This window comes from Bacillus sp. TL12 (genome assembly GCF_022625245.1).
Lineage (GTDB): Bacteria > Bacillota > Bacilli > Bacillales > Bacillaceae_G > Bacillus_A.
In genome coordinates this window covers 1-115,343 of sequence record NZ_JAJJBY010000006.1, presented here as the reverse complement: position 1 = coordinate 115,343, position 115,343 = coordinate 1, and the positions used below count along the sequence as shown (strand labels likewise).

The following is a 115,343-nucleotide window of genomic DNA, read 5'->3' as shown; positions in this document are numbered from 1 at the left end:
ACAAGAAATGATAATTGACTTCTCATTTCAAAAGAAAAAAATATTTCAAGATGTTAGAGGAAAACGTTTCCCTAATGAATATACATTTCATAAGCCAATTGCACATACTTGCAATTTAAATGAGATATTATTTAGTTACAATTCAGAATTTAATTATAGTGCTATGGCTTATGAAAATATCAAAAAAGAAGCTTCCGAAAAAGTAGATTTGCAAATCAAGCGTTTCCAGAGAGTGAAAGAAGAAAAGTTAGAAGCAGAACTTCAACAAAGAGCCTTAGAGAAAATAACATATGCACAGAGATTATATGGAGAAGACTTTAAAACATTAGTTTCCTCATTTATGAAGAGAAATAAAGAAAAAGTAAAAGAAGATGTTCGTAAATTGTCTGAAGAAGAATTTTTTTCTACATACGATGAGTATCTCCAGAAAATCCAGAGTAATAATACCGAAGTTGAACATTGGAAAAACACAGACAATATTAATAAAAAAATTTTATACCTTCAGCATAGTGCAGAATTAACATATGAAATTGCTTTCTTAGAGAAACAAGGAGAACGTTCCCTTGAGAACTATCTAACTGAACATTTTTCCAGGGCATTGGATATGGTCAATTACGTCCTTAATAAATATGATAAAATACTCACAACTTTAGAATCTCGGAAACCTGAATTTATGTTAATAAAGTTACGTAAGATTAAATATTTTCTTGATCCGAATAAGAGTAACCCCACAAAATTTGATTATGCATACAGATATTTTCAATGCGAATCAAAAGAACAGATTGATGAATTTATGATAAAAATCCAAGAAGAACTGACCCCCAAATTTTTTAGATAATTAAAATTGACAACTATACAATAATTTTCCTAAAAGGAAACTGATTCTTTTTAGAAGTCCGGAATGGCTCAATTATTATTAAAAAAGCTTTGTTTAGCAAATGATGTATTAGTTATATAAAAAACATAACTAAAAATAAGAGGAAAAACAGGGTATTATTAGTAGTGCTATATTCCTCATTCAAATTCGCTTTATAGACACAATAAAAAGGAACGTTATTTGGTAACGCTCCTTTTTATTATTTCATTAGTTCCCCGTAGGGACATATTGTACAATCCTTATCACTTCTTATACATAGTAGCTATGAAACATACATTGAGTTCGTTTGTTTTGTAAAATCCAATGGAGTACTGCGTAAAAAAGTGTGCAGTACTACAACGAAATACTGCATACAATCCTTGTCTTATATGACTGAAAAATAACATATTTATGTTTGAGTTTGTTTATTGAAAGCGGCGAATAGTAACACTCTTTTTTGATAATAGTAACGTTATTTTTAAAATCTCTCATATCTTCTATTTTAAGTTAGAGGATGCACTCCATATCCCTTATCATTCCTTATCCTCATAAAGATAGCCGGTATATATTCAAAAAAAAGCAATCTTTCATTTTAACCTAATGTTTTTAAGCCATTAGCTCAAAGATTATTTATATAGGGAGTCAAATTTTTACAAGTTTCTCACTCTCTTAACTTTACAATATTAAGAAACTATAGCTATAATTTACATAATATATATAGCAAGGGTGGTAACATTGATTGAAACACAATTAATCCATTTCTACAAAAATCGATTAAGCAATTTTAGCTTGGTATTTAAGCGACTTACTATTAATATTGTCATTACGTTTTTAGCTGTCACGATAAGTACTCGTTTTTTTCTCTCTTGCATAGTTAAGGAAAGTTTTGGATTTGCACTTATATTCTACATATTAAGCGTTACAGTAGGAGCCGCACTAACATACATACTTTTTATACGTCCATATAATATTTTAACCATAAATGAATATAATATTAAATTCCGTAGCACACAATGGGAAGCATTCCGTATGTTATTACTAAAAAATTTCCTATTTTCAAGTAACCTTTTAAATGAAGAGTATAGAAATAATAAAGAGAATACTGAACAACATATTAAAAAGCTAGAATCTTTAATTGACTTACTTCAAAATAGACTGGATAACAATAAAAAGGAGAATCTCTTAGCTGCCTTAGGTTCAAATATTAATACGGCCGTTATTTTCTTTATTCCCGTTTGGACAGCATTTAACAGCCAAATATTTATGCACAACACCCTAACAATAGAGCAAGGACTAAAACGCCTTCTCCTAATCTTAGTAATCTTACTTCCATCTATATGGTTTTTCTTCATGATTAGAAATGCAATTAAAGATTTTAATTTCTTTTCAACAGATAGATACATAACTGATTTAATTGATCTACTAAATCAACTAAAAGTCATCCTTATCTTGGATAACCCAAATTATCTAAAAAAATATTGCTCTGAGGAATTAAATGATTTAATTGAAAATCAAATTAAGGATTACGAATCTACTTTACACACAAAAACAAAATTTTCATTTAAAAATATCCCTTGGAAAAAACGATATTATTTTCCATACATACAAAGAAAACTGGATAGCTATTAACTATCTATTGTATTTTGCAAACTAAAAGGAGCGTCAATCACTAAAGGCGCTCCTTTTTATCATCCTTCTATCTTAAAAATTTAGGATTTCTTAGTAATCTTTATATAAAAAGTTTTCTTCTTATATAGAGAAAATGTCAGGTTTTGTTAGGTTCTTTATGCCTATACACAAATCGCACTATTTTTGAGCATAAAAAAGCACCTACCCGATCGGATAAATGCTTTATATGACTATAATATAGCTCCATTATTTCTCAAATTCGACATAATTTGCGGATTATCATTTTCCACACTATAAAAGAACACTTCATCCACATGATTTTCAATATCCCATTCTTTTATACTCCACTCATTTGTAGTAATTAGTATTACTTTTCTTGATTCAGTACCCTTGATCTCACTCAAAAATTTGTTATACCTTTTAGCATCAGCTAATACTGTTTGAACAGGATGAAATAATGTGAAAGTATCTTCATTACCTCTGGGATTGGATTGTGTATGATTCACATAACTATTTATATTAACAGCCATTCTCCCTAATTTATAATTAGTTGTTGACTTAACTGTATGCGGTAAAAGCTTTTTATTAAAAGCCTTATTAATATGACCTGATATATCGGACATAGAACTTGTTCTTATAATTCCCTTGTTAAACCCCCTATTCAAACAAGAAAGAACCACCCTTAACTTAGCATCATTATCATATCCTCTTACCAATAGTATTTTTTTAGTTTTATCACGTAAAAACCTCGTTACACTTTCAATAGCCTGTTGTTCATCAATCATAATAATTCCCCCTCTTTTAATTATATATTATAGCAAAAGTTGACGGATAAATAAGGAACTTTAACTTTTCTCTGTGCTAAAAGAATGACGCCCTCTTCATTCTTCATTTAAGACGCTTTTAAGGGAGATAAGCACCTCTACTGCATTGAAATACTGCATACAATCCCGTGTCTTATATGCCTGAAAAGCAACATATTTATGTTTTGGATTTGTTTTAACTTTTTTAAAGCTCTCATTATAAAAAAGGGATAGCATGTTAATTTGAAGAATAGTAATCTCGATAGGAGGTAATGACAAAATGAAAATCCAAAATAGTGAAAAGCTATCTAAGGACTATGAATTTAATCGTAGTAATAGCCCTTATATTAATTATTCTTATTTAGAATTTCTATTTGGGGTCGATTCATTCCGAAGCGAGAATAATAAACTGGATAGAGAAGAAATTAAAAATATCACAAAAGAATTAGAGTGCTTGCTTCATCTCCAAGAAACTGATCGGCTTGATGGACTTCTTGAAAATGAACAAAAGCCTAATTCTCTAAATAAGTTAGAGAATCAATTACGTCATTTAACTAACAAAATACATAATTTGAATATCAAAAATTTCCCCAAAAAAGAAAGAAAGGAAGCTCATAGATTTACCGCTGCTTTTGATTCTATAGATCTATATCGTATGAAAAGAGAAATTTTATTTGATCTAATCCAAACTATAATTACTATATACTCGATTACAGAAGAAGAAGAATTTAATGCAAAAGACATTCGAGAAATTTCGCGTCACATATCAGCCAATATGCTTTGGTTACTGCATGAGGGATACCCTTTGCTTTTTAACGGAGAAATGACAGAAGAAGAAATTAGTGATTTATTAAGTAGAAAAGCAATGTGTCGAATTTACGAAGATGGAATGATCGCAAATGATTTTTACACAGGTTGTTGGTATCGTGGATTCTCTAATGAAGCTAACAAAAGTAAGGAGTTAAAGAAATAGTTATATTTTTTCTTAGCAGTGATTAAAAGACATTTGAGGGAGTATTAATGAATGATACTCCCTTTATTTTATTATTAAAGATGTAAAATGTAATTTCCTCCTTATACTATAAATACAATGCATTTAATAGTTTAGCCTTTAAAAATTCTAAACATAATTTGAAATTATCTTGTAATTAATAAAAATACTTAAGTATTTTTTATAAGACTTCTAATATACAAGAATATCACTCATTCATTTGTCTTAGCTGTTCACTAAAATAAAATTGGCGAGCTTTATCTTTACGTATCTCCCAATCAAAATGAATGTCAATTAACTCCTTAATAGAAAATAGATAGTCTTGAGTTCCAATTCTATTTCGAAAAGCCCATAACTCCTTTTCTACAACTTTTTCAAAACCATTGTTAAACTGCTTAGTCCTAATAAAATCTTGAACAATCCTCTCAAAAAGAATATCGTTATTCAATACGTCAATGCAAAAATTCTTTAAAATATCTTCTAATAAATCCCGTGTTCGGGTTTCAAAATTTTCTTCTTCCATCCATCCTTCCTCCTACTTAGTATGATTAACTAAAAGAATTCTTTATTAAATAGAAAAAACCTTGTAAAAGATTAAAAGACGTGACAATACACGCCTTAGACTTTATAAGTCGAATTCTCTTTCCAAGAATATCATAGCCTCTTTATGTTTATATCCTTGATCAACCAGGTCTATCGTTCTATGTACAATATTGAGGGATTCTTCAATGCTTTTCCCTTTTTCTATATTTAATCTAATAAATTTACGTACTAATACTTCTATTTCCAATGAGATATTTTTTTGTTACTTTTTAATGACATCCCTATATCATCCCTTTTTAATATGCTTTACAAAATTTAATTTGATAACGTGTAGACATTTTTTCATTTATCTTTTCTTATATTTTTCATATGTAAAAAACTCTGTGAACATGTCCATTCCTGTCTCTCTTCTTCTAATAATAGAATTAACTACCATTTTATTTTTATATCAATAATTATTGAATTTCTTCCTTTTTATAAAATTTAAGTAGCCTTTTGTTTTCATTAATACATAGTCAAATGTAGCTGCCTTTGCGATTATCTTTACGCTTGAAGGTTGTTTATCAGTATTCCAGTGTGATTCCCTCCAAGCTGTCCAGAAACCGTTTATATAGTCGATATACACGCAACTTGTTTTACTTAAGGTTAATGTGTAAAGTGTTCCGCTAAGTGCCACCATATACCCTGCTGCCCTTGCCTTTTCATCTCTCTTCCTCTTTTCATCTTGATTTGATGCAGAAGCAGTTGGCATGTTTATCTTCTCCTTTATTTCTATTTGTACAAAAAGTTCCCCCAATTCCCCCAATAAGCTACACCCCTTGGGGCTCTAAGGATAGGAATGTTCTCCTCTTTAATCCCACTTGTTCCCGTTTCCCCAGTTTAATCCCCCTTTTTTCGCTAAGTGGGGAACTGGGGTAAAGCGGGATTTTACTATTCCCCATCGTAATCCCTTGTGACTCTAAGGTTCATGACCATTCGGGGGAACTGGGATAATATTTCTAAGAAAGTATATTTTTTTCTTTTCTTAAATAAGGACTAACAACTATTTTTTCTTTTTTACCCTCTTTATTTTTTTGAAGGTAGTTTCGTTCTTCTAACTCAGTTAAAATAATTTTTAACTTATCTGATTTAACTCGTTTCTTTGTTGCCTGTTGAATATCCCGATAAGAAATTTGCTCACAATCTTTCTTTAAAATATGTTTGAGTACAAACTTAGCATCATCATCCGCATTCCCTTCACTTAGCAAACCAAATGTAGCCATCATATGATCTATAAAGTATTTAGAGATATGTAATGTACTATGGACAGTCTCTTTACTAATTTCAGTCGGAATACTTCTACAATGTGCATGATGTGCTATATGAATAAGTGCAATGATTCTCGCTACTTGTCCGACTAACTTACCTGCCCAGGATTGAAAGTGTCCATAAGATAACTCATTACCTTCTCTCATGAGTGTTTCCATATGAATACGGTACTTATTAAATAACACTTGCGCCTCATCACTTAATAGCAGAACAACATTTTCACACTGCAAGGTTAATAAACTCTTAATCTGTTTGCTATACAACAGTTGCACATCTTCCCTAATCTCTGTCGTTTCTATTTTTCGATATCCTATAAAACTTTTAGGAACAGCATATAAAAAACGGGCCATTAAACCACGATTATAAAAATAATCCGGTAAACGCTTAATAACATCTAACTGTGCAAACAACCCTACTGTTAAATGTGGATCATCTACCTTTTCCGTTCTTCCTCTACGATCTACTGTTATCTGATCTTGACTAAATCCTTTCAGATACACATCTATATTAGTATTGCTGGAATATCTGCCCTTAATTAGATCAAAGAAGCCGCCTTCTGCTGATAATACTGCCATACGACCAGCATTATTTAACATAAGTGTTATAAGCTGCTCTGGTGTGACATCGTCTGTAAAGTAGCGTATGGAATGAACAAACTCCGATTTTTCCATTTCTTCAATCTTGGCATTTAATTCTCCTTGTATAGCTGCTACGTCCTCTTCTGATTGGTTTTGTTTAGCTTTAACCAAGTCTTTCTTTAAATCCTCTATAAGCCGCTCTAATACATCCTTTTCATGTCTACTTTGTTCTATTGCAATTCGTCTTTTTGTATTCTCTTCATTTTCATGTTCCAGCAACGGAAACGTGAATGCCTTAAATACACTTGATTTCCGATTACTTGGTGGCATGAATGTGATCAAATATGTATTTAACGATTCATACCAACCTTTACTTGGTTCGATATTAAACTTTTTAGCCAAAGCAACTGATAAGACAGATAGAGCCATCATACAAGCCATATCAACAGGCGTTTGTGTCTGTTCTGCCACATCTTCTATATAGTCGCTTAACCATTTCGGAAACACTTCAACAGGAAAAAGAGGTACTTCATATTCATCAAAAGGAATAATCTCTCCCCAATCTCTTGTCGAGCCATTAACTTGCTGTGATTCTGCTGGTATAATCTCATTCGTTGTTACCTCCGGGAGATTAGTTCCTAAAATACTATTTATCTTTTCAGCACCAAGGCTCTTTCTCGCTACTTCAATTGCTTTTAAGTTCATTTACGATTCACTTCCCTCTAAACCCTTAAATAAGCGGTTTACTTCGTCTAAAGCTGTTATCTTCACATATTCGCTATCATCCACTAAGCAATCTAACCAATACTCTATTTGAGGTAAAAGGTGATACATTTCTCCTAATTGTTCTAACTCTTCCATCGTTTTTATAGCCTTCATTTGCATTTGAATCGCCTTAGCGAAATCATTTAGATTGTTGATCTGTTCGATAACCTTTTTATTTAGCGCCACAGCAGCAAATGTATTTTCCTTTTTCTGCTTTCTCTTTTGGTGCAACTTCTGCTTCTCTTCTGCCGTTGGATTCTGTAACCCAAAATCCTTTACAAGAGTAGAAATTGCTTCTTTGATATCAACACTATTCGCTAAACGAACAACGTCTATTACATCATCTACACGTCCATCATTGCATCCTGTGAAGCATTTGAATGTATTGGTATTCGGATAGATCGCCATTGATGGACTGCCATCATGATGAAATGGACACCTTACACTGATACTTCGACGATTAGGGTTAGGTACTTTTACATGAGTGTATTGCTCTAAAGCTTCAACAATCGAGATATTTCCTTTGATTTGCTCGATACTGCTCATTAAGAATCCCTCTTTTTTCACTTATTACAGCTAGATTTAATTACCTCACAAGAAACACATATGCTAACATCTTCAAAAAAGAGTGGTTACACTCTATTTTTGAGCTAACCACCTTTTTTAACGCAATATTCCGTATTTTTAACTTATATCTTCCTATATTCTTTATAAATAACTTATGATAAAATCAGGTTAGTTTATATTTTTTATATTCCGTATGAAAGTTGGCCCTTTCATATGGATTTTTTATCCCTACCATTCTCTACCTTCTTCAAACGTTATATCTTTATTAATTAAAGGTAAGTTACGCATAATATTAGCACGCTTTAATATTTCAGCGGCCCTTTTCTCTAACTTACTTACAGCTTCTTCTTTCTCTTCATTTGTCTCCGGACAATAATATCCACTTCTTCCAATATGATTACTTGAACCTATTAGATAGCCATGTTTTTCTATCAATCTTCTTACAATGGCTCTGATTTCCTCATCATTTCCACCAATCACTGAAATAATATCCTTAACAGTAATTGCGTTTTCCTTCCCTTGTCTGATAAGTGATAAAACTTTATTCTCTCGCTCTGTTAATATAGTTTTCCTATTATCCATACTCAAACCGCCTTTCTTTCCTTGTATTTCCGCTACTTCTAAACTCGATAATGTTGGTTGTTCATTTACTATCGTTAATTGATCTGTCATTTTGATTCTTCCTTTCATAAATTTGTAGCTTTTTTGCCTTCTAAGCATTGCAATTCTTTCTTTGTCATCCATCGATCAATCGCTTCTTTTCTAAATAGCTTTCTTCTACCTATACGAACACATGGTAATGAACCATAAATACTTTCTTTGTAAACTAAATCCAAAGATATACCTAAGTATGTAGCTGCTTCTTTTGCTGTAAGTGTAGCTTTTTCCATTAGTTATCACCTTCTTCGTATGAATAATTAATCATTTTGAAAAAATAATTCCTGAACTGTACCACCTAACTTTTCCGATATTTCTAAAATCAAATCACGTCTTGGCTCTACTTGTCCTTTCTCAATTTTGCACAGGTACTGAGGCGTTATGCCTAATTCCCGAGCAAATTCTCCTTGCTTAAAACCCATTTCAACTCTTTTAGCCCTTAGTTTATACCGCATTGTTTCACCTCTTTTTCATATGTTTCATTTTTGAAGAATCTTTACTTCAAATTCATATTATTACTCATTTTAGAATAAGTCAATTCATTTTTAAAATTGGTGTTGCGTTTTTGAGGAATCAATTTTAGTATATACATATACAAGGAGGGTTTATATGGGCATAAATGAAATTATAAAAATTGGTGATCGTCTTAGAACCTTAAGGCTTCAAAAAGAATTAACACAAAAAGAGTTGGCTGAGTTAATTGGAATTCCTCGGACTACATATGCAAATTATGAAGCCAACAAAAGAGAACCCAGTTTAGATGTTCTAAATAACATAGCTTATAAATTAAATATCACTTTAAACGATATACTTATTAATAATTTTGTAAATAAAAGTGACGATGAGGAGCGTTTAAACATATTAGCTTATAAAATAGGGGAATTAGCAGTAAGGTATAGCTTTGAAGAAATTAAAGAAGCGACCAGAATGGCTGAAGAGCGTATTGATAAGGGGCTTATACGTATCTCTGAAGAAGAACCCTCGAAAGATGAAGAAATGGATATTTTGGTAGGTTCTTTTTCTGCAAATGAGCGACCAGATGAATTAGCAAAAATACTTGCAATAAAAGCTACTTATAACTTACCTGATAGTTGTTATATAAAATATTTTGAGGGACTAACTACCGATGAAATAATATCTAAACTATCTACATCTCTAAACAGTGCTGTTTTTGAGGATGAAGAAGAAGCTTGGGAAATTCTCTACAACGCTTTAGGCTTTTTAAACTGCTTACATATCATCGAAAACAGTGATATATATATAGATGAATATATAAAAGTTACTCATTCTATTGATAATATAAATGACATCTTATACAAAAATTTTTCAAAGATACATGTAGAAGACAAGTGATCCCTTAGGAGGAGATGAATAATTAATGAAAGGCTCACTCGAAAAGCATGGTACAAATTGGCGTATGCGTGTAACTGTTGGCTATAACGAAAAGGGTAATCCTATTAGACGTTCAAGAATGGCTGCTGCAAAGAATAAACGTGAAGCAGAAAAAGAACTCGCTTTGTTTATTGCTGAAATAGAAGCGGGTGAATATATAAAACCGCAAAAAATGTTATTTAGGGACTTTGTTGAGGAATGGAAAAAGAAATACGCTATTGATAGCCTATCCCCTCAGACATATGAAACTTATTGTAGCCATTTAAAGTTACGTATCTTACCGTCCCTTGAAAACATGAAGTTAGAAGATATAAAACCTATGCACTTAATCACTCTTGCAGATCAACTTAAAAGTGATACCCGTAAGGATGGTAAAGAAGGTACTTTATCCCCTGCTACTATTAATTATGTAATACGTGTCATTAAAAACATTTTTAAACGTGCTCATGATTGGCAGCTAATAAGAAGAAACCCTGCCGAGAAACTTACCAAGCTAAAAGACGAGTATCAAACAAAAGAGCCTTATGATTTAGAGGAAACGAGGCAAATTATGAGCCTTTTAGAACAAGAGGAAACAATGTATCAAATTCTATACCAGTTAGCTATTATGACAGGGTTTAGACGTGGCGAATTGTTAGGATTGGAATGGAAAGATATTAACCTTGAAGATGGAACTGTAACAGTAAGACAGGCTGTATCATATGCAAATAGCCAATACTATATAAAAGAGCCAAAAACGAGAACATCAAAACGTACCATCTCTATACCTGTTTCTCTAATTGAGAAGCTAAAAAGATATAAAAATGATTGTAATGAAAAACGTTTATCCTGCGGTGATCTGTGGGAGGCTGGAGAATATTTCTTTGTATTTTCTTCTTGGCATGGGAAACCTTTATACCCAAGTCATATTACAAAGAAGTGGAACAAGTTCACAAAGAAACACGAGCTACGGCATGTTAACTTCCATGGATTGCGCCATACATCTGCTACTCTTTTATTAGAAGCAGGAGAAAATATGAAGGTCATTTCCAGTCGTTTAGGGCATTCCAGGATTAATACAACAATTGATATTTATACTCACTCGCTACGATCAGCAGATAAAAATGCCTCAAGTAAATTAGATTTATTAATTACATCCATAGAGAACACAAAAGCAAAATAGAGTGTAGCAATAGTTACACTCTACTTTTGACAGCCAATTTGTTTACGGATAAAAAATCATTTACTCCCTATCTTGTAAATGTTGTTTTTTTTTTGTATTTCGCTCAGTAAGTTATAACCCCCATCTTAATAAACGCCTTTTCTTTTTTACTCTTCAAATGTATATGTACCCTCCAAATGCTCAGGGGATTCTTTCCAAAAACTAATTACCGCGTCAGCATAAGTGTTGAAGTCAATTTTCTCTATATCGAATACTACTTCAGAATTAGTCGTTAATTCTCTATCCATAACTCGCTGATTATTATATTTATCTACTTTGAAAATTTCGGGATGTTTTTTGAATACACGCTTAGCTGAACGTCCTTCACCATGTTTGAATGTATTTGCAATATCACTCAATATATAAATAGTCTCCCAATGTGTATTCTTTTCTAAATCATAGTCCAATACCTTGTATGCTTCTTTAATTTCATTGATGTAAATCACCTTTACCTTTAGATTTAGTTACCATACACAAATTTCTTCGTACTCTAACATTTTACTAAACAACATGTATGCTAATGAAGATTTTTATATACTTCAACATACAGTATAACAGAATCATATTTTTTAAAATTGATTCTCTCCGAACACTACTTTAATGTACATTTCACCTCAAACCATTGATATGACTGTGTTCTTTCTCCTCTATTATGGGGCAGAAATGGGGCAGAACGTCGCAATTTCGTATCAGACTTAAACATTTTTAATCCTGTATACATTTGATAAAACGCTGATACATCAAGGCTTATCGTCTATTAACTGTTATAATCATGAAAGATTATTAACTTTGACAGGGTGGAGGTCGTGAGTTCGAGCCTCTCCGGGGTCATAGTTGTAAAAAACCGTATCAAATAAACATTTGATACGGTTTTTATTTTTTCATCCGCCTCTTATCCCCCTCTATTTTCAAGTCTATATATTTGTTTATCTCTTCACCAGATCGCACCGAAGTTTTCACCAATTTCATATTCATCTAGTACAGCAAGTATGAAATCTCCTGTAGTTCAATATCGCTCATTCCACGTCAATTACATCGATAAATGTAAACCTCTTCTTATAATGAAATGCATCCGTACACATAACTTCTTTTTTTAAAGGATCAATATCGACAACGGTCATATAACTAGTAAGTACGTAACCATCCTCATAGTATGTAATTAGTATTTCTTCTTCTGTTAATAACGAAGTGAGTAGACGATTCTCAATTCGCTCCTTGGCGTCTTGCGTTACGATCGGTCGTGACACTTTTGCATTCTCTTTAATGATTTCTCGTATACCAATAAATTGTTCTGGCATACTTGCAAACGGCTGCCATTTTACCATCCCTCTTCCATTTGGCATATTTGCGTTATTCATGATTTGTGTCCCCCTAGTAGTGTGTTTCTATATCTCGCAGTTGCATTTTCTGTGTAGGAAACGCCTCGTAAAATGCTATTTTTTCCGAAACGTGTTCTGATTTCATCCATGACCTGCGTGAGTCGCATTTCTTTTTCTCGTTGTATTACGTTATCAAATAACGAGATCTGTTCTTCACCTTCTGCTACTAGATTCGTTAGTGATATGCTAACCGTTCGAATTGGCTCACCAGTGTATAGTGTGTGTAAATAATATGTACAAACTTGATACACATCCATCGTTAAATTGGTCGGCCGGCTGAACGTGTACGTTTTTCTAAAGCCACCACCGTACCCTTTACTGCTGCCTATTGAAAGGTGGATTGTTCTAGCGAGTTTCTTTTGCATGCGTAATCGATAGCACACTTCTTCTGTATGCTCGAGCAAAATGATCGGAATCTCATCTATCATATAATCACGCAATAATATCTGACTCTTAGCGATAGATGTTTCCGCCTGGATATGTTTTTCCGATATACGACTGAAATCTATACCGTTACTATGTAAGTGTAATTCTTCTCCAAGTACCCCGAAGTTTTGTTTTAAATATTTCAGTGGATAGTTCGCTAAATCACCGATTGTATAAATTCCTTTTCGGTTTAACTTCGCTTCTGTTTTGTACGATATACCCCAAAATTTACTGAGCGGCCGTATACTCCATAACTTCTCGGGTATATCGTCGTACGTCCATTGTGTAATCCCAGTTTGGTTCCGCTTCGCCTCACTATCCATTGCAACCTTACTCATTAATAAATTGGGACCAATGCCGATTGTGCATATAATACGCGTACGGTCGTAGACTTCTCGCTTAAAATTTAGTGCGAATTCGTACGGACTATTCGCAAACAAATGAATACTAGCCGTCATGTCCATGAAAAATTCGTCTATTGAATACTGGTGAAAATCTTTTGGTGCCACGTATTGTAGCGCTAATTCCGTTATGTAATTCGAACATTTCATATATGTATGCATGATTGGGTTAACGATAAGTATATCTGGTCGTTTAGGTATTTCGTATAATCGAGCCATTTTCTTAACGCCCAATGCTTTTAACGGAGGTGTGGCTGCTAGCACTATCTCCCCACTTCGATTTACATCACCCACTACGGCAAGTTTTGTATATCTTGGATCTAGTCCTCTTTTGATACAACTGACTGATGCGTAAAAGCTTTGTAAGTCGACGCATAATATGATTCGATTAGGCAAAAGAGAATATTCGTACAAGATAATCACCCCTAAAATACAGAACGTTTGTTCTTATTATACACGAACTTACGTTCTTTTAGAAGGGTTTTTCAAGAAAATATTGGTTAAAAAGAATTCCCAATACTACATGAAATGATGAAACTATTCGTATAATCTAAAACTGAGTTGCTCAAAGTAAGGCATCACGAGTTACAAAAAGCCTACTTCCAATCTGCTACTCAAATGAATCAGAAGCAGCTTTTTTCACGTTCAAGATTAATAGAGAAAAGGTTTTATCATTTTCTTTCCTAAATATTCTCCGCTACATTACTTCATATTTCTGTACAAAAAAATAAAGCAAGGATTTCTCCTTGCTCCTGTTGATTTCTTAAAAAAAATCAACCACCACCATTTCCATCTGCCATGCTTTTTACTAGAGTAATAGTTTGCTTTTTATCTACTGAAGTATGTACTCCAAGTGTTAAAGTAAAAATTGTTACAATTCCCATTAAGCTAAGTATTACCTTCTTCATTTTAACGCCTCCTTCCTATGAACTTCTTTTTTAGCTTCAAAACTTAAATAAAAATACTTACTTGCTTGTTCGAAATTCCCCTCCTTGTGATACTGAACAGCTACTACTTCAGTATATTCTTGAACATACTCCCATAAATTTTCTCTTTTGAAATAGTCCATTCCTGCTAAAATTACGTTTTCCAACTCTTGAGCAGTAACTTTTTGAACCATAGATTTTAGAATTATAAAGCGATATTGATATTCAACATTTTTTAATTGTGTGCATATTTCTAATCCTTTTTCGATAAGTTCTAATGCAATTTCGATGTGACCTAGTTTAAAATGTTCTTTTGCTTCAATAATAAGCGCTTTGTGATTATTCGGCATTTTATTATTCACTTCAGATAAATAACGAATAGCTAACGGAGAAAGATCTTGACTTGCATACATTAAACCTAGATTTTGACGAACCATCAGAATAAAGTGTTCTTCACCTATTTTCTGAAACTTATCCATCGCAGAGGTGAAATACTCTTCAGCTAACTCATACTCTCTCAAATGCGTACAAGCTAATCCTAAAAGATTATTGCAAAAAGCTATATTTGTTTCACAACCAGCATGTTTTAAAAACATATCTTTCGCTTTATTTAAATACCTCATAGCTAGTATAGCTTGATAAGTATCGTAATAAGAATACCCTAGTTTATAATAAAACTCAGCATGTTCAAGTTCATCAGAAATATACTTCAAGAGACCTTCTGCTTTCTCATAATGCTCTTTTGCTAACGTATATTCACCAATTGCATCAGAATGAATCGCTTTAAAAAAATGATAATAGTAAGCTAGTGACTGATTTGTCGGTACACCTAAAGAATCAATTTCATCAAAACTATCTTTAGATACCCCCAAGTTATCCATCAAAAAATCATATCGAAACTTCAGAAGTAAATAACGTTGGAATAGCTCTCGGTTTTCTTTCATCTCGTTAACTTTTGTATCTACTTCCTTTTCTAATTCGGTAGCCTTTTCTAAATGTCTAGAGCGAATCTCTAAATACCATTGATTTAATAATAGTGTAATTTGTTCGTTCCCCTTTGTTTGAACGTTCATAAATAACCCTCCCTCTTCTTTTTTCTATAAAAACTCCCTATAATAAACAATAACAAAATTCTAATAAACAAAAAGTATATATATTTATTTCTCAAGAATATTCTGCTTTTAGAGAAAATAAAATAATTGTATTTACATAAAACAAAAGAGCTTCTCCAAGTCTATACTTAAAGAAGCTCTTTCTACTAAAAAACTATCAACATAGCAATATGTACATAAACTACAATCAGTTTTAAGGTAATACATATACCTTTACTGTTCTAACTCCCCAGTTCCAAACATCCTGCTTGGAAGGAATGAATACATCTATTTTATTTCCTTTAATAGCTCCACCAGTATCCCTAGCTCCAGCTGGACCATACCCTTCTACATATACATTTGATCCAAGTGGAATAACTTTAGGATCCACAGCAATCACTTTTAAATGTGGATTGGCTGTTAAATCATCGCCCATGCTCGTATAAACATGTTGACCAGGTTTCACACCATTTTCTGCTGGATCGTTTGAGTATGCTGTTGATCTAACCGTTAGCTCACGTGTATTTACCCATTGTCCACCATCTTTGAAATAATTCATTTTTGCATCAATCTTATTCCAACCTGTTTTCATTGTTCCGCCAGTTGCTGCATCTAAGTAGTACCAAAAGCCCCATTTGTTTAACCAGCCTGTCTTCATTGCTCCGCCGGCCGCTTCATCTAAGTAGTACCAGCTACCCCCTGTTTGTAACCAGCCTGTCTTCATTGCTCCGCCGGCTGCTCCATCTAAGTAGTACCAAAAGCCCCATTTGTTTAACCAGCCTGTCTTCATTGCTCCGCCGGCTGCTTCATCTAAGTAGTACCAGCTACCTCCTGTTTGTAACCAGCCCGTCTTCATTGCTCCGCCGGCTGCTCCATCTAAGTAATACCAACTACCCCCGTACTTCAACCAGCCCGTCTTCATTGCTCCACCGGCTGCTCCATCTAAGTAATACCAACTACCTCCGTACTTCAACCAGCCCGTCTTCATCGCTCCGCCAGCTGCTCCATCTAGGTAGTACCATTGATTATTTACCGTAATCCATCCTGTTTTTTTACTACCATTTTGATAATAAAACCATTTCCCATTTTGTGATTTCCATCCATTTTGCTGAGGAGCCGCTTGTGTTATAGTATTTGATGTTTCTGCTAAACTACTATTCGGTTGGAAACCGAGTCCTAGAGCCGCAGCTAAAGTGAGTGCTATAATTTGTTTTCTCATAAATTCCTTCCTTTTCCTAAATTTTATCATTGACTAAACATATGTACTATGTATAAGTATAATTGTTTCTAAGATAAGAATAAGAGTAGTAACATAATTGTAATAAAAATTAAATAGAATGAAATCCAATTTCAAACTTAGTGCATACTGGAATTAATCTATTTTTGTATGTAATTTGAAACAACAAAAGGACAACTGCACAATATCAGTCACCTATAAGAAATGTAGAAAAGGATAGATTAACTTTTACAAGTCAATCTACCCTTTTCTATAAACCTTAAAACTCTAGTTCAATGTCAATGCCTATTCCGCTCTACACCATCTCTAGAATTTCTGAATCACCAAAACAATCATCACAACAATCCCTATAAACATCACTGCTAAACACCCAATTAATTTATAAAAACCTCTCTTTGTGAGTGTATTATCTTTCGTAATATCTTTACGAACGAAGAAATACATGAATAGAACTAAAATAATGCTGATACCAAACGTATAAAGAAGTTGCATTTTTTCTCCTTCCTATATAAGACCTATTTATTATTTTCCACTTAATATCTTTTAGATAAAACAACAAACGAAATAAAAACTGTACTAATTGTTAATGCAGCTAAAATATTAAGTAGTTCTCCAGCGGTCAATATAATGATTTCTAAATGTAGTCCAAATGAAAAAACAATGAAATATATCAATAATGCAAAGAAAGAATAAAACATTCCTTTTTGACGAATCAACTTCATTCGCTCATCTTTTTCTTTAAATTGCGGATGTAAATAGCTTAAGCAAAAGCACATAATCATCATCGATACTAATGTATAAGTCGGAGTGGGCGGCGCAGAATGTGTCATAACCCCTGCTAATACCATGAATCCACTCATAATTAAAAAGAGCATACCAATAATCATAAAGTACTTCTGTGAATAATTCATTACTATTCCCCCTTTTCTATCATTCCTCTTCTTTCCCCTCATAAAGAAATACATTCTCAATTGTTGTCTGAAATGTTTTCGCAATTTCAAATGCTAAAGGAAGCGATGGATCATATTTTCCTTTTTCAATTGAAATAATGGTTTGCCTAGATACTCCAAGCTTTTCAGCTAACTTCTCTTGAGAGAATCCAAATTTCTTTCGGTATTCTACCATTTTATTTTCCAAGGAAATTTCTCCCCCCTTACTTACATACAGCATAAAGGTAAAGGGACCTTTACGTCAAGTTCCCTTTACATAAGGTGCAGTTTATATGAGTAAATTTTTTGCACTATACTCCACAGTTAGATTCCGTATCTACTGGAACGCCCGCCCTCCTCCTCCTTATAATGACTATTTTTATAACCAAAGTGGTAAAGTATAACGAATGAATACAAACAAAATATTATGTTTCTTCCTTATTCCTGTCCCCTTCTCTTTGTTTTTGCTTGGCACGGGACAGAAAAAGGCTCTAAACGTATGAACAAATTCTCTCTTCCATCTAAAAAAACGGTTTTATTTCTTTTCCATTTACACCGAAAAATTTCGTTATATTAATCCTTCTCTAATTAGGAAAAATTAGTATAGCTATATGCATTTTGTATTTTTACATATACAAATTCTCTTCCTATTTGCATGACATGAGCTACCGTTTTTAAGCAATTTTCTGCTATATTTGCAAAAACTAACGATTTATAAGCCATTTTCAAATCATAATCATCACTTATAAGCAAATTTTTCTTTTTTTCTTTCAATATTTAACACTATTGAAATAAAGTTTACGATAAATTCATAATTTTTTATTTTTTATACTATATTCTGTTATATTGTTGTATAATATTCTTGAAAGCGCTTATTATTTTAATATACATAATCCAAAGGGATTTTCGGCGGAAAATTCTAACAATTACTTTTAGACTTTCATCGGGATAATCTTTCCCAATGATGGATGTATCAAATGAAATCACCTATTTTTTTCCTAAAGTTACTTTATAACATGAAAGATTAACTTAGGTGATAAGTAATTGTGAATGTTTTTTTACAAAACGGATAAGTAATAATGTTTGGTATTATGTAAATTATTGTAATAACATAAGAGTAAAGATAACATTTACATTCATTACTGATTCATCAATTATGAAAAGAGTGAAATGCATCCTTTTCACATGAAAAAAGGAATATATGCATTGGGAGGTTTAAACAAATGACGAGGAAGAATACAGCGACAAACCCTTGGGCCAAATTCCATGGTCCGAACCTTGGCTATGTTATTGAACAGTATGATCGTTACGTGACTAATGAAGGTTCTGTTGATCCGGAATTACAAGAGCTTTTTGAAACTTTTGGAGCTCCTTCATTCCAAGCTGATGTCGTAACAGGGGACAACAAAGAAACAAATTTTTCTCCTCAAGGTACAGGAAACATTGAAAAAATTCTTAAAGTGGTGCAAGTTGTAGAAAGTATCCGTTCGTTCGGACACCTATCGGCTCATATTAATCCGATGGAAGATCCTACTGATGGACAATCCCTTATTCATGAAGCAATGCGGGACTTGAACGATGAAGATTTGAAAGCGATTCCAGCAAAAACAGTATGGCCAGATGCCCCAAATGATATTCACACAGCTCTTGATGTAATTAATAGATTAAAAGATGTTTATACTAAATCTTTAGCCTATGAATTTTCTCATATACAAGATCGTGAAGAACGTGCGTGGTTGCATCAAATGGTGGAATCAAATTCCTTGCGTCAACCACTACCAAATAAAAAACGAACTGCTCTTTTAAAACGTTTAACAGCGGTTGAAGGTTTCGAGCAATTTTTGCATAAAACATTTGTAGGTCAAAAACGTTTCTCTATTGAAGGCGTTGATATGCTTGTACCTGTACTTGATGAAATTATTTCTGAAGGTGCTAAGGGCGGCGTAAATGACGTTATGATCGGTATGGCTCACCGCGGCCGTCTTAGCGTACTCGCTCATGTATTAGAAAAACCATATAGTCACATGTTTGCTGAATTTAAACATGCAACAATAGAAGGTGTAACTCGTAATGCTGGCTGGACTGGCGATGTGAAATACCATTTAGGTAGAGAACAAGTCGTTGGCTCTGAAGAAGCTAGCACACGCGTTACATTAGCAAATAACCCGAGTCACCTTGAGTTTGTTAATCCAGTTGTTGAAGGTTATGCACGTGCAGCTCAAGAAAATCGTAAAAAAGCTGGTTATCCTGAACAAGATGTTTCGAAATCATTCGTAATTTTAGTTCACGGTGACGCTGCATTCCCTGGTCAAGGTATCGTATCTGAGACTTTAAACTTAAGCAGACTAAATGCATACCAAACAGGTGGAACGATTCACATTATTGCAAATAACTCAGTTGGCTTTACAACAGATAGCTATGATTCTCGTTCTACAAAATATTCAAGTGACCTTGCAAAAGGTTTCGATATTCCAATCGTCCATGTAAATGCTGACGATCCTGAAGCTTGTCTTGCAGCTGCTGATTTGGCAATTCAATATCGTATGCTGTTCAAAAAAGACTTCTTAATCGATTTAATCGGTTACCGTCGTTACGGACATAACGAAATGGATGACCCAGCAGTTACGCAACCACAAGTTTATAAGAAAATTAAAAACCATCCAACTGTAAGAGCGTTATATGCGAGCCAATTAGAAGCTGCTGGCGTTCTAAATACAGATGAGGTTGAAACAATTACACAGTTTATACAAGAAGAGTTAAAAGCTGAATATGCACAAGTACCACCAGCAGATACAAGTGACGCAGCAATTCACGTTAAAGTTCCAGATGTTGTCGCGAAAGGAATTCAGCCGATTGATACTGGTCTTCCACTTGAAACACTTCGCGCAATTAACGAAGGACTTTTAACTTGGCCAGAAGGCTTTAACGTATATCCGAAAGTAAAGAAGATTCTTGAGCGCCGAAAAGATGCTCTTGAAGAGAACGGTAAAATTGAATGGGCACTTGCTGAGTCTTTAGCATTCGCTTCTATTTTACAAGAAGGTACGCCGATTCGTTTAACTGGTCAAGATTCACAACGTGGTACGTTCGCACACCGTCATATCGTATTACATGATACAGAAACAAACGAAACATATTCACCGTTGCACCGATTACCGAATATCAATGCATCTTTCTCAGTTCATAACAGTCCGTTATCTGAAGCTGCTGTTGTTGGTTATGAATATGGCTATAACGTGTTCGCTCCAGAAACTTTAGTTATGTGGGAAGCGCAGTACGGTGACTTCTCAAATACTGCACAAGCATTATTTGACCAGTATATTTCAGCAGGAAGAGCAAAATGGGGACAAAAATCCGGTCTCGTTCTTCTATTGCCTCATGGTTATGAAGGTCAAGGACCAGAGCACTCTAGTGCACGTCCAGAACGTTTCTTACAACTAGCTGCAGAAAATAACTGGACTGTTGCAAACTTAACAAGTGCGGCACAATATTTCCATATCTTGCGTCGTCAAGCATCAGTCCTTGGTACAGAAGCTGTTCGACCATTAGTAATTATGACACCAAAAAGCTTATTGCGTCATCCACTTACAACTTCATCAGGTAGTGAGTTAAGTGAAGGACGCTTCCAACCTGCGCTAGAACAAGCAAACCTTGGTACGAAACCAACGAAAGTAAAACGTCTTGTTTTAACAACTGGTAAAATGGCAATTGATTTAGCTGCAGAGATTGAATCTGGGAAACATGAGTACAATTTAGATGAAGTTCATATAGTTCGTATTGAGCAGTTGTACCCATTCCCTGCTGAAAAAGTTCAATCTATTATAAAACGCTTTAAAAACTTAGAAGAAATCATTTGGGTACAAGAAGAACCAAGAAATATGGGCGCATGGCATTACATGGCTCCAATTCTGTTCGAACTTGCTGGAGATAAAGTGAAAACAGGTTATATTGGACGCCCAGATCGTTCTAGCCCATCTGGTGGCGATCCATTCGCACACAAAGCTGAGCAAGAACTTATCGTTGCACACGCATTAGATACAAAGTATAACTTCCGTCAAGACAAACAAGAAATCGAAGTTTATAGTAACTAAAAATAATCGTGATTTACTCTAGCTCATTTGGGCAGATTTCCTTACCTACTCAGTCGTAAAGAATTTCTGCCCAATCAAGCTGGAAAAGATGGAGATTACCGAAGAAAAAAGAAGACAAAACACACCGTTAGGCAAATAAGGGGAGGACATTTAAAATGATCGAAATTAAAGTACCTGAGCTTGCAGAATCTATTTCAGAAGGAACTATCTCACAATGGCTTATCAACGTAGGCGACAAAGTTGAGAAAGGTGGCAGCGTTGTTGAGCTTGAGACTGATAAAGTCAATGTAGAAATCATTGCAGAAGATTCAGGTATTGTATCACAACTATTAGGAGAGCCTGGGGATACAGTTGAAGTTGGCGACATCATTGCAATTTTAGATGCAAATGGCGCGGCAGTAAGTACACCTGCTCCAGCGGCACCAGAACAACCTAAACAAGAAGTTACTGAAGCACCTAAAGCTGAGGCTCCAAGTGCTGCACCAACTACTTTACAAGGTCTGCCAAATACTGATCGTCCTATCGCATCACCTGCTGCTAGAAAAATGGCACGTGAATTAGGAATCGACTTAAATGACGTACGCAGCACAGATCCACTTGGCCGCGTGAGACCACACGATGTACAAGCACATGCTGCTGCACCAAAAGCAGAGCCTAAACAAGAAAAAACAAGTCCAAAACCAGCAGCAACAACTGAGTTCGAAAAACCAGTTGAGCGCGTAAAAATGTCCCGCCGCCGTCAAACAATTGCAAAACGTCTTGTAGAAGTTCAACAAACATCTGCAATGTTAACAACATTTAACGAAGTTGATATGACTGCAATCATGGAATTACGTAAAGAACGTAAAGACGCATTTGAGAAAAAACACGATGTTCGTCTTGGCTTTATGTCATTCTTCACAAAAGCAGTTGTTGCAGCATTAAAACAATTCCCATTATTAAATGCTGAAATCCAAGGTGACGAGCTTATCATTAAAAAATTCTATGACATCGGAATCGCTGTAGCAGCTCCAGATGGACTAGTTGTTCCAGTTGTACGCGATGCAAACCAATTGAACTTCGCTGAAATTGAAAGTGAAATTCGTGAACTAGGTAAAAAAGCACGCGATAACAAACTTACATTAAAAGAACTACAAGGTGGTACATTTACAATTACAAACGGTGGTGTGTTCGGTTCCCTTATGTCAACACCAATCCTAAACAGCCCACAAGTAGGTATTCTTGGAATGCATAAAATTCAAGTAAGACCAGTTGCAATCGATGCAGAACGTATGGAAAACCGTCCGATGATGTACATTGCTCTATCTTACGACCACCGTATTGTCGATGGTAAAGAAGCAGTTAGCTTCCTTGTAGCTGTTAAAGAAATGCTTGAAGATCCAAAATCATTATTATTAGAAGGTTGATTAACTTTCTAACTATACAAGGCTGTAGAAATAGTCGATACATTCGACCTTTCTACAGCTTTTTTTATAAAGTGAAACTTTAATCAGTGTGGTGTTTTCTTCATCCACCGCTGATTATTCCCCTTCACCAATCGGGCTTTTACGAGCAACTCGTCTCCCATCTAACTTCCTTGCTTTTTACTCAATTTTAAGGTAGGAGTCTTATTGCCCTAAAATAGCGGGATAAAAAATAAAACTATATCCTCCCTTCTCTCCTGCTTCCGTTATAATCAATCAGCTTCTACACTCCCTCCATTCATGAATGAAAAACACTTTCTGTACTTAAATAGGTCTTGCAATTAGTAACACCCGCAAGGCAGAATTCATAGGTTGATGTGGAGAGTGTACAGAAAAATACACTTTCTTCCACTCTTTTTTACTTTTAAATAGCCCTATATATGACTAGGAGGCGATAACATGTATCATTTCCAAAATGAAATTCAATCGTTAGGCTTGAATGATTTTCAAACAGGCGAGATCACTGTTTGGAACCCTCAAACTCAGTCCTATTACATTCCGCGCCCACAAAACTGTGGCGGACAAAACTGTGGTGGACATCACTGTGGCGGGCAAAACTGCGGTGGACATCACTGCGGTGGGCATCACTGCGGTGGACATCACTGCGGTGGGCATCACTGCGGTGGACATCACTGTGGCGGGCATCACTGCGGTGGACATCACTGCTGGAACGGACATAACTGCTGGAATGGACACCACTGCGGCGGACATCACTGCGGTGGACATCACTGCGGTGGACAAAATTGCGGTGGACAAAATTGCGGTGGTGGTGGCCGATAAAATCACTAAGCAGCATAGTTACTTAAAGGAAAAAGATTGTCTCTGCAACATCCACTGTAGAGGCAACCTTTTCTAACTTATCATAAGGGACAAATCAAAGTACATACACTGATAATGTGCGCTTAAAACGAACTGACTGATAAGGAGGAATAAAATGAGTAATCTGCGGGCTTCTACAAAGCTAAAGATGAACAAAGATACATTTTTCATTCCCAACCCAGACGGGGGTGTTTATTTTAGGAACAACTCCAGTTCATTCCGGATGCAAGGGAGTGATATTTACCAATGGATTGAAAAATTGATGCCCATGTTTAACGGAGAACACACGTTAGAAGAATTAACAAATGGACTCTCCCTTCCTTATCAAAATAGGGTATTTGAAATTGGAGAGATTTTGCACCAAAATGGTTTTGTTCGGGATGTAAGCGAAGATGCTCCCCATCAATTAGAGAAGACATTACTTGAGAGATATGCATCACAAATCGAATTTTTAGAGAACTTCTCGCAATCTAGTAGCCTGCAATTTCAAATGTATCGACAAGCTAAAGTCTTAGCGATTGGATCTGGATCTTTCTTTACTTCATTAGTTTCGTCCTTGCTTGAATCTGGCTTACCAGAGTTCCATTGCCTCATTACGGATCCCGAAGCAACAGATGATGCGCGACTTGTTGAGCTTGTACAAAAGGCCTATACTGCCGATCAGAATGTACTTGTTCAAAAGATAGATACAACGGTAGATTGGCCCTTACGCGAGATTGTCCAATCATTTGATTGGATTCTATATGTATCTGAAAGTGGTAATATTGAAAAGTTAAAAATGCTTCATGAGATTTGTAGAGAAGAAAAGAAAAACTTTCTTCCAGCTCTTTATTTACAACAAGTAGGATTAGCGGGCCCTGTAGTTACTTCAGATTCTAACGTATGCTGGGAATCAGCTTGGCGACGTATCCATGAACCAGCTCTGCAAAAAGATGGGCCGTTAGAGCCTTTCTCGCCAATCGCCGGAGCTATGTTAGCAAACATCCTTGTTTTTGAGTTGTTCAAAAACGTTACAGGAGTTACGAAACGAGAACAAACGAACCAATTCTTTTTACTAGATTCCGAAACACTAGAAGGCGAATGGTATTCTTTCATTCAACATCCACTTATCACGACTGAAGGCTTGCATAGAGACATCATACCGAACCTTGATGAAGTACTCGGTCAACACTCTAATCAAAATCGTTCGAATGAGCTATTTCACTTTTTCGACCAGTTAACTTCAAATAAATCTGGAATCTTTCACATATGGGAAGAACAAGATTTAACACAATTACCTTTATCCCAATGCCGTATTCAAGTTGCCAATCCATTATCAAACGGACCAGCTGAGCTCCTACCTGATATCATTTGCGGGGGTTTAACTCATGACGAAGCACGACGAGAAGCAGGATTAACCGGAATCGAAACATATGTATCACAAATGGTTGAGCAAGACAACTGCATGGGAATTGGAGCTGGAGAAACAATGCTAGAAGGGGTGTATCGCGGATTACAAAATTACTTAACAACTACCTTGCACAAACGACAATTTACCCAAGCAGAAAACATTTTTCCTCTGCAGTTAACCGAAATCAATGACACACACTGCCAGTTTTATTTCAATGCACTCTCAACAATGTACGAAACACCTCAAATTGGAATTGGTGAAGAAGTGTTAGGATTCCCTGTTGTTTGGACCCGCATGCACAATCAGTGGTATGGTGGTACCGATTTAAATGTAACATTAGCGCTAAGAAACTCATTACAGCAGGCACTACTGCACGCGCAAAATCAACAGCTCTCTCCTAACTCCTATGTATTATCGGATTCATCTATTTTCGTGCAAGATACAGACACATTTAGAGTTGAAATACAAAACGAGGAGGTGATTCCTCAATTAGAAACCTTACAATCAGCCCTACTACATTTAAAAGAAAATAATCTTTATCCCGTCGTCTTTGATTTAGCCATCGAACCCTTTTTACAAGAAGGTTTGGGCAGTGTCGTTGGCGTGCTCATAAAAGAGGAGGAAAACTGATGGATACGAACATATTACTTGTAGGAAACGGCCTACTCGCAGATTATGCAGAGCAACAATTATCCACTTACTATTCTGTTATTCGCCAAAACACTCTTGAAGAAACGCTCCCTGAAAATATTCACCTTGCTCTCGTATTACACGATGGTTACTCTCCTTCTATTCACCATAAAGCGGAAGAAATATTTCGATCCGCTAACATCCCTTGGGTTAGGAGCTTTATTTCATTTGGTGAGGGTATCATCGGTCCTTACATTAAGCCCGATCAACCTGGATGCTCCCATTGCGCTGATGCTAGGCGGCTCGTAGCTGGTTATGATCGAAAAGAAATGTGGGAACTGCAGCGAAAACTTTTAACGGAACGCGATGATAGTGTAGAGCGGGATATATATGCAACACAAAACGGAATTTTACAAATGAGTCACCTCATTTATGCAGAAACGGAGAAAATATTGACAAAGCATCATCCAACTTTACAAGAAGAGCTACTTTTATTTAACATGCAAACATTTCAATGCTCACGTCATTCATTTCTCCCCGATCCTCTATGCCCCGTGTGTAGCTCATTACCTGATGATACTGAATCAGCTGCTCATTTATCACTACAACCTTGCTTCAAAACGAGCAATGACAGCTATCGTTGTCGTTCCGTAGATGATTTAAATACTTTTTTAACGAAAGATTATTTAGACTATCGAACCGGACTTTTAAACGGAAAAATGCAAAATTCCCGTTTACCATTCGCTGATGTCATTGTAAATATGCCCTTACTTATGGGAAACGAAGGAGTTGCCGGCCGAACACATTCCTATATAATTAGCGAGTCGACAGCGATTTTAGAAGGATTGGAACGATATTGCGGAATTGCTCCTCGCGGGAAACGGACAAAAATTCATGGGAGTTATCACGAGTTAGAAGACAAAGCAATCAATCCTGTTACACTTGGTCTACATACAAGTGAACATTATAAACAGCCTAATTTCCCGTTTAAGCCATTTCATCCTGATGATCCGCAAAATTGGGTATGGGGCTATTCTTTATTACAAAATCGCCCAGTGTTAATACCAGAATCCGTTGCATATTACAGCTTAGGGCACAAAGACGGATTTGTCTATGAAACTTCTAACGGCTGCGCCATTGGAGGAAGCTTAGAAGAAGCGATTTTTCATGGGATTTTAGAAATAGTAGAACGCGATGCCTTTTTACTAACTTGGTATGCACAATTGCCACTCTCTCGCCTTGATTTAGCTTCTGCACATGATACAGAATTACAATTAATGATTGAACGAATGCGCACAGTTACAGGCTATGATTTACATGTTTTTGATGCAACGATGGAACATGGAATTCCGAGTATCTGGGCAATTGCTAAAAATACAAAACAGACTGGAATGAACCTCATTTGTGCTGGCGGAGCTCATATGGAACCAGTGCGAGCTGTAAAAAATGCCATACATGAGCTAGCTGGTATGCTCCTTATAATGGATGAAAAATTTGAAGAAAACCGGCAAAAATATGAACAATTTTTACATGATCCATATCTTGTAACACAAATGGAAGATCATAGTATGTTATATGGTTTACCAGAAGCAGAAGAACGGCTTCAATTTCTATTAAATAATGACCAGCCTCTACAAACATTTGACCAAATGAATCACCTTCCATCTAGTGATGCCGACTTAACTGTAGACCTCAAGCACCTTCTAGATCGATTTGCTCGCTTAGGACTTGAAGTAGTCGTTGTTGATCAAACAGCTCCCGCTATTCGTAAAAACGGCTTACATTGTGTAAAAGTCTTCATTCCTGGTATGCTCCCAATGACATTTGGTCACCATCTTACTCGCACATCAGGACTACAAAGAGTATTACATGTACCGATGGAACTTGGTTATACAGCTAATCCGCTAGCGTTTGAAGAACTAAATCCGCATCCCCATCCATTTCCGTAATTCGCGTTGTAAGGAGGAAATTTCATGGAATTAGAGGCATTTCTACACAATTTACATTTTTCTATCGATGAAATTATGCCCGCAAATGAGAATGTTAACTGGGAAGATGCACCGCTTCCTTATAAACTATATCGTGGTTTACCTATCGTCCCTCTTTCTCTTGATGTGCCATTAACATTACGAAATCAAAATATGCCTACCGAACCCGATCTGGAAAAAATAGGACATTTTCTTTGGTATACATTCGGCTTGACTCAAATTTGCCAATCCCCTCTCCATTTCGATCAAGAGAAAACAAGGAATATATATCGAAGGTTTGTTCCTTCAGGAGGAGCTTTGTACCCAAATGAATTGTATATATATTTAAGGATAGAAACAATCCCCTATGGCATCTACCATTACGACGTAGCACATCATCGTTTGGTCTTGCTTCGGGAAGGAAATTTTGACTCTTATTTGACGCAGGCACTCGGGAATCGCTGTGATCTATCCGCTTGTTTCGGCATCACTTTCGTATCAACTATGTTTTGGAAAAATTTCTTTAAATATAATAATTTTTCTTATCGACTCCAAGGTCTAGACGCCGGCGTACTCATCGGTCAATTACTAGAAGTCACGAAACAATTCGGCTATACGTCTGGTGTATATTTTCAATTTCTTGATCGGGCTATGAATCACTTACTCGGATTATCTGAGCAAGAAGAAAGTGTATACGCGGTGATTCCGTTATCTAGTAAACCTACAGCAGAATGGTTTTACCAGGGGGATACATTCGAAAAAAACATCTCATCTCATGAACTATCTCAAGAGCTCCCTCTTCTGCAGCATGATTACTTTATTCGCTCACAAAATGTTATAGAGTATCCAATGATAACAAAAATGAACAGAGCTTCCATGCTAGAATCAACAGAACAATTTCAAACTGTAGGAGAAGACGCAACTGCTTCACATCACAAACAAACTTTAACGCTCCCTAAGGTGCAGCGATTATCGTACGATTTTGCATCCGTTTGTCAAAAACGCTATTCACCAGATCTAGACTTTGTCTTACAAAAAATAAATAAAACGCAGCTCACTACCTTACTTCAAGAAGCAAGCCTTTCCTTTCCTTATCAAAATGATTTAGACGGAACACATATCAATCCGAAAGCACGCGTCTCACTCTGCGGATGCTTTTATAACGTAGAAGGTTTGCCAAATGGGGCATATTCCTATGACAGTAGTGCTCATACATTAGAAGAAATTAGCCCCGGGGATTTGCGCCAACCTTTACAATCTGGTATGACAATGGATAATGTAAACCTCTTTCAAGTGCCACTCTGTTTACACGTAATAGGAAATAAAGAGTATTTAAAAAACGATTTAGGTTATAGAGGATACCGGATTCAACAAATGGAAGCTGGCATACTCGTACAAAGGCTCGTCTTAGCAGCCTCAGCTATGGATATGGGTGGACATCCACTCTTAGGTTTTGATGCAAACTCATGTGACAAACTGTATGAAATGGATAGGACGCAAAAAACGTCCCTCATTCAAATTCCGATTGGTTTCTATCGACCTCGCACTTGGCTTAAAGGATATTTGCATAGCTAAAAGATCCGCCCTCTGCTTCTAGCAAAGGGCGGATCTTTTCTATTAAATCAATTTAAATATACTCTTAATCTGCCTTGCAAATAGCCAATTCTTTGCTCCGCAGTTATCATTTAAACTATCTAGCATAATAGAATTTCCATTAGAGAATTTCAGCTCTAATGTTGTATTTTTATCATTTGTTTTTAGGCCTATGTCTGTAATGTTCTCATACTTTAACTTTTCAACTTGAATATATTCTTCTTGCGCCTGACCAATGACAACATGATCTTGGAAAAAGAAGAACACTTCAGCTTTCTTTCCAAAACAAAATACATGTTTCGGGTAAATTAAAGTAGCGTTATCAATCGCAACGCATAATTCCTTTACTTCTTGGACAATCTCTCCAAAGTCCTCTTCATGTCTTGCATTTGACTCTTCAATCCACTCTTCTACTGTTCTCATATTTATTGCCATTTCTTATCCTCCAGCATCATTCATTACTTGCTCATATGTATTTACATCATAATAAGATTTGTATTCCGATATTTGCGGCATCTATTTTTCAAGAGTAAATATTATATCATAAAGTGAAACTTTAATCAGTGGGGGTTTTCTTCATCCCCCACTGATTATTAGTTGAACCAATCGGGCTTTTACGGGCAGTTTATCTCCCACCTAACTTCTGTGCTCCCGCCGAATTTTGAGGTGGGAGTATTACTGCCCGTTAATGCGGGATAAATTTTTCAGTATAAAAAATAGCACCCCTATAAGAAGTGCTATTCTGCTCGCCTCGCTGCTTGTTGAATCGGATCCCAAACACTGTTGTATGGTGGAGCATAGCTTAAATCGACATCCTCTAAATCATGGATACTCATTTTATGGAATAAGGCCATCGCAATGACATCAATTCGTTTATCCACGCTTTCTTCTCCGATTACTTGTCCACCAAGTAATTGTTTTGTATCAGCTCGATACAACAATTTCACATAAAGTGGTGTGGCACTTGGATAATAACCAGCCATACTTGTTGAATCTACCTTTACTGTTTTATAAGGGAGCTTTAATCCACTCGCTTCTTTTTCATTTAAACCTGTTCTCGCTAATGTGAGTCCCATAAATTTAATAATCCCTGTACCGAGAGTTCCTTTAAAAGCTCTTCGTTTATCAATCATATTTAGTCCAGCAAGGCGCCCTTGCTTATTCGCAGTTGTACCGAGCGGGATATGGTCTTGCATTTCCTTTACAACATGATAATGCATTGCACAATCTCCTGCCGCATAAACATCCTCGACATTTGTTTGCATATAAGCATTTACTTCTATGGCACCTTTGTTGTTCGTACGGATTCCAGTTCCATTCAAAAATTCCGTATTTGGTTGCACGCCAACTGAGACTAAGACAAGATCCGTTTTATACGTCCCTTTATCTGTTTCAATCCATTCGACTTTCTCATTTCCCTTAAATGCTTTTACATTTTCATTTGTTAAAATTTCAATATGATGTTTCGCCGCTTCTTCATGTATATGTGCGGCCATATCCGCATCATAAATCGTGCCGATATGATTATTTCTTTCAATCATTCGTACACGCTTCCCAAGCTCCACAAATGTTTCAGCCATTTCAAGGCCAATTGCCCCGCCGCCAATAATTGTTACTTGCTCAACATTTTGTTCCTGCAGTGTCTTCAATATTTTATGGGCATCTGGAATTGTTTTTAGAAGATGAATCCCTTTCAAATCCCTACCTTCCCAATCTGGCATAACAGGCCTAACTCCCGTTGCAATTAACAAGCGGTCATATGTATATTGAAATGACTCCTTTGTCTTTGTATGTATACCATGTACAGTTTTATTTTCAATATCAATTTTCGTTACTTCATGATTTGTTTTCGCATCAATTCCATACTTATCACGAAATGTCTTCACATCTCTGGCAATTAATTTTTCAGTAGAAGGGATCACGCCACTAATCACATATGGAAGTCCGCACTGTGCATATGAATATATTTCACCTTTTTCTAGTGTAACAACCTTTGCTTCTTTATCATTTCTCACAATTTGCATTGCTGCGCTCATACCAGCTGCATCCCCGCCAATAATTACATAGTTCACCAAACCACTCCTTTGTACAGTGTCTATCGTTTACATTTTCCAAATTCACCATAAATACTCTATAAATATCATATACAAAGTATAATATCTTCTTCCTTTTGTTTACAAATGAATTCCCTTCCGTCCAAACATAACAACGCACACCATTTCATATATATCCATTTTTGTTTTCTAACATGCTAATCTCGACTTCGAAAACAAAAAGAATCTTATGCTCATTTGTTTCTTCTGGTTTCATATAGCATGGGATTGAACTACCCCCACCTTCACTTCGTTTAGAGGAGGGGGTCTTCTCGGTTAAAATGATAAAAAAGGATCTGACCATTTCTATGCATGGCCGGATGCTCTCTCCAACTCAAAAGGATGGTTTTATACCTTAAACATCCTTTGAACATTATAGGTAAAACGTCGTGTCTTATAAATCTGATTATTAATATGCTATAACAGTCACAATGGAAAGTAGGTGAACAGACTCAATGTGTAGTAATTTTATTTCTACTCCTGCTGAATCCAAAATCGCTCAACCACTTGAACAAGAATTCAGTATTCATGCAACAATCTACGATGCAGAGGCTTGGGCAGTTGATAGCGATACCTTTTTTCAAGAAATTTGGAAATCCACCCTATTTGCATCTACCTCTCAGCCTGATGAGGCGGTCTATCCACTTGGTATTCTTAAGATTATCAACCTCTCTTACGATGCAGTAAAAGTTGTCGCATCAGAAAAATTAAACAGTAGACTCGAGATTACAGTTCCACCGAATTCAGAAGCCATACTTTCTTCCAGTGCTTTATCCGATGTCCAAGCTAGTACAACTGGAAAATCGAGTAGGGTCAACTTTCTCTTTCATATCTTTTTTTCACGCGAACCAGCTAAAGCTGCCCTTATACCACTGCAAAAATAATAAAAAAGGTACATCACCATCATTGATGATGTACCTTTTATTTTTACAACATAAAAAGTGAATTCTTCTACCTATTCCTTTGACTTTATAAGCTCAACATTATACGTCTCGACATCATTCAACTCTCCTGTATAATACGGATTTTCCCGATACCAGGACTGCCTTAAAAAGTAGGCCTGCATATCTTTCGTTTGAAAAATATGCCCATGCCGAGCGTATATTTCATTTCTCGCAATCCGTAATTGTTCTTTTGTTAAGAAGTTTAACTCTGCACTTGTTAACTTCCGAATATGACTATCAGGAAAGAAAAATCCGTTATACACATACTTCGGTGTTACTGGCGGTGAATAAGAAGGTTTTGGTTGTTCTTCAGATTTTTTTTGAAACGATAATGTATAGTATTGGTTTGTTGATATAGGTTCCACCTTTGTTCTCTCTTTTCCGCTTGCGCCCTCTTTTTCTAAATAAATCGAGACGCTCCCATCCGTAGCTACTGGTCCCCACTTAAATTCTTCCCCTATGAGCGTCGCAATTGGTTTCTGATTGGCATATAATGTCGCTCCCGCTGCATTTGTTTGAATCGTGATGTAATGGCCTTTTAACGAAAGATCAACCGTTACATTATTTTGATTTTGCTTCATAAGTACGACCTTTTCTTCACGCTTTAGCTTCACATAATCAGTTTTAAACTCTGATTGAAACGTTTGAACCCCTGGAAAAAATGGCCCATATTGCTTTTCAAACATTTTATCAGTCGTCTTATCTAACTCTTTTCCATTTACTTTTAACAACGCATCTTTTTCATTTGTAAGAAGCGATGCGTAATACGTTTTTGCTTTCAATTTATATCGATCAAATAGAAATAAGTATTTTCCATCCTTCGTTAATACAAAGTCTACTTTTTCTACATCACTTTGCTTCTTCCTTTGTTGTTGGATAGAAGCTTTTAAATCATTTACATAGGCAGGGGATTCTTTTATATAAGTAAACAATGGTGCTACACTCTCTTTATCGACTACAAATTGCGGATCATCTGTTGTCACAATATCAATGAATTTCTCTGCATCTCTTTCTTGTAAGATCGTAATCATTCTATCAATTTGCGCTTCTGCAGAATAATACTTTGCCCCATACATGTACGCCCCGCCTAAGCTGAGAATAAGAAGAATGATAACCCCAATCCATATTTTTTTCCCTGTGCTCATCTTCCTTCGTACATGGGATGCCTCTTCGTTTCCTCTCCGTTCATATTCGGCTCTTCTCATTCCACAGCCTTGACAAAATTGCACGCCATCCATTAATTGCGAACCGCATTTTGTACATACGCCCATCCGTTCAGCCACCTTTTTAGTAGAAGCCTGAGAAACTTCCAGTTAAGGTATTAATGATTGTTTGGATATAAGACCAAAGGATCATCCAGCTTGCAATTGAAATCAAAATATTTGCAACAATAAGCGTATATACCGGATCTAATCCACCTCGGTCTAACTTTACTATCGAAACGATCATACATACGCTCATCCACGATACAGCAACCCCTAAAAAGAAGGCTGCTAAAAAAATTGTTAAAAAGCTAAATAAAAGTGCGATAACAAGCACAGCGACGACTGGTGTCGATACTGTCCCCCAAACACCTAATGTTTCCAAAAAGGAAAAAGATGATTTCATCAGCTTTCCACTTACAAAAACAATAAATCCAACAAAGAGAACTAAAATCAATAAAAACAGAAAGATTTTAACAGATTCTCCAAAAAATGAAGGGGCAGGTACTTCAGGTGCGAATCTCGTTGCCACCGATGTAGCCTGACTCATCATTCGATAAAACATACAAGCAAATAAAAAACAAATAAGAACAAGACTTGTGATCCCATTCCTTACCTCAATATGTCCACTCTTCATAATTGCTGAAGGGGCTTTCAATGCATTCTTAAAAAACTGAAAATAGCCACTCGCAAATTGCTTTGCTTGCTCTACCTTTTCATTTGATCCTGCTGCCTGCGTAGGTGCTGACCTAATCAACTGCTGTTCTGCCTGCTGTTCACGATGTCCCGCGGCTTGTTCTGTCAGTGCATGCCCGCAATTCCCACAAAATTTCGCTTCGCTTGTATGCTCGGTGTTACATTTTGGACACGTCATCTTATCATCTCCCCCTTAGCATGTTTCTTCTAAGCTGCTACAAATTCAATATATGTACGAGGAGAGGAAACATGACTACAAGAATCTCGTCCTTCTTTCTAGTAACATTTTGACAAAAACCTTTCTATCTATATACAATATGAAAAAGCTTATACACCATAAAAATAATAGATTGGACAAAAACGATGGAACTTGTACACTCACTTTTTCAAATCTTTATTACTAGTTTCGTGCAACTATTCTCTTTAATCGGTATCATCATTTTGGTTGGTTTTCTATTAGGTTATTTAGAATCTCTTACACGAACATATTGGACGAGAGCTTTTGGCAAGAAAGGCTTCCTTTTATCCGCATGGATCGGTGTCCCTATCCATGAACTTGGACATGCGATTATGTGCGTCGTATTCAGACATCAAATCGTAGCAATGCAGCTCTTTCCAACCGATACAAGTAACGGTTATTTAGGTTATGTAAGGCACCAATATAATCAACGAAATATCTATCAAAGAGTAGGAAATTTCTTCATCGGAATTGCTCCTATTTTTTCAGGAATGGCCGCATTAATCCTTTTGATGTATTATTTCGTACCACAATCTTATTCGGTCTTTATACGTGCTCTTGAAACAAATACGCAAGTTACTTCTATCAACATCGATATGTTGCAAAATATTTTTGTATCGTTACTTCTCCTATTAAAAAGTCTTTTTACGATTAGTAACCTTTCTACACCTTCCTTTTGGCTGTTTCTTTTCATCGCGATTTGTATCTCTGCACATATCGCCTTGAGTAAACCGGATATAGAAGGTTCATTAGATGGTGTGATTACTATATTTATCGTCTTATTCCTATTCAATACGATAGCAGCGTTGTTTCATTATGACAGTAATCAGTTGATAGGAAATGTGGTGAAATATAATATGTATGTACTTGCTTTTTCAAGCATAGCGATACTCTTTTCTTGTATCTCTACACTCATAAGCTATATTTTCTACAAAATTAAAACAGCTAGTTCGAGATGAACTAGCTGTTTTGCTTAATTTCCCCCTTTATAATTACACTGCTCCACAGGAATACGAGCATGTCCCTCTTCATCCGTACACCAAGACTGCGACTGAAACGCGAGGAAAATTCCAACCCATTGCTGCTTTTTCTCAAAGTGGATGAATATGCCGCCATCTTGCCACACGCCATCATCATTCTTCCACTCCTCCACATTTCCTTGATTCATATGAATATCATGGATGCCGTTACCAGGTTTAAAATGAAAATATCGGTCAGGTGTATTATGTTCTGGACCCCACCGTTCTCCAAATGCATAAATAATTGCCTTTTCCTCTATTGCTCGTTTTATATAATGTTCAATTTTTTCATTTAAATCATTATTAGCTCCCGACTTTTCTGGTGGCAAAGGAATCATCTGCTTGGAACCAAATAGATTTCCTCTTACATAATCTAGTGCAATCTCTGGCTTATTGTCTTTAATTTCAGTAAAACCAAAAGGTAATGTCGGTAAAATCGTAATCGCTTCTGATTTTATATTTTCACTTGCAAAATATAATACCTCGGATGGATAACTTTGTGATTTTACATTAATTGCAATGCGATAGTCTACTCCTGATTCATCTTGCAAATGAACTTGATAATGAGGTGTTTTCCCTTTTCCAATCATAGATTGCAATGCTATACCTTTTAGGACTCCGTAGTTTTTTAAGGGCATGGGATCATCTCCTCTTCATAAAATAGAAACGCTTGTTCTTTTATACATTATCCACTTACAAACAAAAATCCTCCTTAAACAGAGGATTTTATCATTTTAACCGAGAAGACCCCCTCCTCTAAATGAAGTGAAGGTGGAGGATGAATCGGTTTTTTCTTTTTAAAGAAAACGTCTCTTTTTGTAGAACGTATGTTTGTTTTAGTGTATAATGATCTTATCACATAAAAGGAGGTGAGAACAGGTGAAGAAAGCGTATTTTTCGAAACGGATCTACAAGATAGATTTACCCCATGGGGTGGTAGATGCAGTCACACAAACAATTGAAACATTTAATCGGGCGAAACGATTTGCATTTCAAACGATGGTTCGAGAAAAACGTTGGAACCGTAAGATGCATACAGACAGTCTTCATCTCGTTCTCAAGCGGAAATATCAATTGAATGATTATTATGCAAACAGTGCGGCGCAAGAAGCAAAGGCGTTGTTTACAGGTTTAATGGCGTTACAAAAACGATATGAGAAACAAACGCAAGAGAAGCTTAAGAAGCTCAAGAAAAAGTTGAAACAAGAACGGACAAAACTAACAAATCTTCGCAAAATCAAACAAAGTTGTGTGAAAGGAACGCTGACGTTTCCGAAAAACACCCGCTTCGCGAAGCATAACAACCTCATCTCCTTATCTCGTAAAAAAGACACCTTAATTTGGCTAAATGAATATCTGTTTGAACACCAATACTTAGATGTTCAAATCAAAAGAATTCAGGCGAAAATTGGTCATCTCACCCACAGACAATACCGTTTAACGCAAAAACTTTCATCCGATCAAACGAATATTCCAAGCGCAGTATTTGGAAGCAAAAAACTGTTTCGCTCGCAATTTACGATCCGCGAGTTTGTACGTAACCATGACAAATGGAAAACATTATTTTCTCGTGCTCGAAATAAACAACTGATACTATCTGGTCGTAAAGATGCCAAACATGGCAATTTTGTATTTCAGTATGTGCCCGAGACAAAAGAATTATGGATGACGACAAGTTTTGGGAAAACACTTATATTTCCAGTTGTTGCGTTCCCATATGGGCAAGAAGCCATTGAAGAAGTAATCGCAACCCAATTACAGTGTAAGAATAAGAGAAAACATGGTAAACCGATTGCGTGGTCTGTGGAAGACTATGGTTCCTATTATATTGTGAAATGTTTAGTCGATGCACCGGAAAATCCACACACGAATTACAGCACATCAGATGGTGTCATCGGTGTAGATTGTAATCTTGAGCATTTTGCTTGGGCAAATGTAACGAAGGATGGAAATTATAAAGGAAGTGGTTCCCTTGGTTTTTCTATCATAGATAAATCTACAGGACAAATCACAAAAATCATCGAAGTGGAAGCAATTCGCTTGGTGGACTTAGCGGAGCGGTATAACAAGCCGGTTGTCATCGAGAAGTTAGATACAGCCCAATCGAAAACAGGGGATCGTTACGGAAATAAGCGAGCGAATCGAATGAAGAGTATGTTTGCTTATAAGAAGATGACAAGTGCAATTCTGAATCGTGCAAATAAAAGGGGCGTGGCTGTCTTTCAAGTGAATCCCGCTTACACTTCGATTTCCGGAAAGATGAAATACATGCGGAAATTTGGTATCTCTATTCATCAATCCTCAGCTTTTACGATTGGTCGCTGGGGATTAGGGTATAAAGAAAAAGTACCTCGGGTGCTTCAGCCTTATATTCCAAAGAAAGAAGCATATCACTGGAGTCATTGGCATCAATTAAACAATCAATTGGATATTCGCACGCATCATTTCTATCAGTTATACGATGTGAATCAGCCGCAAGAGGCATTACAAATCGAGCGATTAAACTTATTTGAAAATGAAAAGAAAAAACTAGCAAAACGATTTGCATGATAAAAAAGAACACGTTGTCCCAGATTTTTACGCTTATTACCAGAGCAGATAACAAGTCTAGGAACTGGATGCATGACAAAGTGTTCTAGCCTCGATATAAGAAAAAGTAGGGGTACCTATTTTGTTTGCCTTTCGTCGGAAGATAGAATAGGTCGTCTTATATTCCATATAGACACTACCGAACTCTATATCGTTGTATCCTCTTTGTTGAACGAGAGGAACTGTTTTTATGAGGACAGAGACAGGATAATCCCCCACCTCAAGCTCTTGTAGAGGTAGGTGGGGGTAGTTCAATGCAATACATACCATCCGGCAACTTCCACCACTACAATCAACACCGCTCCGAAAATCATAAGCGTTGTCTTCTTTAGTAGTTCATTCTCACGAAACGGGATATTACATAAGTAAGCCCCAAGTGTAATTCGTGATGGACAAGCAATTGTCGCTACAGATGATGCTGTATTTTGCAGAGTCGTCACATATTGCCACGGAAGCCCTACATTCTGCGCGGTTTGCATTTGTAGTTTAATAAACATCGCATTTGATCCTGCGTTACTTCCCGTTAAAAAACCACCAATTGCACCGATGAACGGGGCAACAAAGACAAATAACGTTCCAAATGTATTCCCTGCTACTTCCGCTAATAATGTGTGCATACCAGCAGCGCCCATTAATTCTGAAATGGCAATGAACATTGTCGTTGTAATCGCAAACGGTATCCATTGTTTAATCGTTTGCGATAAAGATTGTTTTATAATAATAGAAGGAATACGGAAAAAAATGATGGTAAATAAACATGTAACCCCAAGCCAAAATCCAGGTGAATATAGTAATGCTAGTTTGTAAGAATACGCCGGTAAATCAAGAACAGCATAAGACCCGAGCATATTATGTAGCGATGGAATGAGACGAGAAAGCAAAATACAAACTGTTAAAAATAAATAAGGGCTTATAATTTTCACGATAGAAACTTCTCGCTGCGTCGTTGCAGCATGCTCCGATAAAACCTCCTTCCCTTGCTTCGCTTTCATTTTAATGATAAGAAAACCAAATGTAATTGTTACAATGGAACTTAAAATCCCTGCTAACTCAACACTTACGTATGCGTTAGAAAGATAGATTGATATAGAAAATAAAAGAAAAAAGCCCATTCCTTCTTTCCACTTTTGCTTAATTGCTTGCCAACCTCCAACTACATACAAAGAAAGGAAAATAAAGTATGCAAAAAAAGGAATACTGAGTAATGCTGTACTAGTTCCTAAGTTTACTAATGGCATGTTGATAAGCTGCGATCCAATAATCGTTCCCGTTGCCATCGCTCCCCAGGAACTCGCCAATAAACCGATAAAAGAGAGTAACACCGCTTGAAACGGTTTATAACCGAGCGAGAGAAAAATAGGAGCTGCCACCATAAAACCAATTCCAAATCCGCTCACTGATTCGATAAGTGGACAAATCCCAAAACACATTAAGAGCATTTGTAATAATCGATCATGAGTAACTTGTTCAATAAACCGCGCTACTTGGTCGATATACCCCATTTTGTTCATGAGGTGAAATAAAAAAATACCAAAAAACAGAACATAGCCAACAATAAAACAAATTAACCAGCCCTTAATAGTTGCATGCATGACCTCTCCGATTTGCAATCGAAACATGGGCGTTAGTAAAACGATTCCACCGCATACTGCATAGGAAATTAGCGATGCTTTCAGCGATGTTTGCTTAAAAATAAATAAACAAATAAAAATCATCATGATTGGAATAAGGGCTAACAGTACAGCCATACCATCATCTCATTTCTTATAAGATACAATTGTAACTATTATATAACAGATGTCGAAATATTCAATTCATTTCACAACAGTTTTTTACCATTCTTTATCAAGTGAAGGATTGAAAAAATGTTACACTACAAACAAATACCGTTTTAAAAGGAGTGCTAACAATGAATAAAGAACAATTTTGGCAACTCATTTCAGAAATGATGGAAAAAGACGAAACGAGCGATTGGCTAATTGAACAATTAGCTTCGCGATCTACAAGTGAAATTGCAGACTATGAAATCCACTTTCAGACTGCTTTCAAAGAATCTTATACATCCTCTCTATGGGCAGCTGCGTATATTATTCTAGGTGGATGCTCTGATGATTCCTTTGATTACTTCAGAGGCTGGCTCATTGCATGCGGACAAGAAGTGTTTGAATCAGCCATGCAAAATCCCGATAATCTAGCAAACTTAATTCCTTCTTTTTATGAAGAGGAAGAAATTATTCCAGAGTTTGAAGAAATGTTAAGCGTAGCCCTTGAAGCTTTTTCTTTAAAAGAAACGGGAGATATAGAATGGGACGACGATATTTGGGATAAATTTGACTCTTTATTAGATGAAAAGGGACACGATTCATCTATGCCTGACATTGAATTCGATTGGGATGAAGATGATGAAGAAGGATTAGCAAAACGTTTTCCAAAACTTTGGAAACGATTTGGTGAAAATCCATTAGGTTAATAATTAAAGAGGCTCCTTTACAGGGAGTCTCTTTTTGTCGTCATTTGTCGTTTGGTCGATATTCTTTGTCGAATCGCCGATATATTTTAATTTACGCCGATATAATTGAAGAAACTGTCGATTTATTTGAAGAATCGCTGATAAAGTGAAACTTTAATCAGTGGGGGTTTTCTTCATCCCCCACTGATTATTAGTTGAACCAATCGGGCTTTTACGGGCAGTAAGACCCCCACCAATTCTTATTTCACCGCAGCAATCAACTCACAAATCTCTTCTTTCTTTTCTGCTTCTAACAACTCAATTACTTTACTCCCTACAACAACCCCATCACACACAGTAATCATCTCTTCTATATGCTCAGTCGTTGAAATCCCAAATCCAGCAACTACTGGGAGATGCACATGTGCTTTTACCTTTTCCAAATAGCTATGAATCTCTTGTTTAAAGTCTTGTCTTGCGCCTGTGACACCTGCAACTGTTACCGCATAGACAAACCCTTGTGACTCACTCGTAATTTTTTCAATCCGTTCAACCGGACTCGTTACCGTAACAAGTGGAATCAAGGCAATATTCGCATCACGAAGGAGCGGTGCAATAATATTTTGCTCTTCATATGGCAAATCAGGAACGATAATTCCATCTACGCCAGCTTCCAAACAGCTTCCTATAAACCGTTCTTTTCCAAATGCTAAAATTGGGTTTAAATAGGTCATAAGCACAAATGGGATCCTTACTTCTTGTCTAACTTCCGCCAACGCTTGAAAGATCCCTCCGAGCGTTGTTCCACTATCTAATGCTCGTTTTCCTGCCCTTTGAATTGTCGGCCCATCTGCAACTGGGTCAGAAAAGGGAATGCCAATTTCAACAATGCTCGCTCCTGCTTCATCTAGAAAACGAATTTGTTCCTTTAATTTTTCTAGACCTCCATCCCCTCCCATTACATACGGGATAAATGCTTTTTTTTCATTTTGAAACGCTGCTGTAATTCTTTCTACTCCCATCGTTTACACCTCTTCCATATAACGTTTTATACTTTCAACATCTTTATCACCGCGGCCTGATAAACAAATGACAAGCCCTTCATCTTGCTTCATTGTAGGGGCAAGTTTTAATGCATATGCCACTGCATGTGAACTTTCTAACGCTGGGATAATTCCTTCTTTTTTCGTTAATAACTGGAATGCAGCCAGCGCTTCATCATCTGTAATCGAGTGATAAGAAACACGGCCAATATCTTTTAGCAGACTATGCTCTGGCCCAACGCCTGGATAATCTAGACCTGCTGAAATAGAATGTGCTTCCTGAATTTGTCCTTCTTCATTTTGAAGGAGATACATCATCGAACCATGAAGGACGCCAACACTTCCCTTTGTTAAGGTTGCGGCATGTTTCTCTGTATGAACCCCTTTTCCCGCTGCTTCGACTCCGTAAAGAGCAACTTCTTCATCGTGCACAAACGGATAAAACATTCCCATTGCGTTACTTCCACCGCCAATACAAGCAACAACAGCTTCTGGTAACTTCCCTTCTAATGCTTCATATTGCTTCTTCGTTTCTTTCCCAATTACACTTTGAAAATCACGTACGATTTGCGGGAATGGATGCGGTCCAAGAACAGATCCCATTACATAGTGCGTATCGTGCACATGTGCAACCCAGTAGCGAAGCGCTTCGTTTACTGCATCTTTTAACGTCCCACTACCTGCTGCAACACTTTCCACTTTCGCTCCTAATAATTCCATTCTGAAGACGTTTAACTTTTGACGTTTCACATCTTCTTCTCCCATGAAAATGACACACTCTAAACCGAGTAAGGCACATACTGTCGCGGTTGCTACTCCGTGCTGTCCAGCTCCTGTTTCAGCTACAACCTTTTTCTTACCCATTCGCACTGCAAGAAGCGCCAGCCCAATTGTATTGTTAATTTTGTGAGCTCCTGTGTGATTTAAATCTTCACGCTTCAAATAAATTTTTGCACCACCGCAATACTTTGTCAGATTTTCCGCAAAATAAAGCGGTGTTTCTCTTCCGACATACGTTTGTAAATAATGCTCTAATTCTTGTTGAAATGCTTCATCTTGCATCGCTTCTTTATATGCTTCTTCTAATTCTAAAACGGACTGCATCAGTGTTTCAGGAACATAGCGTCCTCCGTATATACCGTAGTGACCTTTTTCATCTGGATATGCATATTGCATGCTTAACACTCCTTCGCTTTTCTAATAAATTGTTTTATTTTCTCGCTATCTTTCTTTCCATCCGTTTCTACTCCGCTGCTGACATCCACCATATATGGCTGAACCATTTCAATCGCTTCTGTAATATTTTCAATGTGTAATCCACCAGCTAAAATACACTTTTTACGAATCTCATTTGGCATATGCTCTAGTAACTGCCACGAAAATGTTTTACCATTTCCACCATGAAACTTTTCTTTCGGACTATCCAATAAAAGAAGATCAGCTTCATAATCTGTTGCTCTTTCTATATCTTCACTCGAACTCACACCAACCGCCTTTATAGACGGAATATTCAATCTTATAATATGATGATTCCCTTCATCCCCATGTAGTTGCACATGTGTTAAACCACAATCATTTACGATTTTCTGGATGACTTCTACCAATTCATTTACAAACACGCCCACTTTCATGACGTCAGCTGGAAGCTCATTAATAATCTGTTTTGCCTTTTCGGGTGTAATTTCCCTTTTGCTTTTCGCAAATACAAATCCAATGGCATCTGCGCCATATTCACAGGCAAGTTTTGCTGTTTCTACATCGGTAATGCCGCAAATCTTTACCTTCATGTTGTCACCTTCAGTGATTGAAAAAAGTCTCCGACAGAAGGTGCTGTCATCAGCGCTTCCCCAACAAGAATACCTTTTGCACCAGCTTGTTTTACACGCATGATATCTTCTTTCGTATGAATTCCACTTTCACTAATCCAAAGTCTATTTTCCTTATTTAATCGTTCCCCTAGCTTTTCAGTTGTGCTGAGATCCACTTCAAATGTTTTTAAATTCCTATTGTTTATCCCAATCACATGAGGGTTTAGTTCTAGTGCCACCTCTAATTCGGCCTCGTTGTGGACTTCTACAATTGCCTCTAGTCCTACTTTTTGCACGTATGCATATAACTCTCGTAGTTTTTCTTCTGGTAGCGCAGCGACAATAAGTAAAATGAGATCCGCTCCCGCTTCATACGCCCGATCAATTTGAATCGTATCGATGATAAAATCTTTACATAGAAGCGGAATATTACTATGCACTCTCGCTGTTTCTAAATCGTGAATCGATCCTTTGAAAAATTGTTCATCCGTTAAAACTGAAACAGCTCCTGCACCACACTCTTCATACATTTTTACTTGTTTCGGGACATCTACCTGTAAATTAATGTTACCTTTAGATGGCGACGCTCTTTTCACTTCTGCAATAACTGTAAATTGTTTCAGTGCTTCCACAAGTGAGTAAACCTGTCTTTTTTCTTTCACTGGTGTATATGTTTTGTATAACTCTTCTACTTCTTTTTTCTTCTGCTTAACGATCTTGTCTAAAATGGTTCCCATTTAGTTCACCCTCTCTAATCTTTGATTACTAGCTGCAATTAATAAATTTAGTTTCGCCAGGGCTTTTCCTGAATCAATGCTATGAGCTGCTAACCCGATGCCTTCTTCAATCGTCTCTACTTTTCCATTCGCAAAAAGTGCAAGACCTGCATTGAGTAGAACCGTATCACGGTATACACTCTTTTTCCCCTCTAGTATTTGCAGTGTAATATGCGCATTTTCTTTTGCATTCCCGCCTCGGATTTCTTCATTACTCACCCGAGAAAATCCATACGTTTCTGGAGTAATGCTCTCTTCTATAATTTTGTTGTCTTTTAAAATCACCACATGATTTTCTCCTTGCAGAGATGCTTCATCTAAAAACCCACTTCCATTTACAACAAGCGCTTGTTTTCTGCCAAGCTTTTGTAATACTTCCGCTACTGGCATTAGCATATCTCGTTTGTATATGCCAACAAACTGCGTTTCTAAATCAATTGGATTTGTAAGAGGACCGATTAGATTAAAGATAGTCGGTACATTTAGCTCTTTTCTTATTTTCATAATGCGCTTAAGTGCTGGGTGCATCGCTGGTGCAAATAGAAATGCTATGCCTACTTTTTCTAATAAATAGTCAATTTCTCTTGGGGTACATGCAATATTTACACCAAGTTCTTCTAATAGATCTGCACTTCCTGTTTTACTAGACACAGCGCGATTTCCGTGTTTCGCCACCTTCACACCAGCCCCGGCAAGTACGAAGGCAGATGTTGTACTAATGTTGAATGTTTGCGCTCCATCTCCGCCGGTTCCGCAATTATCCATCGCTCCTTTTATATGACTTGCAAATGGTAATGCCTTTTCCCGAAGAGCACGAACGAGGCCATATATTTCATCCGCTGTTTCACCCTTTGCCTTTAACAATGCTAAAAATGCTGCAATTTCACTTTCTAATATATCTTCACTTAAGAGTGCAAGACCTGCTTCATACATTTCCTGTTCTGTTAAATTCTGTCCGTCTACTAATTTCCGAAGATAACTGTTCATACTCGCTCCCCCTCTTTCACATTGGCTAAAAATGCACGTATTAATTTTCCGCCCTCTTCCGTCGCAATGGACTCTGGATGAAACTGTAATCCAAATAGTGGATAGTAGTTATGACGAACTGCCATGATTTCCCCATCATCCATCGCTGTTGCTAATACATCAAAACACTTTGGAATCGTCTGCTTCGCCGCTACGAGTGAATGATAGCGCATCGCAGTTAACGGTTGCGTGACATAGGAAAATATCGATGTGCCATTATGTTTTACACGTGATGTTTTCCCATGTTTTATATTCTCTGCTCTTACAATTTCACCGCCAAACGCTGAAATGATCGCTTGATGTCCAAGACAAATTCCAAGAATCGGAATTTGTTTATAAAAATGCTGAATCACCTGGATGCAAATTCCTGCATCTTCTGGTTTTCCGGGTCCCGGTGAAAGAATAATTGCTTTTGGTTTCATTTCTTCCAGTTCTTGAATCGTCACTTTATCATTTCGCAGTACAACAATCTCTTCTTCATATGCCCCTAACAATTGATACAAGTTATAAGTGAACGAATCATAGTTATCGATGAGTACAATCATTTCATTACCTCCAGTAGCGCTCTCGCTTTATTTAACGTCTCCTCATACTCGGCAATTGGATCTGAATCATAGACGATACCAGCTCCTGCCTGCACATATGCTTTCTGGTCCTTTACAACCATTGTGCGAATCGCAAGCGCCATATCAAGGTTTCCAGAAAAAGCTATATATCCAACTGCTCCGGCATATACATTTCTTTTTTCCGTTTCTAATCTATTTATAATTTCCATCGCCCTAATTTTCGGTGCTCCAGATACAGTACCAGCCGGCAAACAATACGCTAATGCATCAAAACAATCCATTTGCTTTCGCAATATTCCGGAAACTTCTGATACAATATGCATCACATGTGAATACTTTTCGACTTTCATATACTTATCTAACTTAACTGAACTGACTTCACTCACCCGGCCGATATCATTTCGCCCTAAATCTACAAGCATCATATGTTCGGCACGCTCTTTCTCATTGGCTAAAAGCTCCTTCGCAATTTCTTCATCTTCCTGCTTTGTTTTTCCGCGTGGTCTTGTTCCTGCAATCGGATTCGTCATCACCTTATCGTCTCGTACAGAAAGTAAGCTTTCTGGTGAAGAACCGAGTACAACATAATCTTGGAAATCAATATAAAACATGTATGGCGATGGATTCGCAATGCGAAGTTTACGGTATAAAGCAAATGAATCACCTATAAATTCACTTTGCAATCGCTGAGATAATACAACTTGAAAAATATCACCATTTCGAATGTACTCTTTTGCTTTCTCTACCATTTCGCAAAACTTTTCTTCTGTTATAGAAGAAGTAAAGGATAGAGAAGGCTGTACTTCTGATATTTGTTCTTTCGCTGCCTTTAAGATATCTCGTTTATATACTTGCAGTCTCTCATGCACTTCTTCAAAGGAGTCTGTATCATCTTCTCTGTATACATATACAAATGATAATTTTTGGCGTAAATGATCGTATACCATAAATTCTCGGTACAGTAATACATGAACTTCTGGAATATCGACCGGGTCAAACAGTTCTTCTCCAATATCTTCATATTGCCGAATGACATCATAACCAATATATCCAACTGCTCCTCCGCAAAACGGAAATGGACTTTCGACATTCGTTGGAGCAATGACTTGTTTCAATGCTTGTAATACATTTTCTTCTACCTGCTCTGTTCTACCATTTATCGTAATCTCTACTGCTGCGCCACTACTTTTGACTTCTCCGTATGGATCGCATCCTAAATACGAATAACGTCCTTTATCTTGATGAAGCTGCGAGCTTTCGAGTAAGAATTTCTTTTTACCTTTCATCTGGCGATATAAAGCAATCGGCGTCACACTATCTCCTTCTTCTTCATCAATGACCAAAAATGTTTTCCCTTGTTGCATGTTAAATTGTTCTTTCGTTATCATGACTGCCACCTCACTATTTAAAATAAAAAAAGTCCTCTACATATCGAAATATGTAGAGGACGATAAATTTACCGTGGTACCACCTCGTTTGGATGCAAGAAGCATCCCGCTTTATTCAGGTACAAATATATACCTTATCCTTGTAACGGCGGAACCCGGGTTGCCTACTTATTCAAGGCTGTTCAGCATACCTCTCGTAAGCCCATTCCGCATATGGCACCGCACCGGGCTCCCACCTATCCCCGGCTCTCTGGAACGTCTCCAATATACGTACTCTTCTTACTTAAACGATTTAATTTATTTAGTTGATTTATTTTTATACACAAAAAGGGAGTACTCATCCTATAGAAAGGACGGGTACTCCCGTGGTGCCACCTTAATTCGTTACAAATGTAACGCACTTTGCCGTATCAAAAGTTAATACGTGTCTCTTGTATCGATGAGATCATGTCGCCAAAGCCTACTTCTTTCGGTTCGGTTTGGAAGCTCCGAAGGCCATTCCATATTAATCCCATACTGATTCGCACCAACCATCAGCTCTCTGACATGTTCAGAATATGTACTCTTCTTCATCAACGCTTGCATTTTTTTAAGTTGCACTCATTATAGTCCTTACTTTTTTCATAAGTCAATACTTTTTAAAAAATTTTATTTTTTTCTTCATTCAATATTATATTGACAAAACAACCTATTTTTATGTAAATATAATAAATACTCTATTAAAATGTAGGTTTTTTGTCAGAAAATTATATATTCTAAAAATAAAACGATGTCAAAAAACGCTTACATTTCAGAAAATTCGTATTTGTATATGGATTTTCTGAAATAATCATGATAGATTATAAATATGCAAAGTTCATCAAAAGACATTACAAAAGGAAGGGGAACTACATGAGTACGCAGATGTTAATTTTAACTTCGATCTCTATTTACATGCTCGGGATGTTAGTCATTGGCTATTTCGCCTATAAACAAACATCCAACTTAACCGATTATATGCTTGGCGGGCGTACACTAGGCCCCGCAGTAACAGCATTAAGTGCTGGAGCAGCCGATATGAGCGGCTGGCTGTTAATGGGATTACCCGGTGCAATGTTTAGCGTTGGATTAAGTAGTAGCTGGATTGCGATTGGCCTAACACTTGGCGCATACGCAAACTGGATCTATGTCGCTCCTCGCTTACGTACCTACTCAGAAATTGCAAACAACTCTATTACTATTCCAGAATTTTTAGAGCATCGTTTCCATGATGCTTCTCATATGCTACGTCTCGTTTCTGGACTTGTTATTATGATCTTTTTCACATTTTATGTAGCTTCAGGATTCGTTTCAGGTGCTGTACTATTCGAAAATTCATTTGGACTAAATTATCATGTTGGATTACTTATTGTTGGAGGCGTTGTTGTAGCTTACACATTATTCGGCGGCTTTTTAGCTGTAAGTTGGACAGACTTCGTTCAAGGTATCATCATGGTAGTTGCTCTTATCCTTGTTCCGGTCGTAACAATTATGAATGTAAACGGCCTTGGTCCAGCATTTGATACAATTAAATCTATTGACCCAGCACTATTAGATATTTTTAAAGGTACATCCGTATTAGGTATTATTTCATTATTTGCATGGGGTCTTGGTTATGCTGGACAACCTCATATTATCGTACGCTTTATGGCTATCTCATCTGTAAAAGAAATTAAAAGCGCACGTCGAATTGGTATGGGCTGGATGATTTTCTCTGTAGTAGGAGCTATGTTTACTGGTCTTATCGGTATCGCTTACTATTCAAAAGCGGGATTAAAGCTCTCTGACCCAGAAACAATTTTCGTTGAACTAGGTAACATTTTATTCCACCCATTAATTACTGGATTTTTATTAGCAGCTATTTTAGCGGCTATTATGAGTACAATCTCTTCTCAGCTTCTTGTTACTTCAAGTGCAGTAACAGAGGACATATATAGAACATTCTTTAAACGTTCTGCATCTGATCGTGAGCTTGTATTTGTTGGTCGTATGGCCGTTCTTGTTATCGCACTTATTGGCTGCGGATTAGCATTTAAACAAAATGACACAATCCTAGCACTTGTTGGCTACGCTTGGGCTGGCTTCGGTTCTTCATTCGGCCCTGTCATTTTACTAAGCTTATACTGGAAACGTATGACAAAATGGGGCGCGCTAGCTGGAATGGTTGCTGGGGCTGTAACTGTTATTACGTGGACACAATTTAAGTTTTTAAAAGATTTCCTATATGAAATGATTCCAGGATTTGCGATAAGCTTACTAGCCATTATTATCGTAAGTTTACTAACAAAACCTTCAAAAGAAGTTGAAAAGCAGTTCGAGGAGTTTGAGAAAACTGCATAATATTTTTAAAATAAGGAACCTTCGCTTTCATCATAAAAGCGGGGGTTCCTTTCTTTTTATGTACCTTTCTACAATTTTCTCTTTGAAATTAACAATTTCTTTATGTTTCGTTAAATTTATCATAACACTACTTCGCTATAGTATTAGTATGAACACTTATACAGAAAGGAGACTTTAAAATGATGGCATCACTACAGCACCAAAACTCAAAAAAACTATCACTTATTACAAATGCTTCTTGTCCAAACATACAATCAAATTCACCTCACATTTCACTCGCTCCTTCTGTTGTATCTGTAATTGGTGTGCATATACAAAAAGACAAATTAAAAATAAAAGTAGGGCAAAGCGCTGAATTATCAGCCTCTGTTCTCCCAATTCAAGCAACAAATCAAGAACTCATTTGGACAAATATGAACCCTAACGTCATAACAATTCGTACAGATCAAAATAAAGCAATCATAACTGGAAAGAACGCCGGACGGGCTGTCGTCATCGTCACTACTGCCGAAGGGAAATTCAGGGATTTATGTATTGTTCATGTTCAGCCTTTTATAACAAATCCGAAGTAAAAACCTTTGTTTTTTTATAAAGATAAAAAGAAGAGTGGCTCTTTAAGACCACTCTTCTCATTCCTGTATTAAGTTATTTGCTATTTCAACTTGCGGATGAATGCTTTTTATAAGAGAGACGAATTGCTTCGTATCACGCGGAGAAATAAGCTCTGTTTCAAATTGCGTACCGTGAAGTATTTCAAGTCTATCAAAAGACGGTGCAGGAGCTGCTAGTGGATTTTTTATTTTTGAAATTTTTCTTATATCTTTGATTGAGTTACCATTAGCCCTCCAAGACTCGCTACGAGCGAATGGCTAGTTCTTACTCGACGGGAATCCCACCCGTTATATGACACGACCCAAGCTCGGCCGCACAAGCACCCGTTCGTTTAAGTACAGTCCTTCACAATCTTGATTTTTTATTGAATAGGTCAACACAGCTTATGTGGCAAAAGAGAAGGATAGATAAAGCAAAAATATTTGCCTTATCTATCCTTTTTGTACTACAAATGACCTCATTACTACTACAATTTTCAACTAGCAGGTGTTGTTGTAAGATTCCCACTATTATCAACCGTTAATAGCCAACGGGTATTATTTGGTGCTGTTAGTATTATCCCGTGACCAGCACCCCTCATCTCGATATGGCCATGTCCGACAGTTAAAGCCGCAGTAGGCACTACCTGTCCACCTAAATACCCAGCTAAATCCAAAGTGCCTGCTCGGAGACTTCCACTACCGATTACGTCACTTTCTGGAACTACCTCTAAATGCTGACCAACATAAACATAGCGATTGAATACATTATTAGTCCCTAAGAAAAGGGTATTCGAGATTGTCTCAAAACCTCTATTCACTCGTAATGCACCACCCACAGTTAAATCACCACTGGTTGTTAAGGTATCAATTACTATTTCCGCATTTAAATTTCCATTGACCGTTAAATCACCTTGTATGGTTGCATTTCCAGCTACTGTTACAGTATCTGTCAACGCATTGCCTAACTGTGTATTCCCATTCACCGTTAAATTCCCTTGTACTGTTTCACTTCCTGCTACATTAACTGTGTCTGACAATGAATTACCTAATTGAGTATTTCCATTGACTATTAAATTCCCTTGTACCATTTCACTTCCTGCTACATTAACTATGTCTAACGATGAATTACCTAATTGAGTATTTCCATTGACTGTTAAATTCCCTTGTACCGTTTCACTTCCTGCTACATTAACTGTGTCTGACGATGAATTACCTAATTGAGTATTTCCATTAACTGTTAAATTCTGTGTTACCGTAACATTACTAAACGTTGGCAATTATTCATTCCCCTTTCCTAATAATATTTCATATTTATATTATGAAAAAATGATATAAATAACTTGTACGCTTGTCCAAACTTGTCCAACATAATTAATAAAATGGATGCTGTATTCATATCAGTTTTTCAATTTATACAGAAAAAAGCTGCCAGGATTCCTCCTAACAGCCTACTAATAATCTATAAAAACACTACAACTCTTGCGTAAATGCTGCACTCTGCACTCGTTCTTTCTGCACACTTTTTTGCTGTTGCAGCAAGAAAATAAACACACCGCATAATACGAGAACGCTACCGATAACTTGCATACCATTCAATTTCTCACCTAATAAGAAAAACGCAAGTATTGATGCTCCAACAGGTTCTCCTAAAATACTCATTGAAATCGTTGTGGCATTCACATAATTTAATAGCCAGTTATTAATCATATGTGAAGCAGTTGGTACAATCGCAAGCAGCAGGAAAATCCACCAGTCCCATGTAGAATATCCTGTAAACGGTACACTCATGATTACGTTATAAATAGCGATAAATATTCCCGCAAATGCAAACACGGTAAAGCTATAAATCCAGTGCGAAACTTTTTTTACTGTTGTTTGCCCAATGAATAAATAACCAACAACCGCAATGACACTTAAAAAGGATAAAATATCTCCAAATATCGCTTCTCTGCTTAACCCTAAATCGCCCCATCCAATGCACATTACACCAAGGATAGCAATCCCCATTGTGGCAATCGCTGAATAAGTGGTTCTTTCTTTAAACAGAAAAAAACCTCCAACTAATGATACAATTGGCTGCAGCGCTAAAATAATGGTTGAACTTGCAACAGTTGTAAACTTTAAAGATGCAAACCATAAAAGGAAATGCAGTGCTAAAAAGAACCCTGATCCTATCAAAAACAGCCAATCTCGCCCTTCAATTCTGCGAAACTCTTCACGCTTTTTCCAAACAATCGGAAGCATAAAGATTACAATAATCCATAACCGATACATGCTTAAAATTGAAAATGGCGCCGAGGACATCTTAACGAAAACAGCTGCAAATGAAATAGCTATAATGGAAACTGCTAATGGTAGTGCAATTGATTTTTCTTGTTTCAAAGTTGTTTTACCCCTCTCCCTGTAAAAATCCCCACTTCATTATATATAAACCTAATTTAATCTTTCAACATATAAATCGTTGCTATGAAAAAAGGGAACCTGCACTTTCTTTCTCGCTTTGTTCTCACTTAGCGTGGGGGGGCTATTCTACCCATCAGTGGATCCTCTCTCACTTAAAAAGAAAGGTTTTATATCGATTTTTCAATTTATTTTTATATAAATCAACCTTCTATCACCAATCGGGCTTTTGCTGGATAACTCCTTTTTTAGATTTCATATATAAATTACGGCTATGAAGAAAAAGGAGATCTCCTCTCATTTTCTTCCTTTGTTTTAACATGGCATGGGGCTAAAAAAGGCCCTGACCGCTTCTATGCATGGGCGGATCCTCTCTCCCAACTAAAACGAAAGCTTTTATATTGATTTTTCTTTCATCATATAAATACTAATTTTTTAGATTCTTCTTATCATTATGGTAAAATATAAAACGAGAAGCACAGCATATTTTTATTTAGGGGGATCACACATGAATCAAGCAATCGGGAGAATCGAAGAACTTTCATTTTACAGTACATCACTTCAAGAAGAGATTACACTTCTCGTCTATTTACCAGTTAATTATACGCCGCTGCATAAGCACACAGTTGTCATTGCACAGGATGGAAGAGATTATTTTCAGCTTGGTAAAGCGCACCGTGTAATTGAACGTCTTCGTGAAAATGAAGAAATTGACCGAACTATTATTGTCGGTATTCCATATAAAAATGTACACGATCGTAAAGAAAAATACTTTCCAAACGATGTGAAAAACAGCGCCTATATTCGTTTCCTTGCCCACGAACTCGTTCCATATATCGATGAAAATTATCCAACATACCAAATGGGCAAAGGTCGTGTATTAATCGGAGATTCTCTAGGCGGTACAGTGTCCTTTATGACAGCACTTATGTATCCGCATACATTTGGCAAAGTCGTTATGCAGTCCCCATTTGTCGATGAAACAGTGCTGAACCTTGCAAAAGATTTTACAGAACCGCAAGCATTGGAAATTTATCATGTAATTGGGACAGAAGAAACTGCTGTAAAAAGAACAGATGGACAAGTTTCTGATTTTGTAGAACCAAACCGTGAGCTGCATGCATTGCTGACAGAAAGAAACTTCATCACACATTACGAAGAATTTGAAGGAAATCATACTTGGAAATATTGGCAAACAGATTTGCCAAAAGCATTTTCTTATATTCTATCAATGAAATAATAAGAAGCAGTATTCAGAATTCTTTGATATAATAAAAAAAGAGATTTGTTTTCTCAAAATCTAACTAGACTTACAAAGGGAGGAATATAAAGATGAAACTAGGCATTGTAATTTTTCCATCAAAAATGATTCAAGATAAAGCAAACGGACTGCGTAAGCGTTATGATCCGCATTATGCATTAGTTCCGCCACATATCACATTAAAAGCACCCTTTGAGGCACCAGATGAGCAATTAGCAGAAATTGTACAAGAACTGCATACAATCGCAAACAAAACAAATCCGTTTACCCTTCACGTTGGAAAGGTAAGCTCATTCGCACCTGTTAATAATGTTCTTTATTTCAAAGTAGAAAAAACACCTGAACTTACATTATTAAATGAAGAAATGCATAAAGGATTCTTTACACAAGAGCGTGAATACGCATTCGTACCACATTTAACAATTGGACAAAATCTATCAGATGCAGAGCATGCTGATGTATTAGGTCGCTTACGTATGAAAGACTTTTATTACGAGCAACCAATCGACCGTTTCCACCTTCTATATCAATTAGAAAATGAAACATGGACAGTATACGAAACATTCCACCTTGGAAAGGGGAACAACTAATTTGCAAGCACAAATCGTACAAACAGACGAACAGCTAAGAGATGCATTCTCTGTACGTAAACAAGTTTTTGTTGAAGAACAACATGTGTCCGCTGAAGAAGAATACGATCAATTTGAAGAAATCTCTAAACACGTTGTTATATATGATGAGGATACTCCAGTCGGCGCAGGTCGCTTTCGCATCGTTGATGGCATTGGGAAAATGGAGCGTATATGCATTCTCGCTTCCCATCGCAAAAAAGGGATTGGAAAAATTATTATGGACTCACTCGAGGCTTATGCCAAGGAAGAGTCGCTACCAAAATTGAAACTTCATGCGCAAACACATGCGGAATCCTTCTATAAAAAACTCGGATATGAAACTGTTTCTGATGTATTTATGGAGGCGGATATACCGCATGTTGTGATGATAAAAGAGTTATGATTTTCTAAACAGGAGGTAACCCCCTCCTGTTTTTTACATTGCTATTTTCTTTTTCTTCCGCTAAAGTTAAAAGTTGATGCTATAGTTTTGAAGGTGAATGTATGACTCAAGAAAAATTTTCGCAAAAAACATTAACGCACGCTAGCGTTCCGCAGGCAACCTATCATATTCCGAAAACCTCTGTCAATTTAATTGTAGAGAAGGATAATGATGCAGCTTATTTCCGCGCCCTAGAGCAGCAAGGCGTTTATTTAAATGAAAAACAATTAGAAGCAGTGCGAACAACAGAAGGTCCCGTTCTTACACTAGCCGGAGCTGGCAGCGGGAAAACATCGGTTTTAACCACTCGCGTTGGCTATTTAATTAATGTAAAAAATGTTCATCCACGCAACATTTTACTGCTTACGTTTACACAAAAAGCTGCTGAAGAAATTCGAAGCCGCGTAGCAAGCTTACCTGGGATGAACCACGTGGCAAGCCAGTATGTTGTCGCAGGCACATTCCATTCCGTCTTTTTAAAATTGCTTCGTAGCCAAGGGTATAACCAGCAAATTTTAGCAAATGAAAAACATAAACAAATTATGATAAAGAAAATCTTGAAAGAATTGCGCTTAAAAGATGATTACGATGCAGAAACAATGCTCGCCATGATTTCACTCGAAAAAAACAAATTAAATCGTCCAAAAGATGTACAAACAAAAACACCCGTTGAACAAGAATTTCGTGAAGTATATGAACGTTATGAAGATGTAAAACAAAGATATGGATATATAGACTTTGATGATATCTTACTAGAAACATTCTACATGCTTGAAAATAACGCACCTTTATTAACGCAATTGCAAAATAGATTTCATTACATTGAAGTCGATGAATTTCAAGATACATCGTATGCACAATATGAGATTGTAAAACTGTTAGCTTCGCCGCGAAATAATTTATTTATCGCGGGAGATGACGATCAAGCAATCTATGGCTGGCGCGGCGCAAGCCATCAAATTATCTTATCCTTTCCAAAAGAATTTGAAGATACAACCATTATTTCTTTAAATACAAATTATCGTTCGAATCCATTTATCGTTGGACTTGGAAATGAAGTCATTAAACTCAATCAAGAACGTTTTAAAAAAGAATTATATTCCGTTCATGAAGAAGGAGTGCAGCCATTTTATGCACGGCCTGCAACAACTCTTGATGAAGCAAATCAAATTCTGCAACTCATTCAAGATAAAGTAGCGAGCGGCGAACGATCATACAAAGACTTTTGTTTGCTGTATCGTACACATTCTGTCAGCCGTTCTTTACTCGATCAGCTTACAATCCACAAAGTTCCGTTTATCAAACACGGCGCAAGTCAATCGTTCTATGAACATTCTTTAATTAAACCCGTACTCGATCAGCTGCGACTCGCAAATGAACCGTTTCGAATCGAATCGCTCTCAAATATATTACCAACGATGTATATTGGCCGTGATGAATGCATTTCATTTATTGAACGTGAACAGTGGAAATATGGTGAAGGAAGATTCCCTTCCCTCCTTCATTTTCTATTGCTAAATCCGAGTTTAAAGCCATTCCAAGTCAAAAAAATAAACGACCGAATTGATTTCATTAAATTTATTAAAGAATTGGAACCAAAGAAAGCACTCAAAGAAATCATTAAAGGTAAAGGCAAATACTTAGAGTACTTACAAAGTAATGACCGTTCTTCCTTTACCATGCATAAAGACATACAAGAAGAAATGCTCGAAGAACTGATGGAATCAGCAAATCGCTTTACTGATATCCCTGCTTATTTAGAATTTGTAAGCACAGCGATTCAAAGCCAAAAAGAAATGGAAGCATTGAAAACAATGCAAGAGAAAGATGCTGTTTGCATTATGTCTATCCATAATGCAAAAGGACTGGAATTTCCATGTGTCTTTTTACTCGGAGCAAGCGATGGCATACTCCCTCACTCTTCTTCTTTAAAAGATGCAAACGACCGTGTGACCGATACTTCTGAAGCATTAGAAGAAGAAAGAAGGCTCATGTATGTCGCGATCACACGCGCAAAAGAAGAACTTTATATTTCCTCTCCGCAATTTTTTAGAGGGAAGAAATTAGATATATCAAGGTTTTTATATATTGCAAGAAAAGATTTACCGAAGAAGTCAGCGCCTTAACATCATATGGCGCTGCTTTTTTGTATCTTTCTCAAACAATACCGGGACCCAGCTAAAAGAAATAAGCTTTGTCTCTCGTAATATCAACTCTTCTCGACTCATATTCTATATAGCATAGACTTAAACAGTAAGGAGTGAATCATATGGGCTGCAACTGTAACAATACACATGATTCAGATTATGATGCAGGTTGTGTATGTAACGTTGTTTCATTTATACATGAATTACAAGAATGTGCATCAACTACTCCTTCCTTATATTATGACATTCCCTTCCTCGATCCCCATTATGAGACAAAAATCGCAAACACACGTCCTTTTGTTTTGTTCACAAAATCCGGAAATCCTTTCGAAGCATATGTACCTAGTATAAATACAAACTGTAAATCAGCCATTTTCCGCGTCGAAAATATAGACGACTCTTGCTACGCTGTACTTCAACCATTAATTGTTGTCGCAAATCGGGGAGAAGACGCTAATACAAATCCTATTTGTACGTATCTAACTAAACCAGATGCTGCATTACATGCAACCTCTACTTACATCACTGTTGATTTAACTTGCTTCTGTGGTATTCAATGTTTACGTGATATATATATTCCAAACTGCTGATTGAGGTTTATTTCTTGCTGATCCTTCGTCCCTCCTATTAATACACCTTCCCAATATCAACGACTACGATTTAAGTACAGATTTCTTCTCTACGAATATCTTATGAAAACAACATTACAAATGATTAATAGCCCCTAACGTTTAAAAAGGTTTAACACACTCTTTTCAACTTCATATACTCCCCTTTGCTCATTCTCTTCCAACTACATCACATCATATGTGAAGAATAAAAAATTTTGCTAGTACATTTATCATTAAATAGTTGTATACAAAACAAAAACACTCACGATAGCATGAGTGTTTACTCAACCTTGATTTTATTGACCTGGAAAAATTGTTTTCTTTCCGCTACAATTACAATTTTTCTTTTTCACATATCCTTGCTGTTCTAGCAGCTGATGCTGCTCTAGTTGCTTTTGTGCTTGTTGATTCTTCATATGTTGCTGCATTTGATGCCAATATTGAATGTTATGATATGGATCCGGTTGCTGATAGTTTGTCATCGCAAACATCTCCTCTATTTTTTTCGCTCGATTTACTATATGAACAATCCCTCTGTTTCGTTCCCTTATTTCTTATTCTTCTATCAATCGACTAACAATCGTCTCAATAATTGCTGCGACACCCGCAACCGCTAATAATAATATAATCGGCTCCATTACTTTTGGAATCCACTTATGACATAACAATAAAAATGCACTCGCCCATATCCCTGTACACCAATAACAACTTAACAATTCCCCTATCCATTTTCTTAATCCTTTTCCCTTTATTTTCATATAGGTGGAAATATTCCCGTCAGGTTCTGTAATTTGTACCTCTTCAATAAAAGGAGCTCGTAAAAATGATGTAATTTTATCGTAAACAATGAGCCGTGTTAATCGAAAAACAGCACATGAAAAAATAATGAAAGTAAGCCAGCTTGTAAATAACATCTTCCTCTCCTGCCTTTTCGATACTTCTACCCATAATATAAAAAACTCATAAAGAAGAGTAACCGATTTCCCCTTGCTTCAATATCCTATTAGTGTAAATCAAAACTCAATGATAAGGAGTGTAAAATATGAGCTGCAATGATGACAAAAAGCATTGTCATGATGTCAATTGTGTATGTGACGTCGTAAATTTTATCAACGAACTACAAGATGTACAACTTGATAGTTGCCCAACTGGTTGCGAAAATCCAATTCTAGGAGCAAACTGTGGTGGTACTTCTCCAATAGCTAACACTCGCCCTGTTTCAATATTTGGAAAAAAAGGAGATATTTTCTTACCGGCAGGTTGCTTTAATGTTCTTAACACAGATTCAATAACAGCTGATGCTTTTGAACTACCTATTCCTATTCCTTCTCCATTTTTACGCGTCGAAAGCGTAGATGGCGATTGCTGTGCAGTCTTTAGAGTATTAATACCAGATATAACAAACCTTAGTGCTGGTGCATTAAATGATCTTATCAGAGAATTATCACTATTCTTACCAACTCCCGGTGTCTCATCAACACAGGCTGATTTCCAATCAATCGCAAGAACTTTAATTTGTAAATATCAAAACGGTATTAGTTTCAGAGATACTGGCGGAGGTTCAGGAGTTGTTCCTAGACTAACAACAGAATTCTTTGGTTTAGCATCTACTAACTTCTGTATTACAGTTGACTTACGATGCTTCTGTGCAATTCAATGTTTCCGTGACACTTTCGTTAGCAGAGTGTAATTTTACTGTAAAACTAAAAAACTATGAGGTGACAGAGTATCTGTCACCTTTCTACATTCGTTCTCATAAACCCATCATCTTAATGTGAACAATATCTTCGAATTTAACTTTAATTTCCTTTGTTTTCTCCATCATTTTGATCCCTACATACCCTTCTTCATAAGAAAGTATGTATCCCGTTAAATTTTCTTTTACTGTTTTAATTTGACATTTTACTTTCGGAATATACTTAGGTTTTTGTATTAAAAAATAGAGTTTTTCTTCATTATTCATATCTTTGAAGGACTTTCTTTTTCGTACTCCTTTAGGTGAGCCTATTTCCTTACCTTTTCCCTCATTCAACGCTGCCCTTTCAAATTCTTTATTCTCTTTTGCAGCTATTACCTCTGTTTCTGGTGAATTATCCTCTCCTTGCAGTTCTTGAGTAATTTCCGCTTCTTCCTTTATGTTTAGTGCCTCTTTCTTTACTTCTTCAATAACTTCAGCTTCCGCTTTCACATCCGCTTCTTCCTTTATCTTTCGTGCCTCTTTCTTTACTTTTTCAATAACTTCAGCTTCTGCTTTCACATCCACTTCTTCCTTTATCTTTCGTGCCTCTTTCTTTACTTTTTCAATGACTTCAGCTTCTGTTTTCACATCCACATCTTCCTTTATCTTTCGTACCTCTTTCTTTACTTTTCCAATGACTTCAGCTTCTGCTTTCACATCCACTTCTTCCTTTATCTTTATTATTTCTTCCTTAATATCTATTTCCTCTTCCCGTGCAGATTCTACTTGTTTTTCCGGCTTTATAACAAATGTCTTTTGCATGTTCAATTTAGCCTCATCAAATGTAGGTTGTGAAATATATATGATCGACCGCTTATCTTTTTTTTTGCTCGGTTTCCGCTTCAAATCCTTTCCCTCCTGTTCTTACAAACTCCTACTGTTAGATGTATATTCACCGGATGCGGAAATTTGCTTGCTTTTTTGTATACAGGTATATTTCTCACTCCTCTTATTCGTTGAGATGTAGGTCTCACTATTCACAACAAATAGCGGGAGAAAATATGGATTATTTATCAATTTCCTTTATGTACTCGTTTTCTTCTAAAAATACAGCGTTAATACTTCTGTTTTACAAAAATATCATCAAAATTTAAAATTTAATACCCACTACCCTACTGAAAACATTCAAATACTCTAATGTACAAAAAAATTCCTGTTACTTTATTATTGCTTTCATAATCAAAAATCTAGTTACAATTATCAATAAAATTAAATGGGCCATTTTCATCTATTTGTTAATGTCTACTTGAATTGGACGCCTCAATTACCAAAAAATAGTAGTCTGTCCATATCAAGTTTACTCCTGCTTGCATTAAATATAACGTAAGCTATAAAACAAAAGAAGGTGAATATATGTTTAATCATTGTGGATCAAATCATCATGATTTCCGGTCTCCAGACGCTGTTCCATGCCCCACTCCTGGACCTATCTCTGTTCCGTTTCCTAGTCGCGCTGGTGAAGATGGTGCTTTTGCAGTTCAGGATGGTGGTACGTTTCAAACTATTGCGTTAGTAGACGTGGCAGGACTAATACTACTAGGAGGAACTAACAGAGCTCCAATCGCTTTTGATAGATTCTTACCTCCTCTTCCAACCACAATTCCTGTAACAGCAGCAACTCCTGTTCCTCCAGGTTTCGCAGGATCCATCACACTCCCGGCAAATCCTTTTACTGGTGTAGGAGTAACTACATCTGGCCTATTTGATATCACTGCTGGACTTTCATTGATTGGCGCTGTTGCGGATATACTTGGCGGCGGCCTTATTGCCCAAATAGTGAGATTCCCAGGCGGAATTGGCACCAACACGCCACAGCCTATTGCTACAATCCCTTTAGCAACGACAGCAACTATTCCAGGTGTCGTTGCCCTTCCATTACTAAGAGGAACAATCCGTGTTCCTGATGTACCATTAAACGCTGGTGACGTAGTTCAAATTCAACTTATCCAATCTACCGGTCTTGTTGCTGCTTCGGTGATAGCTGTCACTTACGCTTTCTTAGAGATTGAATAACATTCACTCTCTAAAAAAATAGCAATGTATAGAGAATTTCTCTGTACATTGCTTTCTCTTTTACTCCCGAATATAATATTTAAAATTCACATAAATATCCTCACCCATAATGTCTCTCTATATCAATTCTCTATACTATCATTCCCCATTCAGTTCTTTTTCAGGAAAAACTATGCCAAGTAATTCTAGGATTCTATGTGAAAAAGTATGTTCATTTTGAACTCTTTCTAAAGCCCTTGCCGCTATCATTTTTCTTTCTTCTTCATTATTCAAATAATATTCTATCTTTTGTATACATTCCTGAGGTGTACAATATGTTTCAATATCATAACCAGGCTGATAAAACTTACTTAAATCTGGACGAATATCGGTTAGTTGAAAAGTCCCGCAAGCAGATATTTCAAAAGTTCTAGGATTAAGAGATAACGCTTCTATTTTTTCGCTATTTTTATTAATAGTTGGGTCATCGTGTGAACGATGTAAATTGAGCACAATTTTTGCTCCATTGTAGTAGCTTGCTGTTTCTTCAGGAGATAACCAATGATTAGCATTAATTCTATGCTGAAACAAATGATAATTCTTTAAACCTTTCCAGCCGACACCAGAGATCAACGTATTTTTACTTGCCAAATAATCAGCAATTTCATCAAAAAATGTTACACGATTCGAAAAAGCAACCCCGATAAACAAAATATCTGTTTTATATTTTTCGTCAACATTTCTTGGATGAAAAACCTTAGGATCTGCAGCAAGGGGTAAATGATGAACCTTTTGACAACCAATCGATTTATAAAAAGAAATACAATTAATTTCTTGTGTAAAAACAAAATCATAATAAGATGCAATTTTTTTACTCTGATCTATAACATATGGATCATCTGTCATCCATACAGCTGTTTTTACACCTATTCTCTTTAGCATTTCAACCTGATAGTAGGGTAACTTGAACCCGCTAAAAACAAGTACAAAATCTGGTTTTACTTTTTGAGAAATTCTCACTAAATCTTGCTTTGGTGATACTACATGCATTTCTCGAACTGTTTTTTTTAGACTATCAATAATCCCCTTTTCTAACGGCCAATATGGTACATCGTATTCAGAGGATACGAATATGACTTTTATGTTCTTAAAGCTATCCTGCATACACAGAAGGTTTTGGAATCCTCGATAAAGATTTGAATATTCATGGTTTTCTTTCATCTATTTCACTCCATCCCTTTCTTAATTTATACTAATTGACAGAACAAAAGGCTCTAACGTAATCCTGGGAGAGAAATATTACACGAATTTAATCATTTAACTACAATTTCTAGTCTTGAAACCTTTTTATTACCCTCTTCTCTTATTCATCATCTTTAGACCTATTATCTTATGTTAATTTATTCAATGAGGTATTATGATGGAACTAAAAGATAATTATTTAACACACAAAATAGATATTCGTTCAGCTTTTCATTCAACATAAATCAATATGCTCATAAGACAGCCTCTTCTTAAGACTAGTCAAGTAGTTTTATAAAAAATTGTGAGAAGTACTGATTTTTAAAGTGTTTAAGTGATTTCATAATCATACAATAGGTTGTGTTTAATAAGATGAAAAGCCACTTTCAATAACTTATTCACACATGGAATGGATGCAATTTTATGATATTTGTTATAAGGTTTCATTTTTAATTTATCATAGTACTTCACGAAATGATTGTTCCCAAAGCGTCGTTGGCTAATCATATTTTGTATCGTAAAATAAAGGATTTTGCGTAAATGACTATTGTCACGCTTATTGATTTTATCTTTATAAAACAATGTACCAGATTAAAAATGTCTTATATCAATGCCTGCATAGGCATTGAGTTGCTTTTGATTATCAAATCAGCTGATATCACCTATCGCTCCAATCAAAAGAACCACCGTATTTTCACCTATGCCAGGAAAACTTATTAATATTTGATATCTGCTTCGTTCTTTTGAGAACGTGACCATCCGTTCAATTAATTCCCCTCGTTTTATCAAAACAGCTAAGTTCCTTTTAGCATAATCTTTTAACTATTCACACTGAATATCATTTTGATTCACAGCTGGATAGAAGTCCTGTGCAGCTTCTATTAACTGAATTGTTTTTTCTCCACTGTTTTAGGCACTATTTTTTGTCCATATTGACTGTGAACAACGGTTTTAGAAAGCTGTTTGACACAATCCACATGAGGGATAACTGTAAAACACTTAAAACAGCTCGGATTTTTGTGTGAAAAGCGATTCAATTCTGAAAAATTCAGCTGTAGTAACATATGTATCCGGTCTCGAATTACCTTTAGTTCTTCATCTAAATCATGATAGTATCGTATCGTGAAAGTACACAAATTTGATCGAAGTAATGGTCTTGTGTTGTTTTTACTCTATGTTTGGTCTTGAAACGAGTTTGAGCTAACCGATGGGCATCACTTTTATCAGTTTTATACATGCGTAAAGACGTCGTTTGAAGCTTTGACTCGAATGGATTTAATAGATAGTATAAAAAACCATAATTATTCATAAATCTCTCTAATTTCCTGGAATATACACCTGTCACTTCAAATACAATGAAGGGAGTTTGACCATCATCTCACAATAAAGTAACAATTTGTTCGTATAACTTTTTGAACTACGTTTGGTTATGCAAAATTTCACCCTCAAAATATAAAATTGTGCTGAATTATAAATAACCATATAACTTTTCCTCATACTGACATCAAAAGCAATCATGCTTTGCATAAGCATACCTCCTCATATTTTATAGAAGTCTTCACATTACCTTACCAATTTCCTTTTTCTTATACACAGTTTTAAAGACCCAACATACTTCACTAATTCTTATAAGAACAGTGAAGTATGGCAGTTTTTTATACGAAATCGAAATCCTAAGGCTGCCACGACCTGTTCTTCACTTCTACTATAAAAAATAGTAGCACAGACCATGTCCATGGCCTGTGCTACTATTCTTAGTATGTTTTTCACCCCTTTTGTCACATACAGATAAACATGTTTTGTTTTGACTCACAAAAGCAACGTGTTTATTGGGCAATTTTATCTTTCTCCGATTTTAGTTCTTCAAATTCTTTAATTCGGGATAAAGTAAACAATTTTATATTATTACTAGATGCATCGTTTTGTACCATTAAACCGTCCATTTAATAGATTCTTTTTTGGTTACATCCTAGTTTCTGTAGTTTCTGAATTGCTTTTTAACTATCAATTTTTAGGTAAGTAGATTCATATGAAAAGTTAGAATTATATTTGATGTTGATCTTTTGGTTTTATAATTCCATATTTAAATTCATTATTCCTTCTATATTTATATAAATATATTTTATAGGAGAAAAATTACAGCATTTACTATAATACCCACTTTTCCCACAATTTTTCTAGCTAAAAGAAGCTAGCCATTTAGCGGTTCAAGAACATATTGCCATGAACGAATAGCGTTTGGTTTCTAATATATAACTTTTTTTCTCACTCTGATTTTTTGTAAGCATAAATAAGCCCCTTTGAAAAATGCAAGTGGGGCCTATTTGACGCCTACTAACATATTTTTCAGTACCTTCTCATAATTCCGAGGTCATCTCTTCATAAAATCTTGGTTCTTCTTTAATAATATAAAAAGTAATTCATTGAATTAATTGTATTTCTTTATCTTCCATCTCTACAAAATTGAAAACATAACATCGAACCTTCAATTTGACAAATATGATTACCTTCAGTTGAATTCAAATAGTCGATAATATGTGTAACACTAGGCACTAAGGGATTTCCGTAGTCATGCCAACAAATAATCCCCCCTTTTTTTATTGCTTCTCGAGCTAAAAAGGTATCATATAAAACACCTTTAGAAGAGTGATCGCCATCAATAAAAATTAAATCAGCAGTTGGTAAATCTGCAGGATCTATATCTCTTGAACCATTAGGTTTTATAATGATCTCAACTCGCGGCTCGTTCCTTACAAGTTCTCCAGCAATTAAGGGAACTTCGTGTTGTTGTATTGTTAGGGGTGTTTTAAAATCAGGTGGAACATCTATTCCTATATATTTTTTAATCCAAGTGCAGTTTTTCAGTAAACACTTAGCAGTAAAACCTTTGTGTATCCCAATTTCAATAACTGTCTTAGGTTGGAAGTTTTGCGAGAAGGCAAGTAGCGGTTCGAAATCGTTTCTTAATAAGGAATTTAATAAATTATCCGGCACAATTGGTTCCCCGAATATTTGAAAAAATAACTCTCGCTTTATAAAACTCATCTTCTACCCCACCCCCTTTTAATTAAATCACAAAAAAGAATGAGCTGATTACTTATCTCTCATTATAACAAACTACTTAAATGTACAGTACAAATCACCATAAACGAATTTTTCTATTAGTTTTAGTAGAGCAGAATAATCTTCTACCTTTATCAAATTACTATCCCTGTTAATAAAATAAACACTTGGATATATAGATTTTAAGAGGTTAAATACGTCCTCCGGATTATCGCCTGTATTCCTCGAAATGCATATTGGATTAAATTCAATAATTATATCGGGTTTCCACAATTGAATAGTATTCAAGGCGCCAAATAATGCTTTTAATTCAGATCCTTCAGTATCTATCTTGATAAAATCTATTTTTGTAACATTTTCAGCTTTAATCCAATCATCTAATTTTACACACATAATATCTTGGTTAGGTGTTGCAATTGATTCCCTGTTATTGTAAACAAATGACCATCCACCTCCGTCACTTATATCACAAAATCTCATATTTGCATTCTCATTATAAATCCCTAAATTAAAAGGTAATATATTATCAATTTTGTTAACCTTAATATTTCTTACTAAATATGAATAGTTTTTTTGTGAGGGTTCAAAAGAATAAACTTTTCCATTATTAGCCAAATAACTTAGAGCAAGGGAGATTAAACCGATATTTGCTCCAATATCTAGACAAATACTTTTCGGATCAATAATTGTTTTTAGTAGGTTCATAATGTAATATTCATATTCTCCTTTGCTTGCTTTTACATACTGAAATATACTTCGATCCAACTCACTACCATAAACAATAAAGTTTTTGTTATCAAAAGGTAAATTCAAAATTGCTCTATCCATATAATCTCTCCTAACTATTTATTAATATTAACTACATTTTTTATTTTCTTGATAATATTCATCGGTTAAATTACAGATAATTCAGATGATTATTCCAGATAGTTTTTAACATGAAATATAAATAAAGTCCAGGGTCACCAACTAATAATTCTTTATCACATATATATGGTGTAGAGAAGGGTTCCTTTATATAGGCAGTATTACAGTGACATTGAAATTTCTTACAAAAATAACATAGTATGGAGTGATACCTATTATGAAAAACTGGCATACAACCAGGAATTACCCTTTTTAATAATATAGATTGTACATCGCACCTCTTACATTTTTTAGGTAACACAGTTATTAAAACATGCACTTACAAAACTGATGTGCCCACTTCAATAATAGAATTCATTATAATGCATCAAAATTGTTAAAAATTATTTTATACCCTTAATTATCTGAAAAATTTAAATAGTATCGTATTTAAATTTCTAAATAGGGGCTATTAGAGTCAGGATATGGGCCATAGATTAACGGGTGATATGCGGATTCTGGAGTAAGCTCTTCGAATTTGGAGATATCAACTAAATCTTTACGTAGAAAAAAAGCATTAACTCCATTTTTATCTGTTCCAAGCAACGAATATCCTAATTTTCCCCCAAGTTCATATAGGGACGTTAAACTAGCACCAAAGTATGAGGTGCCATCCCAATGAAATTTCGGATTATACATAATCACCATTTTTTGTGGAGGTGGGAAATGAGCATTATACTCAATCACAACGAGCCGGGGTTTATACTCGGATAAAGCTCTCCAAACCCAATAATCATTACCATCTATATCAATCGATAGTAAATCAAATTCCAACGGAACATTCATATCATTAAAGATTCGAGTGATGTTGGCTTTTGTAATAAATTTATGTGCAGTTCGCACATTTGGACAGTTTGAAAAATTAATACACAAATTTTCATATGCAATCTCGTTACCTTCAATCCAAACTCCCGACCATTGCTTAGATAAAACAAGATAAGCACTGTTACATTGCGAACCGTCATAAACCCCGAATTCAACAAAAAATTTGTTTGTCGTACCAATTCGTTGAAAAACTTCTTCAATAATGCCATCTTCGCCGTTTTGAGAATAAAATTTTTTTTCATAAGAATTTATTATATTCATTATCTCCCTCCTTTATACATCCATAAAGCTTTTATTACTGGAACCCTAGTAGTTTTTAATCCTAGATACACTTACGAAATTTATCCTTTCTAAATTTCCCTATCTAAATAATAGAGGCTTTAGTTAGGCATTTATTACTTTACACCTAACTTGAAAGAAAGGAGAGGGGTTACAATTCCAATAAATATCTCGAGTGATTATATTAACGCATAAACATTATATTCTTAATATTCAAGAATATTATAAAAAAGTGCAGTTAGAATTACATATAATTAATTTAAATATTGTATATAGTACATTGAATTTTCTATTACACAGATTTATATTTTTGATAATTATATAGGATTAAATTCTTAATATACCATACCTTTTTGTATTATAAGGTCAGCCAGAAAACATTTCTTGTTGACCTTTTTTCATATCGGTCTACGATAACCAAAGCTTGAATAGAACGTCTGCATCCTCTATAGGACTTGATTTTGTTAATTAAATAGTTCTTCCCCTACTTATAGAAACATAATTGAGATAGGCTGAGAATTGGATCTCGCATAACAAGCGCAGCTATAAAACTACATGGAGGAATAGAGGTTTACCGGTTCGTTGTATTTTAAGGAGAAGATATATAAGCGATGCATCCAATCATAGATCTGGATGTAACAAAAGGCTCCATCGTCAGGTAAGTGAAGGTGTGTCTCCTTGCAATGTAAGTTTAAAAATTAGAACTTCAAAACGTCGTTTAACAAATTATAATAAAGGTACTGCTGAATTTTATGCTATTGATAAATTCGACGGTCATCTAAATCCTATTTTATCAGGTGTTGAGTATACTTGATCAGACTCCTTTCAAAGACAGGACAAAACCGCATACTCATTATGCATGACTTATACCTGATGAAAAATATGTTGCTGTTGTTGAATTAGGGAGCGATAAAGTCTAGACATGTAAAGTAACGAACTGAATCCTACAAGAGGTTCTCTCACAATCTGTTCATCTTGGAATAGACCTTACCATCTTATTTTTATCCCAACGGTTGATATGCCTATGTTTATAACAGAGTTTAGCTCTAAAGTGATTGGTTCTATCCTATGAAAAAGATAATGGCAGCTTTTTATAGTTTGAATATATTTATTTGTACACTGCATTGCCGAACTAATTTCTTCAAAATTGTTCTATTTTATGAAATACGTCTTTTCGAAAATAATTTACACAGTTTCCTCCGTGCGCTAAACTGAAAAGCCATCTCCCATCATAAGGAACAGAATAATGCGACCAATCATTAAGGTCTCTATTGTAATTAGATTAATAGTATCTCTTTTTGCAATCCCCTGATTAATAATAAGATGTATAATCATCGGCTTTATTAAATTCATTTCCATCTCCATGCCATATAATAACCGTACTTCATATCGCAAAAAGCGCATACTGTTACATTACTTTCCTCTTTCAAAAACCAAATAGATATATTTTTTATAACTGATTTAGTAATATCCCTTTGCTATTTGATTTAATTAATACGTTTCATTTTGCCCGAACTAATCTTTGCTTGTTCACATACTCTAATAGTAGTATTAAATTAAGAGCAAGGTTTTAGAACCAAAACAGGGTAGCTATGAGTTTTAGTATAATGGTATTCAAGCGTACAAACTTCAATTAAATTTATGGACAAGGATAATTTCAACTTAAAATTTCATAAAAATTCTGAAATAATATATATTGACTTGGAAAATTAACTATCCGTCAATATATAATTGTACCAAATAAATGAAAAAAAGAATCGGCAGCCTATAATGCATATTACGGAACTGTTGGGTTCCATCCATTAGTCGCCTTTGATGTTATTACCGTTGATTTTTTAAAAGCTAAATTGTGTCCCCTAAATATTTATACTTCGAATGTTGTAGTGAAATTTACACAGCAATTAATGGAACATTACAACAGAAATCCCCCTTGAATAACACCCTTTATTCTAGGAGATAGTAGATTTGTCGATCCTAATTCATTCTTTTTTTGTGACGGATTGGCTACGAACCCTTTGTTTTCCAAAAGTGAAAAAGAATATGCACATTAAAACTATCCTTATAAGAATTGTGAAGGTGACCAGTAAATTAATACAATCAAGCAGATCCTTTTCCTTCAAAATATCATCAAGTTTTGTGTATCTGGAATTCTTTTGGAAGGTACTTGGTTTCATTCAAAATTAAAAGTAGCATAACCAAATAAAACTAGAAATTTTCGGGATTAAATCAAGAAACTTAGTTGAAGTCTTCCTAAAATAGAAATTTTTTGATTGATTATCTAATTTTTAAATAAAACCATGCCACCTTATACTATAAAAAAAGTAGTAACTTATTTTCCTGGCTAATATCCGTTATTTTTCAGCAAAATAATTCAGATTTTAAAATATCTTTTGTAAAGCCGAAGTATTCCATATAAATTAGATATCTCACCAATAAACATAGATAGTAGCATATCCTAGGAAAATTTCGGCGGAAAATATTAAAGGGAGATGAATCATATTGAGCCCATTTTTACCGGCAAATGTTGTTTATAAGGGTATTCCATTTTATTTTGCTACACATCAAGATGATAAAGTGATTGGTAACGCTCTAAGATTAGGTTTAGTTATTGAGGAGCAAATATTAAACTATCTAAACACATTAATTAAGCCAGGAAGTCACATTCTTGATGCAGGGGCAAATATTGGTTCTATGTCTATTATTCTGGCAAAAATAAATCCTCTAGTTACGATATATTGTTTTGAACCTGACCCACTAAATTATTCATTATTAAATATTAATATTGTTCTAAATGATGTTCAAAATATCCATACTTTTAATTATGCTTTAAGTAAGGAACAAAAATTTACAACTTTTTATAAAAATAATATTAATTATGGTGACCATCGAACTTCAAAACCACTAGAAAATGACGCAGACATTAGTAACTTTGGACACTTACCGATGATTGTACCTTCAGTAAATATTGTTAACTTTTTGAAAGAATGTTTAGGTGAACAATCTCCAAATTATTTTGATATAGTAAAGATCGATACACAAGGAGCTGACATTGAGATTCTTGATTCATGTTTACCACTTATTAAAGATCATTCAACAATTGTAATGGAATATTGTCCTTACCTTCTACATCGTAATGGATCCTCTAAAAAGCAAATAGAAAAATTACTAAATAATTTCTCTAATATAGGAGTTATCTATCCTAGTCAACCAAATATCATTACTAGTATAGATCTAGAGAAAATAATATCTGATTTTGATATTCTATCTCCAACGATCAATTATTACGATATAACTCTTAGTAGGAAAAAATAAGACTAATAAAATTTCCACTTATTCTTCAGTTTCAAGAAAAAACGGGAAAACTTCTAAAGTCTTTAAAATGACCGATTATTCTAAAATGATCATTGAAAAATCTTATCATGAGTTTAATAACTTAATAAAATTATCTATATAAGTTGAACTTAAATCTTGCATATGGAATTTCCCATATCATCTGTTGAATAAAAAATTACTTTTATTAAGTGGTAATCTGATGATTTCCACTAACAAAAAATTACTGGAAGTTGAAAATGGATTATAACATGAAAAACGTCACATGCATGAACGTTATCAAACCATTCGCTTGCATTGGTGGGAAATATTTAAACATAAATCTCAATCATTTTATGCAGTTCAGAGAAAAATGTCAGTAACTACATCCGTACCTATAAAAATATGTGATAAAGGATTTGACCATGGAGTTCTCTTCAGGAAAGCAGCCTCTGTTAACGGTGGAGCAATAAGCTCAACAACTAAAACAAGTCATTGTCAACCATGTCGCTCAGGAGATAGGATTTACGGTGAAATTTAATTGAACTTTAGAAAATATTGTAACCTATATTAATCTTGGATACGGCTATTCATACTCCCTTCAATTGGGTATCTAAAATATTGCATCGATTAGAACTGGGTTACATGAAACTGACCCACACTCTGACGGCAGCTTACGAAAAAAAGTAAGAAGAGTGTGGAGAATCTACTTTTCCTGAATAAAAAATTCCAAGAACTGCGAAATTGATTATATTTTATTTAAAAATAAAAGTAAGATCCGTGATTATCATGCATTACAGTATACTTGGTTTGCCAAAGGAAAGCAAAGAATCGTTAACAACGCCAGTCAAACATCGTGGTTTGAAACTAATAACAGCTGTTGATTATGTTAAGAGTGAAATTGTTTGGCAGGCAGGAAGACGAACATTATAACGCCATAACGTTTCTTACCTTTTTCAAAAAGATAGTAGCTGCCTTTCCCTTGGGTAACGTCATCATGATACCCTGATAACACACGAATTCATCATGTAAAATTATTGGAACCTTTCCATACAGAATTGATGAACAGATAAGATTGGTTAACCTGCTATCCTACAGGCCTCATTTAAATATTGTGGAGGGACTGTGAAAATGGTCAAAGTCCGATTTGATAAACAATGTCTTCTACCATAAAGTTGAGGAAATTCACCAAAATGTTCATTTTTTATAGAAAACATTCAAAATGAACCTATGAAAAACTTTGACCGACTATGTGTTAGGATGGAAGCAAATAGCGTTCAAAAAAATCTTTAGTTCACCCTATATAGTTGTTCCATCAGCTTAATGGCAATTATAGTGTTGCAACCAAAACGTCTGCAATAAAACCTTCAGAAATTACTTGCTTATTTGACGAGCTGGGTCATTATAGCTATATTGCTCTGCAATTTTATAAAGTTCTTCGTCCGCAACCAAAAATTGAAGCAATTCCAATAACGGGCTAAATTTTTTCATTTAGTCACTCTCCAAAATTTTTGTTAGGGGTAACAATTATTTTATATGCGAGTAACTTTTTTGTCATAAAAACTTGCCATAATTCCATTATCTTAATAATTAACACTCGTGCTATCTATAAACATCTCATAATTAATCTTTTATGAATTTACTAAATCTAAATATTTTTTGGCACATTTTATCCAAGAATAATTTTTGGTTTTCTCTTTAACTGCGTCACCTAAAGATATCCTAAAATTCGGATTTGCTAACACACGTTGTAAATGATTTTGAAGAGTTAATATATCATTAAATGGAAATAAAAGTCCACATCCATTTGATAACAATTCTTGGGCATAATAGTAAGGGGTGGAGATACATGTTTTTCCTAGATATGCTGCGTAAGTTAGAGTTGCACTAGAGTTTTGCTCAAGAAAATAATATGGGGTAATATAAATATCAGCTGCGACTAAATAATCCATTATTTCACGATCAGACAAATAATAGGGAATAAACTTTACATGATTATTTATTTTTAATTGGTTAACTAAATTTAAAAGTTTATTGCGGTAATTTTCTCCCTGACTAATTAATTCTTTAGGATGAGTAGTACCAAGTATTATATAAAGAAACTCAGGATGTCTTTGAATAACTTTTGGAATAGCATGCAATACTAATTCGATTCCTTTATTTGGGCTTAAGAGTCCGAATGTTAAAGCGGTTGTTTTATTAGATATCATGAATTTTTCTTTTAATTCTTCTTTTGTTTGAATCGGATATTCGGGAACCCCATTGGGAATTACTACTGCCTTTTCAGCAGGTATATTATGAGTTGTTACCAGTAAATGTCTTCCATAATCAGAAAGAGCGATTACTTTGTCACAATGATTAGCAATACTGGAGAGGTTATAAATACTATCTGTTAAAATGGTATGAAATGTAATAAAAACAGTTTTTTTTATTTGTTGTATAAAGAGGTTAATATAGTTACTCTCTATTGTTCCATAAATACTAAATTCATGTTGAATAATTACTGCATTAATAGTATCTGAGTTTAGATAATTGAGCGTTTTTTCGTAATCACTCCAATTATCCGATTTAATTTGATGAACAACTTCATCGCCGTAATCTGTCATATAGTTATCACTTACTGCAATGACAGGTACATGAATTTCTCCTAATTCTATTAACCCCTGTCTCAAATATGAAGCAAATTCTCCGATACCACATTGATTAGGAGGGTACGTACTAACTATTGCAATAGCCATAGAACTTTCATTCCTTTCTCCTATATAAAAAATCCCCTTAGTTAAAGCAAGTTTTATCATGAAACTTGAAAACTAATTTAAAGATAAGTTATATAAAATAAACTCGCAAATTTACAGTCATTTTGTTGACTTCTGTGTTTGTCAATAAAATTGAGGATGTCATTTTAAATCCCCCCTGGTTCAGGAGGTTAAAGGACCAATCTCTAATTATTAGTAGATTTTTATCTTCATAGCATCTTAAAATATTAATAAACTTTGATGAATTGTAGTGATAAAAGAATAGAACCCTATAGTTTTAGTCTATCCCATATACTTTCTAAGATCATTCTCAACCATCATCTGAACAGGTTTTTCAAAACTTATATGAGGCACCCGTTTTAACTTTGTTTTTTCTTTTAAAGGATTACTTACCAAGATATCTACCTCTGCTGGCCTAATAAGTTGAGAATCTTGAACTACATAATCCTCCCAATTTAAACCCACATTTCTAAAGGCGATTTCTACAAATTCTTTAGCAGTATGAGTCTCTCCCGTAGTAATCACATAATCATCAGGATCATCTTACTACAGCATCAATCACATGACTTTTACATAATCTCCGGCAAAATCCCAGTCGCATTATGAATCTGAATTTCCCAAAAATAATTTATCTTGCATTTCAAGTTTAATTTTTGTAACACCATCAGTTACTTTACGGGTGACAAACTCAATTCCACATCTTAGTGATTCATGATTAAATAAAATACCTGAGCAGGTAAATATTCCATAGCTTTCACAATAATTCACCGTGATTCAGTAGCCATGCACTTTTGCTACCCCATAAGGGCTTAGAATAAAAGCGGTATTTTCCTTTGTCCACCTGCTAAAATAATGGCTTTCATAGATTATACAACACTTTTTTAATGATCTTATATGAAAATAAATAATAAGCTTTATTGGTTCAGATTTACCATTATATGTAGTACCTAAAATAGAGGAACAATGATAAATACCCCAACTTCCAGGATGGTTAATCCTGCTAACTCTTTTTTTGTTCCCTCTATTTCTCTCTATATTCTATTTCTTCCCAGAGAAAAAAATTCCGATAAATCAGATTATTATGCGACAACCCCAGTTTTTCCAGACGGGACTTATATAATTTTCTAATTTCTTGAGGAGAGTATTTTGTTCTCATAATTTCTTTGACATGATCACCTATTTATTTAGCAAATTAATAATCTTTTGTTTGAAAATTAAGTAATTATACCTCATTTGGAATTGAGATGCATTATTAAGTTTAATTACTAAACCAACTGATACATCGTTTTCACTAAAAACCTATTTAACTGCTTTTATTACGGTAGCGTTTTTTTCTTATTGCATTACTGTGGAATTTAAACATGTTTAAAAATAAGAAGCAATCATCTGGCAAATGAAAATAGCTTCGTTTTATGCTTGGAGATAATTCCATTGAAATAGAGTGTAGAATCTTAATCACAGGTTTTGTAGTTTTTTAGACACGGCTTGTATAAGCATATCTCCCCATTTTTTTTGTAGAAGTCTTCGCATTACCTTACCGATTCCCTTTTTCTTATACACGATTTTAAGGATCCCACATACTAAAACTGCTTCTCATAAGGACAGTGCAGTATGTTAGCTTTTTATACGAAATCGAAATTCTGAGGCTGCCACGACCTATTCTTCACTTCTACTATTCTTAGTATGTTTTATTCAGATCTATAAATTGAATTCATCACCCATAATTGTATTTCATACCTTAATAAAGTGAGATGCATCTATGCTATATAACTACCTTTTATTTGCAATATTACGACAATAAACAATTAAATATGTCTATTTCGGTATATATTACTCTCCAGAAAACGGCATAACACTAGAATGGTAAAGCACTTCCACTGTCACTTTTGGTTATTTCACATACTATAAACAAGAAAAAAACACCTTGGAGTTGATGACATGAAAAAAGCATTAATTACCGGTATTACAGGGCAAGATGGCTCTTATCTCGCTGAGTTATTAATAAGTAAAGGTTATCAAGTGTATGGTTTAAAAAGAAGAACGTCAACATCCAACTACAGCAATATTTCAAAAATTTTAGATAAAATTGAACTTATCCCTGGAGATTTATCAGATTTGGCTTCCTTAATTCATGCAGTAAAAATTGCAGAACCAGATGAAGTGTATAACTTAGCCGCTCAATCATTTGTAGGAGACTCTTGGACACAATCTATTTATACGAGCAATGTAACAGCACTCGGTGTCATAAACATGCTAGAAGCAGTACGCTTAATAAAACCAGATGCCCGCTTTTATCAAGCTTCAAGCAGTGAAATGTTTGGAAAAGTGACCGAAACTCCTCAAACGGAGCAAACCCCTTTTTATCCAAGAAGTCCATACGGTGTTGCAAAAGTATATGGTCATTGGATTACCGTAAATTATCGTGAAAGCTATAATATGTTTACTTGTTCAGGAATTTTATTTAATCACGAATCACCAAGACGTGGATTAGAATTTGTAACACGTAAAATAACAGACGGAGTAGCTAAAATAAAACTAGGATTACAAAATGAACTGCGTTTAGGAAATTTAGATGCCAAGCGTGATTGGGGGTTTGCTGGTGATTATGTAGAAGCAATGTGGCTTATGTTACAAAACGAAAACCCTGATGATTACATTGTAGCTACGGGGGAAACACGTACCGTACAAGAATTTGTTGAAATAGCATTTGAGTATGCAGGACTAAATTGGAAGGATTATGTTGTTCAAGATGAAAAATTTATGCGTCCAGCTGAGGTTGATCTATTACTCGGTTCTCCAAATAAAGCAAAGGAACAATTAAATTGGAAACCAAAGGTATCCTTTAAACAGTTAGTAACAATGATGGTAGATCATGACTTAGAAATAAATCGGGTGCTAAAATGATAGCTTTAATAACAGGAATTACAGGGTTTGTCGGTTGCCACCTGCAAAACAGACTAATAGCTGAAGGAGCTGAAGTCTATGGAACTTCAAGACAATCAAATTTATGTAAACATACTTATCAGTTAGATTTACAAAAGCAAAATGAAATTGTGAGTTTATTAAAAAAAATTTCACCAACTCATATATTTCATTTAGCAGGAATGAGCAATATAAGCGATTCCTGGTTGAATGTTTCTAAGACAATTGAGGTCAATACCATTGGAACTATCAACCTATTAGAAGCAGTCAAAAAACTAGATAAAGAAATAAGAGTAATCACTATTGGCTCTTCAGAAGAATACGGAAAAGCTACTCTTGGTATACATGATACCATCTCTGAAACAACATTACTAAACCCACTAAACCCTTATGGAACAAGTAAAGCAGCTGTTAGTATGCTAGTAAAACAATATTATAAAGCCTTTGGTTTAAATGTTATCCATGTTAGACCGTTTAACCATATTGGTCCTGGTCAAAAGCTAGGCTTTGTTACATCCGATTTTGCTCATCAAATTGCCTTAATAAATAAGAATACTACATGCTGTAATACAATGAAAGTTGGCGATTTGCAATCTTTTCGAGATTTCACAGATGTACGAGATATTGTTCGTGCATATTATTTGATTGCCTTAAAAGGAAATGCAGGAGAAACTTATAATATTTGTTCTGGAATCAGTATATCAATCCAAAATATATTAAATACGTTACTTTCTTTCTCAAATAAAAAAATAGATATAGAACTTGATCCTAATAAAATGAGACCCTCTGATATCCTATATTTTATTGGTGATTACACAAAGCTAAAAAACTTGGTTGGATGGGAACCTGACATTTCTATAAACCAATCTCTACAGGATATATACCAATATTGGTTAGCTACATTGTGATTTGTTAGTAAAAAGCCTTACTGCTACCCTATTAGTTACTAAAGGATCACTTTTTAGTATTAAACCTAAAATAGCTAAATAAATTCTATAAAATACATTGAATTAGCGTGTTTTATAACATTCAAAAACATATATTAGATAGAAATAGAGTTTAATACAAAGAATTAGAGGTTCCATCTATACTTTAACCAAGGTATGAATGGAACCTTACACTTTAATTGTAAAACAGCAAACTTATAAAGAAACAAGGATTGTCACATTTTCATAGCCATTTTTACATTATATACAAAAACATTGTGCGTTAATGCAGTATACAAACTAATTTTAACAAAAACTATAGCTAAAATAATTACCATATTTCCCTACTAAATATCTAACGCCAGCAATATTTAATTTCCATGTCTTTTAAAGTAGAATATGCCGTTCAATCTCTTGCTTCACTACATTAGGCGGCTCTCCATTATGAATATAAACTTTCAAAACGAGAGAAACATTCTTATATAAGGAAAATTCTTCACAGAAGGCCTCAATCAATAAGTCATATCCTTTTCGAAAATCAAAACCGATTATGTACAGAAATATAAACTTATTTGCCGCAGGAGTAAGACTAATTTTCTGATATTCTCTACCTGGATGCTGTTTCGTTACATCAATTACATAAGGAATCTCTTTTAACTTTTCTGGAACAACACCATAATTAAGAAATATAATACACCTTTTTATCTATTCAAAAAAACACCTCTACTAGTATCATAATTAAAGTTTATGATTCAGAGAGGTATTTTTCATTTTTAGGATATAATTCTTCTCATAAGGAAGAATGTGGGACAAGATTTGAAATAAACTGGTTATTATCATTCATAAAATTACTAACTTCAAAACTTCGTTCTAAACTAAATTCAACTCCACAAGCCGTTCATAAATCATCCGCCCTACCACTTTCGGTGAAAAGTCTTTATGAATTACTGTTTTTCCTTTCTTGGCGATAGCATTATACCATAGATAATTAGAAACAAGCTTCCGCATATAATACACCGCATGCTCAATATCAGGTTCTGCCCAAATTTGATCATGTTTATAAGGACCGTAGTTTCCTCCGACTTTAACAAGTGTATAATCAACCGCACAAGAATTTTCACTATTCATAAAATCCGTATTTCCAGACCAATTCGTACCAATTACTGGCTTCCCTAAATACATTCCCTCCGCTAGTACAAGTCCAAAACCTTCCGAACGATGTAAAGATGCTATGCAATCAATAGCTTGAATTAACGCATTTATCTCTTCTCGGCTCAATGTTTGATTAATAAGATAAATGTTACTATTATCTTGAATTAAATTCTGAAGCTGTTTTAATTCTTCTGCATTATTCTGTGAACCATTCACTTTCAATACCAATCCCACAGAAGCATCGTTTTTAGAGAATGCCTCTTGAAATGCTTTAATAACTGAAAGTGGATTCTTTCGTTGCGATACACTTCTAGTATCATACATAGCAAGAAACAAAAATCGATCTATCGGTAATCCAAAGTATCCTCGATCTATATCTTTAGAGCAATCGACTTGAATACAATGCGGAATACGAATAACAGGAAGGTTGGTTTTCTTCGATACTGCCTCTAATACAAAAGACGAGGGAACCCATACTTCATCTAAAAGTCTGAAACTACTAATCCATTCTTCTGGAAGTTCTGGTAATTCCCAATGCCAATAGCCAATATTATAACGCCCATTAAAAAAACGATGCCCGAGTTTCCTGTGAGCCGTCGGAAGTACATCTGGATTCATATGAAAAATATTCACATTATAGATAGGAACCTTTATTTCCTTATCTACCCAAGATAAATCCATTGATGGATATGGAAGTGGATAATTAATAATACCAAACGGAATATTTGTACTTTGAATAGACCTTGCTGCTAAGCGACAAGATTCTCCTAATCCAGCTTCAAGTCGAGCAAATCCTACTAAATTAATACCTTTTTTTAAATATGGTGATACTCGTGTATTCACTTGCTTTAGTGAGTAATCTTCTGATTTTACAATATTAAACCTTGAAAAAAAATCTTCTTCCTCATAATATTCATTAGCAAGATTATATTGCGCCCATTTCAATAATCCCATTTGATCCCTTTGCAGTGGATCTGAAAAAGCTTCTTGTAAATCAGATCTACTTTTATAAATCTCGTATAGTAAATTAGGTATATATGTATTATGGCGAACTGGAGCTAGTGCCCATTGAAAAAAAGAATCCCATTTTGAAAATACAGAAGTATCCTTTATCATTTTAAAACGGTTAGATAAATCGTCACCAATAGGGTATTCCTGCGCTAAGTAAGTTTGAGCCCATTTCAATAATCCTCTTTGATCCCTTCGCAATGGATCTGGAAAATTTTGTTGCAAATCATCTCTATTTTTGTAAATTACATATAACAAATTAGGAATATGAGTATTTTCATGAACGGGAGAAAGACACCATTGAAGTGTTTTATAAGCTATTGAGTCTTCCATATTGCTCCCTCCTATAATAAAAACAACCCAAAGTATATCACTAAAAATTATTTAACAGACCACCTTATGTAATATATACAAACAAAACTTTAAATTATGCAGTTTATTTACATCCCGCGTATTTTAAACGATTTTCAACTAATACAGTATTTAGACGTTGGAATCATTTTTCAGTTTTCATACATTTTATATTTCACTTGTCCTATTTTTTCATATATTAATATTAACTGGTGTACAAAACATTTTATTTATTCTCATCTTCCTCTCCTCTAAACACAAAGTAAAACTTTCATCACCAATCGTTATTTTCGAGCAGTTATCCCCTCACTATTTTCCTGAATCTTAAGGTGCGGGACTTACTGAAAACGAATAGCAAATAAAGTAAAAATTTCTTAATAATCATCTACTCTATTAAACTAGTGAAAAGATATATCCTAATGTAAAAAATATAATACGTATCGAAAATAAGAATATTTAATTCCACATAGTTACTTTTTCATAACATGGAGGCATATTATATGAGTATAATAAACAGAGAAACTTTTTTTAAAATTTTTGGAAGCGGTACATTCAATGGCCCACCACCTCTGTTTACAGGGGCCGATGTTGAACCATTAATAGCATTTTCACGAACTTTCCGACCTAAAACAGTAATTGAAATCGGCATTCAGCGAGGAGAAACTGCAAAATGTATCTTGGACAATAGCCCTTGGGTTGAAAAATATATAGATATAGACTTAGCCCCTGGTTCTCAAACTTCATTATCTCTCCAACAACACGAAGTCCCTCAAATTGTTGGAGAGTATGTTAAAGATGACCCTCGAGTAGAGCTAATTATAAAATCCAATGGTTCAAGAGATATAAAACCATCCGATCTTCCCACAGCAGACTTAATCTTCATCGATGGTGATCATTCTTTAGAAGGAGTTATGTTAGACACTCCTTTAGCACGTCAAGTCATACGAAAAGGCGGAATTATATGTTGGCATGACTATGGTAATTCACCTGTAATCGATGTAACAATTGCCATTAATAGCTTGAATATAAACGAAGGTGATCATATTTGTCTAATTGAGCATGGTATGCTGTTTTCAGTTTTCTAGAACAGGCAGATAAAGTTTTCTTACTGTTTAAATTCTGTTCATATTAAGGGACAATCATCCTTTTTTATTCACCAGAAAATATATAGATAAAAAAAACAATATTCAAATTTCTAGTTACACTTTACACTTTTCTTAATACTTATTTTGTATATACGAATTCAGTACACTAAACTTTTCTGTACTTTTTAATTGTTCATCTATCCCATAATTACACAATGCTTATCTTTTGAAAAAATTCAATACCTCATCTTTTCGTATTTCATGTATGTCGTATATTGTTCCAAATCCCTAGATAATGCTTTATATGCTGTTCCTACAATCAAGTGCACACACTCCTTAATAAAGATACATAATACGACATGTCCTATAAAGATAGGCTGCTGCCTATAACATTTTTCTCCGCTAGTGCATTAAATAATTGTAGTAACTATATGTAAAAGGGATACTTTCTACATTAAGGAATACAAGGAGATACTCAAAATCTTTCTGAACATAAATCGTTCAACCTATTGCAGAAATTGGAGACTCTTTAGCTTAGGTAGAAACTCATATACCTTAATGCACTTTTCAGGAAAATTACAAGAAAAATCAAATGATAATAAGATCTTTTTATTAACTATTATCATTTGAAACAAGCCTCGGGAGCGGAAAATAAAAGATACTAGCAATCTCCACAAAGCTGAATATTTTTAATAAAGGAGCCATTTAGACAGCTTAGTAAGTTTATATAGGCTCCTAAAACCATATACTACAAACCAAATATAAAATACAATGCTACGTTCTTGACATATACAAGCAAAGCAGAGAGAGGGAGCTCCCTAATATGAGCGTAAGATTACGAGAAAGGCGGTAAAATATGAAACTCATTTTATTATCTGGAGGATCAGGAAAACGACTTTGGCCGTTATCAAATGATTCCAGGTCAAAGCAATTTTTGAAAGTTCTTCGAGATGAGGATGGAAATCCAGAATCCATGCTACAACGTATATGGCGGCAAATCCATTCAGTTGGTTTAGAAAATTCCACCTATATTGCCACAAACAAGTCTCAAACAGATATCATTCAAAATCAACTAAGCGACGCTATTCCCCTAATCATTGAACCAGATCGTCGAGACACATTTCCTGCTATTTCTTTAGCATCTGTTTATCTGCACTCCGTTCTTAATATTAGTTTAGACGAAATAGTTTGTATAATGCCTGTTGATGCTTATGTGGAAGATTCCTTTTTTAAAACATTACTGCAGTTTGAAAATGTTTTAACAGATTCTGAAGCCTCTCTTGCATTAATAGGCGTACAACCTTCATATCCATCTGAGCAATATGGCTACATCATACCTAACATTAATCCTTCCCTTCCCTTAACATCCTCATATATGGAGGTTGATCATTTCATAGAAAAACCTGATCAATATACAGCAGAAAGATTAGTAAATGAAAACGCCCTTTGGAATTGTGGAATATTTGCTTTCAAACTAGGATTCTTAATCCAATATTTAGCTGATAAAAAAATGCCTCTACAATACAAACAGCTTACTAATCAGTATTGCAACCTTCCTAAGAGGAGTTTTGATTATGAAATCGTAGAAGAATGCTCTCATATTGTTGCAATACCATATAAGGGTACATGGCGTGATTTAGGAACTTGGAGTACCTTATCAGAAATTCTAGAAACACCAATTGTTGGAAAAGGGATGATCAGTGATAACTCTTGTAATACACATCTTATCAATGAACTAAATTTGCCTGTAATTGTGACCGGTCTTTCTAACAGTATTGTGGTTACAAGTCCTGACGGTATTTTAGTAGCTGACAAATCGCAAAGCGGACAGATTAAAGAGTTTATTGAATGTTACACCCAGAGACCTATGTATGAAGAGCGTCGTTGGGGATGGTACCGTGTCCTAGACTATAGTAAATTGCCAGATGGAAATGAAGTACTTACAAAAAGACTTAAGATACTTGCTAATAAAAATTTAAGTTATCAATTGCATTGTAAGCGCCAAGAAGTTTGGAGTATTATCTCAGGTGAAGGTGTAATCATTATTGATGGAGCATTTAAAACTGTAAACCCTGGAGATGTAATTCAAATTCCTGTGGGGACTAGACATGCACTGAGAGCAACTTCTGATTTAGAATTTATAGAAGTTCAAATGGGAAGCGAACTGATCGAAGAAGATATTGTGCGCATTTATATGACTTGGGAAGAAATTGAAGAAAATTTAAAATAAATTTTGTAGTATAATTTAGAGATATTTCACCACTTCACTTTTATATACTAGGAGAATTTGTAACGAACTAATCATTCAGGTTTTTATCATTTCCATCCCCTCATTAAAATATAAGGAAACTTATTAAGAATGATATAAATGTATACCCAAAATTAAATTCTCAAAATGAGGCGGATGGGATTATAAAAGAATTATTTCATCATGCGCGTTTACAAATTAAAATAATCTAGCAACAAGTATACTATATTCAGACGCTGGAAATATTAAGGGATTAGAGTTTTATTCAATCTACTTTTTCCTCTTTAGTATAACCTCATAAAAATTCCCTGTTGCAGAAAGAGTATCAAAATGTTCTAATATTTCATTTTTATTTAAAGCAACAGCCATATCGGGATGATTTGGCATTACAACCCCAAAACTTGAAAAATAATCAAATATATTTCTTACTTGTTCTTTTGAAGTTCCATTCCGAAGTAAATGATAAGGAGAGTACTCCATAACAACTGTTGTCACTTCCTTCATAAGAGGCAAACACGATTCAAGGATTTCAAGGTCACTTCCTTGCGCATCAATTTTCACTACATCAAAGTACTCAGGCGAACGCTCGTCCAAGCATTGTTTTAAAAATTCTACAATATTTACCGAATGAACACGATTTGACGAAGTGTTAAAGCATTCTATATCGTAATCTCCATTTAATGGTTGCGCAGTACGATGATCTCCATAATTCATGTTATTTTTATAAAAAGTTGTAAATTTTTGTTCTTTACCTAAAGCATAGTTAAACGTATAGATGTTCTTTATATGATTTAGTTCAATATTCATATTTAATAGTGCATAATTTATTGGATCCGGTTCAAAACAATATATTGTTACTGTAGGAGAAAGCTTCGCTACAGGAAAAAAATTACACCAATATTCGCACCTGCATCCAGAACATGACTTCCTGGCTTCATAATAGAGTTTAGATAGTTTAATACATGAGTTTCAAAAGTCATACCTGCTCTTAAAAGATTACTAATCACAATATCTGCTTGATGTGTGATAAATTGAAATTGAATACCATTAAACATTACATTTGCCATTGCAAAAGGATACAATATAGTCCATTTCCTTACCCACCTTTTAATATTTTTATAATATGATTATGAAATTTGATATGTGCGTAGCAGAAGGAAAACTTATGATCCATCAGCTGCCCGATTCTTACTATTAACCACTACGCTTTTTCTATTTCCGCCCCTTATCTTATAAGCTATCATAATAAATATTATGATAGCTTTACTATATAAGTTCCTCGTTCTTTCTACAGAGCTCTTTTCATTATCTTATTTACAAAAAGTATAATAAGATTTAACACTTCACATTTATAATATAAAACTAGTCATCTTTTTCTAAATTAACTAGTATATTTTTATACCCTGCATCATTTTCCTCTAAATCTTTCCTTCTCCTTAAGGTATTCTTTCAAACCTTCTCGCCACGGTTTCATTACATGAAATCCATTTAATCGCAATGCATAAGAATCCAAAACCGAATAGGCAGGACGTAAAGCACCCGTACTAAACCCTTTCGTAGAAATAGGTGTCGTATTGACCTTTATATCACATAAAGAAAATATCTCTTTAGCAAACTCATACCATGTACAAGCCCCCGTATTAGATACATGATACGTTCCATATAATTCTGTTTCCATCAATTCTTTCACACATCGTACTAAATCCTTTACATAGGTTGGAGATCCTGTTTGGTCATTCACTACTTTAATCCCAAGTTGATTTTTAGCAAGCTTCAACATCGTTTCAACGAAGTTATTTCCATACTTGCCGTAAAGCCAAGAAGTACGTACAATAAAGTGGCGTGAATGAAAGTTCTTAACAAAGTTTTCTCCTGCATATTTTGAGGCTCCATACACGTTTATCGGATTAGGAGTATCAAACTCGTCATAGCCAGTTTCTTTTGTCCCATCGAATACATAATCCGTGCTAATATAAACAAGTTTAGCCGAAACTTTCTCTGCTACAACAGCGACATTTCTTGTTCCAAGAGCATTTACAAGAAATGCTTTATCTCTTTCAGTTTCAGCTACATCTACCTTTGTGTATGCAGCACAATGAATAATAGTATTAGGATTTATTTTTCTTAGAATGAGATCGACTTTTGAAAAATCCGTTATGTCCATATCTTCTCGGCTTAAAGCACAAACCCGATAACCTAAACCATGTAAATCTTCAGCAAACTGTCTGCCTAATTGCCCATTTGCTCCAGTAATCGCTATTACTTTCTTCATAACCCTCTCCCTCTACTAAGATGTACCGTATTTTAGAGGCTTCCACCAGGTTTCATTCCGTTTATACCATTGAATAACCTCCTGAAGGCCCGCTTCAAATGTATATACTGGCTTCCATCCAAGCTCTTTTTTAATCTTTTCAGCATCAATAGCGTATCGCCAATCATGTCCTAGACGATCCTTTACAAATGTAATTTGATCTTTAGAGGCACCTAGCTGTTCAATGATGAGCTCTACAATTTCAATATTGCGCTTCTCATTATTTCCGCCAATATTATATACTTCTCCTTTTCCCCCTTTATGCAGCACTAAATCAATTGCAGTACAATGATCGTATACATGAAGCCAATCTCGAATATTTCTGCCCGTTCCGTATACAGGCAAAGGTTTATTCTCCAAGGCATTTGTAACCATAAGAGGAATCAATTTCTCCGGATATTGATAAGGACCATAATTATTAGAACACCGGGTAATATTTACATGTAAACCGTACGTTTTACAGTAAGCTAATGCAATCAAATCAGCACTCGCTTTACTAGAAGAGTAAGGACTGTTAGGATTCAATGGCGTATCCTCTGTGAATACTCCTGTTTCCCCCAATGAACCGTACACTTCATCAGTAGAAATTTGAATAAATTTTTCAATTTGATTTGCAAAAGCAACTTCTAACAATGTTGTTGTTCCTAATATATTTGTTGAATAAAAGATTTGTGGATTTTCAATACTGCGGTCAACATGTGATTCTGCGGCAAAGTTAATAATACTGTTAATTTCATATTGATCTATTACATGATAAAGCAATTCTTTATTTTGAATATCTCCTTTAATAAACCGGTAATTCTTTTTGTCCTTTATCTCTTCTAAATTCAATAAATTTCCGCAATAAGTCAACGCATCGTAATTAATAATATTATAGTGCGGGTACTTCTTAACTAAAAATCTTATAAAATTACTACCAATAAAACCTGCTCCACCTGTTACTAAAATATTCATGTGCTTTTCTCCCTAAAATGAAAATTATGATTACCATCTTGTAAAGCCGGCAATGCCTGGTCTTTGTCGGATAAAATCGGGTACTTAACCGGCCAATCAATTTGCAACTCTTCATCATTCCAGCGTATCCCACTATCAGTTTGGAAATCGTAATGTTCATCGACCTTATACATGACAATTGTGTTAGGAACTAATGTACAAAAACCATGTGCATATCCTTTTGGCACAAGCAACTGCCGATGATTATATTCACTTAATATAAATCCTTGCCATTTCTTATATGTGGGCGATTCTTTTCGCAAGTCCACGATAACATCAAATATAACTCCTTTCATCACCTGCACAAGCTTCGTTTGAGCTTTAGGGTTTGTTTGAAAATGCAAGCCTCTTATTGTCCCTGCTTCCACCGATTTTGATATATTGTCCTGAACGAATTGATACGGCACTTGTAATTGTTCAAAGACTTTTTTGTTAAAACTTTCTTTAAAGAATCCTCTATGATCCTTATATACGTCCGGCTCTACAATATTTACATTCTCGAATAAAGTTTTAATTACGTTCATTTTCGCCATCACCTCCATCGTTCAGGTTTTTCATCAAATTCCTTCCCGAATTGGATTTCTCTTGCGAGTACATTGCTACGCCAAAGAGGATCATAAACCTCTCCGTCACTTCATCACCTATCACTCCATTAATATATAGGTCAATATTCCTTGTTATTTTAATATGTTATTTCTAATTGATCGCCATAAAGGAAATGACTACTTATTACTTTTGTCGTGGGATATAGACGTGATTCCGTACCATCAATCAGAATAACTCCCCTTATCTAATCCTTCCTTTTCTTATAAAATGCAACTTTAATCAGTGAGTTACTACCCACGAATAGCAGAATAAACATATCTCGTTATTTATCTTACTTTTTAAACATGATATATATGCCGTTTATAACCATACTGTACTAGCTAAATCCTGTACAATTTTAATTTCTTCTGTTCATTTTATTGCTGATCCCATAATGACATGGAACGTCCAGCGTAGCACGCACATAAAAAGAGACCTACTGTTTTCAATTAGTTGCTCGATTTTTAAATATATGGAATTTATTACTCAAAATTAGATATTGAAATTGGATATAAAAGGGGGTATTTACTGGAATATTCTTTGCACAAAATCTATCTATTTTCATATATTATAAGTGTTATTAAGTATCAACATAATTAATAAAAAGGAAGGAGCATTTGTCTATGGTTCTATCAATATGCAAAAGTAGTATCTGTCGCCAGTTCTCCAACATACCACTTGGAACTATAATAACGGTCGTAGGTAAATCTGGCTTTGTTTATGGACCAGCCAAACTTATAGACTTTAATAACTGGACTGGCATAGTTACATTAGAAGAAGAAGATTTACCATCTCCAAGTGCGACGAATATTATAAAAATTAGTTGTAATAATGTTGAAAGCATCATTACAACAGAAGAATAGAAATCATTGCTACAATTGGTGATATATAATGAAGTTACTATATATTTCTTCTGGTTATCACGGTATTTACGATTATTTAGATCACAGTATGAAAGCTGGGCTAAACGATAATGGTTATGAATGGATCTCCTTTCATCCATTAGAACCTATAGAAAAGCTGCAATCTATTGTTGCCACGTTTCAACCACAAGTGGTTCTAACTATATTAGGAGACTATCTTTCTGTACAAGCTATTCAATATTTTAAAGAAAATGGTATTAAGCTAGCATGTTGGATGACTGAGGACCCTTATTATTTTGATAAGACTTATCAAATGATTAATAGATTTGATTATATCTTTACGATCGATACAGGACCTTTAAAACACTATCAATTCGTTCATCAAAATGCCTATCATTTACCGTTAGGAACAGATTCTGCAACTTTTAAACCCCTACTAGTGGAACACGCATACAAAAACGATTTACTCCTTGTAGGATATCCATATCCCACAAGGATACACCTCATCCATTTTCTCTTAAAAAATACAAACTATCACATCTGCTTAGTTGGGAAAGGCTGGCGTAATAGACTACAAAAACTTTGGAGAAACAGCCCTAGAGTTACAATTAAAGATACATGGATGAATCCAAAAGTGGTTTCCTATTTTTACAACGGAGCCAGCATTGTATTAAACCCTCATCGAAGCCACAATTTCTTGCATAATCAAAACGCATCTGGAATTATTAGCGAAAGCATTAATAACCGAACGTTTGATATTGCGGCATGTGGAGCTTTTCAACTAATAGAGGAAAAACCTAACCTTCGTTCTTTCTTTACTGAAGAAGAAATGGTATCTTACCAAGATTATGAAGATTGTCTATGTAAAGTGGTTACCTATATGAATAATAAAGAAAAGAGGCAGGTTATTGCTCAAAAGGCTCAAAAACGAGTGATAAAGCAGCACACATTTGGTCAAAGGGTAAAAGAAATGATGAATATTATTCAAGCATAAAAATCGTATTCTATCGCAAACATAGTTTATCCAAAAAATAAAATCTCAATACGCATTGAGTACGCTTATGTTTTATTTGAAGCAAATTTTACTTTTCAAATTTAAACAAGAAAAAACATCGGTATGATAACCGATGTTTTTTCTTGTTATAAAGTATTTCCTTATCCCGTCTTTCCAGGAAGATATAGATGAAAAAATTTTTCAAACGTAAAAAATGATGTTCTGCAACGAAACACACTCGTGAAAATCAAGAAGGTTGAATGTTAAGTCGTTTCACTGAATAAATTCTTTTACAACTTCATATTTTGTTCTTTTCCACTAATTTTATCTCTGTATAAACAACACAATGTATAACAATATCAGGGGTTATTTCCTATGAAATAGATATCACTTCCAGGATAATTACCATATGCATTTCTTTTTATATCTAAACTCTTAAGGTTTACTGTCGAATCCATTCCCAAAATATAAATCTTTTGCCAACGTATTTGCTCTATAGAGGGAATCATGAGTTCCAGCGTCAGTCCACCAGCCCTTTAATACATTATAAGTTAAAGTACCTCTCTTAATATATTCATTGTTCAAGTCCGTTATTTCCAATTCTCCACGGCTAGATGGACTTAACTTTTTGACCATCTTAAATACATCTGCGTCGTACATATAAATTCCTGTTACTGCATAAGGACTTTTCGGATTCTTTGGTTTCTCCTCTATATTTACAATATAATCCTCCTGTATTTCAGGAACTCCAAATCTTTTTGGGTCATCAACTTCCTTCAAAAGAATTTTCGCCCCTTCTTTTTGCTTCTGATACCCTTTTACATAATGAAATAATGTATCAGAAAATATATTATCACCTAGAATGACAAGCATTCTATCATTACCGATAAATGTCTCACACAATCCTAAAGCTTGTGCAATTCCCCCTGCTTTTTCTTGTACTCTATAAGTAAATGAAACTCCAAAATCTGTTCCGCTCCCTAAGAAATTAACTACATTGCCCATATGATCTTTTCCTGTTACGACAATAATGTCTGTAATCCCGCATTCTTTTAACTTATAAACCGAATGATAAATCATTGGATAACGCCCCACAGGCAGCAAGTGTTTATTAGTGACCCTAGTGATAGGGTGTAATCGTGACCCTGTACCTCCAGCTAAAATAATCCCTTTCATAAGATTGCTCCTTTCCTCTATAAAAATCTAGAACGTATTCTGATGTTTGAGTAAGAGCAGAAAATATCCATATCCCTAAAGCTACTAAAGGTATCCTTCTTTATTCATCCGCGAATCCTACAGTGTACCAATGAAATTTTTTTGCAGTATTAATACAATTCTTTAGGACTCATTTTTATTCTTCATCTTTTAATAAATGCTTTTCTTGCTATGCTCATGACACATAATGAATAAAATTTTTTTATTCTTTTCTTGGAAACCTTAAACTGCTAAAATGCTTTTGAAGAAAACTCAGTGAAGTAACAATAGTAAATTTCTTCATAACAACGACTTCAAAACAAAATGCTGTATAGGTTGATTTATTATAAAAAACATACGCTTTATAAACTCTTTATTCTATAAAACAATAAAAACCCTTGGTAACAAGGGTTTTTATCTAACTAAGGAAGTTACATTAAGTCTCACAGAAAGCAAGGGCTCAACTTTTATTAGCTGCTATTTCAAATAAATCAGGAGCTAATGTTCGAATACTCACTTCAGTTTTATTCATTTCTATTAAATCTAATTTTTTGAAGAAACTTTTTATTTCGTCTTCTGAAGTTAACGTATGATCCCCTTTTATTGTAGAAAGTGCTCTTACTGAAGACTCCTGGATGGAACTTTCACCTGTTGAATTGATTTTGTCTAATAAACTAATAATATTCTTATAGGCATAGTTTTCTTCATCCATAGCCCCATAATAATTTTTTGATAGAATTTTTTTCCCTTCATCTATTTCCCCTTTAGATAAGTAGAAGTTGATTAAATTGAATACTTCACTACTATTTACTGATTTATGGGTAACTGCATTAGGTAAATATTTTCTCTCTTTTTCATAATTAATCGGCATATAAGCAATGACTGGTTTATCAAGTAACAAAGCTTCAATACCTGTCGTACAACGATTGTGTATAACTACTTTCGAGGCTAAAATCCACATAACAACATTACCATCATGGGCAACAAACACATTTTTATAATCCGACAACTCTTTTCGATAACTCTCCAAATTTTCATGAATATGAGGACGAACAACAATATTAAGATCCGGATATTTCCCACTTAATTCTTTAATTAATTGGATAAAATGTTCATATACCTTCTTTATATAATGTTCATTAGGATTAAACCCTCTTAGAAAGTGATTATATTGAGTAAATCTTGTATTTACTAAAATAAAATCACCAAACCTCTGTTCAATCATTTTAACTTCATCACTATATAAACCCCGAAACTTTTTCTTGAGTAGATCGAACCGCGGATGACCAGTTAAATGAAATTTCTGCTTAAATTCAGGAAAAGTATTTGTAACTATTTCTTTATGAGCATCTCCCCAGCAATATACATGCTCAAGTATATTAACATACTTATCATCTTTTCCAAGACGGCTATAATTATTGCTATTAAGGAATAATCCTTCTTCTTCATCTAATTCGACGATAGAATAGCCTAGTTTGTATGCGTGGTCCATATATTCTTTCCTTGCATCACCGTAAGGAGTTCCCTTTGAACAAATAATCCCCTTAGGTAATAACTCTAAATGAGCGAGAATAGGCGTATGTGTTCCTAGAACAATCCGATAATTCTCTTTAATTGCATAATAGGTTAAGAGTAATTTTGCGTCGAATTCTCTTGTTTTTGATTCGATTGGCAAGTAAAGAAACTTTTGCGACATAAACATCACCCCTTCTTATTGTTTCAATCAAAAAAAATCTTGCCTTTAGTAGCGAATAGTATTTTTTCTTATAAGTGAAACTTTAATTAACGAAGGCCTCCTTCATCCCTTACTGTTTACTGGCCCTCACCAATCAGGCTTTTACGGGCAGCTCACACCTAATTTCTTTGCTTTTGCGGAATTTTGAGGTGGGGTCTTACTGCTCACAAATAGTAGAATAAACCTACTGAATCCATTAATATTTACTATCATTCATCCCTTTCTTGAAAATTTTTTAAATTTGTTGCTTTCTCATTAATTTCTTCTCTGTTTTTTAATAATCTTTTTAATAAGTTTAATATTTCAGTACTATTTACATTATCAATAATCCATCCACCTTGGTATCTTTTCACTCTTTCAGCAGGAGCACCCAAATTAAATGTAATAATGGGGTATCCCGATAGCATCGCTTCACTTGTTGTATACGAATACGTTTCAGGACAAACTGAGGGAGTAATCACCAATGCTATTTCTTTTTCAGCTAATATTTCTGATAAATCATCAACTTCGTACCTTCCTGTTACTTCAAACTTACCTTCAACACTTTTGTGTGGATGAAAGTGAATATTTGTTATCCCAATTACCTTTATGTTTATTGGTAAATTTTCTTTAATAATTAAATCCTTTAGCTCATATATAATACTTGATCCTTTTGGATAATCAATGGCTCCTACAAAAGCAATATTTAAATCTTGTTTATTTAAAAAATCCTTATTAAAAGTGTATGCTATTTTTGAATCAATGGAATGTTCTCTTACTTCTATCTGGATATCTTTATAATATTTTAAAAGAATTTCTTTCGTGTTATAGCTAGGTGTTATCACCTTTTTGGCCCCTATCAAAAAAGGATGAAACGCTTTTCTCCAATCTTCAATGTTAATCGTTTCTTTTGGGTATAATTTTGCAATACACCCCTGACAGATTTCTGGATTCGTTTCAGCATTACAGTATTTCTTTTCATAGTTAATTAAATTATAACTTGGGCAAATACAATAAAAATCATGAACAAAAAAACAATAATCCACCAATGAGTTTTTTATTAAACTGAACATCTTTGCAATTGGATACTTAAATAAATGATTAATAAAAATGAGATCAATTCTTAAAGCATTTAATAATTTTTTAAAATTCATTTCATTTAGTTTATTTAGTTTAAGATGATAATGTATTGGTTCAGAATGATTATGATCAGTTAAAATTAAATAATCTGTCCTAGGTATTAATGTGTATATCCTCTCATCATCTTCTAATGTTTTTATATGGTTAGCTTGATAGATTGAGGCACCACCACCTAAACCATGGTCGATAAATAATCTACCCTTTCTATAAGAATATTTATCGGCGACCATTACACTTTTCATGAATTCTCTTATATTTTTTATTGGATCCAACCTTATAAATTCTTGTATTCTTTTATTATAATCGGGGTATCGGTCAAGTAATTTTTTTAAATTACTTGACATTAACGCTTGTTTACTGCCATCTATTTGATTAAAACTGACACCGTGTTTATGATAAACGAACACATTTGGGATCAATATATTTTTATATCCTTTATGCTGAGCTCTCATACACCAATCATTTTCCTCGCCATACCCTTTGCCAAAAACCTCATCATCAAAGATTCCGATATCATGAATGACATTTCTATTTAATGCCATACAGAAGCCTACACCTGTTGGGATTACTATCCCTTTGTTAATGATATATTTTGAAAAATATGAATCGACTTCATTTGTATTCATATCGTACGGTAATTCATTATCTTGAAGAAAATTAGGATAGGAACAAATCGTAGCACTATTTGAGAAAGGAGTAACGGATGAGATTTTATGATTTACTAATATAGGGTTAATTAAACGTCGAAAACAATGAGGTGGAATTTCTGTGTCACTATTTAATAAAATGGGGTGATTCGTTGTTAAAAGTAAGCCTTTATTAATACTTTGTACATATCCTAGGTTTTTATCATTGTGTATAATCACTAATTTTTTTAGGCTTTGGGGTGATTTGCTGGATTTCAAGTTTTCCAAAAAACGATATATTCGTTCATCTGTACTCGCATCATTAATTAAAAATAAGTTAAATTGAAGATCTGCATTCTCATATATACTTTCTATACATCTCTTTGTAAATTCATAACCATTATATATTGATAGAATTACATCTACCTCAGTATCTTGAAGTAAGTTATTATTATATTCAACATAATTTAATTCATTAAATGTTTCTAAACTAAATTGATTAAGAATAGAATCATTTAAAAAAGATGGTTCATCAGCTTCTTCGTCTGTATTCGAAATAGATTGGATATCTGTTGGCTTTTCGTAGTTCAAATTTAAAATCAATCCTTGTTCGTCACCCTGTAAATATTTATCCATATGGCACTTAATCTCTCTTTCGTTTTTTGAATAACCCCAAATTCTCAAATGATTTACTTGTCCTTCAAAATATCCGTATACTTCACACCCTCCAATATTTCCTGATGCAAAGATATTATTCTTCGCACTTTTTAATCCTTTTTTTACAAAACTTCCATTCACATATAAGTTTGGAGTATTGTTTTCATAAACAATAGCTATATGAGTCCAATCATCTATTTTTATCTCATATGTGAGTAGAGCAAATGCATCATTACCACTATTTTCATATACCGTTATCCCATTCGTTCCAACTGATATTCCCGTACTCGATTCATCTTTTTGCTCAATTGTAGATTTCCCCGGGCTAATAACGAACCTTTGACCGGAAATGCTATCCTTTCCTTCATCTGATTCCCAATTTAAGCTAAGTTCCTTTTGAGGCTTTACCCAAAACTCATAGGTGAAATTATTTTTAATATTTTTAAATAAATCCTTTGTCAGTATCATTTCTTGCCCTTTGAAATTTAAAAATCCTTGCAACACATTGTTCACCCTCGCTTATATAATTCATTCTACAATTCAAAAAACAAAAATATTTAACTATTAAAATTAAAAGATATATATACTTTTTTTGCAAATTATTTAATAGCACTATCTAACGCCTATTTGAAAGTTCATTGAATTAAATGTTTTTTGTTAATGAAGATACATTATTATTATTTGAGTTTTATAATCGACTAATTATACACGATCGATGTTTTTATTCATTACTAATTAGTGATATAAACTATGCAATCAAACAATAGAAATCGGACTTAGGCTTTTACTTTTATCATGCTATGTTTCGTTTTGTTTTTTGTATAGTTACACAGCCTATCTTGAAAAAAGATGGGGCATTATGCTCTATATTAAAGACATAATCCCCTCTATGTGCTTGAACAGCTTATGAACATGTAACACTTTTAGATTAGAAAATTTGAAGGTACCGCTTATATCTAAAAACGAAGATTATGATTTCTAGCATTTCCATAATATAAAAGAAGCTATTAAACAGATTTATCATTTCCTGAACCATGAAATAAAAGAACGGTAAGGCGCAATTACAAGTAAATTACAATCTAGACTTATTTACTATTTCGATAAAATTATAAGAAAATATGGAGATGATACCCAAACGTTTCCACGAAATATTCATAGTAATAGATAGAGAAAATGTATTCAATAAAAAAGGCTGTGAATAAAATGAATTTAACAGGAAAAACAATTTTAGTTACTGGTGGAACAGGCTCCTTCGGAAAAAGATTTATAAAAAAAGCCCTGGAACTTGGTGTAAGCAAGATCATTGTTTTTAGTCGTGATGAGTTGAAACAATACGAAATGGCTCAAGATTATACCGATTCGCGTATTCGTTTTTTTATTGGGGATGTACGTGATAAAGCTCGTTTATACCGGGCATTTGCTGGGGTCGATATTGTAGTTCATGCAGCTGCTCTGAAACATGTAGGTGCATGTGAGTACAATCCGTTTGAAGCTATTAAAACAAATGTCTATGGTGCTCAGAATATCATTGAAGCTGCTATAGATTGTGGAGTGCAACGTGTCATTGCTTTAAGTACAGATAAAGCTGCTTCTCCAATTAACTTATACGGTGCAACAAAATTAGCATCAGATAAACTTTTTGTTGCAGCAAATGCTTACGTAGGGAAAAAAAACACAAGATTTTCAGTTGTACGTTACGGAAATGTAGTAGGCAGCAGAGGCAGTGTAGTGCCATTTTTTAAAAGTATAAAAAGTACTGGGAAGATCCCTATTACAGATCAACGTATGACCCGATTTTGGATAACACTTGATCAGGGAGTGCAATTTGTTCTTGATAACCTTCAGCGAATGAAGGGCGGGGAAATCTTCATTCCTAAAATCCCTAGCATGAAAGTAACAGACTTGGCAAAAGTAATTGCACCTGAATGTAAAATTGAGTTTATCGGCATCCGTCCAGGGGAGAAACTTCATGAGGCTATGATAACTGAAGATGATGCCCGTCATACTTTAGAATTTGAAAATTACTATATCATTCAACCAGAATTCAATTGGTGGGATAAAGCAAATATAGGTGAAGGCAAACCTCTTCCAGAAGGTTTTAGTTATACAAGCGACAAAAATGATCATTGGTTAACAAGGGAAGAGTTAAAAAAATTCATTAATGAATAAGAGAAAAGAATGACTAAAATGAATTAAAACAATCTATAAGGGAGTATTAATGATCATGAAACATCTTTTAGCGCTTCATGGAGGAAACCCCGTACGGGATCATTATTTGCCATACGGCAAGCAATTCATAGATGAAGATGATATCCAAGCAGTAATAAACATTTTAAAAAGTGATTTTATTACAACCGGTCCAACAATAAAACAATTTGAAGATCAAGTGGCAGCATATGTAGGTGCCAAATATGCCGTAGCATTTTCAAGTGGAACAGCCGCCTTGCATGGAGCTTGCTTTGCAGCGGGAATCTCCACTAATGATGAAGTTATCACCACTTCGATGACGTTCGCTGCCAGTTCTAACTGTGTCCTCTATCAAGGTGGAATACCGGTATTTACAGATATAAACTCCGATACTTACAACATTGATCCTAATTTAATAAAAGATAAGATTACAAATAAGACAAAAGCAATTATACCTGTACATTTTACTGGACAGCCAGTTGAACTTGAAGAAATTTCAAAAATTGCTCGAGAATATAATCTAATAGTAATCGAAGATGCAGCTCATGCATTAGGCGCTACTTACAAAAAGAAAAAAATTGGTTCAATTAGCGATATGACCATGTTCAGTTTTCACCCCGTCAAACATATTACAACAGGCGAAGGTGGAATCATTACAACAAATAATGAGGACTACTATCAAAAACTTCTACAGTTTCGAACACATGGAATCACTCGTTATCCTAATAATTTAACTGAGAATCATGGTCCTTGGTACTATGAAATGCAATTTCTTGGCTATAACTATCGGATGACAGATATCCAAGCAGCTCTTGGATTATCACAACTGCAAAAATTAGATTCTTTTATTGCTAAAAGAAAACAATATGTAGCAATGTATGATACGGATTTAAAAGATTTACCCGAAATTATTCTACCAAAACAATTAGAACATGTTAATTCAAGTTGGCATTTATATATCATTCAGTTAAATTTATCAATGCTGAAAGTTGGCCGAAAAAAAATCTTTCAAGCGTTACAGCAAGAAAATATTGGTGTCAATGTTCACTACATTCCGGTTCATTTACAACCCTATTATCAAAAATTAGGTTATCAAAAAGGAATTTGCCCCCATGCTGAAAAATTATATGAAAGCATCATTACTCTACCATTATTTTCAGAAATGAGTGAACAAGACGCTAATGATGTCATTCATGCAGTTAAAAAAGTAATAAATTTTTATAAAAAATAAATGAATAAAAAGGTGATGAAATGAAAGTTGCCGCTATTATTCAAGCCCGAATGGGCTCAACTAGGCTTCCAGGGAAAATCCTGAAGAAAGTTCTTGATAAAACACTATTAGAATATCAAATTGAACGAGTAAAAAAAGCAAAAACAATTGACCAAATTATTGTAGCTACTACTACAAAGCTCAATGATAATCCAATCATTGAGCTTTGTAGGCAACTTTCTGTTCCTTATTATCGTGGATCAGAAGATGATGTATTATCACGCTATTATGAAACTGCAACGAAATTTTCTGTGGATGTTGTAGTTCGATTAACTTCAGATTGTCCCATTATCGATCCTAATATTATTGATAAAGTCGTTAATTGCTATTTAAAACAGCAAAATAAATATGATTATATATCTAATACACTAACCCGTACGTATCCAAGAGGATTAGATACAGAGGTTATGCCCTATCGAATTTTAAAACGAACATATGAAGAAGCCAATGAGCCATCATATCGTGAGCATGTGACTGCTTATATATATAACAACCCTGGGAAATTCAAACTGTTAAATGTCCATCATGACTTAGATGAAAGTAAGCATCGCTGGACTGTCGACACGAAAGAAGACTTTATTCTTATTAAAAACATTATTACCAGATTATATCCAGTTAATAGTCAGTTTTCTTTCAGCGATATTTTAAATTTATTAAAACAAGAACCAGATTTGTTTTATATTAATAGTCATATAGAACAAAAGAAGATAGGTATGTAAATCAAATGAACATATTCATTCGAGTAGATGCTTCTATAGAAATTGGAACAGGTCATGTTATGCGATGTTTAACCTTAGCAAAGGAATTAAAAAATCTAGGACATCAGGTAGCTTTTATATCTAGGGAATTAAATGGCCATATGTGTAACTTTATAAAATCTAAAGGATACACAATATATATGTTACCGAAAATGAAACTAGTGAATAATAATTGTAATACCGCTCATGCTCACTGGCTTCAAACTAGTTGGGAAATAGACGCACAACAAACAATAAATATTATAAGTCAGAACATTTCTCCTGTGGATTGGCTTATTGTAGACCATTACGCTTTAGATAAAAAATGGGAAGAAAAATTGAAGGAATTCACCCAATATATAATGGTTATAGATGATTTAGCAGATAGATTACATATGTGTGATATACTGCTCGATCAAAATTATTATACAAATATAGACCAAAGATATACAAAATTACTCCCTAAAAATTGTATAAAATTATTAGGTCCCAAATATGCACTGCTAAGGACAGAATTTTTAAAGGAACGGAAAATTGTAAGAAAAAGAACTGGTAATCTTAAAACAGTACTCATATTTTTTGGTGGAAGCGATCCCACTAATGAAACATCCAAAGTAATCAAAGCTCTAGAAGCACTAGACTGTACACAGCTTCTTATTCATGTAGTTGCCGGTCAAGCAAATCCTCAAAAAGACTTCATCCAAAATTTATGCAAAAAACATTCAAGTATGACCTTCCATTATAATGTTGATTATATGTCCCGATTAATGAATGAAGCAGATCTGGCAATATGTGCTGGAGGTTCGACAACTTGGGAAAGATATTGTTTAGGGTTACCTGCACTATTAATCTCAGTGGCATATAATCAAATTGAAATATGTAAAGCAGTAGGAAATTTAGGTATTGATTTTTATATCGGAAACTCAGAAAAAATCTACGCGAAAGATATTTGTAATGCTATTGAGATTGTTAAAAGTGGAAACTTTGATTTAGAGGTCTCTTCTAAAAAGGCATTAGAAATTGTAGATGGTTTTGGGAAAACACGTGTAGTATCGGAGATTTTACAATATTAAATGTTAAGGAAGATATTATGAACATTCTATTATTAGGATCTAAATGTAATAACTTGTACAGTTTTCTTAAATCATATGGAGATAGTGTTATTTTCTATGAAAATAGAATAGACATTCACTCACCTATTCTTACTAATATTGATTTTATTGTCAGCTATGGATATAGATATATAATTCCTCCTTCGATTATAGAGAAATTTAATAACAAGATTATTAACTTGCATATATCTTATCTTCCCTGGAATAAGGGTGCTGATCCCAATTTATGGAGTTTTCTTGAAGATACACCTAAAGGGATTACAATTCATTATGTAAATAATGGCTTAGATACAGGAGATATTATCGCTCAATTGAAAGTTCCTTACAAGGAAAGTGATACATTAAAAACCTCTTATGATAGACTATGCAAAGGAATAGAACGACTTTTTATTGAGAATTGGGAGTTAATTCGTTCTGGAAAAGTTACGAGGAAACCACAACCTCCTGGCGGCAGTTATCATAGATTAAAAGATAAAGAAAAGTATTTGAATTTACTTACTGATGGATGGGATACGTCAGTGAAAGATATAATAGGTAAAGCAAAAATGAGCGGTTAGAAAGGAGAAGATCGAATGAAAGATGTTGAGATTAATGGAAGAAAAATAGGTCGTAATCAACAACCATTTATCATTGCCGAAATGTCTGGAAACCATAATCAGTCATTGAAACGTGCATTACAAATCGTTGAAGCTGCAGCAAAAGCTGGAGCACATGCTCTAAAAATTCAAACTTATACAGCTGATACTATGACACTCGATATAGATAATAAAGATTTTAAAATAGAAGATGCAGACAGCTTATGGAAAGGAAACACGCTTTATAAACTATATCAGCAAGCTTACACACCTTGGGAATGGCATAAACCGATTTTTAATAAATGTAAAGAACTAGGTATAACTCCATTTAGCACCCCATTTGATGAAACAGCAGTTGATTTTCTAGAATCTCTCAATGTCCATTGTTATAAAATTGCTTCTTTTGAAAATACTGATATCCCTCTAATCTGCAAAGCTGCCTCTACTGGCAAACCGCTTATTATCTCCACCGGTATGGCTACAATTTCAGAATTAGATGAGACTGTCAAGGCTGCCAGATCAGCAGGCTGTAAAGACCTTATTTTGCTGAAATGTACAAGTACTTATCCTGCTTCCCCGGAAAACACTAATATTTATACAATTCCTCATATGAGGGAATTATTCCAATGTGAAGTAGGTTTATCAGATCATACATTAGGAGTAGGTACTGCAGTCGCAAGTATTGCACTGGGAGCGACTGTAATTGAAAAACATTTCACTTTATCTAGAGCTGATGGAGGGGTTGACTCCGCGTTTTCAATGGAAGCAGATGAACTAACCTCTCTTGTTATGGAAACAGAACGAGCATGGCAGTCACTAGGGAAGGTTTATTATGGACCGACTGAGATGGAAAAAAACTCATTAAAGTTTCGTCGTTCTCTATATGTTGCACAAGATATGAAAGCTGGAGATGTTTTAACAACAGAGAATATAAAAGCTATTCGACCTGGGTATGGTTTGGCACCAAAATACCTTCCTATTTTGCTAGGAAAGAAAGTGAAAAAAGATGTTGCTAAAGGAACTCCTGTAAGTTGGGATTTCATTTAATAAAAAAATTTTCTCTACAAATAAATTTTTCACATGAATCTTTTCCTATTGGGGGCTATTGTCATGTTTTGTCAAATAGCCCTCCTTTCATTTTATATGATTGAAAAAGTCTCTAAAAAACTCTTTATCTGCACTGTTCTACAAATCTTTAAGGGTCACAATTACCATTTTAACCCTTCCCTTCTTTTCATCGATAAAAAATTAGAAAGTCTCTTTATTTTGACAAGCTACCGATAAATTACGCGCTTTTTCTAAAATTTCACCACGATTTGTTGAAAGTTTTTGTAATAATTGCAAAATCCTCTGGCTACTCACTTCTTTCAGAATCCATCCCCCTTTATATTTTCTTATTTGCTCCGCTGGGGCTCCCATATCAAATGCAATAACCGGATACCCTGAAAACATAGCCTCATTGGTTGTATAAGAAAATGTCTCTGGACATATAGAAGAAGTTATAACGATAGCTATTTTATGTGTTGCTAAAATATTAGAAATTTCCTTATTATCATATGGTCCTGTTACAGCAAAATGTCCGCTTGGGCTGACAAATCTTCTTTTATGCCTGTCTGTTAACCCAATTACCTTTATACAAAAAGGTCGCTTCCTTCTTTCAATCTCCATTTTAAGTTTATATAAAATGTGCGATCCTTTATTTTTATGTATATTTCCTACGAAGGCGACATTAAGCTTTTTTTCACTTGCAAATTCAGGAGCATATGTATAGTGGATATTAGGAGATAAAGAATGTTCCTGTACATCTATATCAATGCTAGGGAAATGTTTTTTTACAATTTCTTTTGTACTGTTGCTTGGAGCGATTACCCTCTGAGCATTTGATAAAAAAGATTCAAAATTTTTTCTCCAAGTTTGAATATCTGTTTCCCTTCCCCCACTCAAACACGCCGTACATATATTCACATCTGTTTCATTATTGCAGTAAGGACCATTCCTTTTAATCAAATTAACGAGAGGGCATATGCAAAAAAAATCATGTATAAAATAAATATAATCAACTCCAGAATGTTGAACGAATTTTATAAACTCAAATATAGGGAATTTAATGAGATGGTTTATATAAATTAATTCAATATCCATTGACTTGAGTAGTGATTGGAAGCTATTTACATCATAATTATGAAACTGGAACTCATCGTACAGAGGGGTTTCCTGATTCATATCTTCTATACAAAAAATTCCAGTTCTGAACGTCATCTTATAGATTCTATACTTATGTTTATTCTCCTCAATATACGTATTTTGATAGTATTCTACTCCCCCGCCTATAGGATTCATCACAAATAAAATGCCTTTCTTTTTTGAAACACCGGTTCTCTCTAACAACACTCTCCCTCCTTCATTTAAATCTTCTAATGTACCATTCCAACTCATTTTCTTCCATAATTTATAAATATATATTTTCGTAAACAAAAATATTACACCATTTATTTTCACATGAAATAATAAGGCGAAATTGTGCTCCCCTCATCAAGAAAACACTACCATAAGACAGATAGCTACTAATGTTTTTTTACTTTACCCAAACATTTTATATCCCTCTACATATATTAAATATATCTTTATTTAGAAAATATGTATTCAAATAACAAATTTAAGGTTAGGTGAAAAATATGGCAAATTGCGAAGGTATAGCTTGTTTTATATTTGATAGTTGGCCACTAGGAACTATTGTTACAATAACAACCCGATCTGGACAAATTATTGGACCTGCTTCTCTTCTTGCATTTCATTCCAATCTGTGCCTAGTTATATTAGCAGAAGAAAGTTCAATAACACCACCATCTACTAATATTATATTCATAAGTTGTGAAGATATAGAAAGTGTTACTGTCTCTGCTTAACTTTATGAACTGTACAAATTACTTTGTAATTTCAGTGAAAAGAAATAATTACAAAACGTTCTAAAAATAAGTCCAATCTAAAAAAACATTTTTTCTAACTCTAGCAGGTTTGATTTTTACAATTAAATGATTGTTACACCAGGCATAGCATGTTTTTAGACAACAACTGGTATGTAAAAGTTTTTTCCTAATAAAGCTGAAATTCCCTTCTTTTTTCTAACAAATGACACTTGTAAAAAAGAACCTTTATGTATTGTTGAGTATTTCCTTGTACCATTTATAACTTTGCATTCCATTAGTTCTTGCAATTTCCCCTCAATGCTAGCTCGAAGCATAATAGAAAAAATAAGAACTGGAATTCATCTTTAATTAAACGATTCAAAAAAACGCTATTCTTTTTGCAAAAAGAATAGCGTTTGTTCTTTATATTATATAGATACAAACTTATCTTAGCTTAAAGAACATGTTTGGTGTTTTTGTGCCGGAAAAAACATCACACCTAATTTTAACACCTGTCCTACAGCTTAATAAAACTCTCCATTATCCTAAAATATGATACCCAGAATCCACATGAATGTTCTCACCAGTAACACCACTTGCTAAGTCACTGAATAAGAATAACGCTGTGTTACCAACTTCTTCTTGTGTTACGTTACGACGAAGTGGTGCGCGTTCTTCGATTTGTTTTAAGATGCTGTTAAAGTCGCCAACACCTTTAGCTGATAGCGTACGGATTGGTCCTGCTGATACAGAGTTTACGCGAATGTTGTGTTGTCCTAAGTCGTTTGCTAAGTATCTTACGCTTGCATCTAATGATGCTTTTGCAACACCCATTACGTTGTAGTTTGATACTACGCGCTCTCCCCCAAGGTATGTTAATGTAACGATGCTACCACCTTCTGTCATTAATGGCTTCGCAGCTCTTGCTACAGCTGTTAATGAGAATGAGCTAATGTTTTGTGCTAGTAAGAATCCGTCACGAGATGTATCAACGAATTCACCTTTTAAGTCATCACGGTTTGCGAATGCGATGCAGTGTGCTAATCCGTGAACAACTCCAACTTCTTCTTTAATCGATTGGAAGCAACGCGCGATATCTTCATCGTTTGTTACGTCACATGGTAAAACAAGTGATTGTTGTCCTTCTAATGATTCTGCTAGGTCACGTACGTTTTTTTCTAGACGCTCACCTGCATATGTGAAAATTAAGTTTGCTCCTGCCTCATGTAATGAACGAGCGATACCCCAAGCGATGCTTCGTTGGTTCGCAACTCCCATTACGATAATGTTTTTTCCTTTTAAGTTGAGAAGATTCATTTGTTTATCCCCCTAAATTTATTAAATAACATCAGTTATTAGTACCTGGTAATATATTTATATCATATCACAAATTCGAAAGAAGGCAAAATAAAATTATTATTATGACTGGTTCTTTAATTCTCTTTTTTCCTTTCACTTTCCTGCTACTCCGAAAGCTCAATCTGTATTTCCTCTATTTAAACGTACTTGCTGGATAAATCATAGCTATGAAGAATAAAAGGGAGCCACTCTCACTCCCTCCGACTAAAAAAGGCACTGACCGCTTCTACGCACGGACGGATCCTCTCTCCCACCCCAAAAGAGTAGTTTTTTATTTTGTACTTATGTAAAATCACAGTTTCATCACCAATCATACTTTTCGGGTTTCACACATCAAAATTACTTCTATGAAAACGCAAAGTGATCTACTCTCACTTCCTCTCTTTGTTTAAACTTGGCATGGGGCTAAAAAAGGCACTGACCACTTCTACATACGGACGGATCCTCTCTCCCACCTAAAAAAGAAAGGTTTTTGGTTTTATTTATATTGATAGAATCTAACATCTCACAACCAAAATCAAAACAACATATTTGCAAACTACTCAAAATCCGCTAATATGGTAATAGCGTCTTTTTTTCATTTCACAAAGAGTAATAGAAAGGACTACGTACGGTGAAAGACAAGAATTCCCAATATCGAATAGATTATATATTGATCCTGATTGTACTCGCAATTGCAATTGTTAGTTGTTTTGCTATTGCAAGTGCTCAACCATCTTTACCACCAGCTCTGCAAAAAGTAAACTTTGTAGCAAAACAAATCCAATGGTATGTCATTGGGTCCATCGCAGTTGTTGCGATTATGGTTATTGATTTTGACCGATATAAGCAAATTGCTTGGTATTTATATGGATTTGCGATGGTTTTACTTCTTGGACTTGAATTTAAAGTTCCTGGGGCTGTAACAATTAAAGGTGCTACTGCTTGGTATAGTGTGCCAGGCCTTGGTAACTTCCAGCCTTCCGAGATTATGAAATTATTTTTAATCATTGTTATTGGCCGCATTATCGTCAATCATAATGAAAAATATCCGTTTCGCTCTCCACGCGAGGATGTAATTTTACTCGGGAAAATATTCGGCGCAAGTTTACCACCGCTACTTTTAATTGCGAAAGAACCTGATTTAGGAAATACAATGGTTATTTCAGCAATGATTGCAGCAATGATTTTAGTTTCAGGTGTACGCTGGCGCTTTATTTTCGGTTTAGCTGGTATGGTTATAGCCGCTGCTTCTACGCTAACGTATATTTATTTTGAGCATACAGCATTCTTTAAAGAGCATATTCTAAAAGAGTATCAATTAGATCGTTTCTACGGCTGGCTAGCACCTTATGAATACGAAACGCAAGGATATCAGTTGAGGCAATCTGTGTTAGCAACTGGATCAGGTGAATTGCGTGGTAAGGGGTGGGAAAATGGTCAAGTATACTTCCCAGAACCGCATACCGATTTTATTTTTACAAACATTGCCGAGCAATTCGGATTTTTAGGAGCAAGTGTTGTTATTTCCCTGTTCTTCCTTCTTATTTACCGAATGATTCATATCGCTTTGGAAAGTAATGATCCATTCGGTAGCTATTTATGTGCAGGAACGATCGGAATGTTTACGTTCCAAGTATTCCAAAATATCGGGATGACAATTGGATTGCTTCCGATTACAGGGATTACGCTTCCTCTTATGAGTTATGGAGGTAGCTCCTTACTAACATATATGATTGCGATTGGCTTCATACTGAACGTACGATCACGAACAAAAACATTTATGTTTGATTAAACCATATCTAGTAGATATGGTTTTTTCTATATCCATTTTAGACATACTAAGAAAAAACTCGAGATGGAGGTTACAAAATGAAATACGACATTATCGGGGACATACACGGCTGTTTAGAAGAGTTTCAAGCGTTAACAACGCAACTCGGTTATAACTGGGAAAGTGGGCTTCCAGTTCATCCTGGGGGACGACAGCTTGCTTTCGTCGGCGACATTACAGATCGTGGCCCGGCATCCCTTCGAATGATTGAAATTGTGTGGGATCTTGTTATAGATAAAAAGGTCGCTTATTACGCTCCGGGAAATCATTGTAATAAGTTGTATCGTTTTTTCATCGGACGTAATGTAACAATTGCACATGGATTAGAAACGACTGTCGCTGAGTACGAAGCTCTAAAAACTCGTGAACAAAAGATCGTGCAGAAAAAGTTTATTGATCTTTACGAACAGTCACCACTCTATCATGTTCTTGATAACAAAAAATTGATCGTTTGCCACGCTGGTATTCGCCAAGATTATATCGGAAGAACAGATAAGAAGGTCCAAACTTTCGTATTATATGGTGACATTACTGGCGAAAAGCATCCTGATGGTTCTCCTGTTCGCCGTGACTGGGCGAAGCATTATGAAGGAGAAGCGTGGATTGTATACGGGCACACGCCTGTGGCAGAACCTCGTTTTGTCAATCATACGGTGAATATCGATACAGGAGCTGTATTTGGCGGAAAGTTAACAGCGCTTCGATATCCAGAGATGGAAACTGTTTCAGTTCCTTCTTCAATGCCGTTTATGCCTGAGAAATTTCGTGCGATTACATAAGAAATAAAGCTCCTTTCATGGACAAGGTCTTTTTTCAACGCGGAACCCCAGATAAAATCCACGTGTATTCGATTTATATAAAAACGCCCTGTCAAGACCACTTTCTTTTAAATAGACTGTAATATTAGAGGTAAAAAAGGGTGGGAGAGTGAAGAGTGATAAGTTTACGTGATATACAATTTATTAATATATGGCTATCACAAATGAAGCATTATCGGGGTAGAGATAAAAAACAGAAGGCTGAAAAAGCTCAAAACATCTTAAAATTAAAATACAAAATGATTGGATATGGGGAAAATAGGATTGTCTATGATCTTAACAATAAATATGTATTAAAGATAGCCATTACTAGATGGGGACTTAGAAGCAATAAAACCGAATTTGAAATATATAAAAACTGTCCTCCTGAGTTACGAGAACACCTTTGTCCTGTAAAAAAGTTTGGATTCGGTTGGATTATTATGAAAAAATTCTCACTTAAAGTTCCTGAAAATGAAATATATAATGAAAAGTTATCCCAATTAAAAAACAGATTTCTAAAGACCGGAATCATACCTGAAGATATATATTGGTATAACGAGCCGAATATGAATAATATGATGCTATCCGAAAAAGATAAAATCATTATCATTGATTATGGAGATTTTAAACGGACCTCATCTATATAAGTTGAACTAAATATTTTCCCATAACCCCATCGCAGCACAAAGTCATACAGAATACATTGCCCTACAAAGGCAATTTGAATGATGATTTAGCAACTGAATAAGAAGGTGTAAGAATTGAATTCAACTTATATAGATGCAGAGTGCCGAAAAAAGTGAAGGAAACAAAAAACAACTCCAAAATCAACTTGTATTGTAGATTTTGGAGTTACTTTACGTTTACCCCGCATTAACGGGCAGTAAGACTCCCACCTCAAGATTCAGAGAAAAACGAGGAAGATAGGTGGGAATCAACTGCCCGTAAAAGCCCGATTGGTGAGGGCTAATAATCAGTGGGGGATGAAGAAAACCCTCACTGATTAAAGTTTCACTTTACTCTATGTTTGTTTCTAAAGTTACATCTGTATAGGAATTATCCTCACCTATATTTAGGATTACTTCACATTGACGTAATCTCAATTCAAAGAGCGTTATAGAATCATGATAAACTTCAGGATCTGATTTCATTTTATGTAGTGTATCTTGTTTTTCTTTTATTTCTAAATGAGTGTTTTCTACAGCTTGTTTCAACGCGCCAAACGGATTTCTAAAGAATATACTAATGTCCCGCTCTAGTGCTTTTTCAAACAGCTCAAATTGCAAGAAAAATTTGTTCACAATAGAAGCCGTTACATCGGTATAATCTTCATTTTCTAAATACTGTTTGTATTTGTTATATAGCATAGCTTTATTTTTAGGAAGAACTCCAAATAATTTACCGGCACTTTTCAGTAAAAATTGTGCTGGTGTAAATCGGCGTAAGATATTTACTTCTTCCATATGTATTCTAGTTGTCATTCTATCTGTATCTCTGCGCCAATCATCAAGCACTTTAAAGTCACATTCTAACTGTATTCGATTTTCTCCATATAAAGAATTAAGTCCTTCACTGGTTTCTTCTAAGTACGATTGACTTTGAAGGAACTCGTTATTAGAAGTTGTAATCCAATTTTGCATAGAGCGAGCAAGATTAGGTAACACAGTTTGTTCTAGATATTTTTGAACTCTTTCGTTCATCGCTGTATTTAGTTCAATATCAATGTGTCCAAAATCGCTTTCTTCACTAATTAAATCCGAACAACTCTGCAATAGTTTCGGAATATGTTCTGTAAGATCATTCGTAATTTCATTTTTCATTGTACGATATGATTCTGTAATGAAATGCATTTTTTCCTTCTCAAAAGCAGTAAGGTTATTCATACAACCATTTAATTTAACTAACATATCTTCATTCCAACTAATAGAATCCACTATGCTGTTTTCCATCTCAACGCGTTTATCCAACAGATATGTAATTGTTTTTCGAATGAAAAACAATAGCTTTTCAGTACGTTCTGCATCGATATTTTTATGGTTAAAGTTAAAATGAATAAACTCAGTTAAATCGTTTAGCTGTTGGCTATTTATATATAACGAAGAGTAAGGGAAAATTCTCGCATGCGGGAAATATGCGTTTATTCTCTCTTGCGTATCATGTATAACTCTTTTTGCTTCTGCTTCACTGTAAATGTTATCAATTTTATTTAATAAGAAATGAATTTGTAGATTTGGTGTATGTTCTTGAATACTTAATAGAATGTCACGTTCTTTGTCAGTAAAAGGTGAATCCGCATTCAATACGAATAACAATTCGTCTACAGAATTTAAATATTCGAATATCTCACCTCTAGTGTCGTTATTTCTATTAAAGCTAGGTGTAACAACGAATGTAAGTTTATTTTTACTTAAAAATCTGCATGGTAATTTAAATTCAACACATGCTCTATCTCTATATGTTTGGCGGTGCAAGGACAGCATGTTATGGAAATCAGAGAAATTCTCAGTTGTTGTAATTGCTGAATCTGTTATGGCGTTAATTTCTGTATGAGCGTCATTTTTAAAGACAACTACATTTGAGATTGAGTTTTCTAATATATTTTCTCCTAGTATAGAGTTAATAAATGAGACTTTTCCATTCCCTGAAGTTCCAGTTACTAAAAGACGATTTGTTTCTAAATCTGCAAGCTCGCCAACTAACCATTTAAATCGATGACCAATTTCTAAATCATGTTTTTGTGCCCACTGTGTAATAGATTCAAAGAGATGTAAGCTATACTCTAGGCCATCCACATGATTAACAGAATATGAAAGTAGGCTTTCCGCATGTTCTATATTTGCTGAATCTATTTGGGAAGGGAAAATCTCATCCCATGCCAATACTGCTGCAGATGGAAATACAGAATGAGACGGATTAGCTACCTTTAACCAATTTGTTAAAAAGCTTGGAATGATATCGTGTAATTGTCTTAGCATATATTGACCTTGAATTAATTCAAAGTACGTTTCTTCATATAGAGAAGAAATTTTGTCCCATATATCGGACGAATGTATTTCGATATGTAAGAAAAATTCATTTATTGTTTTAAGCCATGATAAGTAATTTTGTTCATTTTTATAACTGTTCCAAAGTGATGAAACAATTTGCGTAAACTGTACTTGATCTACATTATTTAATGTAACTAATACTTGATAAAAATAGTCTGGTGAAATATTTTTAGTAAATCCTTTATCGATATATTCTTTTAGAACCTCAAACCATAGGAAAGATTCTGTTCGAATTAATTCATTCACAGCAAGCTCTACTGCACTGTCAAAATCTTGCTGTTCTTCATAAAAGGAACGTGCAATTGTTGTGACGTTTGGATAATCGGGATTTAAAGAAACCGCTTCTTTAATAACAGCGAAAGCTGAATCAAGTTTATTTTGCTCGATGTAAAGAGACAGCAATTGCAGTACAATTTCGGTCATAAGTATTTTGTTATCAGTAGTAATCGAGGTATAAACATTTTCAGCAACTGATAATTGGTTAAGTTCGAAGTAAGCATCCGCAATATTTTTTTGTGCCCATGGTGCTAATTCATTACTGACTTTCTCCCATTTAAAAATAGCTGTTTCAAAATCTTGATGATGATAATAAAATTCACCTTGTGCAAAACGAATATAAGATCCATCGGAAATCTCATCTTTTTGTTCGTTTACATATGCTGCTCCAAGTACTTGAAGAGGTGGATGTGTTTCATTCTCCATTAAGAATGTTTCATAATATATCTTTTTTATTAATTGTTTTTCTAATCTCATTTTTTTCCCTCACTATATCTTGAAAAAAAGTACATTTTTCTCCATGTGTCAACACTTTTTTGTGTTTATGCTTTTATTTTAACAAAGAATTTCTTTTGGAAAATTTCACTTTTCTTTCATTTTTTAAGTAAGATTGAATTTTAATGAGAAAGGTATCAGTTTTTTTTCAATTTCCTTTCAGTTGTGAAACAACATTAAATGTTCCTAATAACTTAATGCAACTATAAAGTGAAACTTTAATCAGTGGGGGTTTTCTTCATCCCCCACTGATTATTAGTTGAACCAATCGGGCTTTTACGGGCAGTTGATCCCCCACCTACCTTCCTCGTTTCTCTCTGAATCTTGAGGTGGGGGTCTTACTGCCCGTTAATGCGGGATAAAAGAATTAAAGAAAAACGAAAGGGCATGGGCCCGGTACAATACCCGGATCCATGCCCTAGAAGCTGTCTAACTTTTTTGGTTTACTTCAATACTGATGAAGGCAGCTTATTTCAATACTTCTTTCATATCTTCCGGCACATCCACATGAAAAGTCATCTCTTTTTCTAAAATAGGGTGATAAAACGTTAAACTTGTACTATGAAGTGCCTGTCGCTTCATCTCGGACTTACTCCCTCCATACAAGTCATCTCCTAACAGTGGATGCCCCAAATATGCCATATGTACACGAATTTGATGTGTTCTTCCTGTGTCTAACTGCAGTGAAACTCGCGTTTTATCAGAGAATCTCTCCAGTACCTGAAAATGCGTAACTGCTTTTTGACCGTCTTCACATACAGTTCGCTCAATAATGCTGTCGCTTTTTCTTCCAATTGGTGCGTCAATCGTTCCTGAATCTTCTACCAACTGTCCATGAACGATTGCTTCATATGTTCGTTTCACTTGTTTTTGCTGATGCTGTTTTGATAAAAGATGGTGAATGAAACGATTTTTCGCAATCAGCATCAGTCCTGACGTATCACGGTCGAGCCGTGTTACAATATGTACTGTACTTGCAAGGTTTTGCTTATCATAATGATATAAAAGCGCATTCGCAACACTTCCGGCTGGATGTTCTCTAGACGGAATCGTTGACATGTATGGGGCTTTATTCATTACGAGTACAGAGTCATCTTCATATACAACTTTCAAAGGAATATCTTCAGCAAGCATTCCTTCACTTCTTTCCTCAAGTGGAAAGAAAATTTGTAATTCTTCTCCAATCTGTAATACGTGCCGCACTGTCGCATGCTTACCATCAACTTCAATGGCTCCACCTTGAAATTTTATATCTGTCAAAGCAGCTTTAGAAATTCCTTTCGTTTTCAGAAACTCCCGAATGAGCATTCCCTTCTCTGCTTCTGTCATACACCATTTTAATGTAAATCTTCTCACATGCATAAACCCTCTCTATTCATCCGCAACAAACGAATCACGAACGCGTTTCCAAAATGGGAACGGACGAAAACGAACGAATCTCACCTTCTCGTTTGCGACGCGGTATTGAATTGATTTTACGTCTTGATGAACCATCGTTAAATGATCGACCGTAATTTGTAAGTTCATTCTTTTCGTCGGCTTTATAACACATGTATGATGCTTTGGTAAAACGAGCGGTGAACCGACTGTACGGAACACGCGGTTATTAATTGAAGCCATTTCCGCAATTTGAATCGCTTCAATCGAAGGATGAATAATGGCTCCGCCTAGCGCTTTATTGTAGGCCGTACTTCCAGAAGGAGTAGAAATACAAAGACCGTCCCCGCGGAATGTTTCAAAATATTCTCCGCGAATTTCTACCTCTGTTACTAATGTTCCTTCCAAGCTTTTTACGGTCGCTTCATTCATTGCTAAATACTGTGATTCTTTACTACCATTCACATAGCGAATAATGACTTCTAAAAGTGGGTATTCCACCACTTGAAACGGCGTTTTCGCAATTGCAATCACCAGTTTTTCTACTTCTGTTGGCAACCAATCTGCATAGAAACCTAAATGTCCTGTATGCACACCAACAAACGCTGTCTCATCTAAGCGATGATAATAGCGATGAAACGCGTATAAGAGCGTCCCGTCTCCCCCAACAGAAATTACAATATCTGGTTTTGCTTCATCCATTGTAAACCCGAAATCCTGCAAGTAGTCTGTCATTGTACTTGCAAGTGCGTCTGATGATTGATCTCCCTTTGACATAATTGCAAATTTCATCGCCCAACACCCTTTAGTTTATGATTCGGATTCTTTCGCTTCTTGTTTGCGCGAAAAAATCTTTTGTGCTTCCTGAATTTCAAGACGAATCGAAGACATTTCTTCATCTAATAAAAATGCCGCTTCTGCTGCACGTTGAAGACGCACTTTAATATCTTCTGGAAAACGTCCACTATATTTGTAATTTAAAGAATGCTCAATTGTTGCCCAAAAATTCATTGCTAACGTTCGAATTTGAATTTCAACTAATACTTTCTTCTCTCCGCGGATCGTTTGAACGGGATAACTAACGACAACGTGATACGAACGATACCCACTTTCTTTCTTTTGTGTCACATAATCTCGTTCTTCCACAATTTCAAAGTCATTTCGTTTTCGAAGGTATTCAACAACAGGCTTAATCTCATCCACAAATTGACACATCATCCGAAGGCCAGCGATATCCTGCATATCTTCTTCTAGCCTGTCAAGCGGTACATTTCGTTTTTCCGCCTTATCAATAATACTTGCAACTGACTTTACCCTGCCGGTTACAAACTCGATCGGAGAGTGTTCTGTTAACATTGTAAACTGAGAACGCATTCCTTTTAACTTCACTTTTAGCTCTGCCACCGCTTGGTGGTACGGCGCTAAAAATTCTTCCCAATTCCGATTCATTTCAACCACCACCAAAGTCAATCCATTTGCTTATAGAAATACCTTTTCCACAGCAGTTACAAGTTCTTCTCCGTAATTTGCATTCCCTTCAATATTTTCAATTAAATATTCCACTTCTTCTTTCAATTGCTCTAACTCAATTTCAGTATTATTTACGCGAACGAACATTGCTTTATCACTCTTCATTGCACCATTCATTGCTTCCCAGCATGTATGCGGAATGCTTACATAAATAAAAGCTGATTCATTTTCTAAAATATATAAAAATGATAAATGATCTGAGTCTACAAGTACGTGATTACGCGCCTTTAACTCCTCCACTTGTATTTCAGTATTTTCTGCACAAAAAATAAGAGCATTTTCTCTTTCTTCTACGCTCTTAACTTGGATTTTATTTTGCATGCTCTAACTCCTCCATATCAACTTCCTGTCTTACTTCACCCTATTATTGTATCATAACATAGACGCAAACAAATAAAACATTGAACCAAATTTGTGAAAAAGCGATAATGTCTAAAGAATTACTTTAAGAAGGAGCCTATACAATGACACAAGAAATTGAAATTGAATTTAAAAATATGGTAACGCAAGAAGAATTTCAAACATTATGTGATGCGTTTTCTATCCATTCATTTGCAAAACAAGTAAATCATTATTTTGAAACACCTCATTTTTCTTTAAAAGAAGCAGGGTCTGCTCTTCGTATTCGTCATAAAGGCGGAGCTTATACTTTAACTTTAAAACAACCAGCTGAAGTTGGATTACTGGAGACTCATCAATCTGTAACAGAAGAAGAAGCACAGCAAATGATGAAAACAAATGAGCTTATTGCAGGCCCTGTGCTAGATCAATTACATAAACTCCAAATTCCTGTTTCTACTTTAGCTTATATGGGAAGCTTAACAACAGAGCGAGCAGAAACTACATTTGAAGGCGGAACGCTTGTATTTGATCATAGTTTCTATTACAATCACGATGATTATGAACTTGAATATGAAGTACAAGATGAGGAAGCTGGTAAAGCCCATTTCCTCAATTTATTAAACAAATATCATATACCTGTTCGCCATACAAAAAATAAAGTACAACGCTTTTTTCTTGCAAAACAAAACAAAGCAAGCTAAAGTGAAACTTCCATTAGCGAACGGTTTTCTCGCTAATGGTTAGTT

102 protein-coding genes, 3 pseudogenes and 2 other annotated features (1 of these 107 running past the window's edge) are annotated in these 115,343 nt (G+C 34.9%); of the genes and pseudogenes, 44 read left to right on the top strand and 61 right to left on the bottom strand.

The genetic code is table 11. The features are described from left to right. Together LOK41_RS08050 and LOK41_RS08045 are read left to right on the top strand one after the other, a co-directional pair. A protein-coding gene (locus tag LOK41_RS08050) for a competence protein CoiA (protein ID WP_241816015.1) crosses the window boundary here: on the top strand, positions 1-838 show its 3' portion. 584 nt of this gene lie to the left of the window's left edge; 838 of the gene's 1,422 nt are visible here — the last part of the coding sequence; its start codon lies off the left edge, out of view; the stop codon is at positions 836-838. A 744-nt stretch (positions 839-1,582) separates the two neighbouring features. After that, positions 1,583-2,485, top strand: a complete 903-nt coding sequence (locus LOK41_RS08045) for a hypothetical protein (protein WP_241816014.1) — start codon at positions 1,583-1,585, stop codon at positions 2,483-2,485. 230 nt (positions 2,486-2,715) lie between these two features. On the opposite strand, the gene LOK41_RS08040 is transcribed toward LOK41_RS08045, so the two are convergent. Then, entirely contained in the window at positions 2,716-3,270 is a 555-nt protein-coding gene (locus LOK41_RS08040; RefSeq protein WP_241816013.1) for a hypothetical protein, read from the bottom strand. A gap of 298 nt (positions 3,271-3,568) precedes the next feature. On the opposite strand from LOK41_RS08040, the gene LOK41_RS08035 reads away from it, so the two are divergent. After that, positions 3,569-4,261 carry a hypothetical protein gene (locus LOK41_RS08035; RefSeq protein ID WP_241816012.1) on the top strand — a complete coding sequence of 231 codons (693 nt, stop codon included), beginning with the start codon at positions 3,569-3,571 and terminating at the stop codon, positions 4,259-4,261. Between the two features lie 226 nt (positions 4,262-4,487). On the opposite strand, the gene LOK41_RS08030 is transcribed toward LOK41_RS08035, so the two are convergent. The 7 genes from LOK41_RS08030 to LOK41_RS08000 all read right to left on the bottom strand — a co-directional run bounded on the left by LOK41_RS08030 (position 4,488) and on the right by LOK41_RS08000 (position 9,152). After that, the gene (locus LOK41_RS08030) at positions 4,488-4,802 is read right to left on the bottom strand and encodes a hypothetical protein (protein ID WP_241816011.1); all 315 of its coding nucleotides are present in this window, start codon (positions 4,800-4,802) and stop codon (positions 4,488-4,490) included. Positions 4,803-5,270: 468 nt separating this feature from the next. Then, positions 5,271-5,627, bottom strand: a complete 357-nt coding sequence (locus tag LOK41_RS08025; RefSeq protein WP_241816010.1) for a hypothetical protein — start codon at positions 5,625-5,627, stop codon at positions 5,271-5,273. A 193-nt stretch (positions 5,628-5,820) separates the two neighbouring features. Continuing rightward, the gene (locus tag LOK41_RS08020) at positions 5,821-7,413 is read right to left on the bottom strand and encodes a YfjI family protein (RefSeq protein ID WP_241816009.1); all 1,593 of its coding nucleotides are present in this window, start codon (positions 7,411-7,413) and stop codon (positions 5,821-5,823) included. Continuing rightward, positions 7,414-8,019: a CHC2 zinc finger domain-containing protein gene (locus LOK41_RS08015; protein WP_241816008.1), complete on the bottom strand. Its 606-nt coding sequence runs from the start codon at positions 8,017-8,019 to the stop codon at positions 7,414-7,416. A 249-nt stretch (positions 8,020-8,268) separates the two neighbouring features. Further along, a complete protein-coding gene (locus LOK41_RS08010) occupies positions 8,269-8,712 on the bottom strand; it encodes a hypothetical protein (RefSeq protein ID WP_241816007.1) in 444 nt (147 codons plus the stop codon). 14 nt (positions 8,713-8,726) lie between these two features. Next, complete coding sequence (locus LOK41_RS08005) at positions 8,727-8,930, bottom strand: excisionase family DNA-binding protein (RefSeq protein ID WP_241816006.1); 204 nt, start codon at positions 8,928-8,930, stop codon at positions 8,727-8,729. Positions 8,931-8,957: 27 nt separating this feature from the next. Then, complete coding sequence (locus LOK41_RS08000) at positions 8,958-9,152, bottom strand: helix-turn-helix transcriptional regulator (protein ID WP_241816005.1); 195 nt, start codon at positions 9,150-9,152, stop codon at positions 8,958-8,960. A gap of 154 nt (positions 9,153-9,306) precedes the next feature. On the opposite strand from LOK41_RS08000, the gene LOK41_RS07995 reads away from it, so the two are divergent. Both LOK41_RS07995 and LOK41_RS07990 read left to right on the top strand, forming a co-directional pair. Continuing rightward, on the top strand, positions 9,307-10,050 hold the full coding sequence (locus LOK41_RS07995; RefSeq protein ID WP_241816004.1) for a helix-turn-helix domain-containing protein: 744 nt from the start codon (positions 9,307-9,309) through the stop codon (positions 10,048-10,050). Between the two features lie 25 nt (positions 10,051-10,075). Beyond that, positions 10,076-11,251: a site-specific integrase gene (locus LOK41_RS07990; protein ID WP_241816003.1), complete on the top strand. Its 1,176-nt coding sequence runs from the start codon at positions 10,076-10,078 to the stop codon at positions 11,249-11,251. A gap of 146 nt (positions 11,252-11,397) precedes the next feature. On the opposite strand, the gene LOK41_RS07985 is transcribed toward LOK41_RS07990, so the two are convergent. The 10 genes from LOK41_RS07985 to LOK41_RS07945 form a co-directional block, all read right to left on the bottom strand. After that, complete coding sequence (locus tag LOK41_RS07985; protein WP_241816002.1) at positions 11,398-11,736, bottom strand: hypothetical protein; 339 nt, start codon at positions 11,734-11,736, stop codon at positions 11,398-11,400. Positions 11,737-12,306: 570 nt separating this feature from the next. Then, entirely contained in the window at positions 12,307-12,648 is a 342-nt protein-coding gene (locus tag LOK41_RS07980) for a YolD-like family protein (RefSeq protein WP_241816001.1), read from the bottom strand. Then, positions 12,645-13,910 (bottom strand): Y-family DNA polymerase, encoded by a 1,266-nt coding sequence (locus tag LOK41_RS07975; RefSeq protein ID WP_241816000.1) that lies wholly within the window; start codon positions 13,908-13,910, stop codon positions 12,645-12,647. Before LOK41_RS07975 ends, LOK41_RS07980 begins: the two co-directional genes overlap by 4 nt. Before the next feature lie 359 nt (positions 13,911-14,269). Continuing rightward, positions 14,270-14,404 carry a hypothetical protein gene (locus LOK41_RS28940; RefSeq protein ID WP_277818531.1) on the bottom strand — a complete coding sequence of 45 codons (135 nt, stop codon included), beginning with the start codon at positions 14,402-14,404 and terminating at the stop codon, positions 14,270-14,272. Next, on the bottom strand, positions 14,401-15,495 hold the full coding sequence (locus LOK41_RS07970; protein ID WP_241815999.1) for a response regulator aspartate phosphatase: 1,095 nt from the start codon (positions 15,493-15,495) through the stop codon (positions 14,401-14,403). The genes LOK41_RS28940 and LOK41_RS07970 overlap by 4 nt, the downstream gene beginning before the upstream one ends. 232 nt (positions 15,496-15,727) lie before the next feature. Continuing rightward, positions 15,728-16,732 carry a 3D domain-containing protein gene (locus LOK41_RS07965; RefSeq protein WP_241815998.1) on the bottom strand — a complete coding sequence of 335 codons (1,005 nt, stop codon included), beginning with the start codon at positions 16,730-16,732 and terminating at the stop codon, positions 15,728-15,730. A gap of 324 nt (positions 16,733-17,056) precedes the next feature. Next, a complete protein-coding gene (locus tag LOK41_RS07960; protein ID WP_241815997.1) occupies positions 17,057-17,242 on the bottom strand; it encodes a DUF3976 domain-containing protein in 186 nt (61 codons plus the stop codon). A gap of 41 nt (positions 17,243-17,283) precedes the next feature. Continuing rightward, on the bottom strand, positions 17,284-17,661 hold the full coding sequence (locus LOK41_RS07955) for a permease (protein ID WP_241815996.1): 378 nt from the start codon (positions 17,659-17,661) through the stop codon (positions 17,284-17,286). A gap of 19 nt (positions 17,662-17,680) precedes the next feature. Then, on the bottom strand, positions 17,681-17,887 hold the full coding sequence (locus LOK41_RS07950) for a helix-turn-helix transcriptional regulator (protein ID WP_174099410.1): 207 nt from the start codon (positions 17,885-17,887) through the stop codon (positions 17,681-17,683). 380 nt (positions 17,888-18,267) lie between these two features. Then, on the bottom strand, positions 18,268-18,453 hold the full coding sequence (locus LOK41_RS07945) for a hypothetical protein (RefSeq protein WP_241815995.1): 186 nt from the start codon (positions 18,451-18,453) through the stop codon (positions 18,268-18,270). 449 nt (positions 18,454-18,902) lie between these two features. Here LOK41_RS07945 and LOK41_RS07940 point away from each other — a divergent pair, with 449 nt between their 5' ends. The 6 genes from LOK41_RS07940 (at position 18,903) to LOK41_RS07915 (ending at position 29,614) form a co-directional block, all read left to right on the top strand. Further along, positions 18,903-21,770, top strand: a complete 2,868-nt coding sequence (locus LOK41_RS07940) for a 2-oxoglutarate dehydrogenase E1 component (RefSeq protein ID WP_241815994.1) — start codon at positions 18,903-18,905, stop codon at positions 21,768-21,770. Positions 21,771-21,925: 155 nt separating this feature from the next. After that, positions 21,926-23,176, top strand: coding sequence for a 2-oxoglutarate dehydrogenase complex dihydrolipoyllysine-residue succinyltransferase (gene odhB / locus LOK41_RS07935; protein ID WP_174099408.1), 1,251 nt, complete (start codon positions 21,926-21,928; stop codon positions 23,174-23,176). A 456-nt stretch (positions 23,177-23,632) separates the two neighbouring features. Further along, on the top strand, positions 23,633-24,013 hold the full coding sequence (locus LOK41_RS07930) for a heterocycloanthracin/sonorensin family bacteriocin (protein ID WP_241815993.1): 381 nt from the start codon (positions 23,633-23,635) through the stop codon (positions 24,011-24,013). Positions 24,014-24,167: 154 nt separating this feature from the next. Continuing rightward, positions 24,168-26,072, top strand: coding sequence for a putative thiazole-containing bacteriocin maturation protein (locus tag LOK41_RS07925; RefSeq protein WP_241815992.1), 1,905 nt, complete (start codon positions 24,168-24,170; stop codon positions 26,070-26,072). After that, positions 26,072-28,021 (top strand): TOMM precursor leader peptide-binding protein, encoded by a 1,950-nt coding sequence (locus LOK41_RS07920; RefSeq protein ID WP_241815991.1) that lies wholly within the window; start codon positions 26,072-26,074, stop codon positions 28,019-28,021. The genes LOK41_RS07925 and LOK41_RS07920 overlap by 1 nt, the downstream gene beginning before the upstream one ends. A gap of 24 nt (positions 28,022-28,045) precedes the next feature. After that, positions 28,046-29,614 carry a SagB family peptide dehydrogenase gene (locus LOK41_RS07915; protein ID WP_241815990.1) on the top strand — a complete coding sequence of 523 codons (1,569 nt, stop codon included), beginning with the start codon at positions 28,046-28,048 and terminating at the stop codon, positions 29,612-29,614. A 42-nt stretch (positions 29,615-29,656) separates the two neighbouring features. On the opposite strand, the gene LOK41_RS07910 is transcribed toward LOK41_RS07915, so the two are convergent. Together LOK41_RS07910 and LOK41_RS07905 are read right to left on the bottom strand one after the other, a co-directional pair. Then, the gene (locus tag LOK41_RS07910; protein WP_241815989.1) at positions 29,657-30,067 is read right to left on the bottom strand and encodes a DUF3908 family protein; all 411 of its coding nucleotides are present in this window, start codon (positions 30,065-30,067) and stop codon (positions 29,657-29,659) included. Between the two features lie 302 nt (positions 30,068-30,369). Beyond that, positions 30,370-31,704 carry an FAD-dependent oxidoreductase gene (locus LOK41_RS07905; protein ID WP_241815988.1) on the bottom strand — a complete coding sequence of 445 codons (1,335 nt, stop codon included), beginning with the start codon at positions 31,702-31,704 and terminating at the stop codon, positions 30,370-30,372. A gap of 476 nt (positions 31,705-32,180) precedes the next feature. Here LOK41_RS07905 and LOK41_RS07900 point away from each other — a divergent pair, with 476 nt between their 5' ends. Further along, positions 32,181-32,609 (top strand): hypothetical protein, encoded by a 429-nt coding sequence (locus tag LOK41_RS07900; RefSeq protein WP_241815987.1) that lies wholly within the window; start codon positions 32,181-32,183, stop codon positions 32,607-32,609. 71 nt (positions 32,610-32,680) lie between these two features. Here LOK41_RS07900 and LOK41_RS07895 read toward each other — a convergent pair whose 3' ends face one another. Together LOK41_RS07895 and LOK41_RS07890 are read right to left on the bottom strand one after the other, a co-directional pair. Next, the gene (locus LOK41_RS07895) at positions 32,681-33,940 is read right to left on the bottom strand and encodes a TcaA 3rd/4th domain-containing protein (RefSeq protein ID WP_241815986.1); all 1,260 of its coding nucleotides are present in this window, start codon (positions 33,938-33,940) and stop codon (positions 32,681-32,683) included. Positions 33,941-33,956: 16 nt separating this feature from the next. Further along, positions 33,957-34,745 (bottom strand): zinc-ribbon domain-containing protein, encoded by a 789-nt coding sequence (locus LOK41_RS07890; protein ID WP_241815985.1) that lies wholly within the window; start codon positions 34,743-34,745, stop codon positions 33,957-33,959. A 185-nt stretch (positions 34,746-34,930) separates the two neighbouring features. Here LOK41_RS07890 and LOK41_RS07885 point away from each other — a divergent pair, with 185 nt between their 5' ends. Continuing rightward, complete coding sequence (locus LOK41_RS07885; protein WP_241815984.1) at positions 34,931-35,764, top strand: hypothetical protein; 834 nt, start codon at positions 34,931-34,933, stop codon at positions 35,762-35,764. A 14-nt stretch (positions 35,765-35,778) separates the two neighbouring features. Here LOK41_RS07885 and LOK41_RS07880 read toward each other — a convergent pair whose 3' ends face one another. Continuing rightward, positions 35,779-36,462 carry a DUF2278 family protein gene (locus tag LOK41_RS07880; protein ID WP_241815983.1) on the bottom strand — a complete coding sequence of 228 codons (684 nt, stop codon included), beginning with the start codon at positions 36,460-36,462 and terminating at the stop codon, positions 35,779-35,781. A 241-nt stretch (positions 36,463-36,703) separates the two neighbouring features. On the opposite strand from LOK41_RS07880, the gene LOK41_RS07875 reads away from it, so the two are divergent. Next, positions 36,704-38,374, top strand: coding sequence for an IS200/IS605 family accessory protein TnpB-related protein (locus LOK41_RS07875; RefSeq protein WP_241815982.1), 1,671 nt, complete (start codon positions 36,704-36,706; stop codon positions 38,372-38,374). A gap of 290 nt (positions 38,375-38,664) precedes the next feature. Here the strand turns inward: LOK41_RS07875 and LOK41_RS07870 are convergent, their stop codons facing one another. Next, a complete protein-coding gene (locus tag LOK41_RS07870) occupies positions 38,665-40,161 on the bottom strand; it encodes an L-lactate permease (protein WP_241815981.1) in 1,497 nt (498 codons plus the stop codon). Positions 40,162-40,322: 161 nt separating this feature from the next. Between LOK41_RS07870 and LOK41_RS07865 the strand changes: the two genes are divergently transcribed. Continuing rightward, positions 40,323-40,883: a DUF4240 domain-containing protein gene (locus tag LOK41_RS07865; protein WP_174099394.1), complete on the top strand. Its 561-nt coding sequence runs from the start codon at positions 40,323-40,325 to the stop codon at positions 40,881-40,883. A gap of 239 nt (positions 40,884-41,122) precedes the next feature. Here LOK41_RS07865 and trpA read toward each other — a convergent pair whose 3' ends face one another. The 7 genes from trpA to trpE are packed head-to-tail and all read right to left on the bottom strand — an operon-like array spanning position 41,123 to position 47,469. Further along, entirely contained in the window at positions 41,123-41,884 is a 762-nt protein-coding gene (gene trpA / locus LOK41_RS07860; RefSeq protein WP_241815980.1) for a tryptophan synthase subunit alpha, read from the bottom strand. Between the two features lie 3 nt (positions 41,885-41,887). Beyond that, positions 41,888-43,081: a tryptophan synthase subunit beta gene (trpB, locus tag LOK41_RS07855; RefSeq protein ID WP_241815979.1), complete on the bottom strand. Its 1,194-nt coding sequence runs from the start codon at positions 43,079-43,081 to the stop codon at positions 41,888-41,890. Positions 43,082-43,083: 2 nt separating this feature from the next. After that, positions 43,084-43,692: a phosphoribosylanthranilate isomerase gene (locus tag LOK41_RS07850; protein ID WP_241815978.1), complete on the bottom strand. Its 609-nt coding sequence runs from the start codon at positions 43,690-43,692 to the stop codon at positions 43,084-43,086. Next, a complete protein-coding gene (gene trpC / locus LOK41_RS07845; RefSeq protein ID WP_241815977.1) occupies positions 43,689-44,450 on the bottom strand; it encodes an indole-3-glycerol phosphate synthase TrpC in 762 nt (253 codons plus the stop codon). Before trpC ends, LOK41_RS07850 begins: the two co-directional genes overlap by 4 nt. Then, positions 44,451-45,476 (bottom strand): anthranilate phosphoribosyltransferase, encoded by a 1,026-nt coding sequence (trpD, locus tag LOK41_RS07840; RefSeq protein WP_241815976.1) that lies wholly within the window; start codon positions 45,474-45,476, stop codon positions 44,451-44,453. Then, entirely contained in the window at positions 45,473-46,060 is a 588-nt protein-coding gene (locus LOK41_RS07835) for an aminodeoxychorismate/anthranilate synthase component II (RefSeq protein ID WP_241815975.1), read from the bottom strand. Before LOK41_RS07835 ends, trpD begins: the two co-directional genes overlap by 4 nt. Then, complete coding sequence (gene trpE, locus LOK41_RS07830; RefSeq protein WP_241815974.1) at positions 46,057-47,469, bottom strand: anthranilate synthase component I; 1,413 nt, start codon at positions 47,467-47,469, stop codon at positions 46,057-46,059. Before trpE ends, LOK41_RS07835 begins: the two co-directional genes overlap by 4 nt. Positions 47,470-47,521: 52 nt before the next feature. Continuing rightward, positions 47,522-47,766 (bottom strand) — a binding site (T-box leader). 49 nt (positions 47,767-47,815) lie between these two features. Next, positions 47,816-48,054, bottom strand: a binding site (T-box leader). Positions 48,055-48,360: 306 nt separating this feature from the next. On the opposite strand from trpE, the gene putP reads away from it, so the two are divergent. After that, the gene (gene putP, locus LOK41_RS07825) at positions 48,361-49,827 is read left to right on the top strand and encodes a sodium/proline symporter PutP (protein ID WP_241815973.1); all 1,467 of its coding nucleotides are present in this window, start codon (positions 48,361-48,363) and stop codon (positions 49,825-49,827) included. Between the two features lie 179 nt (positions 49,828-50,006). After that, the gene (locus tag LOK41_RS07820; RefSeq protein ID WP_174099385.1) at positions 50,007-50,399 is read left to right on the top strand and encodes an Ig-like domain-containing protein; all 393 of its coding nucleotides are present in this window, start codon (positions 50,007-50,009) and stop codon (positions 50,397-50,399) included. A 57-nt stretch (positions 50,400-50,456) separates the two neighbouring features. Here LOK41_RS07820 and LOK41_RS07815 read toward each other — a convergent pair whose 3' ends face one another. The 3 genes from LOK41_RS07815 to LOK41_RS07805 form a co-directional block, all read right to left on the bottom strand. Further along, entirely contained in the window at positions 50,457-50,645 is a 189-nt protein-coding gene (locus tag LOK41_RS07815; RefSeq protein ID WP_347269297.1) for a PH domain-containing protein, read from the bottom strand. Between the two features lie 269 nt (positions 50,646-50,914). Further along, positions 50,915-51,457 carry a hypothetical protein gene (locus LOK41_RS07810; RefSeq protein WP_241815972.1) on the bottom strand — a complete coding sequence of 181 codons (543 nt, stop codon included), beginning with the start codon at positions 51,455-51,457 and terminating at the stop codon, positions 50,915-50,917. Positions 51,458-51,890: 433 nt separating this feature from the next. Next, positions 51,891-52,802: a DMT family transporter gene (locus LOK41_RS07805; RefSeq protein ID WP_241815971.1), complete on the bottom strand. Its 912-nt coding sequence runs from the start codon at positions 52,800-52,802 to the stop codon at positions 51,891-51,893. Between the two features lie 526 nt (positions 52,803-53,328). Here LOK41_RS07805 and LOK41_RS07800 point away from each other — a divergent pair. The 5 genes from LOK41_RS07800 (at position 53,329) to LOK41_RS07780 (ending at position 57,871) form a co-directional block, all read left to right on the top strand. After that, complete coding sequence (locus LOK41_RS07800; RefSeq protein ID WP_241815970.1) at positions 53,329-54,060, top strand: alpha/beta hydrolase; 732 nt, start codon at positions 53,329-53,331, stop codon at positions 54,058-54,060. A gap of 92 nt (positions 54,061-54,152) precedes the next feature. After that, positions 54,153-54,671 (top strand): YjcG family protein, encoded by a 519-nt coding sequence (locus LOK41_RS07795; protein ID WP_241815969.1) that lies wholly within the window; start codon positions 54,153-54,155, stop codon positions 54,669-54,671. Position 54,672: 1 nt separating this feature from the next. Then, on the top strand, positions 54,673-55,095 hold the full coding sequence (locus LOK41_RS07790) for a GNAT family N-acetyltransferase (protein ID WP_241815968.1): 423 nt from the start codon (positions 54,673-54,675) through the stop codon (positions 55,093-55,095). Between the two features lie 101 nt (positions 55,096-55,196). Next, complete coding sequence (locus LOK41_RS07785) at positions 55,197-57,260, top strand: ATP-dependent helicase (protein ID WP_241815967.1); 2,064 nt, start codon at positions 55,197-55,199, stop codon at positions 57,258-57,260. A gap of 143 nt (positions 57,261-57,403) precedes the next feature. Further along, the gene (locus LOK41_RS07780) at positions 57,404-57,871 is read left to right on the top strand and encodes a CotY/CotZ family spore coat protein (protein WP_241815966.1); all 468 of its coding nucleotides are present in this window, start codon (positions 57,404-57,406) and stop codon (positions 57,869-57,871) included. A 317-nt stretch (positions 57,872-58,188) separates the two neighbouring features. Here the strand turns inward: LOK41_RS07780 and LOK41_RS07775 are convergent, their stop codons facing one another. Further along, entirely contained in the window at positions 58,189-58,383 is a 195-nt protein-coding gene (locus tag LOK41_RS07775) for a cytochrome C oxidase subunit III (RefSeq protein ID WP_241815965.1), read from the bottom strand. A gap of 63 nt (positions 58,384-58,446) precedes the next feature. Then, positions 58,447-58,806, bottom strand: a complete 360-nt coding sequence (locus tag LOK41_RS07770; protein WP_241815964.1) for a DUF1360 domain-containing protein — start codon at positions 58,804-58,806, stop codon at positions 58,447-58,449. Positions 58,807-58,934: 128 nt separating this feature from the next. Here LOK41_RS07770 and LOK41_RS07765 point away from each other — a divergent pair, with 128 nt between their 5' ends. Next, the gene (locus LOK41_RS07765) at positions 58,935-59,582 is read left to right on the top strand and encodes a CotY/CotZ family spore coat protein (RefSeq protein ID WP_241815963.1); all 648 of its coding nucleotides are present in this window, start codon (positions 58,935-58,937) and stop codon (positions 59,580-59,582) included. Between the two features lie 63 nt (positions 59,583-59,645). Here LOK41_RS07765 and LOK41_RS07760 read toward each other — a convergent pair whose 3' ends face one another. Next, positions 59,646-60,476 (bottom strand): CotO family spore coat protein, encoded by an 831-nt coding sequence (locus LOK41_RS07760; protein ID WP_241815962.1) that lies wholly within the window; start codon positions 60,474-60,476, stop codon positions 59,646-59,648. 507 nt (positions 60,477-60,983) lie between these two features. Between LOK41_RS07760 and LOK41_RS07755 the strand changes: the two genes are divergently transcribed. Next, positions 60,984-61,643, top strand: a complete 660-nt coding sequence (locus tag LOK41_RS07755) for a hypothetical protein (protein WP_241815961.1) — start codon at positions 60,984-60,986, stop codon at positions 61,641-61,643. Between the two features lie 138 nt (positions 61,644-61,781). Here LOK41_RS07755 and LOK41_RS07750 read toward each other — a convergent pair whose 3' ends face one another. From LOK41_RS07750 to LOK41_RS07725, 6 genes and pseudogenes are all read right to left on the bottom strand, one after another. Continuing rightward, positions 61,782-62,843 carry a CgeB family protein gene (locus LOK41_RS07750; protein ID WP_241815960.1) on the bottom strand — a complete coding sequence of 354 codons (1,062 nt, stop codon included), beginning with the start codon at positions 62,841-62,843 and terminating at the stop codon, positions 61,782-61,784. A gap of 351 nt (positions 62,844-63,194) precedes the next feature. After that, a pseudogene (locus LOK41_RS29255) lies at positions 63,195-64,391 on the bottom strand (transposase). Positions 64,392-65,306: 915 nt separating this feature from the next. Next, positions 65,307-65,909, bottom strand: a complete 603-nt coding sequence (locus tag LOK41_RS07740; protein ID WP_241815959.1) for a class I SAM-dependent methyltransferase — start codon at positions 65,907-65,909, stop codon at positions 65,307-65,309. A 72-nt stretch (positions 65,910-65,981) separates the two neighbouring features. Continuing rightward, complete coding sequence (locus LOK41_RS07735; protein WP_241815958.1) at positions 65,982-66,755, bottom strand: FkbM family methyltransferase; 774 nt, start codon at positions 66,753-66,755, stop codon at positions 65,982-65,984. 468 nt (positions 66,756-67,223) lie between these two features. Beyond that, positions 67,224-67,919, bottom strand: a complete 696-nt coding sequence (locus tag LOK41_RS07730; protein ID WP_241815957.1) for a hypothetical protein — start codon at positions 67,917-67,919, stop codon at positions 67,224-67,226. Between the two features lie 1,224 nt (positions 67,920-69,143). Next, a complete protein-coding gene (locus LOK41_RS07725) occupies positions 69,144-69,341 on the bottom strand; it encodes a hypothetical protein (protein ID WP_241815956.1) in 198 nt (65 codons plus the stop codon). Between the two features lie 344 nt (positions 69,342-69,685). Between LOK41_RS07725 and LOK41_RS07720 the strand changes: the two are divergent. From LOK41_RS07720 to LOK41_RS07710, 3 genes and pseudogenes are all read left to right on the top strand, one after another. Further along, a pseudogene (locus LOK41_RS07720) lies at positions 69,686-70,121 on the top strand (transposase); the annotation flags it as partial. 315 nt (positions 70,122-70,436) lie between these two features. After that, a complete protein-coding gene (locus LOK41_RS07715; RefSeq protein ID WP_241815955.1) occupies positions 70,437-71,249 on the top strand; it encodes an FkbM family methyltransferase in 813 nt (270 codons plus the stop codon). A 786-nt stretch (positions 71,250-72,035) separates the two neighbouring features. Then, positions 72,036-72,179, top strand: a complete 144-nt coding sequence (locus LOK41_RS07710; RefSeq protein ID WP_241815954.1) for a hypothetical protein — start codon at positions 72,036-72,038, stop codon at positions 72,177-72,179. A 698-nt stretch (positions 72,180-72,877) separates the two neighbouring features. Here LOK41_RS07710 and LOK41_RS07705 read toward each other — a convergent pair. Both LOK41_RS07705 and LOK41_RS07700 read right to left on the bottom strand, forming a co-directional pair. Next, positions 72,878-74,044: a glycosyltransferase gene (locus LOK41_RS07705; protein WP_241815953.1), complete on the bottom strand. Its 1,167-nt coding sequence runs from the start codon at positions 74,042-74,044 to the stop codon at positions 72,878-72,880. Between the two features lie 240 nt (positions 74,045-74,284). Next, positions 74,285-74,770, bottom strand: a pseudogene (locus tag LOK41_RS07700) (GDP-mannose 4,6-dehydratase). 1,170 nt (positions 74,771-75,940) lie between these two features. Here LOK41_RS07700 and gmd point away from each other — a divergent pair. Together gmd and LOK41_RS07690 are read left to right on the top strand one after the other, a co-directional pair. Next, entirely contained in the window at positions 75,941-76,906 is a 966-nt protein-coding gene (gene gmd / locus LOK41_RS07695) for a GDP-mannose 4,6-dehydratase (protein ID WP_241815952.1), read from the top strand. After that, a complete protein-coding gene (locus LOK41_RS07690) occupies positions 76,903-77,832 on the top strand; it encodes a GDP-mannose 4,6-dehydratase (RefSeq protein ID WP_241815951.1) in 930 nt (309 codons plus the stop codon). The genes gmd and LOK41_RS07690 overlap by 4 nt, the downstream gene beginning before the upstream one ends. Positions 77,833-78,720: 888 nt before the next feature. On the opposite strand, the gene LOK41_RS07685 is transcribed toward LOK41_RS07690, so the two are convergent. Then, entirely contained in the window at positions 78,721-80,343 is a 1,623-nt protein-coding gene (locus tag LOK41_RS07685) for a glycosyltransferase (RefSeq protein ID WP_241815950.1), read from the bottom strand. Between the two features lie 518 nt (positions 80,344-80,861). On the opposite strand from LOK41_RS07685, the gene LOK41_RS07680 reads away from it, so the two are divergent. Both LOK41_RS07680 and LOK41_RS07675 read left to right on the top strand, forming a co-directional pair. Continuing rightward, the gene (locus tag LOK41_RS07680) at positions 80,862-81,446 is read left to right on the top strand and encodes a class I SAM-dependent methyltransferase (RefSeq protein ID WP_241815949.1); all 585 of its coding nucleotides are present in this window, start codon (positions 80,862-80,864) and stop codon (positions 81,444-81,446) included. Positions 81,447-82,302: 856 nt separating this feature from the next. After that, positions 82,303-83,676 carry a sugar phosphate nucleotidyltransferase gene (locus LOK41_RS07675; RefSeq protein ID WP_241815948.1) on the top strand — a complete coding sequence of 458 codons (1,374 nt, stop codon included), beginning with the start codon at positions 82,303-82,305 and terminating at the stop codon, positions 83,674-83,676. 288 nt (positions 83,677-83,964) lie between these two features. On the opposite strand, the gene LOK41_RS07670 is transcribed toward LOK41_RS07675, so the two are convergent. From LOK41_RS07670 to rfbC, 5 genes are all read right to left on the bottom strand, one after another. Then, positions 83,965-84,654, bottom strand: coding sequence for an FkbM family methyltransferase (locus LOK41_RS07670; protein WP_347269295.1), 690 nt, complete (start codon positions 84,652-84,654; stop codon positions 83,965-83,967). Then, complete coding sequence (locus LOK41_RS07665; RefSeq protein WP_241815947.1) at positions 84,570-84,761, bottom strand: hypothetical protein; 192 nt, start codon at positions 84,759-84,761, stop codon at positions 84,570-84,572. The genes LOK41_RS07670 and LOK41_RS07665 overlap by 85 nt, the downstream gene beginning before the upstream one ends. Before the next feature lie 341 nt (positions 84,762-85,102). Further along, positions 85,103-85,966, bottom strand: a complete 864-nt coding sequence (gene rfbD / locus LOK41_RS07660) for a dTDP-4-dehydrorhamnose reductase (protein WP_241815946.1) — start codon at positions 85,964-85,966, stop codon at positions 85,103-85,105. A 15-nt stretch (positions 85,967-85,981) separates the two neighbouring features. Next, entirely contained in the window at positions 85,982-86,959 is a 978-nt protein-coding gene (gene rfbB, locus LOK41_RS07655) for a dTDP-glucose 4,6-dehydratase (protein ID WP_241815945.1), read from the bottom strand. Beyond that, complete coding sequence (gene rfbC / locus LOK41_RS07650) at positions 86,956-87,522, bottom strand: dTDP-4-dehydrorhamnose 3,5-epimerase (protein ID WP_241815944.1); 567 nt, start codon at positions 87,520-87,522, stop codon at positions 86,956-86,958. Before rfbC ends, rfbB begins: the two co-directional genes overlap by 4 nt. Positions 87,523-88,206: 684 nt before the next feature. Between rfbC and LOK41_RS07645 the strand changes: the two genes are divergently transcribed. Then, a complete protein-coding gene (locus LOK41_RS07645; protein WP_241815943.1) occupies positions 88,207-88,446 on the top strand; it encodes a CGEA protein in 240 nt (79 codons plus the stop codon). Positions 88,447-88,474: 28 nt separating this feature from the next. Beyond that, positions 88,475-89,440, top strand: a complete 966-nt coding sequence (locus LOK41_RS07640; RefSeq protein ID WP_241815942.1) for a CgeB family protein — start codon at positions 88,475-88,477, stop codon at positions 89,438-89,440. Positions 89,441-89,875: 435 nt separating this feature from the next. On the opposite strand, the gene LOK41_RS07635 is transcribed toward LOK41_RS07640, so the two are convergent. The 3 genes from LOK41_RS07635 to LOK41_RS07625 all read right to left on the bottom strand — a co-directional run bounded on the left by LOK41_RS07635 (position 89,876) and on the right by LOK41_RS07625 (position 95,275). After that, on the bottom strand, positions 89,876-90,616 hold the full coding sequence (locus LOK41_RS07635; protein ID WP_241815941.1) for a sugar phosphate nucleotidyltransferase: 741 nt from the start codon (positions 90,614-90,616) through the stop codon (positions 89,876-89,878). 478 nt (positions 90,617-91,094) lie between these two features. Next, on the bottom strand, positions 91,095-92,330 hold the full coding sequence (locus LOK41_RS07630) for a surface carbohydrate biosynthesis protein (protein ID WP_241815940.1): 1,236 nt from the start codon (positions 92,328-92,330) through the stop codon (positions 91,095-91,097). Positions 92,331-92,578: 248 nt separating this feature from the next. Continuing rightward, positions 92,579-95,275, bottom strand: coding sequence for a glycosyltransferase (locus LOK41_RS07625; protein ID WP_241815939.1), 2,697 nt, complete (start codon positions 95,273-95,275; stop codon positions 92,579-92,581). A gap of 699 nt (positions 95,276-95,974) precedes the next feature. Between LOK41_RS07625 and pseB the strand changes: the two genes are divergently transcribed. Genes pseB through pseI form a run of 6 tightly spaced genes read left to right on the top strand, consistent with a single transcriptional unit; the run spans position 95,975 to position 101,699 of the window. Next, positions 95,975-96,940 (top strand): UDP-N-acetylglucosamine 4,6-dehydratase (inverting), encoded by a 966-nt coding sequence (gene pseB, locus LOK41_RS07620; RefSeq protein WP_241815938.1) that lies wholly within the window; start codon positions 95,975-95,977, stop codon positions 96,938-96,940. 55 nt (positions 96,941-96,995) lie between these two features. Continuing rightward, positions 96,996-98,189: a UDP-4-amino-4,6-dideoxy-N-acetyl-beta-L-altrosamine transaminase gene (gene pseC / locus LOK41_RS07615; protein WP_277818524.1), complete on the top strand. Its 1,194-nt coding sequence runs from the start codon at positions 96,996-96,998 to the stop codon at positions 98,187-98,189. Between the two features lie 20 nt (positions 98,190-98,209). Further along, complete coding sequence (locus tag LOK41_RS07610) at positions 98,210-98,947, top strand: cytidylyltransferase domain-containing protein (RefSeq protein WP_241815937.1); 738 nt, start codon at positions 98,210-98,212, stop codon at positions 98,945-98,947. A 5-nt stretch (positions 98,948-98,952) separates the two neighbouring features. Continuing rightward, on the top strand, positions 98,953-100,038 hold the full coding sequence (gene pseG, locus LOK41_RS07605; RefSeq protein WP_241815936.1) for a UDP-2,4-diacetamido-2,4,6-trideoxy-beta-L-altropyranose hydrolase: 1,086 nt from the start codon (positions 98,953-98,955) through the stop codon (positions 100,036-100,038). Between the two features lie 17 nt (positions 100,039-100,055). Continuing rightward, positions 100,056-100,634 carry a formyl transferase gene (locus LOK41_RS07600; protein ID WP_241815935.1) on the top strand — a complete coding sequence of 193 codons (579 nt, stop codon included), beginning with the start codon at positions 100,056-100,058 and terminating at the stop codon, positions 100,632-100,634. A 15-nt stretch (positions 100,635-100,649) separates the two neighbouring features. Then, complete coding sequence (gene pseI / locus LOK41_RS07595; protein WP_241815934.1) at positions 100,650-101,699, top strand: pseudaminic acid synthase; 1,050 nt, start codon at positions 100,650-100,652, stop codon at positions 101,697-101,699. Positions 101,700-101,900: 201 nt separating this feature from the next. Here pseI and LOK41_RS07590 read toward each other — a convergent pair whose 3' ends face one another. Continuing rightward, the gene (locus LOK41_RS07590) at positions 101,901-103,151 is read right to left on the bottom strand and encodes a glycosyltransferase (protein ID WP_241815933.1); all 1,251 of its coding nucleotides are present in this window, start codon (positions 103,149-103,151) and stop codon (positions 101,901-101,903) included. 176 nt (positions 103,152-103,327) lie between these two features. On the opposite strand from LOK41_RS07590, the gene LOK41_RS29090 reads away from it, so the two are divergent. After that, on the top strand, positions 103,328-103,558 hold the full coding sequence (locus LOK41_RS29090) for a CGEA protein (RefSeq protein ID WP_347269294.1): 231 nt from the start codon (positions 103,328-103,330) through the stop codon (positions 103,556-103,558). A gap of 540 nt (positions 103,559-104,098) precedes the next feature. On the opposite strand, the gene fabI is transcribed toward LOK41_RS29090, so the two are convergent. After that, the gene (gene fabI / locus LOK41_RS07585) at positions 104,099-104,875 is read right to left on the bottom strand and encodes an enoyl-ACP reductase FabI (protein WP_001050746.1); all 777 of its coding nucleotides are present in this window, start codon (positions 104,873-104,875) and stop codon (positions 104,099-104,101) included. A 655-nt stretch (positions 104,876-105,530) separates the two neighbouring features. Between fabI and LOK41_RS07580 the strand changes: the two genes are divergently transcribed. The 3 genes from LOK41_RS07580 to LOK41_RS07570 all read left to right on the top strand — a co-directional run bounded on the left by LOK41_RS07580 (position 105,531) and on the right by LOK41_RS07570 (position 108,177). Beyond that, positions 105,531-106,691, top strand: coding sequence for an FtsW/RodA/SpoVE family cell cycle protein (locus tag LOK41_RS07580; RefSeq protein WP_241815932.1), 1,161 nt, complete (start codon positions 105,531-105,533; stop codon positions 106,689-106,691). Positions 106,692-106,768: 77 nt separating this feature from the next. Continuing rightward, positions 106,769-107,509 (top strand): bis(5'-nucleosyl)-tetraphosphatase PrpE, encoded by a 741-nt coding sequence (prpE, locus tag LOK41_RS07575; RefSeq protein WP_241815931.1) that lies wholly within the window; start codon positions 106,769-106,771, stop codon positions 107,507-107,509. 155 nt (positions 107,510-107,664) lie between these two features. Beyond that, positions 107,665-108,177 (top strand): hypothetical protein, encoded by a 513-nt coding sequence (locus LOK41_RS07570; protein ID WP_241815930.1) that lies wholly within the window; start codon positions 107,665-107,667, stop codon positions 108,175-108,177. 369 nt (positions 108,178-108,546) lie between these two features. On the opposite strand, the gene LOK41_RS07565 is transcribed toward LOK41_RS07570, so the two are convergent. The 5 genes from LOK41_RS07565 to LOK41_RS07545 all read right to left on the bottom strand — a co-directional run bounded on the left by LOK41_RS07565 (position 108,547) and on the right by LOK41_RS07545 (position 114,576). Then, a complete protein-coding gene (locus LOK41_RS07565; RefSeq protein WP_241815929.1) occupies positions 108,547-111,330 on the bottom strand; it encodes a dynamin family protein in 2,784 nt (927 codons plus the stop codon). Between the two features lie 486 nt (positions 111,331-111,816). Beyond that, a complete protein-coding gene (locus tag LOK41_RS07560) occupies positions 111,817-112,704 on the bottom strand; it encodes an RluA family pseudouridine synthase (protein ID WP_241815928.1) in 888 nt (295 codons plus the stop codon). A gap of 15 nt (positions 112,705-112,719) precedes the next feature. After that, the gene (locus LOK41_RS07555) at positions 112,720-113,517 is read right to left on the bottom strand and encodes an NAD kinase (RefSeq protein WP_174099342.1); all 798 of its coding nucleotides are present in this window, start codon (positions 113,515-113,517) and stop codon (positions 112,720-112,722) included. An 18-nt stretch (positions 113,518-113,535) separates the two neighbouring features. Then, positions 113,536-114,174 carry a GTP diphosphokinase gene (gene yjbM, locus LOK41_RS07550; RefSeq protein ID WP_174099341.1) on the bottom strand — a complete coding sequence of 213 codons (639 nt, stop codon included), beginning with the start codon at positions 114,172-114,174 and terminating at the stop codon, positions 113,536-113,538. A gap of 30 nt (positions 114,175-114,204) precedes the next feature. Further along, positions 114,205-114,576, bottom strand: coding sequence for a UPF0738 family protein (locus tag LOK41_RS07545; RefSeq protein ID WP_174099340.1), 372 nt, complete (start codon positions 114,574-114,576; stop codon positions 114,205-114,207). A 143-nt stretch (positions 114,577-114,719) separates the two neighbouring features. On the opposite strand from LOK41_RS07545, the gene LOK41_RS07540 reads away from it, so the two are divergent. Then, the gene (locus LOK41_RS07540) at positions 114,720-115,298 is read left to right on the top strand and encodes a CYTH domain-containing protein (protein ID WP_241815927.1); all 579 of its coding nucleotides are present in this window, start codon (positions 114,720-114,722) and stop codon (positions 115,296-115,298) included. Positions 115,299-115,343: the final 45 nt, after the last annotated feature.

Excerpts from the sequence above, each read along its gene's own strand:
- LOK41_RS08040 (WP_241816013.1), bottom strand. The coding sequence starts at position 3,270 with ATGATTGATGAACAACAGGCTATTGAAAGTGTAACGAGGTTTTTACGT.
- LOK41_RS08035 (WP_241816012.1), top strand. The coding sequence starts at position 3,569 with ATGAAAATCCAAAATAGTGAAAAGCTATCTAAGGACTATGAATTTAAT.
- LOK41_RS08030 (WP_241816011.1), bottom strand. The coding sequence starts at position 4,802 with ATGGAAGAAGAAAATTTTGAAACCCGAACACGGGATTTATTAGAAGAT.
- LOK41_RS08020 (WP_241816009.1), bottom strand. The coding sequence starts at position 7,413 with ATGAACTTAAAAGCAATTGAAGTAGCGAGAAAGAGCCTTGGTGCTGAA.
- LOK41_RS08015 (WP_241816008.1), bottom strand. The coding sequence starts at position 8,019 with ATGAGCAGTATCGAGCAAATCAAAGGAAATATCTCGATTGTTGAAGCT.
- LOK41_RS08010 (WP_241816007.1), bottom strand. The coding sequence starts at position 8,712 with ATGACAGATCAATTAACGATAGTAAATGAACAACCAACATTATCGAGT.
- LOK41_RS08005 (WP_241816006.1), bottom strand. The coding sequence starts at position 8,930 with ATGGAAAAAGCTACACTTACAGCAAAAGAAGCAGCTACATACTTAGGT.
- LOK41_RS08000 (WP_241816005.1), bottom strand. The coding sequence starts at position 9,152 with ATGCGGTATAAACTAAGGGCTAAAAGAGTTGAAATGGGTTTTAAGCAA.
- LOK41_RS07995 (WP_241816004.1), top strand. The coding sequence starts at position 9,307 with ATGGGCATAAATGAAATTATAAAAATTGGTGATCGTCTTAGAACCTTA.
- LOK41_RS07990 (WP_241816003.1), top strand. The coding sequence starts at position 10,076 with ATGAAAGGCTCACTCGAAAAGCATGGTACAAATTGGCGTATGCGTGTA.
- LOK41_RS07980 (WP_241816001.1), bottom strand. The coding sequence starts at position 12,648 with ATGAATAACGCAAATATGCCAAATGGAAGAGGGATGGTAAAATGGCAG.
- LOK41_RS28940 (WP_277818531.1), bottom strand. The coding sequence starts at position 14,404 with ATGAAGAAGGTAATACTTAGCTTAATGGGAATTGTAACAATTTTTACT.
- LOK41_RS07970 (WP_241815999.1), bottom strand. The coding sequence starts at position 15,495 with ATGAACGTTCAAACAAAGGGGAACGAACAAATTACACTATTATTAAAT.
- LOK41_RS07965 (WP_241815998.1), bottom strand. The coding sequence starts at position 16,732 with ATGAGAAAACAAATTATAGCACTCACTTTAGCTGCGGCTCTAGGACTC.
- LOK41_RS07960 (WP_241815997.1), bottom strand. The coding sequence starts at position 17,242 with ATGCAACTTCTTTATACGTTTGGTATCAGCATTATTTTAGTTCTATTC.
- LOK41_RS07955 (WP_241815996.1), bottom strand. The coding sequence starts at position 17,661 with ATGAATTATTCACAGAAGTACTTTATGATTATTGGTATGCTCTTTTTA.
- LOK41_RS07940 (WP_241815994.1), top strand. The coding sequence starts at position 18,903 with ATGACGAGGAAGAATACAGCGACAAACCCTTGGGCCAAATTCCATGGT.
- odhB (WP_174099408.1), top strand. The coding sequence starts at position 21,926 with ATGATCGAAATTAAAGTACCTGAGCTTGCAGAATCTATTTCAGAAGGA.
- LOK41_RS07930 (WP_241815993.1), top strand. The coding sequence starts at position 23,633 with ATGTATCATTTCCAAAATGAAATTCAATCGTTAGGCTTGAATGATTTT.
- LOK41_RS07925 (WP_241815992.1), top strand. The coding sequence starts at position 24,168 with ATGAGTAATCTGCGGGCTTCTACAAAGCTAAAGATGAACAAAGATACA.
- LOK41_RS07920 (WP_241815991.1), top strand. The coding sequence starts at position 26,072 with ATGGATACGAACATATTACTTGTAGGAAACGGCCTACTCGCAGATTAT.
- LOK41_RS07915 (WP_241815990.1), top strand. The coding sequence starts at position 28,046 with ATGGAATTAGAGGCATTTCTACACAATTTACATTTTTCTATCGATGAA.
- LOK41_RS07910 (WP_241815989.1), bottom strand. The coding sequence starts at position 30,067 with ATGGCAATAAATATGAGAACAGTAGAAGAGTGGATTGAAGAGTCAAAT.
- LOK41_RS07900 (WP_241815987.1), top strand. The coding sequence starts at position 32,181 with ATGTGTAGTAATTTTATTTCTACTCCTGCTGAATCCAAAATCGCTCAA.
- LOK41_RS07895 (WP_241815986.1), bottom strand. The coding sequence starts at position 33,940 with ATGGGCGTATGTACAAAATGCGGTTCGCAATTAATGGATGGCGTGCAA.
- LOK41_RS07890 (WP_241815985.1), bottom strand. The coding sequence starts at position 34,745 with ATGACGTGTCCAAAATGTAACACCGAGCATACAAGCGAAGCGAAATTT.
- LOK41_RS07885 (WP_241815984.1), top strand. The coding sequence starts at position 34,931 with ATGGAACTTGTACACTCACTTTTTCAAATCTTTATTACTAGTTTCGTG.
- LOK41_RS07880 (WP_241815983.1), bottom strand. The coding sequence starts at position 36,462 with ATGCCCTTAAAAAACTACGGAGTCCTAAAAGGTATAGCATTGCAATCT.
- LOK41_RS07870 (WP_241815981.1), bottom strand. The coding sequence starts at position 40,161 with ATGGCTGTACTGTTAGCCCTTATTCCAATCATGATGATTTTTATTTGT.
- LOK41_RS07865 (WP_174099394.1), top strand. The coding sequence starts at position 40,323 with ATGAATAAAGAACAATTTTGGCAACTCATTTCAGAAATGATGGAAAAA.
- trpA (WP_241815980.1), bottom strand. The coding sequence starts at position 41,884 with ATGGGAGTAGAAAGAATTACAGCAGCGTTTCAAAATGAAAAAAAAGCA.
- trpB (WP_241815979.1), bottom strand. The coding sequence starts at position 43,081 with ATGCAATATGCATATCCAGATGAAAAAGGTCACTACGGTATATACGGA.
- LOK41_RS07850 (WP_241815978.1), bottom strand. The coding sequence starts at position 43,692 with ATGAAGGTAAAGATTTGCGGCATTACCGATGTAGAAACAGCAAAACTT.
- trpC (WP_241815977.1), bottom strand. The coding sequence starts at position 44,450 with ATGGGAACCATTTTAGACAAGATCGTTAAGCAGAAGAAAAAAGAAGTA.
- trpD (WP_241815976.1), bottom strand. The coding sequence starts at position 45,476 with ATGAACAGTTATCTTCGGAAATTAGTAGACGGACAGAATTTAACAGAA.
- LOK41_RS07835 (WP_241815975.1), bottom strand. The coding sequence starts at position 46,060 with ATGATTGTACTCATCGATAACTATGATTCGTTCACTTATAACTTGTAT.
- trpE (WP_241815974.1), bottom strand. The coding sequence starts at position 47,469 with ATGATAACGAAAGAACAATTTAACATGCAACAAGGGAAAACATTTTTG.
- putP (WP_241815973.1), top strand. The coding sequence starts at position 48,361 with ATGAGTACGCAGATGTTAATTTTAACTTCGATCTCTATTTACATGCTC.
- LOK41_RS07820 (WP_174099385.1), top strand. The coding sequence starts at position 50,007 with ATGATGGCATCACTACAGCACCAAAACTCAAAAAAACTATCACTTATT.
- LOK41_RS07800 (WP_241815970.1), top strand. The coding sequence starts at position 53,329 with ATGAATCAAGCAATCGGGAGAATCGAAGAACTTTCATTTTACAGTACA.
- LOK41_RS07795 (WP_241815969.1), top strand. The coding sequence starts at position 54,153 with ATGAAACTAGGCATTGTAATTTTTCCATCAAAAATGATTCAAGATAAA.
- LOK41_RS07785 (WP_241815967.1), top strand. The coding sequence starts at position 55,197 with ATGACTCAAGAAAAATTTTCGCAAAAAACATTAACGCACGCTAGCGTT.
- LOK41_RS07780 (WP_241815966.1), top strand. The coding sequence starts at position 57,404 with ATGGGCTGCAACTGTAACAATACACATGATTCAGATTATGATGCAGGT.
- LOK41_RS07775 (WP_241815965.1), bottom strand. The coding sequence starts at position 58,383 with ATGTTTGCGATGACAAACTATCAGCAACCGGATCCATATCATAACATT.
- LOK41_RS07770 (WP_241815964.1), bottom strand. The coding sequence starts at position 58,806 with ATGTTATTTACAAGCTGGCTTACTTTCATTATTTTTTCATGTGCTGTT.
- LOK41_RS07765 (WP_241815963.1), top strand. The coding sequence starts at position 58,935 with ATGAGCTGCAATGATGACAAAAAGCATTGTCATGATGTCAATTGTGTA.
- LOK41_RS07755 (WP_241815961.1), top strand. The coding sequence starts at position 60,984 with ATGTTTAATCATTGTGGATCAAATCATCATGATTTCCGGTCTCCAGAC.
- LOK41_RS07750 (WP_241815960.1), bottom strand. The coding sequence starts at position 62,843 with ATGAAAGAAAACCATGAATATTCAAATCTTTATCGAGGATTCCAAAAC.
- LOK41_RS07740 (WP_241815959.1), bottom strand. The coding sequence starts at position 65,909 with ATGAGTTTTATAAAGCGAGAGTTATTTTTTCAAATATTCGGGGAACCA.
- LOK41_RS07735 (WP_241815958.1), bottom strand. The coding sequence starts at position 66,755 with ATGGATAGAGCAATTTTGAATTTACCTTTTGATAACAAAAACTTTATT.
- LOK41_RS07730 (WP_241815957.1), bottom strand. The coding sequence starts at position 67,919 with ATGAATATAATAAATTCTTATGAAAAAAAATTTTATTCTCAAAACGGC.
- LOK41_RS07725 (WP_241815956.1), bottom strand. The coding sequence starts at position 69,341 with ATGCGCTTTTTGCGATATGAAGTACGGTTATTATATGGCATGGAGATG.
- LOK41_RS07710 (WP_241815954.1), top strand. The coding sequence starts at position 72,036 with ATGCATTACAGTATACTTGGTTTGCCAAAGGAAAGCAAAGAATCGTTA.
- LOK41_RS07705 (WP_241815953.1), bottom strand. The coding sequence starts at position 74,044 with ATGATAAAACTTGCTTTAACTAAGGGGATTTTTTATATAGGAGAAAGG.
- gmd (WP_241815952.1), top strand. The coding sequence starts at position 75,941 with ATGAAAAAAGCATTAATTACCGGTATTACAGGGCAAGATGGCTCTTAT.
- LOK41_RS07690 (WP_241815951.1), top strand. The coding sequence starts at position 76,903 with ATGATAGCTTTAATAACAGGAATTACAGGGTTTGTCGGTTGCCACCTG.
- LOK41_RS07685 (WP_241815950.1), bottom strand. The coding sequence starts at position 80,343 with ATGGAAGACTCAATAGCTTATAAAACACTTCAATGGTGTCTTTCTCCC.
- LOK41_RS07680 (WP_241815949.1), top strand. The coding sequence starts at position 80,862 with ATGAGTATAATAAACAGAGAAACTTTTTTTAAAATTTTTGGAAGCGGT.
- LOK41_RS07675 (WP_241815948.1), top strand. The coding sequence starts at position 82,303 with ATGAAACTCATTTTATTATCTGGAGGATCAGGAAAACGACTTTGGCCG.
- LOK41_RS07665 (WP_241815947.1), bottom strand. The coding sequence starts at position 84,761 with ATGGCAAATGTAATGTTTAATGGTATTCAATTTCAATTTATCACACAT.
- rfbD (WP_241815946.1), bottom strand. The coding sequence starts at position 85,966 with ATGAAGAAAGTAATAGCGATTACTGGAGCAAATGGGCAATTAGGCAGA.
- rfbB (WP_241815945.1), bottom strand. The coding sequence starts at position 86,959 with ATGAATATTTTAGTAACAGGTGGAGCAGGTTTTATTGGTAGTAATTTT.
- rfbC (WP_241815944.1), bottom strand. The coding sequence starts at position 87,522 with ATGAACGTAATTAAAACTTTATTCGAGAATGTAAATATTGTAGAGCCG.
- LOK41_RS07645 (WP_241815943.1), top strand. The coding sequence starts at position 88,207 with ATGGTTCTATCAATATGCAAAAGTAGTATCTGTCGCCAGTTCTCCAAC.
- LOK41_RS07640 (WP_241815942.1), top strand. The coding sequence starts at position 88,475 with ATGAAGTTACTATATATTTCTTCTGGTTATCACGGTATTTACGATTAT.
- LOK41_RS07635 (WP_241815941.1), bottom strand. The coding sequence starts at position 90,616 with ATGAAAGGGATTATTTTAGCTGGAGGTACAGGGTCACGATTACACCCT.
- LOK41_RS07630 (WP_241815940.1), bottom strand. The coding sequence starts at position 92,330 with ATGTCGCAAAAGTTTCTTTACTTGCCAATCGAATCAAAAACAAGAGAA.
- pseB (WP_241815938.1), top strand. The coding sequence starts at position 95,975 with ATGAATTTAACAGGAAAAACAATTTTAGTTACTGGTGGAACAGGCTCC.
- pseC (WP_277818524.1), top strand. The coding sequence starts at position 96,996 with ATGAAACATCTTTTAGCGCTTCATGGAGGAAACCCCGTACGGGATCAT.
- LOK41_RS07610 (WP_241815937.1), top strand. The coding sequence starts at position 98,210 with ATGAAAGTTGCCGCTATTATTCAAGCCCGAATGGGCTCAACTAGGCTT.
- pseG (WP_241815936.1), top strand. The coding sequence starts at position 98,953 with ATGAACATATTCATTCGAGTAGATGCTTCTATAGAAATTGGAACAGGT.
- LOK41_RS07600 (WP_241815935.1), top strand. The coding sequence starts at position 100,056 with ATGAACATTCTATTATTAGGATCTAAATGTAATAACTTGTACAGTTTT.
- pseI (WP_241815934.1), top strand. The coding sequence starts at position 100,650 with ATGAAAGATGTTGAGATTAATGGAAGAAAAATAGGTCGTAATCAACAA.
- LOK41_RS29090 (WP_347269294.1), top strand. The coding sequence starts at position 103,328 with ATGGCAAATTGCGAAGGTATAGCTTGTTTTATATTTGATAGTTGGCCA.
- fabI (WP_001050746.1), bottom strand. The coding sequence starts at position 104,875 with ATGAATCTTCTCAACTTAAAAGGAAAAAACATTATCGTAATGGGAGTT.
- prpE (WP_241815931.1), top strand. The coding sequence starts at position 106,769 with ATGAAATACGACATTATCGGGGACATACACGGCTGTTTAGAAGAGTTT.
- LOK41_RS07565 (WP_241815929.1), bottom strand. The coding sequence starts at position 111,330 with ATGAGATTAGAAAAACAATTAATAAAAAAGATATATTATGAAACATTC.
- LOK41_RS07555 (WP_174099342.1), bottom strand. The coding sequence starts at position 113,517 with ATGAAATTTGCAATTATGTCAAAGGGAGATCAATCATCAGACGCACTT.
- yjbM (WP_174099341.1), bottom strand. The coding sequence starts at position 114,174 with ATGAATCGGAATTGGGAAGAATTTTTAGCGCCGTACCACCAAGCGGTG.
- LOK41_RS07545 (WP_174099340.1), bottom strand. The coding sequence starts at position 114,576 with ATGCAAAATAAAATCCAAGTTAAGAGCGTAGAAGAAAGAGAAAATGCT.
- LOK41_RS07540 (WP_241815927.1), top strand. The coding sequence starts at position 114,720 with ATGACACAAGAAATTGAAATTGAATTTAAAAATATGGTAACGCAAGAA.